The following is a 115343-nucleotide window of genomic DNA, read 5'->3' on the forward strand; positions in this document are numbered from 1 at the left end:
GGCCGGATGTGGAAGCGAGGACTAACGACTCGTGAAGCTGACCGGTACTAATAGGCCAACAACTTACACCACACAGAAACATACAAAATTCTGCTTGCGTCCACTATGTGGTTCCCAACCAACAACCCCCAACACGGGTTGATTGGCACACGGAACCAACACAATTGAATACAACACCACAAAGCTGTCCCCAGGGGCAGCGAGTTGTAACCACAGTTTTCCCAACCCTGCGGGGTGCGGGTGAAAGGGTTACGGCGGTCATAGCGTGGGGGAAACGCCCGGTCCCATTCCGAACCCGGAAGCTAAGACCCACAGCGCCGATGGTACTGCACCCGGGAGGGTGTGGGAGAGTAGGTCACCGCCGGAACAATCATTGAGGTCGAGGCCCCAACCACACGGTTGGGGCCTCCCACATTTAACAAACAAAACACCACACTCCGCAGCGAGCGGAACCCCGTCCCAGGGAAACCCTCAGGCCAGTGCCCCAACGCGCCATCACATCCTGCCCGGATTCCTCGGACCCGCCATCACTTCCCGCCCCGTACCGGACAGCATGTGATGCAGTTCGGGGAGAAGGGGCAGGATGTGATAGCGGGTAGGGGGAGAAGGGGCAGGACATGATGCCGCGTCGCGGAGAGGTTCGTAACGAGGATGATGGATTGTTGAACAATCCTGATTTTTAGGGCATTCTTGAAGGACACCAATCCGAGACGGAGATCACAATGCCCACCATCGACCTGAACAGCGACGTCGGCGAGTCCTTTGGGAACTGGTCCTTCGGCGATGACGCCGCCATTTTCGAGAGTGTATCCAGTGCCAACGTAGCCTGCGGCTTCCACGCCGGCGATCCCGTGGGCATCATGGCCACCTGCCAGGCCGCAGTGAAGGCCGGCGTCACTGTGGGTGCACACCCCGGGTACCGGGACCTGGCCGGATTTGGCCGCCGCTTCGTGGACATGACCCCGGAAGAGTTGACCGCTGACGTCGTCTACCAGATCGGCGCCGTCCAGGCAGTGGCCCTCGCTGCCGGAACTGCCGTCCGCTACGTCAAGCCCCACGGCGCCCTCTACAACACCATCGTGAACCACCCCAAGCAGGCCGGTGCAGTGGTCGCAGCGATCCTTGCCGTGGACCCCACGCTGCCCCTCATGGTGCTCCCGAACTCGGAGATCCAGCGCCAGGCCGAAGCTGGCGGACTGCGGACCGTGGCCGAGGCATTCGCTGACCGCGCCTACAACCCCGACGGCACCCTGGTGTCCCGCCGTGAACCCGGCGCCGTGCTGCACGAGGTGGCGGACGTCGTCGAGCATGTCCTGCGCCTGGCCACTGACGGGGTGGTCCGTGCCATTGACGGCTCCCTTGTCCCTGTCAAGGCAGAGAGCATTTGCCTGCACGGTGACACCCCCGGGTCCGTGGCCATGGCCGCTGCCGTCCGCGCCGCACTGGTGGACGCCGGCATCCGGATCCAGAGCTTCGCCTAGCCATGACCGCGCAACAGCATGAAGCCCGTACAGCATCACATGCGGTCCTGACCGGGATCCGCCCCGCCGGTGACAGGGCCATCCTGGTGGAGCTGCCGTCCCTGGACGCTGTCCTCAGCCTCCAGGCGCAGCTCACCGCCCATCCGCAGCCGGGCCAGGTCGACGTCATCGCCGCCGCCGGAACAGTGCTCATCACGGCGGACTCGCCCCAGGCAGCGCAGGCACTGGCCGCGTACGTCCGCAGCCTGGACCTGGATGCCCCCGCCGAAACCGAGAGCACGCTGGTCACTATTGACGTGGTGTACGACGGCGAGGACCTGGATGAGGTGGCAGCCCTCACCGGGCTGGACCGCGCCGGAGTGGTGGCAGCCCACACAGGCCAGCTGTGGACTGCTGCCTTCGCCGGCTTCGCTCCGGGCTTCGCCTACCTCACCGGCCAGGATTCCAGCCTGGAGGTCCCCCGCCGCCGCTCGCCGCGAACGGCTGTCCCCGCCGGAGCTGTTGCCCTGGGCGGCGCCTACTCGGCCGTCTACCCCCGGCAGTCGCCGGGCGGCTGGCAGCTGATCGGCCGGACCGGTGCGACCATGTGGGACCTGGACCGGCAAAGCCCCGCGCTGATCCGTCCCGGTGACACCGTCCGGTTCAATGCCGTCCGTGCCCAGGCCACGGTGACCGGCCACCAGCAGTCCAGTGCCGGCGAGACTCCAAACGAAGAGCCGGCCACCGAAGGGCTCGCCGTCCGCAAGCCCGGACTGCAGTCCACCATCCAGGACCTGGGCCGCCCGGGCTACGCATCGCTCGGCGTCAGCAGCGCCGGCGCCATGGACCGCGGAGCACTCCGCCGCGCCAACCGACTGGTAGGCAACGGCGAAGGCGACGCCGGCATTGAACTCCTCTTCGGCGGCCTCGAACTTGTTGCCCTCAGCGACCAGGTCCTGGCCGTCACCGGAGCAGCCGTTCCGCTCGAGATCACGCCCCCGGAAGGGCAGCGGGCTGGGGATGAGCAGGCCGCCATCGAAGCAGAACAGCGGACGACGGCGGTACGCCACCCTGCGTGCGACGCCCCCTTCGCCCTCCTGGCGGGGGAGCGGCTGACCGTGGGCACTCCCACCGCGGGCCTGAGATCCTATGTGGGTGTCCGCGGCGGACTCGGCGGACCCGAATCCCTGGGCAGCCGTTCCACGGACACCATGTCCGGCATCGGCCCCGAACCACTCCAAGCCGGCACCATCCTGCCCGTGCGGAATCCCAAACCCGGGAGCATCGTGGGGCACCCCGAGGTCTCGCCCCTCCCGGACCGGAACGAAGCCACCGTGCTGCGCGTGGTCCCCGGACCCCGGCAGGACTGGTTCAGCGAGGAAACCCTGCAGGACTTCCTCAATCAGGAGTGGACCGTCACACCCCAGTCGAACCGGATCGGACTCAGGCTGAACGGCCACGCGCTCACCCGAAACCGGGACGGCGAACTGGCCAGCGAGGGAACCGTCCGCGGCGCCGTGCAGGTACCTCCTGAAGGCCAGCCCGTCCTGTTCCTCTCCGACCATCCGGTGACCGGCGGATATCCGGTGGTTGCCGTCGTCGTCCACGCAGACCTGGACAAAGCCGCCCAACTTCCCCCGGGCACCACCGTGCGGTTCGCCGCCGCCACGCTCCCGGCAGAACTGCCCGAAACACCTAAGGAAAGCCCCCATGCGTAAAGTCCTCATTGCCAACCGAGGCGAGATTGCCGTCCGGATCGCCCGGGCCTGCGACGATGCAGGCCTGGAGAGCGTGGCCGTCTACGCGGATCCGGACTCGGACGCACTGCACGTCCAAGCCGCCACGGAGGCGTACGCGCTGCCCGGCTCCAGGCCCCAGGACACCTACCTGGACATCGAGAAAATCCTTGCCATCGCGGTGAAAAGCGGCGCCGACGCCGTCCACCCCGGCTACGGCTTCCTGTCCGAAAACGCAGGCTTCGCCCAGGCAGTCATCGATGCCGGGCTGACCTGGATCGGCCCCTCCCCGGAAACCATCCGGCTCCTGGGCGACAAGGTCAGCGCCCGCGAGGTGGCCGTCCGCGCCGGCGCTCCGCTGGCCCCGGGCAGCGACGGCCCGGTGGCCAGCGCCGCCGAGGTCCGGGCATTCGCCGAGCAGGTGGGACTCCCCGTCGCCATCAAAGCCGCCTTTGGCGGCGGCGGCCGCGGCCTGAAGGTGGTCCGGAACCAGGCCGATATCGAGGAGAGCTTCGACTCGGCGGTGCGCGAATCCCTGGCCGCCTTCGGCCGCAGCGAGTGCTATGTGGAGAAATTCCTTGACCGGCCCCGCCACGTCGAGGCCCAGGTCATCGCCGACACGCACGGCAACGTGGTGGTGGTGGGCACCCGCGACTGCTCGCTGCAGCGCCGCCACCAGAAACTCGTGGAGGAGGCTCCCGCGCCTTTCCTCACCCCCGACCAGCGGGCAGCTATCCATGCCTCGGCCAAGGCCATCTGCCGCGAGGCCGGCTACGTTGGCGCCGGTACGGTGGAGTACCTGCTGGACGGCAGCGGCTTCCTGAGCTTCCTGGAGGTGAACACCCGGCTGCAGGTGGAGCACCCCATCACGGAGGAGACCTCGGGCGTGGACCTGGTGGCCGCCCAGCTGGCCATCGCGGCGGGGGAGGAGCTGCCCATCCTGGAGGACCCGGAACCGCGCGGCCATGCGTTTGAGTTCCGGATCAACGCCGAGGACCCGGGCCGCGGCTTCCTGCCGTCCCCGGGCGCCGTCACGCAGTTCGATGTTCCCACCGGGCCCGGGATCCGCGTGGATACCGGTGTCCGCGCCGGTTCCGTGGTGCCGGGGCAGTTCGACTCCCTGCTCGCCAAGCTGGTGGTCACCGGCGCGGACCGGCAGCAGGCCCTTCGCCGCGCCCGCCGCGCTCTGCGCGAGCTCCGCATCGGCGGCCTGGCCACCGTGCTGCCGTTCCACCGGGCCGTGGTGGAGGCCCCCGCCTTCACCCGGGCCGACGGACTGGACATCTACACCACCTGGATCGAGAGCGAGTTCGCCACAGCCTTGGAGGCGGACCCGGCCTTCAGCCCCGCCGCCCCGGAGGAGCCCCGCCGGACTATCGGCATCGAGGTGGACGGCAAGCGGATGGAGCTGGGGCTGCCCAAGGCCCTGCTGGATTCACTGCTCGACGGCGGCGGCCGCCGGGGTGCAGCTGGCCGGGACGGTGCGGACGGTCCGCAGCAGACGGCAGGGGAAGAGGCGGAAAAGAACGACGGCGACCTGCTGGCCACCATGGCCGGTACCGTGGTCAAGTGGCTGGCCCAGCCCGGGTCCAGCGTCGAGGAGGGTGAGACGGTCCTGGTGCTCGAAGCCATGAAGATGGAGACCGCCGTCGCCGCCCACCGCGCCGGCACCTTGGGTGAGCAGTTCGCAGCGGCAGGGGACCCCGTCGCGCCCGGCCAGGTGCTCACCAGCATCGGGTGAGCGGGACGCCGGCGCGCCGGCACAGACCCGGGCCGATATCGTGGTGCCATGACGTTTGACGAGGTGCTGGCTGATCTCCAGGCCCAGGCCAGGACCACAAAGCACGCCGAAACGGGACTCTGGGTGGCCGCGCAGCTGCGCAGCCGCATCGAGGCCGGCAAGCTCAAGCCCGGCTCCAAGCTCGCGGAGGAAGCCCTCCGCGAGGCCCTTGGCGTGTCCCGCAACACCCTCCGGGAGGCGTTCACGGCGCTTCACGCCGAGCACATCGTTACCCGGATCCCCAACCGGGGTGTGTTCGTCGCCCACCCCACGGCCGATGACATCCGCGAGATCTACCGCGTCCGCCGCTTCCTGGAACCCGCGGCGGTGCTGTGGTCCGGAGAGACCTCGATGGAGCCCCTGGCGGCCATCATCAAGGCAGCGAGGGCCGCCGCCGTGGAGGGGGACATTCCCGGGATGGCGGGCGCCAACCAGGACTTCCACCGTGCCCTCGTTGACCGCGCCGGCAGTGAGCGGCTCAACCGCCTCATGGACCAGGTCCTGGCCGAGATGCGCCTGGTGTTCCACTCCATGGCCGCCAACCCTGCCTTCCATGAGCCGTACGTGGAGGACAACGCAAAAATAGTGGACCTCATGGAAGCCGGGAACCGGGCCGCGGCAGCGGACTTCCTCTCCGCCTACCTGGACCGCGCCGAAGCACAGCTGCTCGCCGCCGTCGAACGCTGACCGAGGCCCTTCCCGGGGAGGGGTTGCAGGATTGTTGAACAAAACGGTATGCTGTGGATCACACCGTTGTTCTGCAGCTCACTACATCCTGCAGCTCTGACGTAACCGGGGCTCCCGCCCCTCGGCGCCGCCCAACCATTCAACCGGGGCACGGACGCGCCGGCCCCCACTTTTCGCAGACCCGTCACGGGTCCCCTGGGAAGGGATAATCATGCTTGTACTCATCGGGGTGCTGCTGGTGATCGTTGGCTTCGCCATCCGCCTGAACCCCCTGATCGTCGTCACCGTCGCCGGCATCGTCACCGCGCTGCTGGGCGGGATGAACCCCGCACAGATCCTCGACTCGTTCGGCACCGGCTTCGCCAGCAGCCGTTCGGTCACCATCTTCGTGGCGGTGCTGCCGGTGGTGGGCATCATCGAGTACTTCGGGCTGCAGGAGCAGGCCAAGGTCCTCATCGGCCGCCTGGCCAAACTGACGGCCGGCCGCGTCCTGATCGGCTACCTTGCCGTCCGCCAGATCACCGCCGCCGTGGGCTTGAACAGCATCGGCGGCCATGCGCAGACTGTCCGCCCGCTGGTGTTCCCCATGGCCGAGGGTGCCGCGCTGCGCCGCTACGGGCACGTGCCGGAAAAGATCAGCGAGAAGATCAAGGGCCACTCCGCCGGTGCCGACAATGTTGGCGTGTTCTTCGGTGAAGACGTGTTCGTGGCCGTCGGCTCCATCCTGCTGATCACCACCTTCGTGGACACCACCTACCACCTGCACCTGGAACCGCTCCAGCTGGCCCTCTGGGCCATCCCCACCGCCATCGCCGCCTTCCTCATCCACGGCTTCCGGCTCCTGCGCCTGGACAAGCAGCTGGACAAGGAATACCGCGAGTACGAGCTCACCGCCCAGAAGGAAACCGCAGGAGAAGCCAAATGATCAACGTTGAAGCCGTCTACTGGCTGATCGGCCTGCTGTTCGTTGCCTGGGCATCACTGATTGCTGCCGATACCAACCATCCCCGCCGCTGGGGCAGCTCCGCTTTCTGGGGCCTGCTGGGCCTGTGCTTCTTCTACAGCACCTGGGTCCAGGCCGGCACCGCACCCGGGTGGATCCTGGGCGTCGCGGTCCTGGTCCTGGTGGTCTTGGCGTCCACCGGCCTGCTGGGGCACGGAAAGCACCGCACCTCCACCGGCCCCGAGCGCGAGGCCTTCGCGAAGCGCTTCGGCAACAAGCTCTTCATCCCGGCACTGACGCTGCCGCTGGTCACCGTCATCCTGGTCCTTGCAGCGCCCGTGCTGAACATCGGCGGCACCCCGCTGCTGGACCCCAAGAACACCACGCTGGTAGCCCTGGCCATCGGCGCCGTGGCCGCCGTCGTCGTCGCACTCCTCATCCTCAAGCCGAAGAACCCGGCGACGCCCATTTTCGAAAGCCGCCGCATCCTCGAGTCCATCGGCTGGGCCGCGCTGCTGCCGCAGATGCTCACCACGCTGGGCATCCTCTTCACCAAGGCAGGCGTGGGCACCGCCGTGGGCAACCTGGCCTCCGGTCTGCTGCCCAAGGGCTCGCTGATCGCCGGCGTGCTGGTCTACTGCATCGGCATGTTCCTCTTCACCGTGCTGATGGGCAACGGCTTCGCCGCCTTCCCGATCATGACCGCGGCGATCGGCTGGCCGGTGCTGGTGCAGACGTTCCACGGCGACCCCGCCATCGTCTTCGCCATCGGCATGCTGGCAGGTTTCTGCGGCACGCTCTGCACCCCCATGGCCGCCAACTTCAACCTGGTGCCGTCCGCGCTGCTGGAAATGAAGAACAAGTACGGCGTCATCACGGCGCAGGTGGGCACGGCCATCCCGCTGCTGGCCGTCAACATCGCGCTGATGTACTTCCTGGCCTTCCACTAAACCCCTTCGCAAAGGAGCACCATGGACAACGATCTTCGCGCACAGGCGGCACCGGATTACGCGGCCGTGGTGCTGGGTAACCTCGCCGAGCCCTTCCCGCACTCGGCGCACCACACCCAGGTTTCCGCCGAGGACCGGCCCACGCCGGAGCAAATCCACCCCGCGTTCTACACCTCCTTCGACTGGCACTCCTGCGTGCACATGCACTGGCTGGGAGCCAGCCTGCTGGGCGGCACCCCCCGGTCGCCTTCTGCCGGGGCTGCTCCGGAAGGAGCGTCCGACGTCGGCACGGCGGCCTGGGTGGACAGCTCCACCGAAGCGTCGCTCCGGGCAGCGCTGGGCGCTAACCTGACGCCGGCCAAGCTGACAGTGGAGCGGGACTACCTGGTAGCCAACCCGTCCTGGGAGCGGCCCTACGGCTGGGCCTGGCTGATGCGGCTGGCCGCCACGTGCTCTGCGTCCTCTGACTCGCAGCTCCGTGAATGGGGCACTGCCCTGGAGCCGCTGGTGGATGCCGTGGCGGAACTCAGTGTGGCGTGGATGGCCAAGGCCCAGTACCCGGTGCGGCACGGGCTGCACACGAACGCCGCGTTCGGCGTGGGCTACATGCTGGATGCCTTCCGGTCGCTCGGCCGGGCGGATGCTGCCGCGGCGTGCGAGGAAGCGGCCCGCACCTGGTTCGCGAATGACCGCGGCTGGCCGGGCGACTGGGAGCTCAGCGGCCAGGACTTCCTCTCCGCCGGCCTGAGCGAGGCGGACCTGATGCGCCGCGTCCTGTCCGCCGATGAGTTCGCCGCCTGGTTCGCGGCGTTCCTCCCCGGCCTTTCCTCGGAGTCGCGGATCCTGCAGCCTGTCAGCGTGACGGACGAGACCGACGGCTACCTGGTGCACCTCCACGGGCTGAACCTGACCCGCGCCGGACAGGTGGCCAGGATCATCGCCACCCTCCGCGAATCCTCCACGTCCGGGGCGTCCGCCGCGGCGGCTGTGCTCAACGAGGCCTTGGATCCGCTGTTGAAGGCCGGGCTTCGCGGGCTGGAGAGCGGCGACTTCATGTCCACGCACTGGCTGGCCAGCTTCGCCTGGGATGCGCTGGGCTCCGTGGCGGCGCTGGACTGAGCTGGCTGGGCGGCAGCCGTTCGCATCACGGAACGCGCAGGATGATCGGGGGAGTTGTCACAGGTCCGCCGCACTGTTCGGAACCGCCCACCCTGGTCCACACCAGGTCAGTCTCCTGCTCTGCAAGCACGGCGCGGTCGGTACTGAGGGCCCGCAGTGTCACGTGCTGCGGGAGCGGCGCCGACGAGACCGTGAAAGCCCACGTGTCAGGAGCCGTCCTGGTGCCGAGGAACGGGGCAGGGGTATGGGCGGAACCGGGAAGAGTTTCCGCGGGAGCCGCGGCACCCGGCACCACGGTTTTTATGGGCGCCGGCGGTCCGTAGTCCGGCTGCCTTTCTGAACACCCCAGGTCGCTGCACAGTTGGACCTCGTCCACGGCGGAATTCTCCCCGGCAAGCGTGACGGTAATGATGCTGGCGTATCCCACGGCCGGGCAGACTGTGCTGCATCCCGCTGCTGGCACCGCCGCCACCAGCAGCACCGCGATGTTCAGGATTCCCCACCCCCGCTTCATGCCTTGAGTGTAGGCTCCTGCGGACAGTCACACTTCGTGCCGCAGGCTCCCGTGGTGCCACCGGCCGCACCCCCGCGGTAGTCTTGGCCCACCACGCGTGGAGCGTGACCTGGGAGCAGCGGGCAGGGTTGTAATGAGCTGGCCACCGCCCGCGAGCCCGAGGAAAGCCGATGCCCCAGCACATCACGACCTGCCCGTCAGACCAAGCCGCAGCAGGGCAAGCCACCACGCCCAAGCCTCGGAGGAAGCGGACCAGGCATCCCCGGATCGCCGCGGGGGACAGAGTGCGCTTCGCCGAGGGAACCGTCTCCGGCACCGGGGTGGTGGACGCCGTGACGTCCGACTACTCCGTTATCTGGGTGTGGACCGACGAAGGCCAGGGCCGGCGGATGTTCCTGCAGGGGTACGGAAGCATCGTGTCCGCCGTCTAAACCGGCCAGTACTGCTGAACGGACGCCGCTGCCCGACGCAACGCCCCGCCGTCGAGCATCAATGACGTTTCCTCCAGGCCGAAATCCGTCCACTGGCACACCAGCCGGAGTTCCCCGGCAGGCGGGAGCGGCCAGAGCCAGAGCGTGCCGGTGCCGGAGAACTCGTCGTCGCCGCCGCTGCCTCCGCCGTTGTTGAGAACCAGGACGGGAGGCTCGGGCTGATGATCACGTTCCATGAAGACATGGGGACCCATTGCTCCGGAACTGGCTTTGGCGCCGTCCGGAAATTCGACGCCGAACATCAGGCCGGTCTGCTTCCCGCTGCCGCGGCGGATCCCCATGCCCGGCTGGAAGAACAGGTGCTGCAGGTCGGCCCAGTCCTCGTCGGACTGATCTGCGCGGCGGAAAAGCCAGGACAAACTGAATGCGCAGCCGGTGGAAAAGACGTCGGCGCTCTTGACCGCCACCACCATTTCAGGGGTCCGGCTCACGAACTCGCCCAGGTGGACAACGGCGGGCAGTTCATACAAGGGGGCGCCCGCCCACGGGGGCGGCACGAACCGTGCCGACCGCGACCGCAGCGGCAGGGGAGGGGTGGGGAAGTCCTTGAAGAAGGTCATGGTGGTCCTTGAAATCCGCTGGCTGCGACCGACCAGCGGAACGGCGGCAGCGCCGCCCTGGATCCCCCAATCCGTCCTTACCCCGCCAGTCTAGCGTCGGCCGATACGCTGCCACCCGCCGTCGGGCGCTAAAGTCGTGCCATGACCACTGCTGCTCTACGGCCTGTCTACTTCCTGTCGGACAGTACCGGCATCACCGCGGAAACCTTGGGGAATACGCTGCTGACGCAGTTCCCGGTGGACAATTTTGACCGCGTGACCATCCCCTTCATCACCACGGCGGAACAGGCCCGGTCCGTAGTGCGGACCATCGACGGCCTGGCTGCTACCGGGCCCCAGCCGCTGGTCTTTTCCACCGCCGTCAGCAGCGAAATCAGGCAGATCCTGGCCGGCTGCAAGGGCGTCATCGTGGACCTGATCGGAACGCATGTGGGGGTCCTGGAACAGGCGCTCGGGGCACCGGCCAGCGGCGAACCGGGCAGGGCGCACGGGTTGGGGAACGCCGCCCGCTACCAGTCCCGGATGGCCGCGGTGGAGTACGCGATGGAGCACGACGACGGCCAGAGCCTGCGTGCGCTGGAGAAGGCCCAGGTGATCCTGGTGGCCCCGTCCCGGTGCGGCAAGACGCCCACCACCATGTACCTGGCCCTGCAGCACGGGATCTTCGCCGCAAACTTTCCGCTGGTGGATGAAGACTTCCAGCGTGACGGGCTGCCCAAGCCGCTGCGGCCTTTCGTGTCGAAGTGTTTCGGCCTCTCCTCCAACCCGTTAAGGCTCAGCCAGATCCGCACCGAGCGGCGGCCCAGCTCGGCGTATGCGTCGCTGCGGCAGTGCGGTTTTGAGCTGCGCAGTGCCGAGCAACTGTACGTTTCGCACCGGATTCCATACCTTAACTCGGCCACCGTGTCCGTGGAGGAAATGGCAGCCACCATCCTGCAGCGGATGAACCTCAAGCACTAGCAAAAAAATTCACAAACGTGGTGTGGCGCACATCATGTGGAAACTGTGCGGCAGACCTGAAACTGTGGACAGGATCTTTTCTTCCGGCCGGCACTACCGTGTCCGGGCGGCCACGCCTACGCCACCCCACTGCAAAGGAGCAGCAATCATGACGACAGACGTTCTGTGGTTCTCTGAACTTGGACTCAAGGACCTGGACAAGGTGGGCGGCAAGAACGCCTCCCTGGGCGAGATGGTGCAGAACCTGACTTCTGCCGGCGTCCAGGTTCCGGACGGGTTCGCCACCACGGCGGACGCATACCGCAGGTTCCTGTCCGATTCAGGCCTGGACCAGAAGATTGCCGACCGGTTGGTGGGGCTGGACACCGATGACGTGACGGCCCTGGCCGCGGCCGGCCAGGAAATCCGCTCCCTGGTGCGCGACACGCCTTTCCTGCCGGACTTCGAGGCGCAGGTCCGCGAGGCGTACCAGCAGCTGGTGGACAAGCACGCCGGCTCCGCCGACCTGTCCTGGGCTGTCCGGTCCAGCGCCACGGCCGAGGACCTTCCCGACGCCTCGTTCGCCGGGCAGCAGGAAACCTTCCTGAACGTCCGCGGGATCGAGAACATCCTGCAGGCCATCAAGGACGTCTTCGCCTCGCTCTACAACGACCGTGCCATCGCCTACCGCGTGCACCACAAGTTCGAGCACGCCGAGGTGGCACTCTCCGCCGGCATCCAGCGCATGGTGCGCTCCGACGTCGGCGCTTCCGGCGTCATGTTCACCATGGACACCGAGTCCGGCTTCCAGGACGCCGTGTTCGTCACCTCCTCCTACGGGCTGGGCGAAGCCGTGGTGCAGGGTGCCGTGAACCCGGATGAGTTCTACGTGTACAAGCCCGCCCTGGCCGCCGGCCGTCCCGCAATCCTCAAGCGCGGCCTGGGCGAGAAGGCCCTGCAGATGACCTACACCGACAGCAGCGAGATCGGCCGCACCATCGATTTCGTGCCGGTGGAGGAGTCCCTGCGCTCGCGCTTCAGCCTGACGGACGACGACGTGGAGCAGCTTGCGCGGCACGCCGTCGCCATTGAGAAGCACTACGGCCGCCCCATGGACATTGAGTGGGGCAAGGACGGGACCGACGGCGGCCTGTACATCCTGCAGGCGCGCCCGGAAACCGTGCAGTCCCGCCGCGCCCCCGGCAGCATGAGCCGGTTCCGCCTGAACGGCACCGGCCCCGTCCTGGTCGAAGGCCGCGCCATCGGCCAGCGCATCGGCGCAGGCAAGGTCCGGATCCTCACCGCCATCGACCAGATGGCTTCCTTCCAGACCGGCGACGTCCTGGTGGCCGACATGACCGATCCCGACTGGGAACCGATCATGAAGCGAGCCTCCGCGATCGTCACCAACCGCGGCGGACGCACCTGCCACGCCGCGATCATCGCCCGCGAACTGGGGATCCCCGCCGTCGTCGGCACCGGCAACGCAACTGACGCCCTGTCCGACGGCCAGGAAGTCACCGTGTCCTGCGCCGACGGCGAGACCGGCGCCATCTACGAGGGCCTGCTGGACTTCAGCGTCGAGGAAACCGGCATCACCCAGATGCCCGAGGCCCCGGTAAAGGTCATGATGAACGTGGGCACGCCGGAACAGGCGTTCACGTTCGCGCAGCTGCCCAACCACGGCGTGGGCCTGGCCCGGCTGGAGTTCATCATCAACCGGCAGATCGGCATCCACCCCAAGGCCCTGCTGAACCTTGACAGCCAGCCGGAGGACGTGGCCGCCCAGATCCGGGAGCGGATCAGCGCCTACGACAGCCCCCGCGACTACTACATCAAGCGGCTGGCCGAGGGCGTGGCCACCATCGCCGCGGCGTTCGCGCCGGAACCGGTGATCGTGCGCATGTCCGACTTCAAGTCCAACGAGTACGCCAACCTGATCGGCGGTCCGGCCTACGAGCCGCACGAAGAGAACCCGATGATCGGCTTCCGCGGAGCGTCCCGCTACCTGGAACCGTCCTTCCGGGACTGCTTCGATCTCGAGTGCGAGGCGCTGTCCTTCGTCCGCAACGAGATGGGCCTGACCCACGTCAAGCTGATGATCCCGTTCGTGCGCACGCTTGACGAGGCGCAGGGCGTCATCGAGCTGCTCGCCGAGAACGGCCTGCGCCGCGGCGAAAACGGCCTTGAGGTCATCATGATGTGCGAGCTGCCGTCCAACGCGCTGCTGGCCGACGAGTTCCTGGAGTACTTCGACGGCTTCTCCATCGGCTCCAACGACATGACCCAGCTGACCCTGGGCCTGGACCGCGACTCGGCCATCGTGGCCAACAGCTTCGACGAGCGGGACGCTGCCGTGAAGAAGCTGCTCAGCATGGCCATCAAGGCCTGCCGGGCCCGCGAAAAGTACGTCGGCATCTGCGGCCAGGGCCCCAGCGACCACGCGGACTTCGCCGAGTGGCTGGTGCAGGAAGGCGTCAACTCCGTTTCGCTGAACCCGGACACCGTGGTGGACACCTGGATCCGGCTCGCCGGGGCGGCGGAGCCGGCCTCGGACGTTTCCGCGGCCGCCGGCGTTTAGCCGGTAGCCCCCTTACCCCTGGGCCGGCTCGGGCAGCAGCCCGAGCTGGCCCAGGAGTTCCATCTGGTCGAAGTACGCGTGGTGTTCCGTGATCACGCCTGCCTCCACTCTGGCAACGTCGCAGCTTCGCACCCTGACCTGCCTGCCGGCGGGCGGCAGCGTACCGCCGGCAGGGAGCCTCAGCTGCCCGGTGTTCGTGCCAACAACAAAGCCTTCCACGACGGCCACGGCACCAGCCTCATGCGTGGCCAGCCGTTCGTACGTGACGTCCGGCATGGCTTCCCAGAAGTGGAAGAAATAGTCCGCGATTGCCTCCCTGCCGCTGATCCCGGCCTGGTCCGGAGTCCGGATTACGGCGTCGACGGCGTAGCAGTTCTCCAGCGTTTCCTTGTCCTTTGCGTCCATGGCCGCCATCAGCCGGTCCATGACGTCGCGTGCCTGTCCCATTACAGCCTCCATTGATGCTTCGGCGCCCGGCACGGCGCCGGCGTCATGAAGGAAAAGTACGACGGCGGCGGGCAGCCCGGCGATCCCCTCACCGGGCGTTTCGGGGGAAGCCGGAAACCCCCAAATTGGGGGATTGCCGCACCGCCGGCCGGGACGATACTGGAGGTATGTGGGAGGAACGCGCGGAGCGTGCCCGGCGGGACGTCGCCGCAATGGCCGCCGGCGGGATGGACCTGGCCGACCTCTACACCTCGGCACTCGCCGTCGTGCAGCGGGAGGTGCCGTTCGAGCAGGGATGCTGGGCCGCCGTCGACCCCGACTCCATGGTGATGACGTCCATCATCAACTGGCAGCCGTGGCCGGTCAGCGGGCACCAGTTTGAGGAGTACTTCCTGCGCTTTGCCCAGTCCGAATACACGGGCCGGGAGCCGAACACTTTCGTGGAACTGCTGCGGCGTCCCCGCCCCATCGCCAGGATTTCTGACGCGCTGCACCGGGACGTGGTCAGCAGCGTCCGGATCAACGACCTGCTCAAGCCCCTGGGCCTGGAACATGAGCTGCGGGCCGCGTTCCGGGTGGACGAGGCGTGCTGGGGGGTGGGCAGTATCTTCCGGGAGGGCGGCCGCGACTTCACCGACCGGGAGGTGGAATTCCTGGCTGCGGTGTCCGCCACCCTGGCTGCGGCGACCAGGGCGGCTGTCCGCGTGGTGCACCCAACGGGACCCGCCGGCGTCGGGCCTGTCATTGTCCTTGCCGGGCTGCACGGCGACCTGCGGGCAGCGACGCCCGCCGCCGCCTCCTGGCTGGCCGCGGTGGAGGACGTAGCACCCGGCCGCTTCAGCCAGATCCTCTATTCCGTCGTGGCACAGGCGCATGCCGCGGTGTCCGGAACTGCCCGGGCGAGGATGCGGGACGCCGGGAACAACTGGGTAGTGCTGCAGGCCAGCCGGCTGATCACCGGCGATGACCCGGAGCAGATGGTGGTCACCGTGGAACCTGCCACCACCCATGAACTCGCGGGCCTGCTGCTGATGGCGTACGGCGTTACGGCCCGGGAGCGGGACGTCTGCCTGGAGGTGCTGTCCGGTGGTTCGACAGCGGAGATTGCCGGGCGCCTGTTCATCTCCCCGCATACGGTGCACGACCACCTGAAGTCGGTCTTCGAGAAGGTGGGCGTTGGGAGCCGGGGGGAGCTGGTGGCGCGGCTGGTGGCCTGAATCGCGGGAGGTTCCGATGCATGCCCTGACGACATCGGTGCGAACCCACCCGCTGCCGTGGTTCTTCGGCGTGACCTTCCTCCTGTCCTGGGGCGCCATCGTGACGGCCGTGTGGGTGGTCACCGGGGGCCTCTCGCCCACACCGGAACAGTTCCAGCGCACCATCCCCGCCACCGTGCCGGCCATGCTGCTGGGACCCGCGGTGGCGAGCCTGGTCCTGACCGGGTTCGTGTCGGGCAGGGAAGGGTACCGGGAGCTCTGGGCACGTCTGCTCACTTGGCGGGTCGACCGGCGCTGGTACCTCTTCGCCCTGCTGGTCGCTCCCGTGACGCTGGCCGCCCCCGTGCTGGTGCTCTGGATATCCTCCCTGGATTATGCGCCTCGGATCGCCACGGAACCGGACAGGGCCGGGACACTCGTCACCGGCGTTGTGCTGGGGCTGGTGGTCGGGCTTCTCGAGGAGATCGGCTGGACCGGGTTCGCCGTTCCCAGGGCCAGGCAGCATTACAGCGTTCTCTGGACCGGCGTCCTGGTGGGGGTGGTGTGGGGCGCCTGGCACTTCTTCGTAAACTACTGGGGCGGCGGCGGGACGAACGGGGGCGTGCCCCTGGCAATCTTCATGTCGCTGTGGGTTGCCGCTGTCTTGGCCGGCCAGCTTACGGCCTACCGGGTGCTCATGGTTTGGGTCTATGACCATACGGGGAGCCTGCTCGTGGCGGCGTTGATGCACGCCAGCCTGTCGGCATTCCAGTTCATCCTCAACCCGCTGGCACCGGGAGTTCCCCAGCAGGTCTACCCGTGGGGGCAGGCGGCCATCATGTGGCTGCTGGTTGCCGCCGCGGCACTGACCAGCCGGGGTGAAATGACAGGTCCGCGGCGGTTCCGGCCGATCCACGTCCGGTCCCGGCACCGGCCACCGCGAAGGCGGAGGTAGCCTACAACGACTTGCGGGCGGTCGCCGCGAGATGCTGCGCGGGATCGAACCGGTCGAAGGATGAGGAGCCAATCACGAAGATGCCGCGCTGGGGGATCCAGAAGTCACCCAGCCGGGTCTGTGTCTGCAGGGCCTGCGGAGCGCCCAGGTCTTCGCCGCCGAGGGTTGCGGTGCTGCGGGAGATGAACCACATGCGCCGGGGTTTGGCCCGGAACCCCTGTTTGTTGGGTACCCGGCCCGTGAGCCCGAGGCGTCCCGCACTGAGCATGGGGCCGGCGGCGGAACCCATGGTTTTCAGGAACGCCTTGTTGGACAGGAGCCTGTTGGGCAGCGCCGTCATCACTGCGCTCATGGCGGCAGTAATGGGCGTTGATTCGAGTTCCACATTCCAGGTGAGGTCTACGTCCTGGCCAACGGCCACGGTGAAGGATGTGTCGCCGGTCCAATCGACGCTGACGTCGCACTGGAAAGCCTCCTCGAGGTCCGCACTGAAATAGCGGGCGCAGGAGACGTCGGGTGCAGCGCTCGCATAGATGGTCCAGGAGCCGGAGGGGCGGCGGAGCCACACCGAGGTGTAGCCCGGCCCCACGCTGGTCACCGGGAAACGCCGCATGGCCAGGACGTGGCCCGTGCTGAAGGTCAGGCCCATCACGCCGTATCCGGAGAACCGCTCGTCGTCTCCGGGGGTGAGCGTGGCGTGGTGTTCCGCCTCGAGGGCCTGCGTCCGGATGGTCTTCATGGCTTCCCGCCTCCGCATGAATGGTGGGCTGAGTTTACGCCCGGCCCCGCACAGCTACAACGGCCTGGAGTGCTCGCTTGGTCTTACGTGCAGGCTTCCTTTGCCGTGCGGCAGGCCTACTTCATCGCGCCCGTGAGCATGCCTCCCACATAGTACTTCTGGAGCAGGACGTAGATAACGATGCAGGGAACGATGGTCACCGCGACGCCGGCCTGCAGCGCCCCCCAGTCCAACGTCCCAAAGGTGCCGCTGGAGAGCACGTTCAAGGCAACGGGAAGGGTGTACTTGGACTGGTCCGTCATCAGGATCAGCGCTGCGAAGAACTCGTTCCACGAGGCGAAGAAAGTGAACAGCGCCGTGCTGATGACGCCCGGGATGGCCACCGGAAGCAGCACCCGGACCATCGCCCGCAGCACCCCGCACCCATCCACCAGAGCGGCTTCCTCGATGCTCGACGGCAGGGCGGCAAAAGAGTTCCGCATCAGGAAGATGCCAAAGGGCAGGTTGAAGGTGGTGTACACGAGCATCAGGCCCACGAGGTTGTTGGTCAGGCCGATCTGGTGCAGCACCAGGTACAGCGGAGTGATGACCGCCTGGAAGGGAATCATGAAAGTGGCAAGCGTGGCAAAGAACAGCAGGTTGCTGCCCCGGAACCGGAGCCTGGCGAACCCGTAGCCGGCGAGTGTGCTCAGCACGATGGTCAGGAGGGTGGCACCAATGGAGACCAGGACGCTGTTGCCCAGCTGCTGGATGAAGCCCGCGCCGCCGTTCTCGTTGGTGAAAAGCTTGGCGAAGTTCCCCCACGAGAAAGTACCGGGGAACAGCGTCGGCGGCGCGGCAGCGGCCTCGGCGGGGGACTTGATGGACTGGGAGACCACCACCCAGAACGGATAGAGGAACAGTGCCGCGAGGCTGATGTTGATGATCCACCAGGCTGCGCGGGGCACCGGGCGGAGACTGGACTGCAGTGAAGTCATGGAGGGGTCCGTTTCCGATGTGGTGGACTAGTTGTGATCCGAGTTGCGAAGGATGAGCATCTGGACGGCGCTGACGAGGGCGAGCACGATCATCAGCAGAGCCGAAAGCGCGGCGCCGTAGCCGAGCTGGAAACCCTGGAAGGAAACCCGGTAGATGTGGTACACCGCGGTAATGGTCTGGTTTGCCGGACCGCCGCTGGTCATAATGTAGAACTGGTCGAAGGCAAGCAGGGAGCCGGCCACTGAGAAGACGAGCACCAGGGCGAGGGTGGGCCGCAGCAGCGGCAGGATGATGTACCGGAACACCTGCGTCCGGCTGGCACCGTCGATCCTGGCCGCCTCTTCGAGTTCAACGGGAATGGACTGCAGCCCCGAGTTCAGCAGCAGCATCTGCATGCCGGCAACCTTCCAGACCACCATCGCGCACACGATGCCCAATGCGGTGGCGAAGGTACCAAACCAGTTGTCCGAGTGGGAGGCCAGGCCGCCGCGGGTGAGCAGGTCCAGCATGGGCCCGATGTTGGGCTGGGCCATGAAGAGCCACAGGTAGCCGGCGGCGGCGAAGCCGACCACTACCGGCAGGAAGTAGATGGACTGGAAGACCCTGGATGCTTTTCCGGGGCGCCGGATCAGCAGTGCCAGCGCGATTCCGATCACCAGCAGCAGGGGAGTCATGATCAGCGTATAGAGCAGGGTGAACCCGGCCGCCCGCAGGAAGTCCTGGTCCTGGAATGCGGCCGCGTAGTTGCCGAGTCCGATGAAGCTGATCTTTCCAAGCAAAGGCCAGCGGTTCAGGGACATCCACAGCATCAGGACCACGGGTAGGAAGAAGAAGACGGTGAGGAGGATCAGCGCGGGGCTGACCACCGCGGCGCCGAGCCTGCTGCGCGAGGTGGAAAGGGTCCGGCGGCGCCGTTGGGGGCGCGGGGGCACCGACGGGCGTCCGGATTTTCCGGGCCGCGCCGTCATGAGGGTGTTGTGTGCCAAGGTAGTTCTCCTTTAGGACAAGACGGGTGCTGCCGCGGCCCGCGGCAGCACCCGTGGAATGTCAGGGTCCGGTCTGGATGATCTGCTGGGCAGCCTGCTGCGCCTTCTGCTGCGCGGCCTGGACGTCGCCGCCGAAAACGGCCTCGTTGATCATGGTGGCCCATGGCCCGTTGTTGTCGTTGAACAACTTGTTTTCCACGACGCTGTACGGGGTCTTTCCGGTCTCCAGGGCCTTGCTGAAGATCTCGTTGCGGGGATCCGCCGAGGCATACACGCTCTTCACGAGGTCGGTCCGGACCGGAACGATGGAGTTCTTGGCCAGCAGGGTCTGGGCCTCGTCGCCGGTGGCCCACTTCACGAAGTCCCATGCTGCAGGCTTGTTCTTCGACCCTGTGGTGACCGCGATGTTGTCACCGCCCGCGAAGGAAGCGGACCCCCCGTTCTCGCCAGGGATGGGGGCGATGCCGTAGTCGATCTTCTTGTCCGTGTTCAGGGTCTGCGTGAAAAAGGCGCCGAGCACCACCATGCCCACTTTTCCGGCCTGGAACAGGGCTGGCTGGGCTGTGCCGGAATCGGTCTTCGCCGCCTCAGGCATCACGCCGGCGTCGTGCATCTGCTTGTAGAACGTCAACGCCTTGGTTACCTCTGGGGAATCCAGCTTGGCAGTCTTGCCGTCGGCGGAGAGCACGTCGCCGCCGCTGGCCCAAACGCTGGGCGTGAACTCGAAGATGTTGCAGCCGCCGCATTGTCCGGCCATGGTAAAGCCATAGGTGTCGGGGCCCAGCGCGCGGATCTTCTTTGCTGCGTTGAGGATCTCCTCGTAATTCGCCGGCGGCTTGGCCGGATCCAGGCCTGCCTTTTGGAAGAGTTCCTTGTTGTAGAACAGCACGGACGCTTCCGCCGTGAAGGGCAGGGCATAGGTCTTGTCCTCCCAGGTGGAGAGGCGCGCGTGGGAGGGGCTGAGCTTGTCCTTGTATGGCAGCTTGGATGCCTCGTCCGTGATGTCCTGCAGGACGCCGGTGGAGGCGAAGTAGGGAAGGTAGACCAGGTCGATCGATGCCACATCCGGTCCCGACCCGCCGGCGCTGGCGGTGCCGAATTTCTGTACGAAATTCCCGCTGGGAACGATGGTCACCTGGACCTGCGCCTTGTGTGACTTGTTGTACGCATCCGCAAGGATGTCCATGAACCCTTTCTGCGAATCGCGTGCCCAGAGCGTGATGGTACCGCTGGCCTCCTCGCCGGAGGAGGCCTGCAGCGAGTCTGAGCTGGAGGATCCGCCGCAGCCTGTGGCTGTGAGGGTGAGGGATGCCGCCAGCGCCAGTGCTGCGGCGAGTTTTGTCCGTTTCATTTGCCGTTCCTCTTCATAGGGATGGGGTGGAGGTGCAACTAGGCGACGGGGATCCAGACCCGCATGGCGGCAGGGCCGCGGTTGGCCCAGCGGAAATACGGAATGGCAGTCAGCGGAACGGGACTCTGCTCCGTGGTACCAGCTCCGCTGCTGTAGAGCGGCCGCTGCCCGGCTTGGCGGGCTATACCTGCGGCCTTGAGGGCGGTGCGCACCCCCGGGATGCCCTCCGCCGGGACGATTTCCACCGGAGCGGACGTGTCGATGGCGAGGTCTTCGAGTACCACGCCATCTGGCTGGTCATGCTGCTCCAGGCAGTAGACCACCGGCCCGCGCACCAGGGCGACGGTTCCGCGCACGGCGTCCACGTGGGGGTGAGCGCTAACAATACGGACCGGCATGGGCAGGGTGAGCAGAACTGTGGTGCTGCCTTCCCAGTTCCGGCGCAAACGGACGTAGCCTGACGCGTCCGGCACTGCTTCCACCGCTGTGCCGTCGATGGCCACCTGCGGGTCCTCGCACCAAGCAGGGACGCGTACAGAAAGTGTCCACTCGCCGGCAGGGGCCGTAACCTCAATGCTGGCTTTTTCGTCCCACGGGTATTCAGTTGAGGTGGCAACCGTTACTTCTCCGCCGAAGGGTTCGCCTGACGCCCGCACCTCGCCGTCGTGCAGCAGTTGAAGCTGCAACCCGGATTCATCCTGCGTGGCCACGTAGTGGTGCAGGGATGCCACCAGGCGCGCCAGGTTCGGCGGGCAGCAGGCGCATGCGTACCAGGACAGGCGTTCCGACGGCGCGTCCTCGGTGGATCCGTCATGGCCTGTACGCAGCTGCAGGGGATTGGAATAGAAGAAGCTGTTGCCCTCAACGGAGGTCGAAGCGGCGATCCCGTTGTAGAGTGCACGCTCCATCTCATCGGCGTATTTGCCGTTGCCGGTAGCGAGCAGGAGCCGCCAGCTGAAGTGCAGGCTCGCGATGGAGGCGCACGTCTCGGCATAGGCGCGGTCCGGCGGCAGCTCAAAGGCGTCGCCGAATGCCTCGTCCCGGTGGCGCGATCCCAGGGCACCTGTCAGGTAGGCCTTTTGGGTGAATATGTTCTCCCAGAGCGACTCGGCGGCCTCCAGCAGGGACGCATCGCCGCTTTCGAGGTAGGCATCGGCTACTCCCGTGGAGAGGTAGACCTGGCGCACCGCGTGCCCTGTTGCCTCGTGGGCGGCCTTGCGGATGGGAAGGTGGTCCTGGAAATACTGGCGGCCGAACCGGTCGTCGGGAAGGATGCCGTGGCCGCGCAGGTCCAGCTGGCGGACTGCGGTATCGAGGTAGCGCTTGTCTCCGGTCACCCGGTAGAGCTCCACCAGCGCCGTTTCCACTTCCGGGTGTCCGTCAATCTTTTCGACGCCGCCCGGGCCGAAGGTCTCCACGATGCAGTCAGCCACCCGGCGGGCGACCTCCACAACGGTTCCGTTTCCGGTGGTGCGGGCCACTGCCACAGCGGCTTGCAGCAGGTGGCCGGCCGTGTACAGTTCATGGCTCCATTGCAGCTTGTCCCAGCGCTGGCCGGGCTCAACACCTTGGACCCACGTGTTCAGGTAGCCGTCCGGCTCCTGCACTTTGGCGAGCAGTGCACCCATCGATTCCAGGTACTCTTCCCAGCGCGGGTCCGCCTGGCGGCCGGCCTCCCACCCCACCGCTTCCAGCGTCTTGTACAGGTCTGTGTCCTGGAACCAGAAACCACGGAACGACGCGTCGCTCTCTCCCGCCAGTCGCCGGAAGTTGTCCAGCGCGCCGCTGGATTCCACATTCGCTATGCAGTGGGGAATGGTGGCAGTCCGGTTTAGCTCCTGCCAACTGCCCAGGTGTCCCTCCGGGCGCAGCCGCGCCGAGTGGAAGGCCAGCGGGCGAACCGCATAATGTCCGGACGCCGTCGCCCCGACTGGCCCCGCTGCCGTCCCGTTGCCGGCTCCCCGGCCTGCAGCCGGTGCCGGAATATCGTGAACAGATGTCATCAATGACCTCTTTCATAATCTGAATCGAAGGGTGATGCGACAGAATCGCGAAAGCCAACTAGGAAAATCAGGAAATCGTCTTCCGAGCCCCGACTCTAAGTGACCTGCGTCTCACCTGTCAATGGTTTCTGGTAGGCTTTACAAGGGTTACGGGCAGTTCGTGCAGTCGGGGGAGCTTGTATTCCGCGTCAGGAGAGGGAGGCATGTCGGAAAATAGTTTCCGCAATTCCGGCATAGCGGCAGTAGCCGCGCTCGCGGGAGTTTCGACCGGGACGGTGTCAAAGGCCCTGAACGGCACGGGCCAGCTGCGGGAATCGACCCGGCTGCGAGTCCGGGCTGCCGCTGAAGAGGTTGGCTGGCTGCCCAACGGCGCGGCACGGAGCATCCGCAGCGGCAGGACCTACACCGTGGGGGTGATCACCACGGACAGCTACGGACGTTTCAGCATCCCGATTCTTCGTGGCGTCGAGGATGCACTTGGCTTCGGAGAGATGCTCTGCTTCCTTTGCGACAGCAGGGACGACCCCATCCGGGAGCAGCACTACGTTCGGACACTCCTGGCACGGCAGGTTGACGGGATCATTGCCGTCGGGCGCAAAGTGGATCCACGGACGCCGCTCGGGGAGAACCTGCCAGTGCCCGTCATCTATGCCTTCGCCCCATCCACCGACCCGCAGGACTGCTCAGTCACCGCGGACGAGCGTGGTGGCGCACGCCGGGCCGTTGACCACCTGGTGAAGACCGGCAGGCGCCGGATCGCCCACATCACCGGCCTGGAAAACCATGCGTCCGCTGCACTGCGCGCGGAAGGATTCCTTGCCGCCATGGCCGAGCAGGGACTGGAGCCAGTGGGGGATGTCTGGTACGGAAGCTGGAGTGAGGAATGGGGACACAACGGGGTACGCGCGCTGCTGGCCAACCATCCGGACGTAGACGCCATCTTCTGCGGCAGCGACCAGATTGCGCGGGGCGCCGCCTATGAACTCGAGCGGCATGGCCGGTCGATCCCCGGCGATGTAGCGCTGATAGGCGTTGACAACTGGTCCCCGTTCACCGACGGGTACCGGCCGCATCTTTCCAGCGTGGACCTGAATCTGTCCACCATCGGCCGCCGCGCCGGCGAGGCCCTGCTGTCAGCGCTGGACGGCGTGCCGCGCCCGGGCATTCAGATCGTGGACTGCGACCTCATTGTGCGGGAGTCCTCCGGTCTCCGGGGCTGACAGGCCGTCCGCAGCGGCGTCCAACTGCAGCCTGCCGGCATCCCGCAGGCCAACCTTCACGGTTCCGGGGGCCGCCGGTGCCGGTGGTGGAGCTCGTAGTGGTCGAACACGTCGGAGGACGTGTCTCCCACATGGCCGAACTTTCCGCGCAGCACTTCCGCCAGGTCATCCAGCGCCGCGTAGAGCATCCGCCCGGCGAACTGGAGTTCGGCGTTGCCGCTGCCCTGGGCCTCTGAAGCCAGCTGATCGGCATAGGCAAGAGTGGCCGGAAGCGATCCCCGTTGCTCCACCTCGTGGAAGTAGTAGGTCTCGTTGAAGGACAGAAGGTCGATGCTCACGGCCGCCACGTTCTCAGCCATCGACTCCAGCATCCCTGCGGCATGGCGGGCTTCCAGCGAAGCGATGCCTGCCGGTCCCGCTGCTTCCCGGAACAGGTTCAGCTGGTGGGCCAGCGCCCGCCGCCTGCTCAGCGCCGGGTAGGTCTGCAGGATCCACGAGACCGTGGCGGTCAGCAGGCCAAAACCGGCCACGGCCTGGAAAGCCATCACCAGCCGAAGGACCGGATGGACGGCCACGATTTCGCCGAACCCTGCGGTGGAGAGTGCCACCAGCGAAATGTAGAGCGCCTCGGCGAAGTCGGCCTGGCGCGGGATGTCGCTTGAGTAGGAGAAGCCGCCCGGCAAATGGGGGAGGTACAGCAGTGCCCAGCCCACGGCGGCAAAAGTGGCCCAGGCGGCAATGACGGCCGCCATGGCCAGCGGCGCCGCGATGGAGGAGGCCCCGCCCCTGACTTTTTTCGAGACCAGCCAAAACGCCCGCATGATGGTCCGGCCCACCGGGCCCGAGCCATGCGGGTACAGCAGCGTCAGGAAGACATCGGCGATCATCAGCACAATCAGCGCTGCGCCAACCGCCGTCAAAAGCGCGCCCTCGAAGTCCATGCCTCATCTTAAGTGCCGGGGAGTGCCGGTCCGCTGGCTAGGCTGGCGCCATGGACTTTCATCTTTGCCAAGCCACGCCGGAGGACGCCGAAACGGTGGTGTTCATGCAGACGCAGGCCCACGAGGAGTGCTACCCCCACCTGCTGTCACCGGAGTTCTTCCGCAGGCGCAGGGCAAGCATCCCCGAACGGGTGGAGCGGCGGCGGGCCTTCCTTGCCGTGAAGGATCCGCGGATCCTCGCCTTCGACGCCGGCAACCAGCTGGTGGGCTACGCGGACGCCGGCCCCGGCCGGGAGGAAGATGCCCCGGAAGCCCTGGAACTGTATTCCATCTACACTCTCCGGCGCACGTATGGGACGGGTCTGGGGGCAGCGTTGGTGGACGCCGCCGTCGGCTCCGGCCCCGCCTACCTCTGGGTACTGGAGAACAATCCGCGCGCCCTGGCCTTTTACCTGAAGCAGGGGTTCCGGCCGGACGGCAGGCGCAACACCCTGCCGCCCGAATGGGACGCCCTGCCCGAATTCCGGCTGGTCCGGCGCGCTAAGGAGGCAACGGGCCGTTGAGGCGCACCTACGCCTACTTCGCCACGCTGGTGGGCATGGTCTGCGTGGCGTTCATCCTCGCCATGCTCTTCCTTCCGCTGACGCGCACCGTCCGCAGCGACGTGCTGCAGGGCTTCCTGATCGGCTTTGGCCTGGCTTTCGTTACTGCCCAGGTGTACGCCCGGATCAAAGCCGTCCGGGCGAACGGGTGGATCACCATGCCCGGCCTGGGCGATCCGGGCAACGGCGTGCTGATGCGCGCTGCCTGCGCCCAGTTGTTCCCGGGCCCTGTGAATACAGCGGAAGAGGCGGTTTACTGGTGGGCCAACTCAGACGCCTCAGGCGCCCAACTGACCGGCCAGCACCAGTACGTCCTCCGGTTCCCGCCCGGCGGACTGCCGCCCACCAACGCCTTTTGGTCACTGACGATGGGTGACGCCCGGAACCGCTTCGTCCCCAACCCCCTCCGGCGGTACAGCGTGAGCGACAGGTCCGGACTGGTCCCCGGCCCGGACGGCTCCGTTGAGGTCTACATCCAGGCCACCCCTCCGGCAGGCCGCGAACCTAACTGGCTGCCCGCCCCGGCTGGAAAGTTCATTCTCTGGCTGCGGGTCTACGAGCCCGGCCCGGCGGTCATGGACGGAATTTATGTGGTACCCCCAGTGGCCAGGGCGGAAACGTGACGTCATGAGGCTGGAACACCTGCTCATCTTCGGCACGGTCATGGCGGCCACGTGGGTTGCTGCCACGTACTTTTGGCCGCGCATGCTCCTGTCCGTGTTCAAGCGGGCCATCCTGGTCAAAGGCTTCGGCGACGGTCCCGTTCCCGTCAACACCCTCTACACCCAGTCGGAAGCACTCTTCGCTGATCCACTCGATATGCCCGCGGGCACGTCCAAAGTGGCAGCTGCCGGCGTCAACCGTGACACCCTCCTGACGTTGGGTTGGCTGGACCTCTCGAAAGGTCCACTGGTGCTGCACGTGCCTGACATGGGAGGGCGCTACTACAGCGTGCAGTTCACCAACCCGCACACCAACACCAACTTCGCCTACGTCGGCAAGCGCACCACCGGCACAGGGGCAGGGGACTTCCTCATCACCGGGCCGGGCTCGAGCGGCGCCATCCCCGAGGGGGTGCGGCACATCTCCTCGCCCACCCGTTCCGTGCTCCTCATCGGCCGGGTACTGGTCTACAACGATGCCGACCTGCCAACCGCGCACGGGCTCGCATCGCAGCTGCGGTTGTCGCCGCTTCGGTGACGGTGGAGGAGAGGCAGCGTTCGACGGCGGCGCGGGGCTGAGTGGGCGCCTCGGGCTTGGGTGCCGCGCAGCATTACAGGGCCCGGGTGAGGGTCCGGCCCACAGTGAGTCCGGTGAAGATGCACCCGCCGAGGAAGGTGCCTTCGAGCGCGTTGTACCCGTGGGCGCCGCCGCCGCCGAATCCGGCAGCCTCGCCGGCGGCGTACAGGCCCTGGATGGGAAGGCCGTCGTGTCCCAGTGCCTGGCCGGACAGGTTGGTCTGGATCCCGCCCAGTGTTTTGCGCGTGACCACATGCAGCCGCACGGCAATCAGCGGACCGGCTTTCGGGTCCAGGATCCGGTGCGGCTTGACGGTGCGGAACAGCCTGTCGCCCAAATAGCGCCGGCTGTTGCGGATGCCCGCTACCTGGGTGTCCTTGGAGTAGGGGTTCCGGATCTCGGCGTCGCGCTCCTCGATCTGCCGCCTGAGCTGCCCGTGGTCCAGCAGCGGCTGGTCTGTCAGTCCGTTCATCCCGTGGACCAGGTCCGCCAGGTTGTCCGCCACCACAAAATCAGCGCCGTGCTCCTTGAACGCCTCGATGGGACCGGACGCGCCGCGGCCCAGCCGGGCCTTCAGCAGCAGCTTGAGGTCCCGGTTGGTGATGTCCGGGTTCTGCTCCGAGCCGGAGAGGGCGAACTCCTTCTCGATGATGCGCTGGTTGAGGATGAACCAGGAATGGTCGTACTGCTGGATGTCCGGGGTTGTCCGCAGGAGGCGGAGGGTTCCCAGGGTGTCGTAGCCGGGCAGGCCGGGGGAGGGGAGCCGCCGGCCCAGGGCGTCGAACCAGAGCGACGACGGGCCGGGCAGGATCCGGATGGCGTGGCCCGGCCAAATGGGGTTCCAGTTCTGGATGCCCTCCGTGTAGTGCCACATGCGGTCCCGGTTCACCAGCCGGACGCCTGACTCGTCGGCAATGTCCAGCATCCGGCCGTCCACGTGCTCCGGCACCCCGGTGACCAGCTTCGACGGCGCCGTCCCCAGCCGGTCGGGCCACCAGCGCCGCACCTGGTCATGGCTGCCGCCGATCCCGCCGGATGCGACCACAACGGCCTGGGCCCGCAGTTCGAACCCGCCCACAACGTCCCGGTTGGAGGATACGCCGCGCGGGGACGCGTCCGGCGCCAGCACAGCGCCGCGCACCCCGGTGACCGTGCCGCCGTCGTACGTTAGACCGTCCACCCGGTGCCGGAAGTAAAACCGGACGCTGCCCGCCGACGCCGCCTCCCGGGCCTTGTCCGCGAACGGTTCCGAGACCCCGGTGCCGGTGCCCCACGGGACGTGGAAGCGGGGGACCGAGTTGCCGTGTCCGCCTGCCCTGCCGTCGCCGCGCTCGGCCCAGCCCACCAGCGGCGTGAACCGGATGCCCTGCTCCTGCAGCCAGGCGCGTTTCTCCCCGGCGGCGAACTCCACGTACGCGCGGCCCCACTGCTGCGCCCACTCGTCCTCAGGGTGCGGGCCGGACAGCCGGTCCCACTGCGCCGAGCCCTGCCAGTCCTGCCACGCCAGCCCGAAGGAGTCCTTCACGCCCAGCCGGCGCTGCATCGGGGTGTCCACCAGGAAGAGGCCGCCCAGCGACCAGAACGCCTGGCCACCCAGGTTGGCCTGGTTCTCCTGGTCCACGATTGCCACGCGCTTGCCGGCCCGGACCAGCTCATTGCTGGCAACCAGCCCGGCCAGGCCGGCGCCGATGATGATGACGTCCGCGTCCATGCGATCCCCGCCCTGCCTGAAGATAAGTGAGAGTCCTGCATCAACCTACAGCAGCAGGGCCGGCGGCAGTTCCGGGTTCGCGGGACTCCAAGGGTTTCCCCCACCCCTTTGGTGGGACAATGGAGCCAGGATTCCTGTCACGGTACCGGCCCCGGCACCGGCACGTTCCGCTCATAAACCAGGAGGGGATCCTGATGGACCCCACCACTGTCATTGTGATTGTTGTTGTCATCCTGCTGCTCATCGTTGCGAAGATGTCCATTCGAATCGTGCGCCAATACGAGAAGGGTGTGCTCTTCCGGCTCGGCAGGGTTATCGGTGTCAGGGACCCGGGGCTGCGGCTGATCGTCCCGGTCATCGACCGATTGCCGCTGGTCAGCCTTCGGATCGTGACCATGCCCATCCAGTCCCAGGGCATCATCACCCAGGACAACGTGAGCGTGGACGTCTCAGCGGTGGCCTACTACCGGGTGGTGGACGCCGTGAAGTCCATTGTCGCCATCGAAAACGTTGCCGCGGCCATCGACCAGATCGCCCAGACCACCCTGCGGAAGGTCGTGGGCCAGCACACCCTGGACCAGACCCTGTCCGAGACCGCGCGGATCAACGCTGACATCCGGCAGATCCTCGATGTGCTCAGCGTCGAGTGGGGCGTGGAAGTCACGTTGGTAGAACTGAAGGACATCCAGCTGCCCGAAAGCATGAAGCGCGCTATGGCCCGCCAAGCTGAAGCTGAACGGGAAAAGAGGGCGAAGATCATCGCCGCCGAAGGTGAAGCTATTGCCGCAACAGCCCTCGGTGACGCCTCCGACACCATGATGGCCCATCCGCTGGCCCTGCAGCTTCGAAACCTCCAGTCCCTCGTGGAAATCGGCGTCGACAAGAACACCACCGTGGTTTTCCCGGCACCGCTCATGAGCACCATCGGCGAACTTTCGGCGTTCCTGGCCCGGGAGGGCCAGGCGGCGTCGTCCGGCAAACCACCCATCAAGGCCGCCTGACCGCCGCTCGCCGTAAAATCCGCGCCGCTCAGCGCGCCAACAGTACGTTTGCTGATCAATTGCATGATGATTGCCCAAGGCAAGAGGCTTGGCTCAACAAGGTCTTTAGCCTCTGGATCGATCAGACATCGACGTCATCGAAAGCAAAGGGAATCAACCATGGGCTTCCTGGACCGTGACCACTCCATCGCCCCGCCGGGCTTCAACCGCTGGCTGGTCCCGCCGGCGGCGCTCGCCGTCCACTTGTGCATTGGCCAGGCCTACGCCACCAGCGTGTACAAGACGGCGTTGGTCAAGCACTTCGGGGCCAGCCTGACCGAGGTCGGCGTGGTCTTCTCCATCGCCATCGTCATGCTGGGACTTTCCGCCGCGGTCATGGGCACCTGGGTGGACACCAACGGCCCGCGCAAGGCGATGTTCACGTCCGCGATGTTCTGGGCGGGCGGCTTCCTCATCGGCTCGGCGGGCATCTTCACCCGGCAGCTCTGGCTGGTCTACCTGGGCTACGGCGTGGTGGGCGGCATCGGACTGGGCATCGGCTACATCTCGCCGGTGTCCACCCTGATCAAGTGGTTCCCGGACCGGCCGGGCCTGGCCACTGGCATGGCGATCATGGGTTTCGGCGGCGGCGCGCTGATCGCCAGCCCTGTGTCCCAGGCCCTGCTCAAGGCGTACGACCCCAACTCCGGTGCGCAGGGCTGGGTTGCCAGCGGTGACGCCGTGGGCAAGCTCTTCCTGACCCTCGCCGTCGTCTATCTCGCCTACATGCTGTTCGGTGCGTTCACCGTCCGGGTGCCTGCCGACGGGTGGCGTCCCGCCGGGTTCGACCCCGCCAAGGTCAAGGCGGCCAAACTGGTGACCACCGAAAACGTCTCGGCGAAGAACGCCATCAAGACCCGGCAGTTCTGGCTGGTGTGGGTGGCCCTGTTCTGCAACGTCACGGCGGGCATCGGCATCCTGGAGCAGGCGGCGCCCATGATCCAGGACTTCTTCAGGCAGTCCGACGGCAAATCCCTGGTGAGCGCCGGCGTGGCCGCGGGCTTCGTGGGGCTGCTGTCCATCGGCAACATGTCCGGCCGGTTCGCCTGGTCCGCCACCTCCGACGTCACGGGCCGCAAGCGGATCTACATGGTGTACCTGGGCGTGGGTGCCGTGCTGTACACGGTGCTGGCGCTTGCCGGGTCCAGCGCCACGGCCCTCTACGTGGTGCTCGCCTTCGTCATCATCTCGTTCTATGGAGGCGGCTTTGCCACCGTCCCGGCCTACCTGCGGGACCTGTTCGGGACGTACCAGGTGGGCGCCATCCACGGCCGGCTGTTGACCGCCTGGTCCGCCGCCGGAGTGGCGGGGCCGCTGATCGTCAACAGCATCCTGGACGCGCAGGGCAAGCCGGGCCAGCTGAATGCCGCTTCCTACCAGCCCGCCCTGCTGACCATGGTTGCGCTGCTGGTGATCGGTTTTGTAGCCAACCTGCTGGTCAAACCCGTCGACGCACGGTTCCACGAATCCCGCCCCGAGCGGCATGTATCCACCAGGGAGGCCTGACATGAGCAGCACCGCACACACCCACGGCGCACACGAGCCGGTCAACAAGTCCACCGGAAGGCTGGTCCTGGCGTGGGTCCTGGTAGGGATCCCGCTGGCTTATGGCGTCTTCCAGACGCTGACCCAGGTGGTCGCCCTGTTCGGTTAGTCTCCGCCTGGCGTCAGACTGGCCCGGTTTTGACGGCCGAACGGCGGTGGTTGCCCGTTGTTTCCCTCGCTGTGCGCTGAAAACTGGGCCAGTCTGTGCGCCCGGAAAGCATGCTCGGCGTGACGCCGGTGACCCAGCCTCAGGCCGCGGCGGGCTTCCTGAGCCGCCGGCGCAGGACGGTTGAGGCCACCCATGTCACCAGGCTGCACGCTGCGGCGCCCCAGAGGATGTCCGTCACGGCCACCAGCGCGGTGAAATCCTTCAGCACGGCGAACCCGGTCAGCGCCCATGTGGCGTAGGTGAAGAACCCGAACAGCGCTGCCCCGGTGACCCGCTGCCGCACCGAGGCGTCCGGGTCATTGGGCCGGACGCCGTAGTGCACCATGCCCGCCACAAAGACGACGTAGAACAGCACAGCGCCCGGCAGGTTGGCCTTGGGCGCGAGCAAGTGGCCGATCTGGCCTTGGTAGAGCGGGTTGGCCACCAGCAGGATCCAGATCAGGTCCAGCACGGCGAAAATCACGGCGCTGGCAACGTAGGCGGTCAGCCAGTTCTTGGTGCGGGGGCTCACGGTGGGCTCCTTGGCTCGGGTGCGGTTCAGGGGTGGTTCGCAGCCAGTGCCGGGGCTGGACTGCCGGGAAAGCGGATTGTTCCGGGAAGGGCGGGCCCCGCACACCTGCCAGGTCCACCCATACCACCCCGCTTCTGCTCCGAAGACTAAGTGGACAAGGCCACCAGGGCTGCGTTGTTGTTGGATCCAACCGTGCCCGGAGGGGTGCGGACGGGGACTGCCGTGCAGCAGCGCGCGGCGGACCAGGGGAAAGGAATCTGTCCGTGAACGAAAAGAGCCGCAAGGCCCTCATCAGCACCATCATTGCCGTAGTGGTGGCGGTGCTCATCGCCCTCGCCGGAAACCAGGGCGGCTCGAGGATCGGCGGGTTTCCCGTGTTTGCGCTGGGGGTTTCCATAGCCTTCGTGATCCAGTGGCTGGTGTTCATCCCTTCCTACAAGGCGCAGACAGAAAAGTTTTACGACCTCACCGGTGCCCTGACCTACATCTCCATCACGGTGCTCCTGGTGCTGGCGTCCCCCGGCGTGGACGCCCGCGGCATGCTGCTTGCGGCCATGGTGGTGCTGTGGGCCGCGCGGCTGGGCAGCTTCCTGTTCCTGCGGATCAGCAAGCACGGCAAGGACGACCGCTTTGATGAGCTCAAGCCGGACTTTTTCCGCTTCCTGAACACGTGGACCATCCAGGGCCTGTGGGTGGTCCTCACTGCGGCGCTCGCGTGGGTTGCCATCACCTCGGACAAGAAGGTGGGCCTGGACGGGTTCTTCTGGGTGGGCCTCTTGGTGTGGCTCGGCGGCATCACCATCGAGACCGCGGCGGACCTCCAGAAGAACCGCTTCAAGGACGACCCCGCCAACAAGGGACGCTTCATCAGCACCGGCCTGTGGTCCAGGTCCCGCCACCCCAACTACTTTGGCGAGATCACCCTGTGGGTGGGCGTGGCCATCATCGCCCTGCCGGTGCTGCAGGGCTGGCAGTGGGCGGCCCTGATTTCGCCGGTGTTCGTGGCGCTGCTGCTGATCAAAGGCAGTGGCGTGCCGCCTTTGGAGAAGAAGGCGGACAAGAAGTGGGGCGGCCAGGCGGACTACGAGGAGTACAAGAAGAACACTCCGGTGCTGGTGCCCAGGTTCAGGTAGGACTTCTTCGCCCAAGACGTACGACGGCGGCACACGGGTTGGGTGCCGCGGTGCTGCCGGCCACTGGGGACAGGAGGGATATCCAAGATGGTTGCCTTGGGTAAGTACGGTGCATGCACGGAAGCAGGTAGCTGTTACTCGTGACTTCCCCTTGCCCCGGCTCCTAGTCTCAAACGACAGTGCGGCCAGGAGACTGGCCGTCTGCCATGTAAATGCTGCTGGGGCAGGGAATTCAACTCTGGGGAGCAACGATGCGGGACCGTGGATTGGGTCGCCTTGGCGGCCGGGGCAGCAACGGCAGGATTTCCTGGCTTGGCTTACCGCGGGGAGGCCATCCCTTCACGGGCCATCATCCACCCGGTTCCAGGGATCTCCGGCCTCCGGCCATTCTGACAGCGCTCCTGCTGGCAGTTGAAGGTGGCATGGTGCTCCTGCCGGTTGCCGCGACAGCCGCAGGGCCGGAGCTGCCGCCTGCCACGAACTGTTCGGTGCGGCTGTTCCCAGGCCTGGGCGGCAGGGGCAGCAATGTGACCGCAGCTGCCGGTAACGGCCTCGCGGTCGGCCTCGCCGACAACGCTGCCGGTGACTCCGCGCCCGTGCTCTGGCGTGACGGTCAGCCGACTCCTATCAACGTCCCACTTGATGCGGCGGCGCCTGCGTCGGTAAACGCGGCTGGAATCGTCGTCGGCACCGGGTACGACGCCGCCAACCAGGCCCTCGTGGGCTGGTGGTGGCAGGACGGGCAGTACCATCTCCTTCCCGTTAGCCCCGGTGATATCGCCCTCCCTTCGGTGATTTCTGACAACGGCGTTGTGGCCGGGGCGTTGGTCGCCGACGAGGAGCACTCCGACGGACCTGGCGCCGATGAGGACGAGCGACCCGCCGTCTGGTCCAGCGTGACCTCGGCCCCGCGGGAACTCACGCTGCCCTCCGGTGCGCGCGGCGGTCATGCGTTCGCGGTCGGCCCCGACGGCACGGCCGGCGGAGTGGCGCTGGGCGACGACGCAACTCCGGTCCTGTGGTCGCCGGCTGGCGACCCCCGGGCCTTGCCAACCGTCGCCGGGCGGGGCGGCGTAGTGCTCGCGATCGACTCTGCCGGTCAGGCGCTCGGCCAGAGCGCCGTGCCGCAAGGAACCCACGCTGCCGCGTGGGACGCTTCCGGTGTCACGGACGTAGGCACAGCGGCCGCCGGTCCCACTTCAAGCGCACAGGCAGGCACTGCGGGGATCGCCGTGGGTACGGGCAGCACGCCGTCCTTCCGCGGATCCCGGCCCCAAGCGGTGATGTGGATGGGCAAGAGCGCGCGGATCCTGGCTCCGGGAACCGACGGCCAGTTCGCTGGAGTGTCCGGGGCGGCGACCTCCGTTTCACGCCAGGGTGACACCACCGTGGTCGTCGGTTACTCAGCGGCAGTTGACGGGCTTCGCCGCGCGACCGAATGGAGCTGCAAGTGAACGGCCACGGGCGCATGCGCCATCCACTGCGCAGAGTGCTGGCAGTCCTGCTGGGCACCACCCTTGTCCTTGCAAATGTCTACTTCCTCGCCACCTCACGGGAGTCGCAGGCTACCGCCGCGACTTCGGTGAGCCTGGGATTCGCCGGCGACACCGGTGGCAACACGGTGACCGGCAAAGTGATCGACGCCGCGCGCAACGCCGGGGTCGGGGCAATGATGAACCTCGGTGACCTGTCCTACTCCCAGATCACCCCGGAGTCTGCCTGGTGCTCGTTCGTCTCACAGCATGCCGGAACCATGCCGTATGAATTCATCACCGGCAACCACGAGGACGACGGACCCGACGGACTGTGGTCCAAGTTCGCTTCCTGCCTCCCGGACAAGCTCGGCTCAGTCGGCAACTATGCCCAGCAGTTCTATACCGACTACCCGGCCAGCAGCCCGTTGGTCCGGATGATCATGGTCTCCCCGAAGCTGACATACAGCGGTTCGGGCCTTGACTGGTCGTACAAGTCCGGCACCCAGGGCTACAAGTTCGTGACGTCGGCAATTGACTCGGCGCGCGCTGCCGGGATCCCGTTCATCGTCGTGGGGATGCACATGTACTGCCTGTCCATGGTCAATTACCCCTGCGCCGCCAGCCCTGACCTGATGAACATGCTTGTTTCCAAGAAGGTGGATCTGTACCTTCAGGCACACGACCACGCGTACGCGCGCAGCTATCCGCTAGCACTCAAGGGCAGTTGCACGGCCATCCCAGTCAGCAGCTTCAACCCTGACTGCGTGGCTGATACCAACCCCAACGGGCAATTCGCCGCCGGCACCGGGACTATCCTGGCCACGGTGGGTTCGGGCGGCAGATCGATCAACAGCGAGAGCAACACGACGACGGCGCCGTACTTCCAGAGTTTCATGGGCAGCAACAACAACCCAACCTATGGCTTCCTGAAGGTTTCCGTGACCAGCACTACATTGACGGGTTCATTCGTCCGCGCCTCCGGCGGGACCTATACGGACAGTTTCACGGTCACCAGGTCGGCACCTGCGCCGAGCCCGACGCCCACGCCCACGCCCACGCCGACGCCGACGCCGACGCCGACGCCGACACCCACCACGACGACGACACCCACGCCGACTCCGACGACGACCTCGCCGACGCCCACTCCAACGCCGACGACGACCTCGCCGACGCCGGGAGCGGTCTCGGTCCGGTCGACGGCAACCGGAGCCGGCGAGCTGACCGCATCGGGCTCGTACACTGCCACCCTGCCGGCAGGCTGGCAGCCAGGGGACACAGTGTTCCTGTTCTCGCAGGTGACTGTTTCAAGCTCGGCGAACACCACTGCCCCAGCGGGATGGACGCGGGCAGTGGGCGACTTCACCAGTGCCGGGTCCACCTCGGCACACCAGGCGGTCTGGTACCGGGTGATGCAGGCCGGGGACAGTGCGCCGAACGTGCCTGAACCCGCCTCCCGGTATGCGTGGTCGACGGTTGCGGTGCAGGGCGCAAACACCACCACGCCACTGGACGTCACACCTGCCACTGACACCAACAGTGGGGTGGCCTACCCGGCAGTCCGGGCTCCATCAATCACCCCGGTAACCCCGGGAGCGTTGTTGCTGACGGCACACGGGGCGCGGAACGGCACCAACTCGGCCACCACGTCATTCGCGCCACCGGCGGGGATGTCCGAGGTCAGCGACGCAACGTCCGGCATTGCATCCAAGTCGAACGCGGCCATCGAGGTCGATTCGCTCCCGCTGACCGATACGTCCGCCACGGGCACCAAGACGGCCACCGCAGCGTCAAGCTCCGGCACGACCATCAACCAGTGCGGCTCGGCCATCGTGGTTCGGCCCGCGGGGTAGCCCGGAGACGTTAGAAGAACGACGGCGGCATCCGGAACCGGGTGCCGCCGTCGCCCGTTCATCAGATACCATTTAACCCATCAAGGGGAGTACTCCCGTCTGTGAGTGGCCCGTCAATACGGATGCAGCGATGTATCCCGGGCCACCGGCTCCGGTTCCACCGGGCGGAGGAGACCTTGGCGTCCATGCCACGCCTACCCCTTGGAGTACCCGCCATGCAGGTAACACCCCTCGTCTGGATCATCACCATTGCCGTGACAATCCTGTTCTTCGTTTACGAGTTCTTTGCCCACGTCCGCAAACCGCACGAACCGTCCATCGGCGAATCGGCGCGCTGGTCCGCGTTCTACATAGGACTCGCGCTCCTGTTCGGCGTCGGGATCGGTGTGGTCTCGGGCTGGACCTTCGGTGGCGAGTACTTCGCCGGCTACCTCACCGAAAAGGCCCTGTCCGTGGACAACCTGTTCGTCTTCCTTATCGTGATGACGGGGTTCGCCGTTCCCAGGAAGTACCAGCAGAAGGTGCTGATGGTGGGCATCATCATCGCCCTCATCCTCCGCGGCGGCTTCATCGCCATCGGGGCCACGCTGATCGCGAACTTCTCCTGGGTGTTCTACATCTTCGGTGCGCTGCTGCTGTTCCTCGCATACCGGCAGGCGTTCGGCGGCCACGATGCCAATCCGGCCGACGGCAGGTTCATGAAGCTGGTGCACCGCGTCCTGCCGGTCACCCCGGACTACCACCGGGACCGGCTCACGGTGAAGCTGGACGGCAAGCGCTTCGTCACACCCATGCTGCTCACCATCATCGCCATCGGCTTCGTGGACCTGATCTTCGCCGTCGACTCGATCCCCGCGATCTACGGCCTGACCAGCGAGGCGTACATCGTCTTCACCGCCAACGCCTTCGCCCTCATGGGACTGCGGCAGCTGTTCTTCCTCATCGGCGGCCTGCTGGAACGCCTGGTGTACCTGGCCCAGGGCCTGGCCGTCATCCTCGCGTTCATCGGGGTGAAGCTCGTCTTCCACGCCCTGCACGTCAACGAGCTTTCCTTCATCAACGGCGGCCAGCCGCTCCTGTGGGTGCCGCAGGTCCCCATCTGGTTCTCGCTGCTCTTCATCGGCGCCACCATCCTGGTGGCCACCGTGGCCAGCCTGGTCAAGACCCGCAGGGGGATTGGCGGCGGCGGGCACGCCGCCCAGGGTGATGCGGACACTCCGTCGGTCGAGGGTGCGGACTCCGCTGCCGGTACCCACCGATAGCTGCTGGCCGGCATGCAGGAAGACGGACGACGGCGGCACCCACCTTGGGTGCCGCCGTCGCCGCGTGTGTAGGAGAAGACACGGCGCTTCCATCCGCACAGCGCCATACGAGGCTGAGGGCGCAGGGAGAGGGTACGCCGCAGGATTTGCACAGGAGTCGGAGAGGATTGACCGAGTTCCGGTGAAACCAGCCATTCGGCGGATGTGCCGCCGTTAGGCTTTTCGGTGGCGTCAGCAGGTATGGGGGGCTGACGCCGCTAACTCTTCGCACATTAACCTGGGGGCTGCATTGTCTGGTTACACGGCCTTGCCCAACATCACGCCTGCGTCCGGCACCCGCTGGGCTGCCGCCGTCGTCCTTTCCGCCGTGCTGGCCCTCTGTAGCGCAAACCTGCCGGCGGTTGCTGCCGACAGCACCACCACGACGCAAGCCGTGCAGGCGGCCGACCTGCTTGAGGCCCTGCCGATAAAGGGCCGGGCGCCCAAAACCGGGTACGAGCGCTCGCTGTTCGGGGCAACGTGGGCGGACGTGGACCAGAACGGCTGCGACACCCGGAATGACATCCTCAACCGGGACCTGACCGGGATCACCTACGTCAACAGCGTCCCGTGCACCGTCAAGACCGGTGTGCTCGCAGACCCCTACACTGGCACCGCCATCGACTTCGTCCGCGGCACCACCACCAGCAGCGCCGTGCAGATCAACCATGTGGTGGCACTCAGCGACGCGTGGCAGAAGGGTGCGCAGCAGCTGACCACGGAGCAGCGGACGGCCTTCGCCAACGATCCGCTGAACCTGCAGGCCACGGACGGGCCCACCAACCAGCAAAAGGGCGACGGCGACGCCGCCACCTGGCTGCCGCCGGCCAAGGGCTTCCGGTGTGAGTACGTGGCCCGGCAGGTTTCGGTGAAGGCGCGCTACAGCCTGTGGGTGACGCAGGCGGAGCACGACGCGATCGCCGGGATCCTGGCCGCCTGCCCCGGCCAGCCGGCCCCGACCACTGTGGCGCCTGCAGGCGCCAGCACTGTCGTCTACTACGCCAACTGCGCGGAGGTGGTGGCTGCCGATGCGGCCCCGCTGTATGCGGGAACCGCCGGCTACCGGTCAGGGCTGGACGGCGACGGCGACGGGGTGGCCTGCGAGGGCTGAGCACCTCCGGTTGCTCCCCAAGGGTGCCGGCCCGTGGGTGGCCGGTCAGCAGTCCTCGCCAGGGAGGGCGGCCTGGGGGACGGATGCGGCCGGTTTGGATCGGAGGTTAACGCGGTGTGCCCGGTCGCGCTTGCGGAGGGGCGTCATGCTGCACCGACACACCTGTGATGATCGCGAAGGCCAAGAGTAGTACCAACGGTGTTTGGAGAATCGGGCCCAAAAGCGCGAACCCCGAGTCCGCAACAGGTTTTGCCGCGGCGATGAGGCACGCGATGTCCATTGCCAGGGCCACCACGTACCCGGCGATGAAGACGACAGTAAGTGCCGCCGGCCTGTAGTCCTTTGTGATGGTCCGTACTGCCGAGTCGTAAGCCAGGAACTTGAGCCCGATGAAGATCGGAGTGAAGGTCAGAACATCCCAGATGCTCACATCCTCCGGGAACCTGCGCAGCGGGACGCTCGTGTTGCCCTGGTAAACGCCCTCGGAAAAGAACCAAAAGCTGCCCACGTGGATCGCGATCAGCAGGGCTGAGACCAGCCCGAACCTCAACCATGTTCCATGCGGTGTCATCCCCATCGCCCAGTATGGCCCTGTTCGTCACGTGGTTTTCAAGGCAGTTGCGGCAAACTTGAGGTGTGGCGGCGGTGCTGGCCGTTCATGCCTTCCCCGGACGCGCCGCCGATGGCAGATTATCTCTTGGTACCGCGACATTCGGACACGTAAAGACACGCTTAAGGGGCAACCATGGCTCACGCCGAGAACCAGATCACCATCAGCCGTTCGCCCGCCGAGGTATACATGTTCCTGGCCGACGGGTTGAACAATACGGCTTGGCGTACAGGCGTTCAGTCCATCTCCCTGAAGAGCGGCACTCCCGGAACGCTTGGCGCGGTATACAGGCAAACACTAAGCGGACCGGGCGGCCGGGCCATCGACGGCGACTATGAGATCACCGCCGCGGAACCCGGCACGCTCCTCGGTTTCCAGGTGGTGGCCGGTCCCGCACGCCCATCCGGTGCCTACCACCTCGGGCCATCCAACGGCGGGACGAAGGTCCGTTTCACCCTGGATTTGCAGCCCAAGGGGCTGATGAAACTCATGGGGCCGGTGGTCCAGCGCACCATGGACCAGGAGGTCGCCCAGCTGGCAAAGCTCAAAACAGTCCTCGAGGCGCGCTAGGAACGAGCCCCATCACTGACCCAGGCATCACGACGGCGGCACCCGGGTTGCGTGCCGCCGTTCGGCTTTGGCCACCCGAGGCTTGACAGGCGAATACGGCGCCGTGCCCAGCGAGGGGTGGCTTAAATTGAACATTAGAGCCCGGACGAAGTGGGCACGAGTCCGGGTAAAGCTGGTGCGGGGAAGCAATCCGCCGCCCAGTACCAGCCCTAATCCAGTTCTACTTCTGCCAGGTGTTCCCAGAGCAGGAAGCGTGCGCGCCGGTGCCACTGCCCGTGTTCTTTCCTGCACTCTTTCCGTCGACCAGGATCTCGCAAGAGACTGCACCCGAAGCGTCGGAGTAGCTCCCCGTCACAGAGATGCTCGTGACATTGAATTCCTTCGACGTGATGGATTTCTTCCATTCAGCAGTGATGTCTTCTGTCGAAGTTCCGCCAGGAGTCCAGTAGGAAATGTGTGCGGGACCGGACGTAGTTACCACGTACTCTACGGTGTGCTCGGCATTGATCTTGTCATCGATTGACTTTGCGGCGGCGCTAACACCCGCAGTCACCGCGCCGGCGACGATCAGGCTGACGACACCGAGGATGACTCCGGTGATGGCCATGCCCTTTTTTCGGTTCTTAAGGAACAGGGCGATGATACCGAGAATGATTGCCACGGGACCGAGAAAGAAGGAAATCATTCCTACTAGCGGGATCATGCTGAAAACGGCGGCAACAATGCCGACGACCAGTGCTGCAACACCGAGGCCATTCTGGCGTTTTTCTCCTAGGATGCGGACGTGGTGAACAGGCTGCTCCGGCATTTTAGGATACGCGGTGTTGTTCTTGATATCGGACATGATTTTCCCCTTTTATGGTGCAAGTGAGACCTTGCGAATTGCTTCTGTAAAGTGCAGCCAGCTAGAACAGCTTACGAACGGCGGAAGATGGCATCGCCTGGGCAGGCAATTGTCTTTGTGAGGTGGAACCAGCAGCACAGGTCCAGGCGGGAAGTTCTCCCGATGCGCACTGTGAGGCGGGCACCAGGGAAGACACTAATGACCGAAGTTCCATTTACCACGAAGTACATCCCCCATAGACAAGCAACGTCGGTGGATCCAGAGAGGAACTTCCGACGAGGCTGGCGTTACGTTGTCGGTTTAGCATTTATGCCGACACTACGGCCATGGCTATTTGACACACTTATTGTCCGCCAAGAATTCGCCTGAGAACGTAAAGTTTCATATTCTTTAGTGAATGCTTCGAAAACGTTGAGCGAGACCTGAGTGAGGATGAACGACACCTGGGTCCGGCCCCGGCGCCCACGGAGTCCAGCAACCGTCAGGCCATTTGAATCTTTCCGTCCGCGCTCCGGCCGCGATAGGCCACTATGGCATGGGGCACGATGCCGCTTCAGTAAAGCTGCGGCAAACTTGAGTCTGCTCCCAAACGAAAGCAGGACTGCGTGATCACTCTCCAGCAGGACGCCGAGGGCTTCATCCGTATGAATCGGCATTACCCGGCCAGCGTCCGCATCCGGATTGACTTCAACGACGGCAGCACCGGGGAGTTCTCCGGTCGGACGCTCAACAACGCCTACGACGCTGCGCTCGCCGAGTTCCGCGCCAGGAATGGCCTCGACGCGAAGGGATTCAACCGAACCCCCGCAAGCCGGGCCAACTCCGGCAATAAAGTGGACTTTGTTCCCGTGCACCCGGGCATGGGGGAGTAGCCGGAGCGGCCTCGAGGAAGCGGAGGCCACGAGGTGATCAGACTGCAAGGGCATCGGCGTGCCGGTGGGCCACCCGCCACTGGCCGTCCTCGCGCCGGTAAACCTGGGTTGCCCGGAGCGTGAGGTTGGTGGGCTCCCCGTCCCTGCGGAAGGAGATGCGCTCGATGCCTGCGGTGTATGCCATGTCCCCGGTAACGTCGCACGCATGCAACTCCAACTCCCATGACGTGCAGTGGGAAAAGCTGTCCTCCAGGAACCTGAAGATTTGCTCCACTTCTTCCAGCCCGTAAGCGTTGCGGAAGGCTCCCAAGATGCTCACGGGCTCGTTGCGCGACCAGATGGCCCGCCGCGGGTCTGCGTCGCCGTTGTGCAGGGCGACTTCCGCGTCATGAAGAGTCGTATTGATCCACTGGACGAAATCATCGCGGTCACTCATGGCGTCAAGGTACTCGCGCCAGATGGGCCCGGCAAGGGCGGAAAGTCCGCGATGCGGTGGCCCCGTTTACGGCTCGCCGACGCTGTCCTGGTGCGCTTCGACGACGAAATGTTCCACCCGCCGGTCAGGAACCAGCCAGACCAGCGCGACGATGGTGAAGACGGCGACTCCCAGCAGCGGCTGCACCAGGGTGAGGCCGATCCCCGTGAGGTAGATCAGCGGAGACGACTTGCCCTTCCAGTCCCGACCGACAGCCTTGGCCAGCGCCCCATCCTTCCCTTGGACTGCGATCAGCCGCCGCTCCAGGATGAAGTAGGCAATTGCGGCGCACAGCAGGTTGATCCCGTACAGCAGCACGGGGACCTGCTGGAAGCCGGACTCATCCATCCACCGTGTGGTGAAGGGGAACAGCGACAGCCAGAACAGCAAATGAAGGTTGGCCCAGAGGATACCGCCGGTCACCCGGCTGGCGAGGTGGATCATGTGGTGGTGGTTGTTCCAGTAGATCCCCACGTACACGAAGCTCAGGAGGTAGGTGAAGAGTGTGGGCAGGACGGCGGCGACGCCCGCCCACGTTGGTTCTTCCGGGGTGTGCAGTTCGAGCACCATGATGGTGATGATGATCGCCAGTACGCCGTCGCTGAAGGCCTCGAGCCGGTTTTTGTTCACCCGAATATTCTGCCCGCAAAGTCCTTCGGCCGGGGCATCAAACGAGGGTGGCGAGCCGCTTGAGGTTCGAGAATTGACGGGTCTGCATGACCCAGTGTGAGGGTTCCAGGATGGCTACGCTCATGATGGGTTTGAGCCATTTGGGCCGCAGCGCCCAGTAGCCGCTGACCACCAGCCGGGTCCGTCCGTCCGGCAGGCTGCGCACGTCGAATCCCCAGATTGAGTCGGTGTAATAGCGCGGCGGTGTCCCTGCCGGATCGAAGGGACGCCCGCGCAGATCCAGGGACATGCGGAGGCCCAAGAACCGCTCGGGTTCAAGGGCCGCGACTTCCCACCACTCGCTGCCATCCGGCTTGGCGGCCAAATGCTGGTGGAGGGCGATGTCCTGCCACTCGGGATGAAGGCTTTCAGCGCTGCGCCGGCCGAAGTTGTCGAGACGGTCCCAGCTGTACCAGCCGGCTCGGTCTGTGCCCATCTGCACCAGCCAGGGCCACACGCGGGAAGGGGGCGCATCGATATTCACGGCCATGGTCGCGCTTCGGGAGCTGTCCGGAATCAGGTTTGCGCCCGGGTAGGGCCCCTGGACTTCGCCGGGGGTCGCACCCCAGCGGAGCAGGCGGGGCCGCACAATTGACAGGTAAGCGGCTGCACAACAGGCCCCCGCACACCCTGCCAGCAATGCGCCCCTGCTCGTGTGATGTGTCATTGCACCTTCCCCTCGTACCCAGGATTCAGGTCGTCTGCGGATGAAGGCGCCCTGGAACCCGCAGGCTGCCCGGCGGCACCGGCGCTGGCCTCGATGGTGACCGTCCCGGCGTCGCCGTCCACGCTCACGTTCTGTCCGCCCGCCAGCCGCTGGGTCGCCACGCCCGTTCCGAGGACCGCCGGAATGCCGTACTCGCGGGCCACGATGGAGCTGTGGCTCAGGGGACCGCCCACATCGGTCACTACAGCGGAGGCCATTGCGAACAATGGGGTCCAGGCGGGAGTGGTCATGCGGGCCACCAGCACTTCGCCGGGCTGCATCCGGCCGAAGTCCTCGGGACCGCGCAGGACGCGGGCGGGCGCCGTCACGCGGCCGGAGCTGGCGCCCGCACCCTGGATCACGTCGCCCGCCTGGTGCTGCGGCCCGGCCGGCATCATTGAGCCGAAGGCCTTTTCCATCCATGCCTTCTGCGGCAGCATCTGCGGGGCTTCGGCCTTCGCCTGGCCGCGCCACAGCATCCTGCGTTCCTCGACGGCGGCGGCACGGACCGGCCGGGATGCACCGGCCAGGGCCACATTGGCATCCGCTTCCGCCAGCCCAAACTCCACGGCACTCTGAAGTTCCTGGAAGCGCAGCCAGAACACATCGTCCGGGGAAGTGATGACACCCGACAGCACCAGCCGCCGTCCGAGCTCGAGCAGCATGCGCCGCAGCAGCGGCCAGGCGAGTCCGACGTCGGCCAGGGCGTCCTCGCGGACCGGAGCCGTCTCCTGCGCCCACTTCAGCACCCGGAGAAACAGTGCCCGGCGCCGCGGGCCCAGGCGTGATGCCATTTCCCGGGTCAGGTCCTCCCGTCGTTCGGTCAGCAGCCGCTGCCGCTCATGCGGGTCGGTGCCCTGCCCGCGAAGGTAGAACTTCACCGTTTCCAGCTGGGCGGAGGGGTTGTCGGCGGGCACCGGGGTGGCGAAGTCCAGGTTGTAGACGGCGTGGCCGTAGAGGGCCAGATGCTCCTGGAAGGTGAAGCACCATTCCTGCCACAGGACGTCATCCACCCCGGCCGGCGCGGAACCCGTGCGCTGGCACTCGGCGAGTTCCGGCGTCGGCCGCTCCAGCAACGCCTTCACCAGCGAGGGATCGCTGCGCGCCCAGCCTGCGAGGTCGTACAGCGACTTTTCAGCGCGGATGGGCTCACTGTCGAAGCCGAGGAGGAACTCCTGGGCGGGGGGATCGCCCTCCCGCCGGACGGCCTTGTAGCAGGCCCGGAAGGAGAGTTCGCTCATGTCGGCCATCGGGATGATGGACTGCACGGCGGTGTAGTACACGGTTCCGGCGTCCAGCAGGGCCTGCACGCCCGCAAGCAGCTCGTCTCCGGCAAGCTCTGTTGGCGGTTTCGCCGACCAGTCCTTGATGATGCGTTCGTAACGTGGATGCGAGTAGTCGCGCCAGCCGGCGATGCCCATGTGCGCCGTGCCTGTGAACAGCGCCCGCATCGCAGGCACCGTCCTGCCCGTCATCCGCAGCATGGGCCAGGTGCGGTAGTAGTAATAGGCGTAGCCGTTGACGGTAGGGAAGCGGACGTCGCCGTCGCGGAGGGAGCCGGGGCCCAGCGCCTGGTTCATCAGGGCGGACAGCGAGCGGGACACGGAGCCGTCGATGAGGTCGGTGAAGAGCGGGGAGAGCGGCTCCGGCATCTGCTCCACAATGCTCGCCCTGAAGTAGAGGCCCTTGGGATAGGGCACGGGCCATTCGGTGGGGACGTCGGCTGCGGGTTCGGGCAGCGCGGTGATGGGCCGGGACTGGAGCAGGAAGAACTTGCCGTCCGCCCTGGCCCACTCGATGTCCTGCGGCGCCCCGAAATGGTCAGAGATCCGCTGTCCGTAGGTGGCGAGCCGTGCTGCCGCCGCATCGTCTAGGACCGGCGCACGACGGCGCGCTTCCGCCACCTGTTCTTCCGCCGTTCCGTTCTCCGAGGGTACGGTCATGAGTTCCTTGTCGGCTGTCTGCCGTGTAAGGACTTTGCCCGTGTGGGTGTCCACAGTGAGATCGTCGGTGGTGACCTGCCCGCTGACCACGGCCTCGCCCAGGCCCCACGCGGCGCTGATCACCGTCTGGTCGCGCCGGCCGTTCGAGGGGTTGGCAGTGAACATCACGCCCGCTGCGTCGGCCTCAACCATCTGCTGGATCACGACGGCGAGGCGCACCTGGCCGGGCAGCACGCCTTCGCGGGCACGGTAGGCCATGGCGCGCGCCGTCCAGAGGGACGCCCAGCAGTTGATGACGGCTTTGGCCAGGGCGTCCAGGCCGCGGATGTTCAGGTAGCTCTCCTGCTGCCCGGCGAAGCTGGCGGAGGCGAGGTCCTCGGCGGTGGCGGAGGAGCGGACCGACACGGCGGTGTCCCCGCCGCCAAGGCGTTCATAGGCGGACTCGAGTTCGGCCTGGATGGCGGCAGGGATCGAGCCTTTGTGGAACAGGGTCCGGATCAGCGCGGACGCATGCTCATACTCCTGGGGCGACGCATCAGGCGGCAGCGAGGCCAACTCCTGGATGGCTGCTTCCAGGTTGTTCCCGGCCATGAAATCCGCGTACGCGGCGGTGGTGAGGACCACCCCCGGCGGGACCGGCAGTCCGGCCCGGATGAGGCCGCCGAGGCCCACGGCCTTGCCGCCGGCTCCCGCGATGTCACCGCGGCCAACGTCCCCCAAGTCCATGACGTAAGTCATGACGGTGCCCCCTCACTGCCCATCTCCGTCGGCCGTTTCCACAGCACTGCCGCCAGGACCGCAACCCACAGCAGGAACGCCCCGATGCTGATGCGCTCACCAATGCCCAATACGAGGTTCGGTCCCGGGGCTGCCATGAACGCGACCATACCCATGAGCGCTGACATTGCGAGCGAAACGATCGAGTAGGCGCGCATCCGGCCGTGGAACCCTGCTGCCACAAAACACATGGCTGCGACCATGAGGGCGAGTTGAACGTTGGTGGCAACGATGTGCATGGGGATGGATGAGTCGTCGCCAAGGCGCAGCGGGAAGAGTGCGCCCATGATGTTCCAGAGCCCGTACGCGGTGAGCAGCCCGGCGCCGATGCGCAAGGCCCGGCTGCCGCGGACGGAGGTCCAGACGCCAACCCCGAACGCGGTGAACAGCACCGTGTAAAACCAGGTGAAAGGGGCCACGACCTGGTAGCCGGGGGAGCCGACGGCGAACAGCTCGCTCACCATCTGTTCGGTGCGGCGGTAGCCGGCCCATTGGGAGGCCGCGATGCCGTCGGTGAACACCACGTAAAGCAGCGACGACAGTGGTCCGGCGGCGAGGAGTGTGATGCGCAGGGCGTCACTGCGGCGGCCTTCGAACGGCAGAGCCCGTCTGTGTCCGGGGAGACGTCCTCCTGCAACTGACATGGTGGGATGTCCTCAGAACCCGCGTTCCAGCAAGCGGTCCGGCGCCGAGCACGCGGGCGTTGACCCTGGCGCCTACCTGTTCCAGCCTGTGCCGGCCGCGTGGGCACCGGTAGGGCCGAACGGCCTTGGGCTGCGGCAGGCAGCTTTTTCCGAGAGTCGGGCCTCCGTTCCCAGTGCCCTTTTCCCTAGTCCTGTTAATGGGTGTCCCTGCATCTTGACTGCTGCTATTCGGGGGAATACGTTCCGCCTTATCGGCGTCCAACCCCCGCAGTCACGAAATGAGGCGCCGCATTGAACATGCCAGGAGGAAAGACCATGCCGAAGTATTTGTTTGAAGCAACGTACGTGGGCCAGGGCATCAAGGGGCTCATGCAGGAAGGTGGTACCGCGCGGCGCGACGCCCTGACCGAGGCCCTGAAATCGGTGGGTGGAACACTGGAAAGCTTCTACTACGCCTTTGGTTACTACGACGTCCTGGGCGTTTTCGAAGTGCCTGACGATGCGAGCGCCGCAGCGCTGTCGCTGCTGATCAATTCGTCGGGAAACGTCAACGTCCGGCTGAAGCCGCTCCTGACGGTCGAGGACATCGACGAGGCCGCCAAGAAGACCCCGTCCTACCGTGCCCCGGGACGGTAGGGGAGTAACGCGCCTGGCCAGCGGGCCGGCGTCGGACATTACGACGGCGGCCTGCCGGCTTTGGGCGGATAGCTCCGCAGAAACGGAGCCAGACCGCGTTGGTGCAATTACTCGACGGGAAAGGAGCGCCGTGATGGATCGGTACTTGATGCGTCCGCCGATGCTGGAGGGCATGTTGTCTTCCGAATTATGAGCCGCGGCGGCACCAGAATGTGCTGGGATTCTTGGCGGCCTTCGATTCTTGAGAGGAGAAGTTCGGCGGCCTGTCGGCCCATCTGCACACCCGACTGATCAACTGTGGTCAGGCCGATGGGCGGAAGTGACGCGGCCGGGACATTGTCGTACCCGACCAGTGAGATGTCCTTCGGAATATCGATTCCGGAGTCAAATAAGCTCGTGAAGGCTCCCAGGGCTGCCACGTCTGCACCTCCGTGCAGGGCCGTCGGACGTTTGCCACTCGGCCGCTTGGCCAGTGAACGCCCAGCTTCCAGGCCACTCTCATATCCCCACCTTCCCGGTACATGGTCAATCCATTCGTCAAGGCCGTGCTTTCTCATCGCGATGTCGTACCCCTCGAGGCGGACGGTTTGGGGCATTCCAGGCTCGCTGGACGGTTGGGTGTTGGCAAGCATCGAAATCCGCTGATGCCCCAACGCGACCAGGTGGTCCACGATCAGCGCGCTCCCGGCGATATCATCGCTGGCCACCGTGTCGAAATGCATGGCGGGTCCATGCCGTCCCAAAACCACGACCGGAATGGTGCGGCCCAGTTTCTCCAGTTCTTCGTTGGGCCCGAAAGGGGCGATCAGCAGCAGGCCGTCCATCCGGCGGTCCACCATGGCTTCGATGAGCTTTTGCTGTGCATCGAGCCCTTGGCGCGCCTGTCCGATAAGCACTTGGTATCCCAGTTCTTCAGCGACATCGCGCACACCTTCCACAAGGACGGAGAAGAAGGTATTGGAGAGGTCGACGAGGAAGACACCCAAGGTATAGCTGCTGCCGCGCATGCCCCGGGCCGAGGCCAGGGGACGGTAGTTGAGGAGAGCCATGGAGTCCTCCACCTTGGTCCGCATGGCGGGGCTAACCCCGTAGGCGTTGCGAAGGACTTTGGAGACGGCGGCCCGGGAGACGCCGGCGTGTTCGGCAACATCACTGATAGTGGCCCGTTTCAGCTGCTCCGTCATGGCGTTCCCTTCGGTTACGAGTCCTATGCGTAATTGTAGATTGATCTACAAAAAGTCTTGGCAAGAGCTGTGACATGACTTACAGTGGACAAACGTAGACCGATCTACACAAAATACACGGGCCTGTTCGACAGCGGCAGGTTCTCTTTTGAAACGTTCCACGGCCGTTGGGTCCGTGGCTTTACGAGGAGGTAAAGATGGCCGTAAGGAGCAAGCAGCACCGGGCCGCGTTGGCCGGGGGAGTAACAGTGCTGGGCCCTGACGGGTTGCAGCGGGGGCAACAGCGGTGGCGGCGGAAACGAAAAGACCATCACCTGGCTGGTGGACAACGCGGAAAACACTGTGACGGCGGCTGAAAAGGTCGCCGAAGAGTTCACCGCGGCGAACCCGGGCATCAAAGTCGACATCGAGACCCGTCCCCAGGGCGGCGACGGTGACAACATCGTGAAGACCCGCCTGTCCACCGGTGACATGGCCGACGTATTCAACTACAACACCGGATCACTGTTGCAGCAGATTAATCCGGAACAGAACCTGCAGCCCATCACCAATGAGTCGTACCTGGGCAACGTGGCGGATTCGTTCAAGCCCGTAGTGACTTCCGGCAGCGACGTTTACGGGGTGCCTTTCAGCACCGGCATGGCCGGAGCCGTCCTCTACAACAAAAAGGTCTACGAGAAGCTCGGACTGTCTGTGCCCAAGACCTGGGACGAGTTTATGGCGAACAGCCGGAAGATCAAGGACGCGGGCATCGCGCCGATAATCCAGTCCTACCAAACCACATGGACGTCCCAGCTCTTTGTCTTGGGCGACTTCGCCAACGTCATCACCGCTGACCCGAACTTTGCCTCTGACTACACCGCAAACAAGGCCAAGTACGCTACGAACCCGGCCGCGGTTAAGGGGTTCGAGCACCTGGAGCAGGCAGCGAAGGCCGGTCTGTTCAACGAGGACTTTGCATCCACCACCTACCAGCAGGCGCAGGACAAGCTGGTCGACGGTGAGGGTGCGCAGTACCCCATCCTTACCTTCGCCTTGAACAACATTAAGGTGACGCACCCGGACAAGCTGAACGATCTGGGGCTGTTCCCGCTCCCGGGGGACGACGCTGCCAAGAACAAGTTGACGGTCTGGATGCCGGGTGGCACGTACATTCCCAAGTCCACGAAGAACCTCGAGGAAGCCAAGAAATTCCAGGCCTTCATCGCCAGCAAGGCAGGGTGCGATGCGCAGACGGCGGCAGTGGGTGCGGCAGGACCGTACCTGGTGAAGGACTGCGAGCTGCCCTCTGACGTGCCGGACGCCGTCAAGGACATGCTTCCGTTCTTCGAAGACCCGGCCAAGAACAGCCCTGCGCTGGAATTCCTGTCCCCGGTCAAGGGCCCCGCCCTTGAACAGATCACCGTAGAAGTCGGTTCGGGTATCCGTTCCGGCAAGGACGGCGCCGCCCTCTATGACGAGGACGTCAAGAAGCAGGCCAAGCAGCTGAACCTGCCTGGCTGGAACTAACCTCCCAAACCCCACAAGCCGTCCGGGCCCCGTGGCCCGGACGGTCCTTGGAGAGATTTTCATGACACTGAACACCGCACCAACGCAGCCCGCAGTACGCCACCTGGCGCCCGCCGCGCCCGCCAAGCGCCGCAAGGGCAGCTCGCCCTACCCCTACTGGTTCTACCTGCCGGCCGCGGTTATTTACACCGCCTTGTTCCTGGTTCCCACATTTGCCTCGTTCTTCTTCAGCTTCACGCGCTGGAATCTCACGGACTTCACGTTTATCGGCCTGGACAACTTCGTCCAGTTCTTCCAAGAGCCGGCGTTGCTCAAAGGCCTCACCAACACCTTCATTTACGGGCTGGTCACCTCCGGCCTCAAAGTGGTCCTCGGCATGCTCCTTGCAGTACTGCTGACATCGCAGATCATTGCCCGGGGCTACCTTCGCTCGGTGATCTTCTTCCCTGTCCTGCTGAGCAGCATTGGGGTCGGCATCGTCTTCACGGTGCTGATGGATCCTCGCAACGGCATGATCAATGAGGCGCTCGCCGCCGTCGGAATCCAGGGACCGGCCTGGCTGACCGATCCGGCCTGGGCACTGCTCTCCGTCGCCCTGGTGGACGTCTGGAAAGGCGTCGGCCTCGCCACGGTCATCTACATCGCCGGCATCGTGTCCATTCCCCAGGAATACTTCGAAGCAGCCAAAATGGACGGCGCCAGCTCCATCAAGAGCTTTTTCAACATCACCCTGCCCCTTGCCCGCCCAGCCACTGCAACGGTGATCATCCTCTCCCTGATCGGCGGACTGCGCTCCTTTGACCTGATTTGGGCCATGACCAAGGGCGGCCCCGGATTCACGTCGGACGTCATCGCGTCGGTCATCTACAAGCAATACCAGGCAGGTTTCTACGGCCTCTCCACAGCCGGGAACGTTGTCTTGTTCCTGATCGTGACGGCCATCATCCTTCCCCTGTCCATGTTCCTGAACCGCAAGGAGGTGGAACAGTGATCACCGCCGTCAGAAGGTACGCCGTTGGCATCCTGGCCATCGCAGTCACCGTCGTCGTCTTCATCATCCCCCTGCTCTTCATGGTCCTGCAGGCGGTAAAGGACCGTAAGGAAGCAGCGAAGCTCGAATTCACCTGGCCCACCAACTTCCAGTTCGTGGAGAACTTCACCCAGGTACTTTCTGCCCGGAAGTTCATGCTGGTGACAGCCTTCATCAACAGCACCATCCTCACCGTGGCGAGCGTGGCCATCCTGGTGGTCCTGGCGGCCATGGTCGCCTGGGTGCTGCAGCGCCGGAAATCCCGCTGGAACGGCGTAGCAAACTTCCTGATCCTCTCCGGACTGATCATCCCGCCGGCGATTGTTCCCACCATCTGGGTCCTTCAAGGCATCGGTTTGTTCAAGACCCTGCCAGGCCTGATCCTCATTGAGGTCGCCTTCGGCCTGTCCTTCTGCGTCATGCTCTTCAGGGCCTTCATCGCCTCCATCCCGCAGGAACTCGACGAAGCAGCCGTGATCGACGGATGCGGGCCCGTCCGGCTGTTCTTCCGGGTCATCTTTCCGCTGCTGCGCTCAGTCATCGTCACCGTCATCGTGGTGCAATCCGTGGCCATCTTCAACGACTTCCAACACCCGCTCTACTTCCTTCCGGGCGACGCGAACGCCACCGTGCAGTTGACGCTGTTCAACTTCCAGAGCCAATTCACCACGAACTACAACCTGCTCTTCATGAACATCCTGCTCATCACCATCCCGCCGTTCGTCATGTACCTGTTCTTCAACCGCCAGATCGTCGCAGGCATGACGGCCGGCGCCGTCAAGGGCTAAACGACCACAAACTGTCCAGGCCGAAGCCGGCCAAACACACCAAGGAGATTTCCCATGCCCGCCATCGTGCACCCGGCAACGTTTGAACACCTGCCCGCCACCCCTGGTGCCGGCACGCTCGGCATCGGCCTGGCAGCCCCGCGCATCTCGTGGAAGACCACGGCGGAGCCAGGCTGGAGCCAGGCCGCGTACCAGCTCGCCGTGACCACCAACGGCCGGACGTGGACCAGCGAGCGGATCGAGTCCACGGAGTCGGTCCTCGTGCCGTGGGAAGGGACTCCGCTGGATTCCGCGCAATGCGCCGAAGTAAGTGTCCGCGTCTGGGGGAGCGGGGACGAGGCGGCCAGCGCATGGAGCCGGCCATCCGCCGTCGAAACCGGTCTCCTGCGGCCTGCTGACTGGACCGCCACTGCCATCACGCCGGGTTGGGACGAAGATCCCGCAGCAGACCGGCGGCCGCCGCTGCTGCGGCGGGCGTTCACGCTTGACCGGCCGGTGTCATCCGCACGGCTGTACGTGACGGCCCACGGCCTCTACGAAATGGAGATCAACGGAACGCGGGTCGGCGATGACGCGTTGTCGCCGGGCTGGACGGTGTACGGTGAGCGGCTGCGCTACTACACCTACGATGTCACCGCCCACCTGACCGCCGGCGACAACGCCATGGGAGCGCTGCTTGCCGACGGCTGGTACCGGGGCAGGATCGGCTTCCGGGGCGGCCACGCGAACCTCTACGGAGACAAAGTCGCGCTGCTGGCCCAACTCCATGTCACCCACGACGACGGCTCCGTTACGGTGATCGGAACGGACGAGACCTGGAAGGCATCCTTCGGGCCCATCCTGCTGACGAGTCTGTACAAAGGCGAGACGTACGACGCACGGCAGCTGCCCAGCGGCTGGAGCACCGCGGCCTTCGACGGCTCCGGCTGGAAGCCTGTCGCAGGGGTCGAGCGCGATCCCCGGACACTGGTGGCTCCGGAAGGTCCGCCCGTCCGCTGCACCGGTGAGATACGCCCTGTCAGTGTGTGGACCTCCCCCTCGGGCAAAACTTTGATCGACTTCGGCCAGAACCTCGTCGGACGCCTGCGCATCACCGTCAGCGGTGATGCCGGTGCCACCGTTACGCTCCGCCACGCTGAGGTTCTGCAGGACGGCGAACTGTGCACGCGGCCCCTCCGGGAGGCCGACGCCACGGACCGGTACACCCTCTCCGGCGCCGGCCAGGAAACCTGGGAACCCCGGTTCACCATCCACGGCTTCCGGTATGCAGAGGTCACGGGCTGGACCGGCGGCGACATTGCGGCAGATGTGGTCGCCCGGGTCTACCACACCGACATGGAGCGCACGGGATGGTTCGAATGCTCGAATCCGGACCTCAACCGCCTTCACGACAATGTGCTGTGGAGCATGAAGGGCAATTTCGTGGACATCCCCACGGACTGCCCGCAGCGCGATGAGCGGCTGGGATGGACCGGGGACATCCAGGTCTTCGCCCCGACGGCCAGCTTCCTCTATGACTGTTCCGGCATGCTGTCCTCCTGGCTGAGGGATGTGGCGGCCGAACAGCTTCCGGACGGCACCGTGCCTTGGTATGTACCTGTTATCCCCGGTGGCAACTACTGGACTCCCATCCGTCCGGGAGCGGTGTGGGGCGACGTTGCAGTGCTGACCCCGTGGATCCTTTATGAGCGCTTCAACGATCTCGGGATCCTCGCGGCGCAGTATGAGAGCGCAAAGGGCTGGGTTGACCTGCTGGACCGGCTCTCCGGTGACAGCCACCTCTGGAACGGCAGCTTCCAGCTCGGCGACTGGCTCGATCCGACCGCCCCGCCCGAGGACCCGACCCAGGCAATGACGGACGCGCACCTGGTGGCCACGGCATATTTCGCGTGGTCGGCACGGAACCTCGCCAAGGCAGCTGCCGTGCTGGGCAAGTCCGCCGACGAACTGCGCTACCTCACGTTGTCGCGGGCTGTGGCGGATGCCTTTGCACGCGAGTACATCCACCCTGACGGGATCATGACCAGCGACGCCCAGACCGCGTACGCCCTCGCCATCGTCTTCGACCTGTTTCCGGATGCCGGCTCGAAAGCCCGCGCGGGCAGTCGGCTTGCCGAACTTGTGCGCGGGAACGGCAACCGCATCGGCACCGGGTTTGCGGGCACGCCGGTGGTCTCCGACGCGCTTACGCTGTCAGGTGAGATTGACACCGCCTACGATCTCCTGCTCGAAAAGGAGTGCCCGTCCTGGCTGTACGCCGTAGGCCAGGGAGGCACCACCATCTGGGAGCGCTGGGATTCCATGCTTCCGGACGGATCCGTCAACCCAGGCGAAATGACGTCCTTCAACCATTACGCCCTGGGCGCGGTGGCTGACTGGATGCACCGTGTGGTTGCCGGTTTGGCCCCCCTCGAGCCTGGCTACCGCAGGATCCTCATCAAGCCGCAGCCTGGCGGTGGCCTCAGCTGGGCCTCGGCCAGGCACGAAACGCCGTACGGTACGGCCGCCGTGCAGTGGCGGATCGACGACGGCGACCTGTCCGTCGTCGTCGAAATTCCCACCGGCACCAGCGCCTCAGTTGTGCTCCCCGGGCAGGAGCCGGTGGAAGTCGGCTCAGGACGCCACAGTTTCGGGGCTGCAGACGTCCTTTCAAACGTCGGCGGTCAAACACCTGCCTGACCGATTAGGAGATATCGCTGCGGGCAAACGCAGGCCGGTTCGACCAGACCACTGCAGTGGCAGCACCTTGGCCAGCGGGCCGCCGTCGGAAATTACGACGGCGGCCCGCCGGCTTTGGGCGGATTACTGCGGACACTGCCTGGCGGCCAGAAGGGCGAGGTCGTAGATCAGTTGCTGGACTTCGCGCTCGCGGCCGCTGACCCTGGGGACCGGTGCTTGGGAGGCTGCGGGTCCGTTCCGGGGAGGAGCGGGAACGGGCCGATGGACCGCGGGCGGCTCACTTGGGCTCGGGCGCTCCACAGCGCTGGCCCTATCAGCGATATTGCCTTCAGATGCGTCCGTGATGAGCAAGATGTTCCCCCTGGTCGAGCCTGTGAACACCATAGGAAGCGGCATCGGCATTCGGAAGGGCTTTTGTCCATTGAGGGGATTTATTGTCCCAATCTTGAGGGGAAACTGATCCTGGGCCTCACCACGCCACAGTTCCGGCGGCCCCGTCCACGGTGATGCTCTGGCCATCGCGCAGACGCACGGTGGCCTCCGCAACACCCACTACGGCGGGGATGCCGTACTCGCGGGCCACCACTGCGCCGTGCGAAATGACCCCGCCCATCTCCATCACCAGGGCACCTGCCGTCATGAACAGCGGAGTCCAGCCGGGATCGGTGGAAGGGGCCACCAGGATTTCCCCCGGCTCAATATGGGCGCCCACAGGATCCAGGACCACCCTGACTTTTCCAGTGGCGGTGCCTGCGGAGGCAGGAGTTCCGGTGAGGCGGTCCGCAGCGGCGCGGCCGGGCTGCGCGGCGGAGGCTGCCATCATGGCAGCCTCGACGTCCGTGCCGTCGGAGAGCAAAAGGCGGGGAATGCGCCGGCGCCGCAGTTCGACGTCGTACGTCCGGCGGCGGCCGGCCACCACATCCTTCAGGTCAGCGCCGCGAAGGGCCACGCGGAGTTCATCGAAGTCCAGGAAGAAGACGTCCCCGGGCGCCGCAATGGACCCTGTCCTGGCCAGTGCGTCCCCGACGGCGGTGAGCTGCCGGTGCATCTCGGCGAGGACCAGCACGATGTAGAACTTGGGCAGTTCCCGCAGCCCGGAGAGCTGGCGTGCCCGGCGCAGGCACAGGGCTACGAACCGTCCCCGGAGCCGGCTCCTGGCCGCCGCCCGTTCCACGAGTTCGCTGACCCGGGCGTCGGCGTGGCTGGCGGCACGGGCAAACTGGCGGTCAGGGGCCTGCTCCGGATCCTCGACGCGGAGATAGTTGGAGATGATCCCGAGCAGGTGGTCCGGTTCCTCGGCCCACCGCGGCATGCCCAGGTCAATTTCTGCCACGGCACGGTGGCCGTACTTGGCAAGGAATGCCTGCAGTTCGGCCTGGGCGGCGCGGGGCAGGGTGCCTGCCTTGTAGCGGGCCGCCAGCTGGTCCGGCCGCAGCTCCGCGAACACCGTGCGGGAGTCCTGGTCCCGGCCAAGGGAGACTGCCAGGTCCCACAGTTCCAGGTCCATTTCGGTGGTCACGTTGTGGGGAAGCCCCCGCAGGACCGCTTCCAGCTCGCGCGGCCTGGCAATCCCGCGCAGCAGCCGGCGCGCGGCGGCCAGCATCAGGTATCCGGCAGAGGGGCCCGGCAAGGTGTACTGGATGATCCCGTTGACCGTGCCCGCCAGGATGTCCTCCGCGTGCTGCAGCCGCTGCGCCGGAGTGGCGGGCAGGGGGAGTTGAAGCTGGGCTTCCAGCCGGTCCTGGTAGCGTCGTGCCCTGCGCAGTTCGGCGTCCGGCCTCAGGACCGCCCTGGCCATGGCCGGGAGGAGGCCCGCGATCAGGGCGAGGCTTCGGCTTGCTTCGGTGCCCTGTGCCTTTGCCCCGGCGGAAGGCTGCCGGCGCTTCCGGCCCGGTATACGGAGAGCTGTCAGGCGGGCGGGGCGGACAATGCTGAACCGGGGATCGTCCAGCAGCGCTGGAAGGACCGCGGCGGACCTCCCGTCCGCCAGGGGCAGCATCTTCACCAGCCATCTGCGGCCGGATTTGTTGCGGACCACGGCCGTCAGGTCGACGTACATGCGCAGTCCCGGGTTCACGTACTTCCACGGTCCCTTGCTGTTCCTCATCAGGCCCAGCACGGACAAGCCCATGGGCGTGATGGGGCGGGTCAGTCCCTGCAGCAGGGTGCCGCAGAGATAGACACGGGTTGCTTTGCGGTCTCCGCTGGACGGTTCGTCCTCCGGGAGCGGATACAGCGTGGTGATGGGCCGCGACTGGGTCAGCCACGCCGTGCCGCCGGGGTCGATCACCCATTCCACATCCTGGGGCCCACCCAACAGCCGCTGGGCAGCGTCACCCAGTGAGGTCAGTTCCCGAAGCTGTGCGTCCGTCAGGCCGGACGCACGGTCCTGCGGCGCCTGGAGGACCGTGCCCCGCGCGGTCTCCACCCGGAAATGGTCGGGATTCACCGAGCCGGACACCACCGCCTGGCCCGGCCCCTGGCTGGCATCGATGACGGTTTCCGTCCGCGTGCCGGTCACCGGGTTGGCGGTAAAGAGCACGCCCGCCGCAGCGGCGTCCACCATGCGTTGAACGACGACGGCGAGACCCACCTCCCGCTGGCTGATCCCGTTGGTTGCGCGGTAGGCCACGGCGCGGTCGGTCCAGAGCGAGGCCCAGCAGCGCCGGACGGCCTGGACGACGGCGTCGGCGCCGGCCACGTCCATGAAGGAGTCCTGCTGCCCGGCGAAGCTGGCAAAGGGCAGGTCTTCGGCAGTGGCGGACGAGCGCACCGCCACCGGCCCGCCTCCCATGGCAGCGTACGCGTCACGGATGGCGGTCTCGACGGCCGCCGGTACCGGCGCTGCCGCCATGGCCTCCCGGGCTTGGCGCGCGAGCTGGTTCCGGTCGTCGTCCGTAAGGCCGCGCCCGCCGTCGTACTCGGCCTTCGTGTCGGGTGCGGCGGCCCCGTCCAGGCGGGCAGCGATGGCGTCTACTTCCTTGGGGGCGGCCTCCCGGTACGCGGCGGTGGTCAGGCAAAAGCCGGGCGGAACCGGAAAGCCTGCCGCGGCAAGCCGGCCGAGGTTGATCGCCTTCCCGCCTACGGTCCCCAGCGACGCTGACGTCACGTCGCCGAGGGCAACAACCAGTCCCGTACCGTCGGCGTCCCGGTCCGGAGCGGGAGTCAGGGAAGCCATGTCCTGCTGCTAGGCGTTGTTTGCCCCTTCTCCTGTGTCCTCCCACATGACATCCAGGTTGTGGAAGATCACGGGTCCGTCGCACAGTTCCGCCATCCGCGCAGCGAACTCCGACGTTTCCGGCCGGCCGGAGTTCTCAATGGCCGAGTCGAAGGAATCGAAGTCCACGATGGTGAAGTAGTGCCCCGGGTGGTCCCGGTCCGCGGTGGCCACAATGTGGCGGAAGGTGGCCGGCGTGCTTCCCTCGATGCTGGAGGGCCGGCCCAGCTCTTCGATCTCCTTGATGCGGGAGGACGTGAATTCGATGATCTGCACAAACCCGGCCATGATGGCTCCTCGACGGCGGTGGACGCTGATGCGGATCACGTTAAACCCAGCGGCGGCCTGCGCACAGGGGAGAAAGTACCCTACTTTGGCAGCAGCGCCGTGCCCGTTGCGCGGTCCGGCCGCGGGGTCCACTATTAAGGCGCGGGACGGCTGGGGCCTCATGAAAGTGCTCACCGCCTGAGGAACAAGGATTCGTCATGACCAGTGATTCCCTACTCCCGACCCGACGTACGCTCCTCAAGACAGCCGGGATCGGCGCCGCCGGAATGCCTCTCCTGGCCGCCGGCAGAGCACCGCAACCGGCGTTCGCGGCGGTGCCGACGGCGCTGCTCCCTGCTCCGCCCGGCCAGGTTCCGCCGCTGCTGGACCGCGCCAAGGTGGACCGCGCGCTGGCACGGCTGGACGAGTTCGCCGGGTACGCCATGGCCCAGACCGGGCTTCCGGGGCTGGCCGTCGCCGTGGTGTACCAGGACGAGGTGCTGTACTCCAAGGGCTTCGGCGTCCGGGAAGCGGGCAAGCCCGGGAAGATCACGCCGGACACCGTGTTCCAGGTAGCGTCCGTGTCCAAGCCCCTGGCCTCCACCGTCATTGCGGGCGTGGTGGGCCGGGAGGTCATCGCCTGGACGGACCCTGTCATCAAGTTCAATAAAGACTTCGCACTCAACGACGATTACGTCACCCGGAACGCCACGTTCGCCGACCTGCTGTCCCACCGCAGCGGACTCCAGACCGGCGCAGGTGACCTGCTCGAGGATCTCGGCTTCGACCGGGACTACATCCTGTCCCACCTCCACCAGCAGCCCCTGGATGCGTTCCGGTCCAGCTACCACTACAGCAATTTTGGATTCACCGAGGGCGGCCAGGCGGCGGCCGACGCCATGGGCACCGCCTGGGAAGATCTGGCCGGCACCATCCTGTTCAGCCCGCTGGGTATGACGTCCTCCAGCTACAGGCTCACGGATTACGAAAAGGCTGCCGACAAGGCCGTCCTCCACGTGCCGCTTGGGGACAGGGTTTGGGCGGCAAAGTACCGCCGCGACCCCGACGCCGAGGCACCGGCCGGCGGCGCCAGCTCGTCCGTGCGGGACCTGGCCCAGTGGCTTCGGCTGCAGCTGGGCAACGGCACCTACGACGGCAGGCCGGTGATCGATGCCACAGCCCTCCAGACCACCCCTATTCCGCACTCGGTCTCCGGGCCGGCGTTGGCGCCCGCGGCCCGGTCGCGTTTTTACGGGCTGGGCTGGAACGTCTCCTACGACGATGAGGGCCGGGTCCAGCTGGGGCACTCCGGTGCCTTTAACCTTGGTGCGGCCACCGCCGTGTCCATGCTGCCCGGCGAACAGTTGGCCATTGTGGCCCTGACGAATGGCCGGCCGCAGGGGATTCCGGAAGCCATCAATGCGGACTTCATGGACACTGCCCAGCACGGCTCTCCCACGGTCGACTGGCTGGCCTTCACCGCGGCCATCTTCAGGCAGCAGGACGAGGCGGACAAACCCGAGGTCGATTACACGAAGGTCCCATCCAACCCGGCTCCCTCCCGGCCGGGCGCGAGCTACACGGGCACATATGACAACCCCTACTACGGCCCGCTACTGGTCTTTGAAAGGGACGGCCAGCTGGGCATGAGGGTGGGGCCGGACAACAAGCCGACGACGTTCGCCCTCACCCACTTTGACGGCGATACCTTCAGCTTCGAGACCATCGGCGAGAACGGCAACGGCCTGGCAGGGGCGATCTTCACGGCACGAGGCCGCGGCTCCTCGCAGCAGGTCACCCTGGACTTCTATGACAGGACCGGATTGGGAACGTTCACCAGGCGCCGGGGTTAGGCGGCGCTGCCGCTCCTTTGCCGCACTCGGAATTCGTTGAGCTCGGCCCCGCCGTCTTCGCTCCCCTTGCAGACGTCAAGGACTGGGAGCTTGAGGACGGGTAGGCCAGGGGAGCGTCGACTTTAGACGGCATCGATGGCGTCGAGCCACTCCAGGAACGTCTGGCGTCCGACGGCGGAACCCGGCGCCGGGATCAGGGAGCCGTTGCGCATTGCCTTGCCCATGGGGCCGGGAAGGGGCAGCGGAACGATCCGTTTCTTCTGCTGCGTCCTGGCTAGATAGGCCGCGACCAGACCTTTCAGCTGTTCGGTCCGCGGGCCGCCGAGGTCAGGAATTCGGCCCCTCGGTCCGGCCTCGGCCGCGTCCACCAGGGCCGCAGCCACCTCCTTGGCCGCCACCGGCTGGGTGGACATGGCGGGCACGAAGACCAGAGGGCCCACCGAGGCGGCCTTGATGGACATGGGCACGAACTCGTGGAACTGGGTGGACCGGAGGAGGGTCCAAGGAACGCCGCCGTGCCTGACTTCGTCCTCCTGCACCAGCTTCCCGGCGTACAGTCCTGAGTTGGCTTTATCGATGCCCACAATGGACAGCGCCACGTGGTGCTTGACACCGGCTCTCTTCTCGGCCGCCAGCAGGTTCTGGGTGGCGTTGGTGAAGAAATCCACGGCCTTCTTGGTGGACGTAGTCTGGATGCCGGCGACGTCGATGACGGTTTCGACATTCTCCAGTGCCTGATCGAGCCCGCGCCCGTCGACCAGGTCCACCCCCTCCGCGCGGCTTAGGCTGACCACGTCGTGACCCCGTTCCCTGGCGATGGCCACAACGTGGCGGCCCACAGTACCGGTTCCACCTGCAACGGCAATCCTCATGGAAGAAATCCTAAGCCGGTCCTAAGACAAAAGCCGGTGGGCTGCTTTGCCCTCGTCATGCGGCAGCCGCAAATCAACCGGTGCTCATCGACTCAATCACGCGCTGTATACGCTTCGGGTCCGCTTTGGCGCGAAGGGCGCGCCCGGTCTGGGCGCGCCCTTCAGTGTGGCTGTGGGACATCGTCCCAGGCTGCGTGGGAGTTGCTTTAGAGGTGGCGTCGTGTACGTGCTGCCTCTGAAGCCATAGTCATGGCTAGTCTTGCACTTCTGCGTCCTAGCCACCACCGGGCAAGTACTCCGCTGGTACGACAAATGAATCTCAACAAAGCTCGAGGGCCTGAGCCCGGCGCAATACCGTGCTCAGGCCCTGGCGGCTTAGGGTATTACTTAGCCAGTCCAACTTTCGGGGACTAGTTCAGCTGCGGGACGTGCCATTCGCAATTTACGCCTGAAGACGAGCACGCCGCCTAAAAGGTGTACTGCTTTAGTCCGATCGCCTATTGAACAGGTGCGCCGAAGTACATGATTTCTTTGTTGACCTCGTTGCGAGTGGCGAAGCGGCCGCCCGGCACAGCGGTGCTGGGAACGTGTATCGCGAAACGTCCGGTGGACTTTACTCCAACCTGGGCAATGACCTCTGGCTGGCCAATCCAATCCTCTTTCAGAACAACCGCAGCGTTATCATCGTTCCAAATGTCGTAGATTTTGCCATCGCTTCCGATGAAGATCGGCATCACGGACGTCGGCGACAAAGGTTTGCCAGCGTCCGCCGTGCGGAGATTGTCATTCAATACCGAAGTTATGCGACCCGCAACGTACTGCCAGCCTTCTTTGACTTCGTTGTACGGATTGTCTGCGAGTACCTGTTCCGTCCCATTGGTGGTCGTTTCGGCGATCGTTACATTCCAGCGACTATTGGTTCCGGAGCGGGCGAGTATTCCGAATTCATAAGGGTGGCCTGACGTGCCGTCCGGTCCAGAAGGTGCTGAGGGGGTTGGCGTCGTCGAAGATGAGAGCGTTTGAGATGGCGACGCAGTCTGCGAGGTAGGAGTCTGTGTTGCGGACTGCTCAGATGTAACAGGAGCTGGACTGGCGCACCCGGCCAGCAAGACTGCGCCCAGCGAGGCAGCCGAAATGATTGCGGAGTATTTCATTATTCCCTCAGGAGATGCGTGATAAGACAGCTCATTCTATGGGTGGCCGGCAACAGCAATGTAATGGGTAATAAGTGTTAATTTCCCGAATGGCGGGAGTTCGTTGTGGCGCCCCGGTGCCGTCATGTCGGCTCATGTTCTCGTTGAAATCGCTGCACTACCATTCAGGAAAAGCGCTGACGTCAACCTCGAACATCTGCTTGGGCCAGTAAGCCATGGACTTGCGCCCGAAAGTCGGGCGTGACGACTCAAGCTGTGCCCGCCAGACCCATAAACATCGTCCGGTGCAGGATGTCCACGTGCTTCCGGGAGACCTCCAAAGCTTCCTCAACGCGGCCGGCACGGAGGGCCGCTATCAGGGCGATGTGGTCAAGGTTCGACGTGTGCAGCTTCTCGATCGGGTAGGGGATGAAGCAGTCGTACAGTTCTGCAAGGGTCTGGTGGTAGACCTCGACGGCGGTGTCCAGGCAGGATGCCGTGCCCACCAGTTGATGGAACTGCTCGTCCATCCGGTGGTAGTAGGACCGGTCGCTCGACTCAGCCATCTTCTGTGTCAGCCGTTCCAGCTCATCCAGCTGCTCCGTCGTGGCGTTCACCGCCGCATAATGGGTGACCGCGCATTCAAACAGCAGCCGCCGATCCACCAGCCGGTTCACCGCCTGGGACTCCGCGGCGGACCCAGAAAGTTAAGCGAGAACCTCGACAGGCGGCGCATCCGCCTCGAACGTTCCGCCGGCCCGGCCGCGGCGACGCACCACCAAAGCCGGAGTTGCGTTGGTGCTATTTCGCGCGTTTACGCTGAGGAAAAAATCCATAGTTTCCTGTTGAGATTTTATATGCATCGAATTTGCCAAGAGTAGACCGACGGCTCGGTGGCGCGTGATAGTAGTGGCATGACAGATGCAGATCTTCGCCTCCGCCTCGCCACCCTTCTACTTGAGGCGTTGGAGATTGGGAGCGGCAAACAAGAATGGGATGTGGTGGATGAAGTCTTCAGCACATTCAACCTCAATTGGAATGAGATTGAGGGCACTTTTCCTCACAGCCTTCCTGGGCGGGCGGATTTATTGCGGGTGCATGCTGCCCGTGAATTAGCGAAGGCCGTACCAACAGCACAGGATCTACTGAATACAGTCGTCCGGTGCGGAGGAAGGTTCGTCTCGATGCTCGAAGAGACATATGCGAGGTTGGCCCGCCACGCGGCGACGACATCTGGGGCATCGGAGACGTTCCGGCTGGAGCGGAGCGGGGTTGATGAAACACAACTGACCATCAGTCCGGCCTTCCTCGAGCAAGTGCACCTCATGATGGAACGTATTCGGCGCGTTCCGCTGGGGGTGATTGATGAAGCCGCTCTCGCCTCATTTACACTGTGGGATAACGGCGAGTCATACGGGCGTTGGCCCGTGTTACCAGACGCTGATACTGACAGGCTCCTAAACGCGGCACTGAATCTTTCCTGGATTGGCCCTATCATCCAGCAGCGAGAAGCGACGGACTCTTCATGGGGAGAAGCCGCCTCCCATTGGTCGGAGGCGAATCTGGCTGCGGCGCGGCTGGTATCGGCGGCCGAAGCAATTGTTAGCTCCCATGGCGCTCACTTGGATGCTCTAAGTGACGTCGACCCAGCGAGTGTCGCCCGGGAAGTCTTCACAGGCAACGCCTTCACTCAGAGGGAAGGTGTCCGCGCAGCAGAAATCGACCGTTTCAGGGCCACTCGCTTTTTTGGCACAACTGCTCTGTCTGGTTTCGTGCACGGCATTGAAGATCAAAGCGCTGTTGGTTTGACGGACAATCTAAAGCCTGTGGTTATTCAGAAGACTAACGACTTCTGGCCTCAGACAGGGGTTGGTGGTCTCGCGGCCTTCGTAGCCATGTGGCGACTGGGCCTTTGGGCAGAGAGGGAGCAGGAAAACCCCGCCAACACGCGTCGATTTAGCGACCCGATGATCATGACGGGGTGGCTCTCGTGGGTGGCATCTGCTTGCACAGAGGCGACAGCTTGGCTGGAAGACGAGATCCTCCAAGTTACGACAACGGCAACCGTAAATGAGCGGGTCGATGTTCTGAAGGAGTTCCTGAACCTTCCTCTGTGGCGGCAACGTAACCTGCTTTACGAAGTCTGGGTCCTCTGCGTGACGCTTGATGCCTGCGAAGTTGCGGGGTGGACGGTAGAGCTAACCGGCTTGACAGAAGTTGAGGGGGCGTGGGTCATCTCCGTTGGGCCGACCGCTACGCCAACAGCAAGACTTCGCCTATCCGCTGATGAGGAAATTTCACTTGATGTCTGGCGTGAACCTTCTCGCGAGACATCAGATGCAACATTAACGCCGGATTTGGCTGTCTCCACTGTGGGTCCGTATTGCCGGGACCTACTCGTGGTGGAGGCGAAGGACCGAGTAAAAATGGGAGTCGGGAAGGAATTTGGGGCTGGACCAACATTAGACAGGCTGCAGGCTGGCCAACGCACAGCTCTGGCCGTCGCCCAGAGATATGCCGTAGGCCTTCGAGCGAATGCGACCTGGGTTTGCAACCACTGTGACTTCCGCCAAGGTGCAGACCCGGCCGTTAACCACGGTGACGCGTGGACGGAGATCCACCTCGCAGACAATTTTCGTCCCGGTGAGGTCCCCGAAGCTTTCAACCACTCAGTGAAAGCGGCCTTGGAGCTCCCACCAAAAAGAGACATAGCCAAAGAGCAGCCGAAAGTAGCATCGGGGTTGCTGATGGTGGTGGATGTAACCGCGAGCATGCAGCCTCGGCTGTCAGAAGTCTTCGAGAAGCTCTTAGCGCCCGAAGTGGGGCAGTTCGGAACCTACCGCGCTGTACTCTTCAGCGATCACGGGGATGGTGAGCCTTTCCTTGTGCGTAAATTGGGTCCCTTTCCCGACGCAGCAACGATGGTAGAAAGTGTTCGCGTCCAACCAGACGGGGGCGGCGGGGACATTGAAGAGGCGCTTGAGGACGCGATGCAACGGTGCCGGGAACTGGTGTACGACATAGGCCCTCAGACGATTTTGATTCTCACGGACGCGCCGCCGCACAAAACCCAGAATTGTCCCTATGAGATCGATTTCACCACCGAAGTCCGAGCTTTGCTCGACCTGGGATGCGACATACTGGTCGCAAATGACTGGCTAAAATCGGGAGATCTCACGTGGATTGATTTTGCGGGAATGGCCAACTTTCGGCTTGCCCCGCTGCAGGTTTTGATTTCAGCCGGCCAAGCCCATTAGAGGACGGCAAATTTGCCCGCCGCACTGCTGTGCCACTGGTAACGTCGTGAGCATCGGTCGCAGTTCTAGGTTAGAGCCGAAGGACTTGGCGCAGCATCAAGTTTGCATCTTGGGTTCCAGTCGCGTCGTCTCGCTGCTTTCGGACGGTTTTATCGACGCTTGGACGCTGTGGGTCCTGCGACCAGTATTGCGTGTGGGACAAGGGTAGAAGCTGGTAAACGATGGCCTTCCAGCCCGTGAGCGAAAGCCGGACAGCGATATCACGGACGCCGGGCCCGAATTCCGGTGCAACTGGGCCTCCAACCGGGTCACCCAATAGTGAGGCCCTCACCGGGAAGTACAGGTTTGACCAGCGCGTAGGACCAAACGGCGCCCCGTGGTGCGCCACTCTTAGGGACCACGGTTTTCCCTCCAATGTAAAACGGCTCGGAATAAATGATGTTCCTTGCTCCGTAAGTGGGGGGCATCGAGGATATTCGCGCTCATTTTGGCGCTGCCTCAACTTCACTGTGCGGGTATCGAGCAGCAGGGATGCGTGGGCGAGGGGAGACCCAAGTGTGACGAAGTCGGTTACGAGCCAAGGGACTCCCAGCGCGCGGTTCTCGTGCCAAAGCCGAGATTGTGACTGCTGAAAGGCTTCGATTTGAGCGAGGTTTCCTGAGTTGTCGAGCGACGCTGCGCTTTGGTCGAAGACCTTAGCCTCTGCTTGCTTGCCAGGACCGCTGGGGTTTGGATGGCGCAACTCGTCCCACGCCAGCCGCAGCAGATCCAGCCCGATGACACTACCGAGGCTATGACCGACCAAAATGATCCGCTGATACTGCCCGTCCTGGTTAAGTTTCTTAAGCAGCTTTAGGCCGTCTTCACGGATACTGTTTCGCGCAGAGACGTTGCGCGGGTGGGGAGTCAGGTAGCGCGCGGCCTCCGCCAGCGATTCGGTGATAAACCGTCCGGCTACGACCTGGACGACCAGAAGAACTAGGGCAAGTCCGGCCTGCCAAGAACGCCAAGCATTCACAGCGCCTTCAGTCAGCACCTCTTGGATGAACAGCCATCCAAGTAGGACCATAATCAGGAACCCAGCTGTTTGGACCAATCCGACGACACCACGCAAGGTCCGGTTTAACCGCCAAAATGGCTCGCGGAAGATCAGAGCGACTGCCCAACGAAGAGTTTCACGAAACTTCCCACTATCAAAGTGGTGGGCCCAGTAAAGCTCATAACAGTCCGTAAGGGGACGGTGTCTCGTGCTCGGCAACGTGTATCGGCGCAATTCGAGGGAGTCGGAGAGCCGATCAGGCTTGCTGTAGTACCGTTCCTCCCCCAAGCCTTCGACAAAGCTGCGCAGAGTATCCATTGGCCGCTGCTCGCCTATCCCGTGAATCAGGACGACCGCCTGACGCTCCCCATTTGTCATGGATAAAGTCTGCCATGTCGATCTGCTGTAGCTCAGCAACGTGACTCCGTTCTGCCCAAGGCGGTCTTCGGGAAACTCAGCGAGAAGTTCCACACCCCGGTGGAGAACCTGGTCGTCACGGGCATCATCGGCCTGATCGCGCTGTTCCTGGACGTGGCCACGTCGACGTCGTTCATCAACTTTGGTGCCTTCACCGCCTTCACGCTGGTGAACGCCTCGGTGGTGTTCCACTACGTGCGCCAGCGCCGGGCCGGGCAGCAGCTGAACGTTGTGTCCTACGTGGTGGTCCCGGTGGTCGGCGCCATCATCTGCGCGTACCTGCTCTCCCAGCTGGACAGCAACGCCATTACGCTGGGGGTGTCCTGGCTGGCGCTCGGCATCATCGTCCTGGCCCTGATCACCCGCGGCTTCAAGGCGGCGCCGGAGATGACGGCCACGGAGAAGGCCACGGTCGAGGCGGCCGCCTGAGCCTGTCCTGTTTTGTAGCGTGGCTTTTGGGCCAAGGGAAGGAACACTCGTGAGGATAGCGCTGGGGCAGCTGGAGTCGGGCGCCGACATCCAGGCCAACCTCGCCGCGATCGACCGATTCGCCGCCGGGGCAGCGGCCGACGGCGCCGGGCTGGTCGCCTTCCCGGAGTACGCCACCTACGAGAAGAAGGAGGTGGACGCCACGTTCCCCGCGGTGGCCGAGCCGCTGGACGGCCCCGTCTGCACCGAACCTGCCGCTATAGCCCGCCGCCACCGCATCGCGCTGGTGGCGGGCGTGGTGGAAACCTCGGAGGAGCCGGGCAAGGCGTACAACACGCTGGTGGCTTTCGGCCCCAACGGCGGCCGGCTGGCTTCGTACCGGAAGATCCACCTTTTCGACGCGCAGGGGTTCGGGGAATCCGAGTTCATCAAGCCAGGCGGGTCCCTGGAACCGGTCGTGTTCGAGCACGGGGGAGTGCGGTTCGGGCTGATGACCTGCTACGATCTGCGGTTCCCGGAGCTGGCCAGGTCACTGGCCGACGCTGGCGCACAGGTTCTGCTGGTCTGTTCGTCCTGGGTGCCGGGCGAGCACAAGACCGAGCAGTGGCTGGCGCTGAACGCAGCGCGTGCGATCGAGAACAGGGTGTATGTAGCGGGGGTGTGCCAGGCGCCGCCGGTCTCGGTGGGCCGGAGTGTGCTGGTGGACCCGATGGGGGTTGTTGAGGCGGACCTTGGGCTGGAGCCTTGTATGCGGACAGTGGAGGTTTCGCTGAAGACGGTGGACCGGGTGCGGGAGTTGTTCCCGATGTTCCGGCAGCGGCGGTTGTAGCTGCCGCGAAACTGCTCGCAACTGCAGGAAGCGCAACAGCAAAGGTTTCGGGGTATACCTCTGCAGCTATAAACCGCCGGCCTTCGGTGTTGAAGCCTGGGCCTGCTTGACTGGCCCGGATACCACGGGAGCTGGCCGATGAAGTCGTCGAATTCGCCCATTTCGGTCGTACCCGTCTCAGGGCCCCACAACATCTGTGTCTGCGCCGAATTCGCTCCGCAGAGCCCCGTCGGCCGCCATCCCATAGTCTGGTTTGCGGGGGTCCGGAATGTCGTTCACCTCAACAGCTCCATAATCTCCGAGCCCGCGAATGCTTCCTGCCCACCACAGGTAGTGAGCCGCTACCGCGTAGAGGGCCAGGGAAGTCCAAATTGTGCCGACTCCTGCTGTCTTGAGCGAGAACGCCACCGCCCATGTGACCAGTCCACTGCCGAGGGACAAAAGAAACCATTGGATCCAAGCCTTCCTCGGTCTTTCTTTGTACGCGGATACGAGCCACAAGCTGAGCACTGCCGTGATGACAACCGTCGCGAAAGGGCCCGTCAGCCAAATTGGCAATAGCGCTGTTTGCCTTTGCTGATTTGTAAGGAAGACGAGGCCTACTGCGAGTAGTCCTGACAAGAGGGAGGCAAGAGTCCATGAAGTGGCCGCCGCCCGATTGGGCACCTCGGACGGAAGGCAGACGAGATTCCACCAACTGGTGACAGACAATGAGAAGGTCACTATGAGAAATATGAGCGTGCGCGCTGACCATCCGTCGTGGAGTCCCACGGCCACTGAAGCTACCCATGCGAGTAGGGCTCCCCAAAAATACCAGCGAGACCACTTCTCTCCTCTCGCCATGCGTGCGGCCAGATCGGTGTACAACCGTCCTTTAATGCTGTCTAAGGACCCGGAACTACTCTGTTTAGACTCGCGGTCGATCAGTCTCTTTCTTCGGAGCCTGGCTTTCCTTGTAGAGAACAACGGAATTAAACACAGCACTGCGAGGATAACTATAAAGATGCTTGCGTATACGGACGGACTTCCGGAAGTCGACGAGAGGGCAATGGCAACAGCGATCACCGAGGCTGAGAAGATTGCTGGGAGGTGCACCAGCGAGAAAGGAAGCAAAACAAGAAATAAGGGCGCCATGAGCTTCACAAAGGCTTCACAGATTTTCATCGGCCAACTGTCTCCTATGTCAAAGGAGCGGAGAAGTAGGCGGCTGAGACGATGCAGAATAGCTGCCACGTAGGCTGGTTGAAGGCGAAACAGATCCCCGGGGCCTGAAAGGAGGACTGGGTCTCCCTCAGGTCCAGGATTTCCCCGCGGCTGCAGTTGTTTCACCTGAGTGACGACCTCAGACTGAACTTTCCGAGCATCAGTGTCAGGGTCGCCCGCGAAAGAGCCCTGATTGGTCGCGAGCGGTGGGGGGTCTAAGTCTGCAAGCATTCTTACTATTCCAGCGGACGCGTCAAGTCTCCCCCACCACCAATCGTTAGTGCGCCATCGTTCTGAAAAGAAGGCTGCGAAGTTGAATAGCGAGGAGCCAGCGAGCTTTGAGTCAGCGTCCAGTTGCTCCGGCAAGCCCTGGTTTAACACGGCTTCACCGAAATCCTCATCGAGGGCAATTCTCAAGTATTTCTCGGCTTGACGCGCGCGGCGAGCCGCAAGCAATTCTGCGAGGTCGATTCCCGAGTCCAAGGATGTGGGCTCTGACGCGGTAATCGCAGTGAACCCTACCGCTTCGTGCCCCTCTGATCTAAAAGCTAGCGCGACGAAGGGTGTTAGGTCCCACGATCGCCAACTCTGAGGGAACGCAGCCCAGGGGTTGACACGAGTCGAATTCTTCATCGAGAGCTCTCTGAGGCCCTCTACTACGTCATCCATCTCGTCCCATAGCGGCGTGCATCTTTCCAGTTTTTGGTCCTGCTCCCACAACCATCGTTCTTTCGCGGTGCTGCTTTCCGTGTCCTTGAGGACTCCTAACACACAGGTGTCGCGGAGATGGCGGGCCTGCGCTTGAAGTTTGTAAAGTTCCTCCCTGATGGATTCCTGACGTCCTCGGGGATCGAGCCGAGTCATCTCAGTTTTGGCAAAGGCCTGTTCCTCTTGGGCCCTGAGCCATGCCAGAGCAGCCCACACTGTTTCCAGCAGAGCCTGAGGGCCCTGGAGAACCGATAGCCGCTCCTTTGAACTTATTGATGCGAGCATGCTTTGGTAGCCCGACTTTAAGTCCCGCTCCAGAGTTCTCTTGGCGTTCTGCGAAGTGGGTTGAAGGCTCGGCCGGTCTAGGCTCTCTGTGTCCAACAACCAGCGCTCTGGATCCTCCATTGCCTCTCGAAGGAGGGCTAAATCTGTAACTGCGCGTGCAACAATGTATGCGTCCTGCAGCCTTTTGCGGTCCGCGGAAGAGTCGGATGAGATCATGGAGGCCTGCTTCCAAGCGCGCAGACGTGCCTCATGGGCGAGTGCCCGAAGCCTGTCTTGCGCCACTTGCTCGATCTCATCCTCTGCCGACTCCCGGAATCGTCTGATCGATTGGGCAGCGAGGAGGACCTGAGTGAAGCGGGACAATCTGTCCTTGCGTATGGCCTCCCTGGTGGCCCAGGTTGGAGGGTCTACGCTCACTGCGGCAGGTGGGATGATGCGGGCATCTGGGCTCGGGTCGAGGTAAAGCAGGCGGCGGGTGTCGTAAGTATCCGTTGGTGAAGTGCGAACCGCATGAAGCGCCCGATCAATCGGAACGTTGTCAAGAATTCCCCCATCAATCACCCTGAAAGGAATGCCTGGAAGATTCCCGCGCCGCGCCGCGAACTCTACACTCATGTCAACAGGACCGTCTTCAAACGGGTCGTTGTCCTGATACCCATCCCTAAGCGCGTGCGACCAAATCAGCGCAGGCTCAAACGCCCCAGGAAACGAAGACGTTGCGCGCGCGGCGTATGAAAGCTTTTTTACGAGATTGTTCTTGCGGAGACAACCCTCACCATCTTCGCTTTCTGAGGGCGGGAGGACAAAACGGAAGTGCCCCCTGCCGCTGTTCTGGGCCAAATAGTCGGGGTCTGAAATAGTAGCGGACAAATGAACTGATAACTTACCGGACTCGTGCAAACTGTTTTTTGGGCCGTCCATAATCTTGTTGATCGCTGCCTCCACGCCCGACCAGAAGTACCCATCACCTCGAAAAACCGATGGAACAGCGTGCCACCCGTTTGGCTGGAGGAGCGCCCATATTGCTCCCTGCTGCTGCCAAACAGAAAGAACCTGGTCAAAGCTGCCGCCTACCCTTTGGGAAACGGCATAAAGGACTGAGTTAAGGCCGCCCGCACTTGCGCCGGCGAGTATGTCTACTTCGACGCGGTCATAGCGCTGCTTATCAAGCCATGCGGCATAAGTCTGGGCCCGGGATCGTGTCTGCGGATCTACAGTCTCGCCAGGCCTTTCCAAGAAATAGAACCTGTGGACCCGAGACCCCATCCGGATGAGTCGCACCCTTCGAAGAACGTCGATTTCGGCGACTGCTCCTCCGATCCAAACTGCTAGACTTACCCCGCCCTTGGCAGCTAAAGCCAAACGCAGTACACGCCCGTAAGCTGATCCCTGCGAACTTGCACCCGAATTGGTGATTAGCGCGGCCACGTCCTCGGTAGGCGGGTAGTCGTCTGGACCGAGGTATTCGACTCTTCTATCCATCAAAACCCTCAGGAAAGTTGCTTTCTTGGGAGTAGCCATCAGCGCGGGGTGTAAGCCAAAATGGTCGACGTTGTGGCAGTTAGGAGGAAATCCAAACTATAAGCTAGGAGGAAATCCAAACTATGAGCGAATTATCAGCGTGAGAACATGGTAAAAGTATTCGCAGAGTTTTGGTAGGGACCTTAGTCCCAGCGTGCTTGCGGGACCTAACGGCGATGGCACTAATTAGTTTTCGAGGCAGGGGTTACCGGTTCAGTCCCATGTCGCTAGAAGTTTCTCGTTTCCGGGAGGCAACGATGTCACTGGTAATTTGAATCGATGGCTCTGCATGCCTGAGTATTTTCGCCTTTAGGGGTGACTACCCCGCCACCGACTCCGCGATCTTTGCCGTCGTTGTCGCGTTCATCCACTCCGTCAGCCATGGGGCCCGGACACTGGAGGTGATCCGGTAGCCGGCCGCGAAGGTTCCGTTGCCTCCGGCGTCGATGCAGTCCTACAGCGGCCTCGAGCGCGGCGAGGTCGTGGGGAATTGCAAGCACGACGGCGGTGGGAGACGGAACAGGGACTGGCGCGAATGCGGCCCGGCAATCGAGAACAGCGTCTGCGTCGCGGGCGTTTGAAGCCTGTAGGGACTTTGTCAGTTCGTTTTGAAGACTCACTCAGCATCATACGCGGTGGGCCCTGACATCCAAGGGCGAATTTCGCTCGGGGCCTGGGGGTCTCGGAAGGCGGCGTCGGAGGGAAACTTGGGACTCGTCTGCGCTGAGGAGCAGGAACTGGTCGGAGGACTTTTACATAGGTTCAAGGCTCCGATGAATGATCTTATAGCAGGAAACAGCTTCAGCCAGGTTCTTGATGGTCAACTTTTTGTTGGCCTCCGCGGAATGACTCCAAGCCGTTCAAGCTCCGTGTCTCTCTCCAGAATCACGTCGGCTTTTGCATGGTCCCACGCGGCGTTGCTTACCGGCACCATGCTTGCCATGATGCCTCGCAACTCTGTCTCCACGTCGTTCACGTATGTTTCGGACCCGGCGGCGTGTGTCTCGATGTCACGCTGAATCTTGCGGTGCAGCTTGTGGAAGGCATCGGCTTGGTCGTTGAGAGCCTTGATGCGGCTTCCAGTCCAAGCCTGGAGAGCCGTGATAGCGGTTGCTAAGATCATGACTGCACCTACCAGCACCCGGGCAGTGATCGAGAACTCCTCGTTCTGCAGGCTTGTGAAGATTTCCGTCGCGGTGATCGCGCTGAGGACAGCTGTCGCTCCTCCGAGCCAAGGCACCCAATGGTGCGCGCCTACGTACTTTGAGGTTGCTTTACAGTAGGTCCACGCATCAGTCCATGTAGACACCAGCAGCCCGGAAATCGGCGGAGTGTTTGGGGCAGCTACAGCTTTGATGACTCCCTGAGATTCCATTCGGGCGCCGCCCTTGGCGCCATCAGGGGTCACGCTTTCCTCTGCCTCTACGGAGAGGATGACATAGGCGGGAGTAGATGAAGATTCTGGGTTTGGTCCTGTCTCGGTCATTCTGACCACCTCCGCCTTCTCTGCTCTGCGACCTCTACTCTGAGACCTGGGCAAGTAACTCGACAAGGGCCCAAAGACCCGCAAAACATCGCAAAACAGCGAAACAAGAGGGACCCCAACAGGGTGTAGCCTCCGCGTTAGCACCTGCTTATTGGGAAGTTCTTCTCCCAAGCTACTTCGGGGAGGAGCGTCTTCGGGGTCTCCGAAGCAAGGCCAGCGGTGGCTGCACATCCAGCATGGGAATGATCGGTCCGAGCCGCTCCTTCCCGAACTAGCCAAAGGAACGGTCGGGAAGGGTTCTTAGCTCCCCACCGCAGTCTTTGCCGCTCGGGTCGCTTTCATCCATTCGGTCAGCCACGGCGCGCGGACGCTGGAAGTGATCCGGCAGTCCGCTACGAAGGTTCCCCTGGCCCCGGCGTCGATCCACTCCTGAAGCGCGGACAGGTCAGCCAGCGAGCGGATCACCGCGGACTCCGCACCCAAAGCCCGCGCAACTCCGCTGAAGTCCACCTCCGGGATCAGCATCGGCTTCTCAGTCAAGCCCTGGGAGCCGTACTGGTGGATCTCGGCCCCGTAGGCGGCGTCGTTGTAGATCACCACGATCGCGCTGCGGGCGGCCCCGATCAGCGATTCGAGATCGGACAGGCCCATCAGGAAACCGCCGTCGCCGGAGGCCAGCACCAGGGTGCGGCCGTCCTCCACCGCACGGGCCGCCCCGACGGCACTCGCCAGACCCAGCCCGATCGACTGGAACGCGGTCCCCACCATCACCAGGTCCTGCGGCCGCGGAATGGTCCAGTACATCGGTGCCCACCCAATGAAGTGCCCGCCGTCCTGCACCACCGTGCGGCGCTCCGGCAGCATGGCGCCCAGCGCTGAAGCCAGCGCGCGCGGATCCAGCCGCCCGTCCTCAGTCGAAGCGGAACCCGTAGTATGGCCCGGGCCGGAAGCCAGCCGCCGGACAGCCTCCGAACGCCACGCACCAGCAGCAGCGTAACCATCAACCAACGCCAACAGCCGCAAAGCAGCAGCCTTCACATCCGCCTGGACAAACACATCCACCCGCGGGTTCGTCGGCTTCACCGCGGTGTCGATCTGGATGACCGTGGCATCCGTGCCGAGCAGATGCCCGAACCGCATGGTGAACGGGCTCAGGCTCGCCCCTGCCACCAGGACCACGTCGGCCTCGCCCATGAGCCCGGCAGCGGTGTCGGTGCCGAAACCGCCCGCGACGCCCAGGTACCCCTCGCCATTGAGGAGGTTGAGCGCCAGGGCGGTTCCGGCGGTCAATGCGCCGAGCCGGTCGGCGAGTTCGCGGAGTTCCGGGCCGGCGCCGGCGAGGTGCGCGCCCCGGCCGGCCAGGATCAGCGGTCGCCGTGCCTCCGCGAGAAGGCGGGCCACCCGCGCAAGGTCCGTGCCGCCGTCGTCCGTCACCTCCAAAGCGATTGGCTCCGGAAGGTCCTCATCCGCAGCCTCGAGCGCGGCGAGGTCGTAGGGGATGGCGAGCACGACGGCGGTGCGCCGGGTGAGTGCGTACTCCACCGCCTGCCGGGTGATGGCGCCCGCGGCGTCGCGGGTGACGGTGAAGGTGGCGGCGCCGAGGCCGGCGGCGATGGCGGCCTGGTCCACGTCCTGCGGCCGGGCGCCGCTGGTGGGTGCGTCGCCGGTGACCAGCACGACGGGGATCTGCGCCTGGACGGCTTCGGCCAGGGCGGTGAGCGCGTTGGTGTAGCCGGGGCCGTAGGTGGTGGTGCCCGCGGCGAGCCGTCCTGAGGTGCGGTAGTAGGCGTCGGCCGCGGCGATGGCGGCGCCCTCGTGCCGGACGGCGGTGAAGCGCAGGCCCTGGTGCTCCGCGGCGTCCAGGAAGTAGACGTTGCCGTTGCCCATGACGCCGAAGACGTCGCTGACGTAGCTGCTGAGAACCTGTGCCACGCGGCCGGAAACGGTAAGTGAAGTCATGCAGGAATCTTGCGGCCCGGCATGGAGATCGGCAACACACGGGAATGCGCCTGGGACTTTTGGCAGGGGAGGAGCAGCAGAACTGCCAAAACGCCCAGTTGTGGCGCGCATCACCCAGGGTTAGGCGGAAGGGCGCGCTTCCTGCTCCGTCAGCCGGCTGATGAGCCCGTCGTACCGGGGCGGCATGAGTTCCATGACGGAGATGGCGGTGCTGGTCCGCTGGATCCCGTCGATCTCCAGGATCTGGTTGGTGATGCGGTAGAGATCGGCGGTGCCGCGCGCCACCACCTTGGCCATGAGATCTGCGTCGCCGGTGGTTGCGTGCACCTCGATGACCTCCGGGATGGCAGCGAGCCCGCTTTCCACTGAGCCGAACCGCGTCTGGCTGATCTCCAGCGAGAGGAAGGCCATCAGTTCGTAGCCGAGCGCGGCGGGATCCAGCCTGCGGCTGAAGGAGCGGAGTGCGCCGCTGCGCTCCAGCCGCGCCAGCCGGGCGTGGACGGTGTTGCGGGCGACGCCGAGGGTCCGGGAGAGTGCCAGGGCGCTGGCTTCGGGGTCCTTGTCCAAGGCAAGGATGATCCTGCCGTCGAGCGAATCGAGGGTGCGGGAGGAAGGGATGGTCATATTTTCACCAGAGGTACTAGAAGTTGAGCAGAAGTCCCAAGCACAAAAGCGTATCTTGCATTGTGGTCCGGGTCACTTCCATGATCGGACCTCATGACTGCTGAACAACTCCTGGCCGAACCCGAGACAGCGCTGCCCACACTTCGCAGCGCGGTCACCGGCCTTCCCGCCTACGTGCCGGGCCGGCGCAGCGTCGGCGCGGACATCGCCGCCCTCGCCAGCAACGAAAGCCACTACGAGCCCCTGCCCGCAGCCACCGCTGCGGTGGCCGAGGCGGCCGGCAGGATGAACCGCTACCCGGACATGGGCGCCGTCGAACTCTGTGAACGGATCGCCCGGCACCTGGGCGTCACCGCGACGGAGGTGGCGGTGGGGCCCGGCAGCGTGGGCGTCCTGCAGCAGATCATCACCGGACTGTGCGACGCCGGGGATGAGGTGGTGTTCGCGTGGCGCTCCTTCGAGGCGTACCCCATCTTGGTGGAGCTGGCAGGTGCCCGGCCGGTCCGCGTCCCGCTGGACGAGGCCGAGGGCCACGACTTGGACGCCATGGCCGCCGCCGTCACCGAGCGCACCAAGGTGATCCTGCTCTGCACCCCCAACAACCCCACCGGCGTGCCGATCAGCCACGACCGCCTGGAGGCCTTCCTGCGGTCCGTCCGCCCCGAGATCCTGGTGGTGATCGACGAGGCCTACGTGGAGTACGCCGACGCCGGCAGCGGCCCCGATTCCCTGGCGCTCTACCGCCGGTACCCGAACGTCTGCATCCTGCGCACCTTCTCCAAGGCCTACGGGCTCGCAGGCCTGCGCGTCGGTTATGCGATTACGACGGCGGCCATCGCCGAAGGTCTGCGGCGCACCGCCCTGCCGTTCGCCGTGAGCGCGCTGGCGCAGAAGGCGGCCGTCGCGTCGCTGGACGCGGGGGAGGAGATGGCAGCCCGGGTTTCCCTGGTGAAGCAGGAACGTTCCCGGATGGCTGCCGAGCTTGCCGCGCAGGGGTGGACGCTGCAGCCCAGCCAGGGCAACTTCCTGTGGATCCGCGCCGACGCCCCGCTTCTGGGCTTGCTTGTGGACGCCTTCGACGCCGCGGGCATTATGGTCCGCGCGTACCAGGGCGACGGCGTGCGGATCACTGTGGCCGACCCCGGCTCCAACGACCGCGTGCTCCGGCTCCTTGCATCACACGCGGTCCTGGCAATTTCCTGACTCTTTTCTCCTTCCGTTCCACCTACTAAGTAAGAGGAATCCCTAATGGAACCCCAGACAAAGACGTCTGCCCGCGCCCTCGGCGCGGCCCTCAAACCCAGGCAGCTCACCATGATGGGCCTGGGCAGCGCCATCGGCGCGGGCCTGTTCATCGGCTCGGGGGCCGGCATCCAGGCCGCCGGTCCGGCGGTGCTGATCTCCTACCTCGTGGCCGGCACCCTCATCATCCTAGTGATGTGGGCGCTCGGCGAGATGGCCGCCGCCAACCCGGACAGCGGCGCCTTCTCCGTGTACACGGCCAAGGCCTACGGCCCGGTAGCCGGCGCCACGGTGGGCTGGCTGTGGTGGATCCAGCTGGTGGTGGTCATCGCCGCCGAAGCTTTGGGTGCGGCCGGCCTGCTCGCGACGATCTTCCCGGCCCTGCCGGTGTGGCTGATGGCCTTCGTGTTCATCGTGGTGCTCACCGCGGTGAACCTGACCAGCGTGAAGAACTTCGGCGAGTTCGAGTTCTGGTTCGCCCTGCTGAAGGTGGCGGCAATCGTCGGGTTCCTGCTGGTGGGCTTTGCCCTGCTGTTCGGCTTGGTGCCGGGCGTGCAGTCACCGGGCCTCGGCAACTTCATGGGAGAGGGCTTCGCGGTCAACGGGTTCAGCGGGATTGCGACGGCGCTGTTTGTGGTCGCCTTTGCGTTTGGCGGCACCGAGATCGTGTCCGTGGCGGCAGCCGAGACGGCCGAGCCAGCCCGCAGCGTGAAGAAGGCGGTCCGGACGGTGCTGTGGCGCATCCTGGTGTTCTACATCGGTGCCATCTTCGTGATCGCCGCAGTGGTGCCCGTGGGTTCAGCAGGGCTGAAGAGCCCGTTCGCCGCCGTACTGGACGCCGCAGGTATGCCCGGGGCGGCCACCGCCATCACTCTGGTGGCCGTCGCAGCTCTGCTCTCAGCCCTCAACGCCAACCTGTACGGTGCTTCCCGGATGGCGTTCTCCCTGGCCGAGCGGGGTGAGGCACCGCGGTGGCTCGCTTCCGTGTCGAAGGCCCGGGTCCCGGTGGTGGCGGTCCTGGCCAGCGTCGCCTTCGGTGTGGTTACGGTGGTGCTTGAGCTGATGTTTCCCGAGAAGGTGCTCCCTGCCCTGCTCAATATTGTCGGCTCGACCTGCCTGCTGGTGTGGACGTCCGCTCTGCTGGCCCAGCTGGCGCTGCGCCTCCGCGCCGACCGCGACGGAACGGCGCTTCCGCTCCGGATGCCGGGCTTCCCGTGGCTCACTTCGCTTGGTCTGGTGATCCTCGCGGCGATCTTCACGGTGGGATTCATCGGTGAGGATTCACGCCCCCAGCTCCTGAGCACCTTCGGACTCGTGGCGGTTCTGGCAGTGGGGTGCTGGCTGAACCACCGTTCCGGCAAGGTTCCGGGGCAGATTGAGTCTTCCGACCGTGAAAAGCAGCAGGACCTCATCCACTGAACCAAAGGTCATGGACCTTTAGCAGGTCCTCATGAAGCAAGGGCGCGCCCGGCCCACTGTCGGGGCGCGCCCTCGGGGTCATTAGCCATCTTGAGGAGTGGTGCCAAAAGTGGCACCATAGTCCATGTGGCGGGCATCGATAAGATCGAGAAGCAAGCTAGGAACTCACCTGAGAACGTCTCTTACAGCGACATGCTCAAACTCTGTACGCACTACTTTGGCGAACCTAGGTCGGGCTCTGGAAGCCACAATGCCATCTTCAAGATGCCCTGGGCGGGGGATCCCAGGATCAACTTGCAGAACAAAAATGGCAAGGCAAAGCCGTACCAAGTGAGACAAAGCCATCGCCGCCATCGATCGGAGCAAGGAGAAGTAAATGTCCACTCGAAAAGCAGCTGCTGCGCCGTCTGCGGTGACACAGTATCGATACTCAGTGCAGTGGTCGCCGGAGGATCAGGAGTTCGTCGCCACTGTTCTTGAGTTCCCTTCCCTCTCCTGGCTGGACGAGGATCAGTTCGAGGCGCTCCGCGGCATTGAACGATTAGTGTCCGACGTCATCGATGAACTTACGCAGTCGGGTGAGCCCGTGCCCGAGCCCATCGCGACGCAAAAGTTCAGTGGCCGCCTCAACCTCCGGGTGCCCCCGGAACTCCATCGCCAGCTCGCGATTGAAGCTGCCAATCACGGAATGCCCCTAAACAAGTACGCGACAGAGCGACTGACGGCCTGAGTTCTCGGTCAGCGGGTAACTACTACGGCGCCGGACCTGAGGTGGCTGTCCCACCCGCGGGCGATGAGTTGGTTGACCTGTTCGGAAAGACGCTTTCCGCGTTCAGCAAGGAGCGTTTCGCATTTGCCGCAGGTGTGATGACCGGCAGTTGACGGTCCGGCGGCGCCTCCTGAGGGCGCACATCTTAATTGAGGAGGGACCCCTCTGTCGACTCGAACGCATAGGGGAGTTGTGCTTCCCCGGGTCCCACATCGGATCTCGACCTTGACGTAATTCGGTTGCATCGTGGTATTCCTTTCTTGCCGATACTCGTCGCGGCGGGCCCGGACGATACACACGCGGGAAAGGTGGCAGCCAGCTCTGACATTTTCTGTGGAGGCTCTGACGCTTCCGCTTCCTGTGGCAGCGCATCAGACTGAAAAGTTGTATGCGACAGTGGCGGGCCTACGCATCCACATGGTCGCCGCGGAACCTCCTGGCTCTGCTTGACCGGGATCCAGCTGTTGGAACCGATTTTGTCCAGGCCTTCGATGACCGCTCTACATGCGTTGAAGAATGCGCCTCAAGTGTCCGCCATACGGTGTGCAGGCCCAGCAGTTAACAGGTTAACTATTTGCTGAATCCGTAGGGGTCGGCGCCTCCAGCCGACGTGCCAAAAAGCGCTGCGATGGAGGCGTCGATCGCCCGCTGGAGGTTCCTGTAGGGAGGTCTGCATCGGTCAGTCAGGCAGGCGCTTCAACTGAGCTGCGCGCTCATCCGTGACCCAGAAGAACACCTCGTTGGCACGCGGCGGCGTGAACCTGGGCCCGGACTGCGCACGCCAAGGCGGCGTCAGTCCCGGGAAGTGCCTGCCCAGCGTGCGTTTGACCTGGGTGGGGAGGATCTTCATGACGGAGTAGTCCACGTCCAGCGCCTCCGCCAATTCACGAGTACTCAGAGCGCCGTCCTGGCCGGGGTGGCCGGATAGGTGACGGAGCATTCTCCCGACGTTGATGCTGGTCTTGGTGTCTATCGCAAAAAACTTAATCAGGTCCTCGTCGGTCCAGCCGTCGATCGCTTCTTGATCGGTGACGCCTGCATCCTTAGCAATCTGCTCGGTGGAGGCGGTAGTTATAGTCGAAAGGTGTTCGCCGAGGGAGGCAAGTAGGGAAATGATCCGCTCGCTGGGGACCGCATCCTCAGTAATCGACTCGATGGAGGAGGCAGCTGTAGTCGAAACGAGTCCCCCCAAGAAGGCGAGTACGGCTCTGACGTGTTCGTTGGGGACCGGGATGTACTGGAAGGCGGCGGCTGGGTCGGCGGACGTGTTGATCATCGGGGTTCTCTCTTTTCGTTGGAATATTACATAACGTAGCATACAGTACGTCACGTAGTGCGTCACGTAAACTGCCGAAGTGATTACAAACGTAATGAAGGACGGCCAAAAGCTTTGTTTCAGAAGGCCGTCCCGGCGCGTCTGCGAAGGGCCTTGGACGGCGGGTGCCACCGTAGCTGCAAGCAAGTGCTGACGTCCGACGGCGTCCGCCTAGCTTCCTTAAGCGGGGAACCGAAGCTGATCTCCGGGCTGTCTTGTGGGCCGCAGACATGGTGGCCAAGGTGGTGGAGTCGCTGCGCTGCGCCTTTGCGGAGGCTCCTGATCCTGGGGCGCTGCTGGATGAGCCGTTCACGCTGAAGGAACTGCGCGCCGTGTTCCTGGCCGGCCTGGTGGTGGCGCAGTTCGCCTCCGGCCTCGCCGCGCAGGCCAGTGCGTCCCGCCTGATGTACGCCATGGGCCGCGACTCGGTCCTGCCGAAGGCGGTGTTCGGCAGGCTCAGCGAGAAGTTCCACACTCCCGTGGCCAATCTGGTGATCACCGGCGTCATCGGCCTGATTGCGCTGTTCCTGGACGTGGCGACGTCGACGTCGTTCATCAACTTTGGTGCCTTCACTGCCTTCACGCTGGTGAACGCCTCGGTGGTGTTCCACTATGTGCGCCGGCGTCGGGAGGGGGAGCAGCTGAACGCGGTGTCCTATGTGGTGGTCCCGGTGATCGGCGCCGTCATCTGCGCGTACCTGCTCTCCCAGCTGGACAGCAACGCTATTACGCTGGGTGTGTCCTGGCTGGTGCTGGGCATCATCGTCCTGGCCCTGATTACCCGGGGCTTCATGGCGGCGCCGCCGGAGATGACGGCCACGGAGAAGGCGACGGTCGAGGCAGCCGTCTGAGCCTGTGTTGTTTGTAGCGTGGCTTTTGGGCCAAGGGAAGGAACACTCGTGAAGATAGCGCTGGGGCAGCTGGAGTCGGGTGCCGACATCCAGGCCAACCTCGCCGCGATCGACCGCTTCGCCACCGAGGCAGCGCGGGACGGCGCCGCCCTGGTCGCCTTCCCGGAGTACGCCACGTACGAGAAGAAGAAGGTGGACGCCACATTCCCCGCGATAGCCGAGCCGCTGGACGGGCCGGTCTGCCGGGAGCTTGCCGCCATCGCCGCCCGCCACCGCATCGCCGTGGTGGCGGGCGTGGTGGAAACCTCGGAGGAGCCGGGCGGGGCGAGCACGGGGGAGTGCGGTTCGGGCTGATGACCTGCTACGACCTGCGTTTCCCGAGCTGGCACGGTCATTGGCCGACGCCGGCGCGCAGGTCCTGCTGGTCTGCTCGTCCTGGGTGCCGGGCGAGCACAAGACCGAGCAGTGGCTGGTCCTGAACGCGGCGCGGGCAATCGAGAACAGCGTGTATGTAGCGGGGGTGTGCCAGGCGCCGCCGGTCTCGGTGGGCCGGAGTGTGCTGGTGGACCCGATGGGGGTTGTTGAGGCGGACCTTGGGCTGGAGCCTTGTATGCGGACAGTGGAGGTTTCGCTGAAGACGGTGGACCGGGTGCGGGAGTTGTTCCCGATGTTCCGGCAGCGGCGCTTGAAAGGCTAGCAGTCGATCGAGAACAGACCGGATATGGGATACCGATCCGGGCTTGCGCAGTGGAGCAGCTGGATCAGCGCACCAAAAGGACAGGGTGCCCTTGCGTCGCGGTTTACTTCTTGGGCACCCCGGCGGCAGCTTCTGCTGCCCGCAGCGCGTTGCCGAACGCCGCTACGGCGGACTGGTAGTCGGCGGTGCGGGCCGAAGACTTGGCCTGATCAGCCGCCTGGCCTGCCCTGATCATGGCAGCGGTTTCAGACACGCTAGTATCGGACATTGCCGGGAAGTCGAACTGAAGTTGCGGATCGAGTTCGTACGCCAGCCACCGGTTCTTGCTGCGGTCATGCTGCAAAGCAGCGGCGCTGAAGGCATTAGCGTCAACTACTGACATCTCGGCCAGGCTTCCCGGGGGCATGGCAGCGACTTGCTCCGCCGCCCGGGCGGCCTCGAGTTGACGCCACAGTGCCTGTGCGGTGCCAAGTCCTTCAGGTCCTTTGAGCCGATGCTTCAGAATCATATTGTTCTCGTAGATCCGGATTTGCTCCGGCGTCATGCCATCCAGCTGCCCATCGCTTCTCTGGGCTACGTCGGCAGGACCTCTTTTACTGGCAATACTGCTGACCGGAATGGGGAAGACAAACCTGCCTCCCAAGATTCCACCCAGCAAAACAGTCCAGAAAATCCAGTCCGGTGAACCTGCCGAGGATACTGACCCTGCCGCAAAAACTGCTGCCGACGACGTTATGGCCTGGCCCTTTGTAAGTACTACTCGGGACTTCCCGATGCGCATTACCCTGCGGTGTTTGGTGAGCTGTCTGTGGTGGAAGGAAAGGGCATTTGCGATCCAATCGCTTGCGCGGTTCACCAGCGGCGGCCTTTGACTCATGACCATGACGATACCGTTCACGAGGTCAATGGCGGAGCTGCAATGAAAGCACACGTGCCCCACGCCGCATCTTTGTCACGCTGGCGTTTCCAACCCCCTCGCACTTTTGAGGGAAACGGATGTTAGGCAACGAACTTCTCAACGACTCGGAGCATGCGCGGCATGTGATTCTGTTTGGAATAGCTATTCTTGCCAAGAAGCTTTGGTATTGGCTTGGATGCCTGTGGGAATGGAGTTTTCTTTTGTCCAACGAAACTATCTTGCTGTTCTTGCACGGTGTTGGAGACGGCGATCCAGACGACGGCTGGAAGATGCGGCTGACCGAAACCCTTGTAGACGTTGGTTACCCCAAACTGGATACGGTCGAAGTAATCACGCCCAAGTATGCGCACTCGCTGAGGGGCTCGGACGACAACGATCCACTGCCTCCCTTGACAATCAAGCAGCCTCAGCGCGAAGCGGCCAAGAAGAACCGTCGGGATTTCGAGCGGCGCATTGGAGCCATTGAGTACCGGCTGGGACGGCATGACCAGGGTAATGGCCGCGCCGGCGCCGACACCGTCGTCAACCTCGCCGTCGGTCTGCCTCCCTTCCGCCAAGCGGACAACTACCTGAACAACCCTCAGATTCGCGCCCAGGTCCTGAACCGCATCCTCAAGTTACTCCCCGATGCGGGACGGGTTGTAATCGTGGGCCATAGCCTTGGTTCCGTCATCGCTGCTGACCTCGTTCGCCGATTACCGGTTGGCCTAGAGGTAGCGGGCATGGTAACCATCGGGAGCCCCCTTGCGAATGGCAACTTCGATGTCGACAAGCTGCGGGAGACCCTACGGGAGCCGCCAACCAACCTGGCCTGGTGGGTGAATTTCTGGAACGTCCACGATCCTGTCGCGGCCCACCGCGGCGTTTCCTCTGTGTTTCCCTGGATGATCGACTGTCGTATCCAAACGAACTTAAGCCTCCGCGTCCACGATGCGGAGGAGTACCTCGCTGATGAGACCGTGGCCACCGCCATCGGCTTCGCGCTTTTCGGTTCAAGATCGAAGGAACTTGCTGGCACCGATAGTGGCCTCGACATCCCTATGGATTCCGCGGAACGACTCGCCCTTCTGGCGCTGAGGTACGCACACCTGACGGAAATGAGGCTGGAAGGTGACCAACAGGATCGTTTCGCCGGTGCCCTTCGACACGTGCAAGCCGCCGTCGTCGATGACATCCGGAGACGAAATGATGCCGAGCGCAGACCAATGCCGTCCGAGGTTGCGCGCCTAGCATTCGACCTCTCCGATCCGCATTCAGCCGCACCGGAACCACTTCCCAGTAGCCATATGACGAGGGACGAGGCCGTTATCCCACTAACAATCCTGGCGGCCGAGAACGTCATTCGGCCTTTCGAGATCTCCATCTCGAGGGAAAAGTGGCAGGAGTCGATGAAAGAGCTCACCGCCGAGATGGGTTTGGGAAGCCAGTTTGGGGCCGATGTATTCACCGCAGCCAAACACGCTCAGGAGGCACTGGCTGCCGGCTTCGGAATGAACTGGATCAAATGGGGCGCATTAGGTGCCGGCGCGGCGGCCCTTGTGGTCGCAACGGGCGGCCTGGTGCTTGCTGCTGGCGCCGGTCTTGCTGGGGCCGCTGTGATCACTAGCGCGTTGGCGGCCTTTGGGCCTGGCGGCATGATGGGTGGCCTGATAACGGCGGGGGCCCTCGCCACTGCAGGTGGAGGCGGCATCGCTTTCAGCTTGGCTAGTCCAGGAACCACTGCGGATACTGTCGCAGCAGTGTTCGAGCGTCAACTGGCTGCGGCAATTCTTCGGCAACGAAATAACCTCGATCAGGATCCGTCCTTTTGGAGGATTCTCGTTGAGACGGAGATTGAGGTACGGCGTCAGTATGAGCGGCTCGACGAGTTCTCAGATGAATCGGCGCAGTCGCTCAAGGAACTGAAGCGAAAGATCGAAGCCATCGAGCGTGCGCTTGACTATCTAAGAAGCAACGGCCTTGAGCCACCTCTCCCTTCAAGCGCTTCCGACAAGACGCCCTGAAATGGCAGCAAGGTGATTACAAAAAATGCTTAGCGGCTAAGAACTTTTTGTAAGTCGAGGAATGTCTGGCTCCACGGCTAAGTTGCTTGCGTGGCTGAGGAGAGAAAGACAAAGAAGGCAGCTGCGACAAGGCGATGCCCCGTGTGCGGGCACGAATCCTGGCGCGTCATCTACGGCATGGTTATGTCTGACGTTATGGAGCAACACCCGAAGGCGGAGTTTGCCGGTTGCGTGGTGATGGAGGAACAGCGTCTCTACCCGGCGACTGGCCACGTTGAGTGGGGCGTGCCTAAGTGGGCCTGTCAAAGCCCCGGGTGCCGCCACCGTTGGTGGTGACGGCACCCTGAGCCTACGCCCTCTGCTCGGCACCACCATCTCGTGCATGACGGCGAATTTCGGCATCTCCAGTTCGGCAGAAGATCAAGACCAGTTCATTCACTTTTTGCCCGGTAATGCGCTCCACCATGCCCGCATAGGTCGACAGCTGACGCCAGTAAGCCGCCAAGGTCTCCTGGGTGACACTGATGTCAGTCTTGAAGTCGGCGATGACCAGAGTCCCGTCGTCCTCGCGGTACATCAGATCAATGATGCCCTCGAGTGTCATTCCGTTGTTGGGTGTGAGCACGGGAAGCTCAAGCCAGTGCTTTCGGTCAGCGGCGCGCTGTACAGGCGCGCTGCGTAGAGCAGAACGGGCACGTTCAGCCAGACCAGCGGGATCTGCAAGTCCGGCCGTGCTGGCGATCCTTTCAGCGAGAACGTCGAGGTTCTCGTTTTCTTTTAGGTCACTCAGCTCGAGCAGCCTGTGCAGGGCCGTACCGAAGTCCTTGCCGTGTTCACCGCCTGTCGCTGCCGAAGTCGGTAGCGAGCCGTTCTCATCAATGCTCACAAAATGCGGGGTCTTGTCCATCTCAGACGCGGCAAAGCCGTCCGTTCCTTTGGCGATTGCCGTGACGTTGGTGGACGATACGAGGGCCGAGTTCTTCCGCCAGACATCGCACCGCTGCTGCCAAACTTCAAATGACTCGACTGGTTGGACCTTGTGGACTGCTCTTGCATGCAGCGGCATATCCTCTGGGATGTCGAGGTCTGGCGCCGGGGCTGCATCCACTGCACGCCTGAGGATTTCCCCCAAGCTTTTGTCGTCCGAAACATAGTGGGACACAACCAAGTGACTCTCAGCTCGTGTGCAGGCCACATATAGCAGGCGCCGACGTTCTGCCTCTACGAACGCTTTTTCCACTGCATTCGCGTCGCTGTAGCCCGCGGACTGGATTTCGCCTACGAACCGCACGTGGAGTTGAGAGCCTTGGTCCCAGAGCGCGGCCGGCGAATCCATCTTGGGACGGGAACCCGTTCCCGCCAGAATCACCATCGGGAACTCAAGCCCTTTTGAAGCATGGATGGTCATGATCCGGACTGCCTGGACATCGGTTTCCGGCACTATAGCTTCCTTGACCCGTGAGTTTTCCTCCTGCTGCGCTGCCGCCCACACGAGGTAGTCACGCAGCCCGCCATGCGTGACCTCCATCCAAGCCCGGGCTTGATCGATGACAAAGCGTAACCGTCGCCAGACGTCCCGGTAGCGCGGCGCATCAACTGCCGCCTCCAGCATGCGGCGGTCGGCAATTAGCCGCTCCATAATTTCGGCCGGTGTCAGCACCTCTATCTCCCGGCACAAGGCGGCAAGGTATTTGAGGGACTGGGCCACTGAGGTGTCTCGCAGTGCTTCAGGCACCTTTGAAAAGAGGGTCCAATATCCTCCGCCCTGCTTCCACTCGAACAGTTCATCGTCGCCGCATCCGAACATTGCCGAACGCAGTGACAGCACAAGTGCAGCTTCATCCGCTGTATTGGAGATTGCCCGCATCGCCAGCAGCAGGTCGGTAACCTCCTGAGTGGCGTAAACCAAGGAGGATGCCTCGGCCCGATACTCAATGCCGGCGTCGTCCAATGCATCTTCAAGGGCGGCGAGGGCGGTCCGTGTGGGGATCAGGACGCAAATGTCCTTCAACTCAACCGGTGAACATTCAAAGCTGCCGTTGTCGGACCGCTTGCTTTGCTTCTGCCACGCCGGTAGCCCTACCGTGCCCGTCGCGACTCTGATTGCTGCAGCAACGTCCGCAGCTTCCTGCCGGCGCATCGCATCGGCAGAGACCTTTCCCGCTTCATCGGGCTGCGCAACGCCACGACCAATGATTGAGACGGCCGGACCATGTTCGTCGCTCCATTCGGGACGCCGGGGATCAGGCACCAAGGCCTGGTATTCCGGCTGAACCGTGCCGTTGGCCGTGATGAGCTCATCGAACGTGCCGTTGATCCACTCAAGCAGCTTTCCGGTGGAACGGAAGTTCGTCTGGAGTGACGCGATACTGGAATCCGCGTCGTCTGAGAAGCGCTGCTGTGCCGCGAGGTAGGTGGCGATGTCAGCCCTGCGGAAGCGGTAGATGGACTGCTTCGGATCACCGACAGTAAACAGCCGGCCGGGAGGTACGTTGAGATGCTCCCAGCCGTCGGGCCCGCAGACGTCGCTGGCGGCTATCCGCGTGGCCAGTTCAGCCTGAATGGGGTCTGTGTCCTGGAATTCGTCCAGCATGATGCAGCGGTAGCGATCATGCAGGGCAGCGTGGACGCCCTGTTTGTCCTTGCCGATGAGGAGGTCCCGCGCGTGAACGAGAAGGTCGTGATACTCAAGCTCGCCGCTCCGCTGACGTTCGCGAGCCGCTTGAAGAAGGACCTCGGCCATGGCGGCGGTAACGGTCTCAACGGCGGGCTGTACGAAGCTGTTGCGCAGGGCTATCGCCTGCTGGGCCAGATCTTTACAGGAGCTCCGCACCTCGGCGACGTTGGTGGACCAGTTGCCCCTTTGCCCCCCACTAAAGCCGGATTGCGGAACAGCGTGGAGCAGCTCGAGGACGAGGCCCAGTTCTCCGGATTCTGCCTCGGAGAGGCGACCGTGCCAGCTCTTAATGTGTTCGAAGGCGGTCAGCAGTTTGTCCGCAGGGTCAGTGCATTGGTCGACATGTGCGAGGACGTCTGAAGTTTGGCGGAGAAGCGGACCAAGGTCTAAGGCCGGAATATGCCGCCTGCGGGGAGGATGACTTTCCAGGCGGTCCCAGTTGGCATCCAGGTCTGCCGCAACGTTTTGCAGGTGGTCAAGCGTAACGCCGACCCCGAGGAGTATACGGAGTGGGTCGTCCAGGGACGAGTCGGCGAACAGTTTCTGGCGGGCTTCTTCCCACCGCCGCGTGAACGCAATCTGGGACCGCAATTCATCCACCACGGTGAGCAGGGGTGGAACACCCGCCTCGATGGGATGCTCGCTGATGATGCGTGCTGCAAAGGAATGGATGGTGCCGATGGGAGCCGTATCCAGCTGGTCGAGCGCCCGGCGGCGCAGGTCTGTGAGGCTGGCCTCCGTCAGCCGCCGACGTACCCGTTCCCGCAGCTCACCTGCTGCCTTTTCGGTGAAGGTGATGGCTGCCACGCTCTTGAGTTCGACGCAGGCGTCAACCATAGCGCAGATGCGCTCGACGAGCTCATGCGTCTTGCCGCTTCCTGCACCCGCTTCAACGAAGATGTTCGATTCGAGCTCCTGCTCGATCAGCGCTCGGTCGGTCTGGTCTGTGAGTTCCAGGAGTTCCGGGTTCATTTCTCCGCCTTCAGGAGCTGGGCATAGGGCGCTAGTTCGGGGGCGTTTTGAAGCTTCAGCCACTGCTGGCCGAGCTCTTGGGCGCCCATCATGGTGGTGAAGTTGACGTAGCGGTTGGACTCGGGCCGTGGCGGGAAGATCCCGTTCCGGAGGGCAGAAATGATCAGGCCCACGTCCGCGCGCAGTTGGTCCACGACTTCGTCTGTCACGGTGTAGCCGATTTTCTTGAAACCGCCTGCTTTCGAGATGAACCAGTATTCTGCTGCGACATCCGACGAGTTGTCGCGGAGGGTCCGGGCAAACAGGCCATAGACCGGAAGCTGGTAGCGGGTGCCCTCCGCAGTTGGGTGCTTCGCGAGCGGGTCATAATCTTTCGACTTGCCCGTCTTGTAGTCGATCACCCGGACACTGCCATCGGAATGCTGGTCAATCCGGTCCACCTTTCCCCGGAAGCGGACCGTAGTGCCGTCGTCGAGAAGCAGTTCAACGGGCGGGTGGGTGTCCGTGTCCTCGGGCCCGAAGCTCGCCTCTTCGGCGAGATACTTCCAGCCTTCGGCAAACCTGTCCTGGTCGTCCGCCAGCACACGCGTTAGGTCTTGGCGGAGCATGGCTTGGTTGCGTTCCCACACGTGGTTGAGCCATGCCGGATTCGCGGCGTCCTTAAAAGCGGAGTCTGCCAGCTCCATAAGGCGGTCCAACGAAGGCGGAAGGCCGTCTTTCGTGATGCTGCGAACATAATCTTCCAACACTCGGTGAACAAGGATGCCCCGTTGCTGCGGCGAGATCTGCACTTCGAGTGCCACGTCCTCCAAGATGCTGACTTTCAGGACGTGTTTCATGAAGTAGCTGAACGGGCTGGTGACCCATTCCTCAAGCCGGGTGGGGGACAGCGGCTTTTCGGGGTCCACTATGATCCCTGCATATGCATCGAGGTTGCCGTTGAACCTCGAGAAGATGCCATCCCGCCTGTCCCGGGTGGCAGCTAGCGCATGCTGCAGCGCCTCCTCTTCCAATACGGAGGTGCTCTCCTCAGCAGTGAGGATACGACGGAGCCGCCATTCCTGAGCTGTTGGGGGCAACGCATCGGAGGCGGGTGCGCCGTTCTCAATGCCGTGGGCGAAGGACCGCAGCTGGTCCTCGGGTTCAGGCTTGCGGTCGATCCAGCGTGACACTTCGTAACTCCCGGAGCCGCGCAGGTCCCCGCGGGGGCTGGTGATGAACCGTTCGGATCCTGTAGCGAGGGCAGCAAAGAACTGCTTCTTGTTAGCCTCGGCACGCTCTTCAACCGTGGGGAGGCCAATGGCCAGCATGGCACGGGCGCTGTCCGGCAGCAGTGGGTTCTCCCTTGTCCGTGCTGGCGCAAGCCCTTCCGCAACCCCCATAAGGAAGACGACATCAAGGTCCCTGGCGACCGCATCAGCGAAACTGCCCACGACGACACCCGTGCCGCTCTTCCCGGTCCAGCGGCCTTTTGAAGCTAGGCCGTCTTCCAAGACGCTTCGTAGGAGCGCCGGGCGTGGCAAAGGACCAACAAGGTCCAGATGCCGGAGATCCGAGGCGGCTTCGACCAGCGCGTTACGGGCAGCGGTTTTCTCCGGGCGTTCGCCGACGCCCTTGGGGCCCATGAAGTCCTCAAGAAGCGAGATCAGCGACGCGGAGGCGTCATTCCATGAGGCAGCAGCTTGGACCAGGCTTATCCGTGCCGCAAGGGCCTCCCTGAAGGCCTGGAATATCCGGAACTTTTCCAGATAGTCCGCGCGGGCGGAGGTGTCTGCTCCTGCATAATCCTCTTCGGCGGGTGGATTTGCGTAAACCCTTTCACATGCTGCACTGCTGGGCAGCTTCTGCTCATGCCAGGAGAAGGCACCTTCCGCATGGATGTTCAGGATCGCGCGGGTGTCGAGATCCTGCGGGTCCAGCTTCAGTAGTTGAAGGAGACCACGGGCCAGTGGCGAGTCCATAAGCCGGTGGGCTGAGGGACCGACGAAAGTGACTCCCGCCTGGCTAAGGCGTTGGGTGAGTAGCGCAGCGTAGGGCTGGGCGGCCGAGTGGAAGATTCCGATACGGTGGCCCGGTGTACCTGTTGTAAGCCGCTCGACGACGAGGCGCACCACCGCGCGGGCTTCATCGTCGGCATCGGACGCCGTCAGAAGTCTTACACCATTCTCTGCCGAGCCGGCCGCTGCGAGATGCTGCATTCCGGCCGCTTCGAGGCTTGCTCTGAAGATTGCCTCGGCGGGACGGTTTTCGGTACCGAGCATGAAACCGATGATGGTGCCGAGCCGCTGCGTCACGGTCCTTGTCCCGAGCTTGTTGCTGGCAAGGGTAAAAGCCTCATGGTCCGTGTACCACTGCCGGCCCAGTGCCTCCTTTGAAGCGCCATGAAGCCGCAGCACTTCCTGCATGAGCTCTGGGAGTTCCGGGTCGGCGGGAGCCGGAACAGCGTCGAGGAGCTCCGCTGTCTTGGCTATCGCACGGGCGGTCGAGGGCTGGTCGGCGACATCCTTGAAAAGCCCTGGTTCCTCCAGCAGGACCCGGCTCACGGCCCCAAGCCGGAGGACGGGGAGAAGGGGACGTCGTCCGTTCACTGCGTCGTCGTCGGCGATGAGTTCGGTTGCGAGGTCCTTGAGTGTGAACGCCCTGACCCCCACACTCCCAGCGCCCCCGTTGAGGGTCCTGCCCAGGTAACGGGTCACGTCGAGACCAGCGGCATGGGAAGGGACCAGGATGGTCACCGGAGCCAGCGGATCGGCGGCCTGAGCATGGCTGATCCTTGTTTCTAGCTCGGCCAAAGCGAGACTGACCGAAGGGAAAATCGTGCAGGTCATGCAACACCACCACCGTAGTTGTACTCGCGTAGGGACTGGGATCGTTCTGGTTCTCTGAGCAGGGCCATGGTTTTCGACTCGATCTGTCGGATGCGCTCCCGCGTAACGCCATAGACCTTGCCGATGGCATCCAGGGTCTTTTCTTCGCCGTCGTCCAGGCCGAAGCGCATTGCAATGACCCCGGCTTCCCGCTCTGTCAGGGTGTCAAGGACCGCGTGCACTTGGGCCTTGAGCTGTTCCTTGGCGATCTGGTCAAGAACATCAACGTGCCAAGGATCGAGAAGCTGGTCGGCCAGCGGCTCCAGGCCGCCCCTGCCGTCCGGTACCAGGTAATCCAGGGAACGCACAGGCTGGTCCAGCGACAGAAGATGCTCCACTTTTTCAGCCGACTGATCAGTGAGCTTGCCGAGTTCCTCAAGGCTGTATTCGATACCCTTCCGAGCGGCGTCACGCTGAATTGCCTGCACCTTATGGATCTGCTCCACCATGTGGACCGGGAGCCGGATGACCCGGGCCTGGTCGGCCAGCGCCCGGGTGACAGCCTGCCGGATCCACCACGTCGCATACGTGGAGAATTTGAAACCCAGGGTGTAGTCGAACTTGCAGACCGCCCGGTGGAGGCCAATGTTTCCCTCCTGGATCAGGTCCAGCAGGTCCATGCCCTGATACATGTACTTCTTGGAGATGGAAATGACCAGCCGGAGGTTCGCCTCGAGCAGGGCGTTCGCGGCGCGTTCGCCGAGCAAGGCAATGGTCCGGAGTTCCCGGGTTTCGCGGCGCCCCCGTGGAGTGCCAACAGCCAGCAGATGGGCAGCATAGAGGCCAGCCTCGATGTCCCTCGCGAGTTCAACTTCCTGCTCGGCGGTCAGCAGGTCCGCGCGGCCTGCCCGCTGCAGGTAGTCCGAAACCCCGTCGTCGCTGAAACCCTCGAGCCCCTGAAGCTCCTCCAACCAGTCGGAGCCCTCAAGATCAAACAATGTCGGTGCGCTCCCGTAGTCCTCCTCCACAGAAGGCTCAACCACCGGCTCGGGCCCGCTGCCGCCCTCGGGTCCCGCACCGTTTCCGGGCGTGCCCGTTGTCGTCCCGCGACTCTGGGGCACTGAAGCCTCTTCAGATTCGACGTGGCGGAGGAACTCCTGCAACCCTTCCAGATCCGTCCTGATGTCGAAGAACTCAACATTGCGCGCGAACGGCAGCACCTTGCCCAGGAATTCCTCGCCCTGGACGTCCGGGTCCTCCACCGTGCCTTTCGAGTAGAGGACCACCAAGCGCCCCGGCCGTCCGTCGGCCTTCTTGCGGATGACGCGGCCGAGCCGCTGCACCATCTGCCGCTGGCTGCGGTTGGCGGCAACGATGATCCCGAGGTCGGCCTCCGGGACATCGATGCCTTCGTCGAGGAGCCGCGGCGCGGTCAGAACCTGGGATGCGCCGGTACGGAAATCCTCCAAGCCCTGCCGGCGGTCGTCCTTTGCCATGCCGCTGAAAACCGCAGACGCCGTCGCCCCGAGGGACGTATAAAGCTCCTGCGCCCGCCGCGCGGAATCCTGGGTCTGGGTGAAGACCAGCGTCCCGCGGGACCCATCAACCGTTTCCTTCAGTGCTGCCAGAGCCAGGTACTTCGTCTTGGCCTCGGCCAGCAGGTTGAGTCGCGAGGACATTGCGCGCATGTACCTGCGCGCGATTGTCGCTTCCCGGCTGAGGGCGTCCGAAGCCGCCAGCGCGGCCACGGCAGCAATGAACTGCGGGAAGGGCCGGCGGGGAATGCCTGCGTACGTCTCGAGGTTTCGCGCCGCCTCCACCATCACAGCCGAGAACTCGTCATAGTCGGTCTGTTCCGCAGGGGTCAGATCAACGCCAACGAGAGCGATGTCGAACGGGGCGATGACCTGGTCCTTCAGCGCGCGGTCGTACCAGAGGTTGTAGATGACGCCGCCGAAGTAGGGGAGCAGCAGGTTCTCGTGCTCACCGTCCGCCCTTTCGAACGTGGCCGTCAGCCCAAGCCGCCAGGCGTACCCCTCCTGCAGAGCACCGGTAAACATGGGTGCCGCATAACGGTGGCACTCGTCGGCGATGATCAGTCCCGCCTTGTGGGAACGGAGTGTCTGACGGTTGGACGCCGAGTGAACGATGGCCACGAGGATGTCCACGTCGTCGAGGGAATCATTGCGTCCGTCACCGAGGGCACCGCGCCGCGCTGTGGGCAGGTCCCGGCGCAGGGAGACGAGCCATTGGCGCTGAAGTTCGGCCGTCGGCACCAGGATCAGGACTTTGATGCCCTGCCGGACGGCTTCGAAGGCGGCGGCAACGCCCACGCGGGTTTTACCGGAACCTGTAACGGCCTCCACCACGCCACAACGGGCATTGGAGTGCCAGGCCTTCAGGGCTTCCTGCTGCCAGGGATACAGGAAGGCATAGTCATAGGAAGCCGGGACTGCCGCGGTGGCAACCGGAGCTGGCACCTGCGGAAGCGTCGCACTCGGGTAGGACCCGGCGTCGGCTAGTTCTGGCATGTCATCCCCCATTGGACGGTTCTGATCTGGTGCCTGAAGAGTATGGCGAGGCACCGACAATTTAGGTGAGCAGCGCCACTAATCGTCTTCCAGCGCCGGCTGCCACACATGCGCTCGTGATAGTGCGAGCTTCAGTTCACGCCCGCCGGCCTGCTCCAGCAGCCCGGAGTCGCCCACAACCACAAGCAGGCTCCGGGCCCGGGACAACCCGACGTAGAGTTGTTCCCGGGCCCTACTCATGTCCTTGAACCCGTTGACACAAAGGACAACAACGGACCGTTCCAGACCCTTGAAGCCCAGCACGTGGCCGTAGAACTCGCCGTCGTTGGCGTGGAAGTCCCGCCAGTATTCCTCCGTGGCACCGCGCTGGAAGTAGTCTAGGTGGATCGGGTGGCGGTCTTTAGTAGTGAGAAGCGCAATTTGGTTGTTCGCCCAGCCCTCGTCAATCAGCGCATTCAGGCAGTCTTCCGCGACGTCGAGCGCGTCGTCGGTGGGGCAATCCACGAACCGTACGGGCAAGCCGGTGCTGCCGCGCGGCGTGAAATGGTCCCCCGCGAAGGGCTTGAAGGTCTCGGCGATCTTTCGGGTGTTGCGGAGATTGTCGTCAATGTGGATGGGCACCAGCGTGGCCATCGGGCCATGGGTGAGATCCGCCGTCGCGCCTCCCCAGCGCTGGTAGACGTCCTGCCGGTCATCCATAAAGGCGTACACCTCACCGGTGTCGGGGTCGCTGGTGCAGGCGAGCAGCGCGTCCCACCAGAGAGGAGCGAAGTCCTGCGCTTCATCCACGATGACTGCGTCCAGCCGCTCGTGCGGCGCCATCCCGGCTGCCAGCTCCTTCAACAGGCGGGGCATCTCGACGTCGAAGTAGTCCTGCCCCTTGCCGTCGGGAACGCCCAGCCCGCGCACGTACTCGTGGAACTCGCCTGTAAACACCGGCTTCGCCTGCCGCCGCCATGTTTCTACACGGTCCTGAAGGTACTGCCCAAGGCCCTTGTTGTAGCAGAACAGACCCACGCGCTTGCCCTGCTTGCTGAGGATGCGGGCTTTTTCGACGGCGAGCCAAGTCTTTCCGCTGCCGGCTCCGCCGGTGAAGCGGATCCGGGGGAGCGAGCGGGTGGCCTGAAGCAGCACGGACTGGCGCTCGGTGAGATGATCCTGTGCTGCCTCGTCCTCCTGGGATGTGGTGGAAGGTACGACGGCGGTGTCCAGGTTTCCGCCAAGCTTCCGGACGATGCGTTCCAGGAAGGCCGGGGCGAGCGGGGAGGCGCCGCCGCCTTCGTTTTCAATGGCATGGCGGACGAGCTCCGCGGGGGACTTGCTGTCATCTTTGTCGAGGATGAGTGACCGAGGGCATCCAGCCATGGTCCAATTCCGCGGCACATCGGTATAGGGCAGGCTGACCATGTAGGCACAGCGGCTGCTGATGCGCGAACCTAGCTGGATCTCAAGCCAGTCCTTGAGCGCATGAAGTGAGCTCTGCGACTGCGCGACGGGACTCTTGATCTTGCGCTTCTGGTTCCGGTCCGACTGGTACCACTGCCCGTCGGCGATACTGACTTGGCCGCCCTTGACCTCGATCGCCGCCATGCCCACGTTCGGCCAGAGGACCAGCAGGTCAATCTCGTACTCGTTGCGGCCGTCGCGGATCTGGACTGACTGGGCCAGAACGCAGTCGTCGGGGAGGCTGTCCTTCAGTGCCCTCCAGACGGCCTTTTCCGCCAACTGACCGTCACCGAACTCCGGTTCCTCCGGAATGCACCTCACCGCGCCCCAACCTTGGTGTCCTGGAAGGCGGGCAACCCAATCTGGGCGCGGATATCAGCAAGGTCCTGCGTATTCCGGTCGATCTGTTTCATCTGTTTCTTTTCGATGATCGAGGAAAGAATGCGATTCGCGATCGCAAAGCCCACCAGTGCGAAGGATGCCCAACCCGCGGCGATGATAAATTCCGGCATGGTGAGGAACGCGTTCTTCAGGGCAATGACATTGTTTAAGTTGCCCGTCAGGCCGTCCAAGATGTCATTCAAGGTGTCGGTGACGGGCTGGAAGAACGGTCCTGCAGACAGTTCAGGGCTCTGAAGCGTTGCATCTCTCCCTACCGACCAGCGCGCATCCATGAGGTGCGCAAGGATGTAGAAGACCACCGCGAGATTGGCCGCGGCAAAGGCCGCCGTACCTGCAGTGGCGGCAGTGACAAGCCTGGCGGCGATTGTCAGGGGAGTGGACACACGGCTTCCGAGTAGAAACAGGAAGCCGACAATCACGGCAGCGGATAATACGAGATTCCTGAACGTGTCTACGCTGGCTCCGCTGAGCATTTCCATCACGGGGTATTAATCTTTCCACTGCTGCGCATTTGCACGCGCACGGTTCTTGGGCTCCGGCCACCGCAGCGTGGTGTTGCTCCTCGCTGAGTTCAGAAGATGTTTCAGATCATATTTGTATCAGCACGGCCCGTCATTATCTGATTGCATGGTTCGCGTCACCAGAAGTTTCAAAAATAGAGACTGTCCTGGCGGCCTGAGGCAAATCCCGGAACTGCGGGTCGGATGTGGTCTGCAAGGGTTCGGCACCGGAGCGGCTCCCCCGGTGACGCGGAGTCGGTGGATTGAGCGGGTGAAAGTTACGACGGCGATGTCCGATCCTGACGCACGAGCCCGGTGGGCGACTTGGCGTCCGTCTGGTCCAGGCGACACGAAGGGGGCTTTGTTCGACCCATGAGGTCAGGGCGCCCCAAGTAAGCGACGGCGCTTCTCCCGGGCAATGTAGGCCTCCACTTTGTGGAGTTCCACGTCATACAATTCCGTAACCAGCGTGACGCGTCGGCCGCATGCTTTCAAAAGCACCATTCGTGCCTCCTCGGCACCACTCAAATGGAGCGCACGCAGCCCGACCATGACTTGTTTGACTTGCTGTGCATTCAGCCGTTGGTGTTGAAAAACCAGCCTATTGTGCCCCGTATCAAAGACTTCGTAGCCATCTGCCATCTGGTTCCTCCCAAGTATTTCGAGGCATTTTTGTGAGCCCTTGAGGGCACTATGAATACGAGGTCCGACAATTATTGTGGGGCAGTGTCTGTTCCTGGCAATAAACTTTCTTCCAGCCTTCAACCGTGATCGGAGCCTTATACATGAATGACCGCCCCATAATGCTTGGGACTTTGCCTGACGGCGGGCGTCTCCACCTCGGTGATGCGGCTGAACGTTGGCCGGCAGGCGGAGGAATTCTGCTGATCCGCGGTCAAGCTCCAGCGACGACGGGAAGGACATACCTCGACGACATCATCAGCCAGTTTTGCCGTACCAGTGCGACGCACGTTATCGACCTCGTCGGAGGTGACTATGGATGGATGTTGGAAGGCATGAGGACACTTTCCAGATCCATGGGGGAAGCCTGTATGAAGGTCGGCGAGATCTTTGGGGGAATGCATGAGGATCCGCGCGGTACAACTGTCATCGTCAACGGCGCTGAGTTACTCCAGGCTGATGCCCATTCATACTCATCGCTCCTTGCCGAAAAGCTCGACTGGCTAATGTCTCACCCCCCTCAAGGGGGAGCGTCACTGGTGCTGGCTGGTCGCGACTTGGACATCTGCAAGCTTCTTGTCGGTGGTTTAGGCGATGCCTGCCGGATTCAGTTCGGCAGTCGCGACCAGACGGATACCACTCAATACCTGCTCGGCGACCTGAAGGAGGCTGTCTTTCCTGAGGGAACCGCAATTTATGAATGGCCCGTAGGATCCGCCTCAACGTACTTCGCTCCCGTTGTAGGTCTAGGTGAAGGTTCCGTGGGGGATGTGTTTTTGGAGCTGCCTGTCGGCATCGGAGGTGTTAACTTCTCGACAGTTTGGGCGCAAAACCTGGTGGTACAGGGCGGTTCACGTTCCGGAAGGTCGGAATTGATCGCCACGATGGCCATAGCTGCGCAGGAACATGGAGTGCCGACTTGGGTCGCCGCGTCCGCACCGGATTCCGCCTTCAGCGCCAATTGGCGACATCATCGGGAGGCCATGTCCACAGGAGTCGTGCAGGCGCGGGAACTCCTGCGGCTAGTTTGCGATCAAGTTTTCCCACGCCTCGATGCTTGTCGAAGGCTAGGCACTAAAGACGTAAGGGACTTTCGGATTCCTGTGGACTTGGCACGTCCTATCGCTATCTTCATTGACGATCTTGATGCCCTGACAAGAGTCACAGCAGACCAACTTCAAATTGCCGAGTCAGCAGAGGCTGTGCAAGTCCTTATCGATTTCCTTGCCATGACCGCCAACCAAACCAATGTCTCGCTGATTGTTGGTACCTCAAGCGGTGATGAATATGGTACTGCCGGATTTGAGTCCCTAAGGAGTACTGCCGCACGGCTGCAGTTGCCGCGCTCAATTGCCGATGCCGGCTCGGAACAGGCACCACTGTACTTCGCGGCACCAGGGCTTCCTGCCATTCCACTTGAGACGATAAGGGTCTAAGAGACGGCACTTATGGGGACGAGAGGTTCCCCTTGGTGGTCAGCTCGCGTTGCGCAGGGTCTGTACTGTGCCGGCAAGGGCATCGTCCAAAGTGCGCCACCGTCCGGGCCTGGGCCGGAGGGAAACTCACCTGTGCTCCAGCGGAGTCTGTGTGCGTCCCTGCAACCCCGACCGAGTCTGAGCCCAAGCACAAGCTGACGTCCGGCGTCGGTCAACGGCACCCTCGCCTTCCACCAGTTAGGCGCCTCGTCATCCGGCTCTGCCCAGTCATTGTTCTCAAAATAGCGCCTGTTGATGGGCCACTCAGCTGCCGGCAGGTATTGCTCAGACACAATTTCGCACCACACACCGTCGGCGCTCGGCGTGGCCTGCGCATAGGGCCGAGTTGTGATCTCCTCACTGCCGTCATATTCGATGCGCAGAAAGCTGTTCCAAGGCATCTCTGCCAAGAGCTGGCCGATGAGTTCGCCTGCTTGGTGCCATTCCTCGGCCTCGCGGTGGGAGGCCAATTCATTGATAATCAAGCTTTCATCCTCAAATCCGAATGGGAAGCCCCAGTAGAACTCGTGGGTGTCCGGTTCTTCGTCGCCTTCTTGCTCCTGTGGCAGTACAGCTTCGATCGCTTCGTCCCAGCTGCCGTAGTGACCGATCAACTCCATAGCGGAGGGGCGATCCTGACGGATCGACATCTCCGCAAAAACCCAACGGTCGTAAATGTCGATGTCCATCGGGTACTCGAAGTCGATGCACTCCTCCGTGAAGTCGTCCACAGCTTGGAAATAGTCATCTTCGCTGAACCTGTGGTCGGCGGAGAGTAGCCCCAAGCCCAGAGAACTCAGAACGTCCTCCCAATATCCCTGGCCACACCGCCGAATGAGCTGGGGCGCCGGAACCGGCCACGGGTTACTCTTTTCGCGACTGACGTGCCCCAAGTCGCGGCGAGCCTTCTCCGCCGTATCTTCATAAGCTGCACAGGACAAGCTAGTGATCTTTCCCGTCCGAACAGCCATCGCCGTGGCCTCAATTACCGCCAGAACCTCCGCCGTACGGAAGTAGGGGACGGTTGGGTGAAACAAGTCGCGCAGTTCGCCGACAGCCTCGAGCGACATCTTTCCCAAGGCCAAGGCATAGTCCGGTGCGATTCCGTGATGCATCCCCATCACGTAAAGCAGGCTTAGTTTGTCACCAATCTGCCGCGGGGAATTGTCCCGGCCTGGCTTCTCCGTGGGGATGCCTGGGAGATGCAAAAGTTCAGCTGCCACCTGGACATCGATACTTTTTCCGAGAGCGTCGAGAATCACCGGTATTTTGGAGGATTCAATGCCCGAGTCGTCCAACCTTGTAATCAATTCCCGGTTAGCCCACATCGAGTCCATGGTTGCTTGGGTCCTTCGCCGAACTGATCGGTACCGTTCAAGCTCGTCTTTGGATGTGGTGGACCGCTTGACGAGCGCCTGACAGATGTCATCTGCCGTGCCCTCGAAATTCGCCGCCATTACCCGAAAAGGATCACCCCTTCGGTAGGCCTCCAACAATGCTTCTGGCTCAAGCACGTAAGCCGGCGGCATTCTGATCCCCGGCATGAGCGACTGTTCTCTCATTACGTCCCCCTCTTCCAAACGCCTACTCCTGCACCGAACGGACGGCGTCCGACCACGAGCCGTAGATACCGCGTACGGATGCTATTGAGGGTCTTCCACGGCCGTTGGCGCGCTCTGCCCTAGCCCACACGTCGTATCCCGCATTGGTTGCCTTTGTATTCGCCGCCCGCGCTGAAGCGCAGTAGTCCCTAACAGCGTTGTCGTAGTCCTCCCGCGTGAACTTGAGCAGTCCTTTTGGCCGGCCCTGTTTCGTGGTTCCGATACCCAGGGCTTCTAAGGCGTTATTCCAGCTCCCGAAACGCTTCATCAGCGTCTGGCCGGTTGGCGGCCAGGCGTTCGAACCTTTGCGAGAGACCAGTCCGAGGGCGGGAATCAGCTCACCGCGGAGCCGGTGGTAACGCTGTGCGGTAATGCTGGTAGACGGGTTCTGTTCGACGTGCTTCTGCGCCGCTCCGATCACACCGAGGATGGTGGCCACGTCATCTGGTGTCACTTCGGCTGCTTCCAATGCGTCACGAAGCTCGGTCATCAGTGACAGTTCCAAGTAGACGGCAGCCCACTCCCGGTCTGGCGAGAGGCCTAGATCTGAACCGAGTAGGTACCAGATGCCGGCAGCGACCGTTTCTTTCGAGAAGATGTCGTCTGTTTGGCTGTAGTCAAAGACGATATCCGACGACTTGAGTGCGTCTTCGGCAAGTTCCCTGTCGATGCCCGGGTGAAGAGCTTCTAGCCTGTTGATGGCGTCCACACGGGTGCAACCCCGGCGTGCCATCTGCCGTGCGAGTCCTTCATAGCTACTGAGAAACGCGCTGTGACTGTCTTGAACAGCAGCTTCTCGGTCAGCGGCCCTTTTCTTGCGGGATTCCTCTGCGTTCGTTCCGCCCACTTTGGCGATGATCTGCCGGACCCGCTCGCGGGTGATGCCGAAGCTCTGGCCGATGGCGTCCAGCGTCTCGCCGTCGGCGTAGCGCTCAACCATTGCAGCATCGCGCTGCTCCCGGCTGAGTTCAGGGGTTGTTGTCATGGTCATATTCCTATCAGCAGGCTCGGACATTACTCGGCAGCGGCGGTCGTGGCTTCGGTGGTTGCGGAATGGCCAGCAGCCTGTGCATCTTGCAGAAGGCGCATAAACAGCGCATGCGGCCGCGCGCCAGGCAGGACGCGCTGCAGGTCTGCCAACGCGTCCATGGCAGAAATGCCGGCAACGCGGGCCCCGTACAGAGCCGCAACAGTAGGGGTGCGGGACTCCGCCCGGACACAGTGCAGCAGTACGGTCTTGCCCTCCGCCCGGTAGTGCCCGACGGCGACCGCCGCCTCCTCGAGGACAAAGGCGGCATGTGCGTTGTCGTCTTCAACAGCCGAGTCGACCACCCAGAAAGTCGCATGGTCCTCCGGTGCCACACCCGGCACATCCAGCGTGCCCAGCCGGCAGAGCGACACCACCGTGTCGATTCCTAGTTCAGCCACCCGCTCAAGGGCATCGACCCCGCCCAGCCACACGCCGCCGTCGTGCGGGTGCTGGACGAGCGAGTTCGTGCGGTCCCACATGCTGTAGTCGTGCCGTTCCGCCCGCGGCCAGGACAGGTGCCGGCGGCCGTCGCCCCGGCCCAGTTCCATGCCCAGGACCATCAGGTCGCGGGCCCGCAGGCCCGGCCACCCGTGAAGCCGCCGGCGCCACCCGAACGGGACTGCGGTGTAGCCGTAAGCCGCGCCCAGCAGGCCGCCAGCGATGGCGGCCACCGTGTCGGTGTCGCGCCCACCGCGCACTGCCTCCTCCAATGCAGCCCGGAGGTGGACGGGACCAGCAGCGGACAGCCCGGCATAGTGGATGGCGCTCCACGCTCCCTGGAATGCCTCAACCACCCAGCCGTTGCGGGTGAAGTCCCGGGGCCTGGACCTCCTGCCGTCTCGATCCGCTCCAGCCACAAGGAGGCCCTCGCGGCGGGCAGCAGCGGCAGGCCGGCCCGGACATCGAGTACACCGGTGAGGACTGCATGACGGATGGCAACGCACCACAGGCCGCACGCCTCCTCCGCATCAGGATCGGCATGGGTCGGGGCGCTGAGCTCGCCGGCGGCGGCCATCAGTTCGGCAGGCTCCCGGTCCAGGTATGCCAAGGCCAGGGGAGCAGTGCGCATCAGCGACCCGTTGCCGGCGCTGCGGCCGGTCCTGGCATGGAAGTCGGCGGCAGCGAAGTCAGCGGCCTGAACCTCGCGGCCGCAAGCAACAGCCCGACCCCGGGCGCCAGCGATGACGGAGCTGGTCTGTGTACCCACGTCCTTCGCCTCCGCCGCCCAGGCAGTCCACGCCCGCACCACGCCGGTGAGCGCGGCGGGGGAAGAGGCACCGCCGTCGGACGCGGATTCGAGCAGTGCCTCGGCGATCGGGACGGCCATGGACGTGTCGTCGGTCCATTCCGCGGGAGCGAACCCGAACGGGCCGCCACCCTTCATGCTGACGCCGGCGCCGTCCGGGAGCGGGGCGCCGAACTCGTAGCCGGCTCCGAGGGCGTCGCCAGCGGCCATGGCGACGAGGACGCCGGCCGTGCGGTCTTTTTGCAGGGGGTTTAGTTTCATGCCATCTCCATAAGTGAGTGGTGGTTGTTCCAGCCGGCCAGGTGGGCCAGCTGGGGTGAGCGCTGGGGGAGTGCGACGGCGATGCCGGCGGCGGTGACCGTTCCGGCGGAGCGGGTGACGTTGCGGCTCCGGAGGGAGCCGTGGTTCCGTACCTCCACGGCCGCTGCGCCGCCGTCGAACGGGCCGAAGTCCATCGCTTGGACGTGAGCGGCGAAGTCGCGGGCGCGCTGGCCGGGCGTCGGCCCGGCGGCCAGCGCGTGGGGTGGCAGGAGCTCGAGGTCCAGCAGCGCCGACTCGACCAGCTGCCGGTAATGGCGGCGGAAGAGCGTGCTGGTGCCGAAGACCTCCAGGAGCAGCGGCTGCCGGGCCAGGCCGATCACCAGGCCGCGCTGGCCCTCCAGCGGGGCGGGCGCGTCCGCGGGGCTGAACCGGTTCCGTTCCTCCTTGTTGTCCTGAAACCAGTCCATGTGCTGGAGGAGGGAGCTGGTGGCGGAGGCGCCGCGGGCGGCGTCGAACCGGCGAACCCGCTCCCAGATGCGGTCCTGCCGGTCGCCGACCCGTTGCCCGGTGCGGCCGTTGGCCAGCTCAGACCACACGTTCAGCGGCGCGCGCCGGGCCTGCCGCCGATGGCTGGATTGTCCGGCTTCCCAGCGGCCGGCCTCGACGCAGAAGGTGTCGATGTCGCGGGTTTCGCCCGGGCCGAGGACGACGTCGCGGGCGCAGGTCCGGTGCTGCTGGCCGCCTTCGAGCAGCTCCCCTTCCAGCAGCAGTGCCGGGTGCGGGCCGTTGTTGGTGACGGTGAGGCGGGACACTTGGGCACCGGTGGCAAGTTCGGTGACGGCGACGTTTGCGTGGGTGCCGGCGCTGATGCCGAGGCTTCCCGGCGCGGAAGTCCAGACGGGGAAGATGCTGAGCGGACCGAGGCTGGTGCCGGCTCCGACGTGGAGCTGGGGAACTTTCATGAGTACCTCCAGTTGATTTATCGCATTTGTGCGCTAATTGCGTCCAGTATGCACAGATTGCTTCTTTAGCGCAATACTGAGATAAATGGAGTCGTGAAGGATTCCACGAACAGCTCTGGTCCGTCCCTGCTCGACTTTCCGCGGCCGTCGGTGGCAGTGGACACTGCGGTGCTGACAGTTTCCGAGGGAAGTTTGTGCGTGCTGCTGGTGCGCCGTGCGGAGGACCATCAGCACGGGAAGTGGGCCCTGCCGGGGACGTTTCTGCGCGAACGGGAAACGCTGGCGGATGCGGTGCTGCGGTGCCTGCGGGAGAAGGCCAGGATCTCGGGGCGGGTGCCGCGGCAGCTGCAGGTGTTTGATGAGCCTGGCCGTGATGATCGTGGCTGGGTGCTGTCAGTGGCGCACGTCGACGTGGTGCCGCTCGCGGCTTTGGAGGAAGCGTTGAAGTCCGACGGCGTCCGGCTGGCTTCCGTGACCGGGGAACCGGAGCTGATCGCCGGACTGCCATATGGGCATGCGGACATGGTGGTAAAGGCAGTGGAATGGCTGCGGGCTGCTTACGCCGAGGCACCCGATCCTGGGGCGCTGCTTGATGAGCCGTTCACATTGAAGGAGCTGCGGGAGCTGCATGAGGTTGTGGCCGGCGCGCCTTTGATGCGGGACACCTTCCGCCGGTTCATGGAGCCGAAGCTGGCGGGGACTGGGCAAATGTCGGACGGAACGCGGGGGAGGCCCTCGCGGTTGTGGGTGCACAGTTGACGTGGTGGTAAAGGGCAAAACATGGCGTTAAATCTGTAGAACTCCGCCCGTACTGTCGATCATCAAATATGGTCAAGCCATGCCTATCAGAGCTTGGATCCCTGTCGAATCCCTAGATGATGATCTTCTGACTTTGGAGTCTGCTGCGGTGCTGTCGCTGCTGGCAAAATATCGAACTAGCGAACTTTCAACAGCCATCAAGAAGTGGCAGCAGGTGCAGTTGAGCTTTGATGGTAGTGCGCAAGAACGGGCACGGGTTGAGCGCGCCATAACAGTCCTCCGGAGTCTGCTGAAATCAACCGGGCTGGTCCTTCCTTCGCTGTTGAAGAACAACCGGCTGCCCTCGCTTGAGACGGTGACCAATGAGATGTCGTCAATCGTTCGGGGACCCTTAGGAATCGAGAACAGTCCGCAAGCCGCCGTTGCCCTGCTCAACCTGGCGTGTGATGATTCGCTCAAGCAGGCCGGGATTGCGGCGGATCTGCTTGATAGCCAACTGATTAATAGAGCTTGGAGGCACATTCGCCGATTTGTTACTCAGCTCCTACACAGTTCAGCCCATGGTCCTGCACCAAAGTTGAAGGAACCCCTGAGTAACGACTGGATGGCCCACGAGCCGGATCTGCTCGGCGATTACACGCCGTGGTCCTTGGGCATAGGACCAATGTTCCACACGCTCGCTGGCTGGGATTCGACTTGGTTTATGCGCAAAGGGATGATTAAAGACGAGCTTTGGAAGTTGATTAGTTATTGGACACCTTTACCCCATCTTGCGCTTGGGCCTTTGGGCTGGTCCGATCCAGCCCTAGGGGTGGCGCGATGGATTCTGATGGGTATGCCAAACGAGACACGTGAGCTTTCGCTTGTGTCACGTGTATGGGGCACCGACGCACTCATGTACTTTGCACACCCCCAAGCGGATTGGCTGCCGCAGCCGCATACTTCGCTTGGTTTTGCGCTACGTACGTCGGGCCGGAAGGTGAGCCAAATCTACGAAACACTTGGAAACGCCAAGTCATTTTCAGAATGCGGATCACTTCATATGCACGTGCACTTGCAGTGGCAGCTCGGCATCGGCAACGACGGCCCCCCCGCTGGGGATTGGCGCGTATATAGCTCTATGGAAGGGTGCCTGCCTAAGTTTGTCCTTGAGCTGGAAAAATGGCAGGCTGGCATTCGCAACTTTACGCCGCGGGCAACAATCTTTTTCGCGTATCTTCGGCTTGTGAAGCCGAGATCATGGTTGTGGCCGCACCAGTTGGACCGTTAGGCAGCTTTAAGAGATCTCGGGTAACGGGGCTCTGGTATTCAGGGTCACATGAAGCGCATTTATTGGGACACAGTGATGCTGATGTTCCACTCCGACGACTTTCCGCGACTGCAGAGGTCCGCGTCCCCAGTCCGGCTTTCGCGGATAGTTCCCTCATGCGTCACACCAAGGCGGTTGTCTTTTGGTTGGCAAGCGAATTGGCGCGCCGTCACCCTCACTATGTTTTGTATAGCGAGGGGCTGGACGGGCTGACGCTAGTAAGCTCAGCCGGACCAACTATTAACATTTCGCGAAGTGCAATTGTCAGTGTGGGTGGAAGAGAGCTTGTGGGCCCCTCAGAACTTCTTGCCACTGATGACCGACGTGCTCTTATCAAAGAACTGGAAGAAAAAATTGGGCTGCCTGTAAGGAGGCTGGCGGCGCCGACGACTGAGCGCACACTTGTCTATCGAGCTATGGCGCACATTGCGGCCCTTGTAGTTGGTGACAAAGCTACCTGGGATTTTATCGCCACCGATTTACAGACACCCGCTGGTGCTTGGAACTTGATCCGAAACGGCGACTGCGTGGCCCTTCTCACGCCCGACGGAAACGTGCGGATTTCGGATCAACACGTAAACCTGCTTGAGCGCTACCACGCCCACTCGCACCGTATGACACCCATGATCGGGGAGGTTTTCGGAGCTGTCCTTCCATAATGTCTTAGGCCGCGCCCGCATGGCTCGGATATGGACTGGTACCAGGTGACAGCCGAAACAAAACCACGAGGTATAGCCACCCTAAGGGCTGGCGTACGCGCGCAACATGCTCCGTCACCAAGGTGCCCGATCCCAGAAAGCGGCGACTGACACTGGGGGTGGCCAGCCGCCGCGACCGGATCACTACGGTGAGACGGCGAATGCCGTTGAGGGGACCAGCTCGTCCATATTCGCCATCTGTCGTTCAGGGGATGTTCGTCGAGCCCTCAGCGGCCGCTGTGTTCCGGGGCCATACACGACAGGCAACCTCAGCGAGTTGTCTTGCTCTGGCTTGAATTGAGTTTTCGTCCCAACACTCTAGCGAACCCAGAGACTTGTTGAGTTGGAGACTGGACTCCAGGGCGAACTCGGGGCGTTTGACGTCCCATGCGAAGTTAGAAACACCTTGGTTGAACCTAGACGTTACGAGAGTGAGGTTGCCTATGCGGTGTGCAGCCGAATGACGCTGTTGCGCAGCCAGCTCAAGCTGCGCTGGGTCGTCTATGTTCAATGGCCAATGGGACTGCCACGAGGAAGGAAGGATGTGCTCAATCTGCAGTTGTTCATAATCGAACGTCGCGGGCTCTGTGCGAGGGTTCTCAAGCTGGAGGTGCTTATCGATTGCACCTAGGATGAGTCGGATCCTTTCCTGAGTGAAGGAATTGTAGAACTTGTTGTAAGCGAAAGATGAGGACACGTCATCGTCAGTTGGCCAGGCTAACCCTTGGGACGCAGAGCTCAAGTAGGCCGTGATGGCCTCAGGAATACTGCGCCCCCCACGATGCGCAGCCTGCGCAGACTTCAACACGTCCACAAAGAAGGTGCCATAGCCCCTGGTGTTTGCGCCAGTGATCATGCGTCGCATCACCCAAGACTCAATCGCGCCTACCGCACGCTCGTGATCAGAAAGTGGAAGCTCGTGGCTTGGAAGCGTGCGAAGCCACAGGAGAAGAGGCACTGCTGTCAGAACTCGAACGCGGTCCAGTTGCGCGTAGGCCTGTCTCAGGGTGGCCGACTCTGCTCGCTCTGGATGATAAACGGTTACATAGGCGGCGGCGTAATCGCTGAGTTCTTGGAGTACTGACTTAGTGGCTCGATTGTTCGTCGCCAAGTACGAACGAACCTGCCCGTACAGGTGGCCGACAGCGGCCTCCTGTCCTGAAACGGCCGTGAGCCAAGAGGATAGGAGAACGTCCCGGCGTCCACGGGCTGCGTGCCCGCTGCCCACCGTGGTCTTCCACCAGGCCTCGTCTAGCGGAGCCCAATACTGGTCATACAGTACTTCGAGTTCCTCTTCGCCACGGAGATCCCCGCGGAGAAACAGCAGATTCTTAACCAAGTCAGTTGCGGAAAGGGGAGTCTGGCGTCCGTTAAGTACTTCGAAAATTACCTGGGCGTCGTCATTGTCCTCGAGGTCTATGACCACAAGTTTGAACAGACCCAAGAACGTATCAACGATCGCGTCCAGCAGTTCGCCATCAGGATCTGCTTCGACAGCAGCTCGTGTCTGACCCGCAAAGAACGATCGTGCCGAGAGATAGAGGTGGCCAGTGCTGGAAGGAATCTCATCTGACACGGCCTCAGGCCAAACCTCGCGGTCTTTTCGCCGCGGCCACAGTTTGTACTGGTCCAGAGGTTCAATAGCCACATCGGTGGGGTTCCTTATTAGTCGTCCCATTTGCGCCGCTCGTGGGGAAGCTTTTTCCCGGAGCACGTCCAGAATTCCTCTGGCTAGAAGCTGCAGTGTGGTTAGGCGCTGCTGCCCGTCGATAACAGCCCGCTGATCCACTCCGCCGGTCGATGACGGCAGCTGCTCGCAAACAATCGCTCCCAGAAAATGAGGCGTCACTTTCCTATCGGCGCTGGCTCTAGGTTCACCCGAGGCATCGGCATGCTGCCGGGCTTGCTGCAGTCTTTCGGCTGCAGCCATCAGATCCTCATGGAGCAGCCGCCATTGGCCTTCGAGCGTCCACTCATAGTCCCGCTGAAAGGTCGGGATCACATATCTGCGTTCGAGACCAAGGACTGATTTTAAAGTTAGAGTATCTGCCTGCAATTTTCCCCCTGGTGTGTGAAATCGGAGCGGACTCGGATCCTGTGACGACTCTAGTGCCCACGTCGCGCGGAGGGTACGGAAAACCTTGGCCTACAACAAAAGGCTTTCTCGCTGAATATTTAAACGCGTCGACGCACCAAGGCCTAGCTACTCTGGGTTTTACGTCCATCGCGACGTGTCACCTGATATACAAAATCGACCATACGAAGTCGAAGTCGCATTTTGTGCAGTCTCGGCTGCCCTGATCCGAGGATTCAATGGCTATCGCTGCTGTATCCATGCCCCCAGTACGTACAAGTACTGACCGCTCCAAGGTGCAAGTCGCCGGCTCTCTTGGCATGCGGATTTCAATGTCCAGCGCAGCTATACCGCCCTTTTCCCGATGCCCAGAGGTGCGTCATGCGCCGCTCCCATCCTTGCCGCTGCCGACGGCAAGGAGCCGGTGGTCATGACGATGCACCGGGTTAAAGGCAGGGAGTTCGCCAAATTCATTCTTTTCGGCGTCAGCGACTCCAGCCTTCCAAAGAGGCACGCCATTCAGGAGCTTGCGGAAAGGGAGCGTGAGGCGCGTTGCTCGGGGAACGGTAGCGGCTCTACTTGGCTGCGACCTGCGGTCGGGACGAGTTCGTGGCGACGTGGAAGCGTAGACCTTCAGAGCTGCTCGGTGCCGTGTAGATTCAACAATTACTAAATCAGATTCACAAACAGTTGGGGGAGCAATGGCGGTCAGTGCGGAGACCAAAAAGAGCCGATGGTGGGACGCTGATGCGACGCAGCGGTACTGGATGGAACTAGTGAGTCGACCGAATTGGGGGACTGAGCTCATTTCTCCCGATGAGGGCCGATACAGCCACATGTGGGACGTCCGGGAGGGCGATGTCGTTTTTCACTGGCTCGGGGTCAGTCATGCGGGGGCTGGAAAGTCGGGAATCTACGGTCACTCGTTGGTCATCGGACGACCTGAGCCAGCCCCCGAGAACCAGTGGCGCAGCACCACGGGACCCGGCGTGCGGGTTCCATTGGGCGATTTTGTGCCCGCCGCCCCGCTCTTGTTGCGGGAGTTGGAGAATAGCGCGAGCGAGATATCCGCCATAAAGAATCAACTCGTCACTGACTACGGATCGCCCGTCTATTTCCCCTTTCAGGACGGCAGGGGAGGTTTCCGACCCAGGGAGGCGTACCTTGCGAAGGTGCCGAAGGCGGTCGTCGACATCATCGCCGGGTTGCGTCCCGAAAGCGGTTGGGGCGGCCTCGAGCAGCTGCTCGTGAGTTCACAAGCTGGGGGACGTAACGGAGTCAAGCAGGCTTACGCAGGCTTCTGTGCGGATCCGATTCTGAAGAAGGCCATCGAGATACGGGCGGTTCGTCAAGCGATAGCATACTACGCGGCCTCAGGCTTCAGTGTCGAGGACGTCGGAGCTCGCGAGTCCTACGACTTGCGAGTCATCCGCGGTGATGAAATTCGGCACGTAGAAGTGAAGGGCTCTCAGGGCCACGTCCAGAAGGTCATTCTCACCCGCAATGAGGTAACCCACGCCAATGAGTTCGATCGAACGGACTTAGTAGTCGTGGCCGACATTAGGTGGGAGCGTCGGCTCGATGGCTCGATCAGCACGGAGGACGGCGTCATGAGCGTCCACCCTGATTGGCGACCATCGCCCGAGAACCTCAAGCCGTTGAGCTATGAGTACGTCTTGGACTAATCCCGTCCCTGTATGGCGCTCGGTTGGCGACGGACGTGTCGGGTTGTGCAAGACACCCGATGCCCTAGGCATCGAGACTAGTGGGTTGCTCTCCTCAGGGCAGGAAAAGCAGTAAATATCGCCTCCAACAGATCCCTAGCCCCTGATTCCGTAAACTGGATCTGTTGGCTGGCTTTCCCCGGCATCGCGCGCTCCGCCGACCCATAAGTGGCGATGTGCAGGAGGACTTCGCCATCCATACCAGAGACTGTTTGAAACGTACATATCGACTCAGTCTTGTGCGGCTGGATGCTGCTCGAGCTGCGGGTCACTGCCTGGATCTTCACCATGCGATTGACCCTAGCGTGTGCCTGCTTGCGACTCCCACTGGCGCGCCGGCGATTCGAACCGCATGGCGCAGTTCTGTCGGTGGCTCGTAGTAAATTTATCTGGCTGGTATAGCGCTAGCTGCGTCATGGACGGTCCGTAACGACCCGTCGTCAGAACTCTGGAGGACCATTCTGTTGGGACCGATACCCATCGTAGACATTTTTGCCGGGCCGGGCGGCCTCGGGGAGGGTTTTGGAGCGCTGAAACGCAACGGCACCAACGTGTTCGAATCTGTTGCCGCCATTGAAATGGAATCCTCGGCCCATTCGACGCTCACGCTACGCCACGCTTTTCGGGATTTGGAACAGCGTGGGCAGGTCCCAGACGCTTACTATCGCTTCGCGCGTGGTGAGATCGGTTACCAAGTGCTGTCAAAGGACTCAACCATCGGGCCGGCGTTGGCGAGAGCTGCTGGCCGGGTGCACCGCCTTGAACTTGGCGAAGAGACCCGCCAAGAATCTGACGCTCTCATCAAAAAAGCACTCAGGGGACAACCCAATTGGGTTCTCGTAGGGGGGCCTCCTTGCCAGGCATACTCGCTTGTGGGGCGGTCCCGTCGAGCTAACGACGAGGCGTTCGAAGAGGACAAGAAGCACTTCCTCTACCGTGAATACCTCCATATTATTTCGACGTTTCTGCCTTCGGTCTTCGTCATGGAAAACGTCAAGGGACTTCTGTCGTCCACGCACGGCGGTCAGCCTATGTTTAAGCGCATTCTCGATGACCTGCGCAACGTGGGTGGCGAGGCGGAATACGAAATCTACTCTCTGACCAAGTCTGTTTCTCCCGAAGCCCTGCAGCCCCGTGATTTCATTATTCGGGCAGAGGATTATGGCGTACCACAGCAGCGGCATCGGGTCATCCTTCTCGGAATCAGGAAGGACTTGGGACTCACGCCCAAAACTCTCGAACGCTCAAAGACCCAAGTTACTGTGCGCGACGCCATTCATGACATGCCTTCAATTCGCTCCCGGATCTCGAAGGGAATCGATTCGACCGCGAACTGGGCTGCTCTTCGCGCTGACGCCAATGATGCCCTAGCTGAAGAAGGCATTTCACCGCTTTCCTACCTCCCCGAGCCAGGGCCGCTGGGCGATGCATTCCTCCACGCTGCTCCCAGAACCATCAGAGCGGAGGATGCAGCGGCTGAATACCGCCGCTGGATCGAAGACACTAGGCTGGGCGGTTTCGCCAGCCATGTGTCTCGCGGCCACATGGCATCTGACCTGCGGCGATATTTTTTCGCTGCCGCCTATGCTCTGAAGCACGGACGCTCACCAGTCCTTTCCGACTTTTCTGAGGGCCTCACCCCTAATCATTTGAGCGCCAGAAGCGAGAGAAAGTCGTTCGCGGACAGGTTCAAGGTGCAGGTCTGGGACAAACCCTCGTCGACGGTTGTCTCCCATATAGCAAAAGACGGGCACTACTACATCCATCCGGACCCTTGCCAGATGAGGAGCCTGTCCATACGGGAAGCGGCCAGGCTGCAGTCATTTCCGGACAACTACGTTTTTCTCGGAAACCGAACCCAGCAATACACGCAGGTAGGGAATGCGGTCCCGCCCTTTCTCGCGCATCAAATAGCCAAAATAGTCTCTGATCTGGTAACTAAGTAGGATTCTTGTTGATTGGGGGAGTGACCGCAAAGATGCGCGCCACTGAGTGGGACATAGTACAGCCAAGTGCGAGTCCAGTTTTCGAAGCGCTTCGCGCCTTCGGCTATACGCCGGAGACGTCCATCGCGGATTTGGTTGACAACAGCATCGCTGCCAAGGCCAAGAACGTTCACATCGCCTTCGTGTGGAATGAGGGGGACGCCTATGTCGTGATAAAGGATGACGGGATCGGCATGAGTGAGTCGGCGTTGATTGCCGCCATGCGTTTGGGGAGCCAAAGCCCGGTTCTCGAGCGCAAAAAAGGAGACTTAGGCCGCTTCGGATTAGGACTCAAAACAGCATCCATTGCGCAGGCACGTGAGTTCTCCGTAGTTTCGAAAGATAAAGCAGGAAAGGCGCTTGTAGTTCGCCGCTGGGACTTGGATGAAGTCCAAGATACAGGCGAATGGCGTCTCAGAAATTCGCTGCCAGGCCAAGCAGTTAGCGACATTGATTTTGCCAAAACAGGAACTGCGGTCATATGGACAAAATGCGACCGTCTCGTAGGCGATCCTGCCACTGGGTCACGCATGACAAAGGCACAGTTTCTAAGAGTCGCCGATGCCGTGTCCAATCACTTGTCAATGACATTTCACCGCTTCCTGCAGTCACCCCGCCGAGTACGAATGCACGTTAACGGATCTGAAGTCGAACCTTGGGACCCGTTTCTCACTGAAAACTCGTCCACCTATTCGCCGGGAATTGAGACTTTGCCCCTGCAGGGACACGCAATAGGTGTGACACCTTACGTTCTTCCACACAAAAGCAAGCTTGAAGTCGAAGACCATAGGCGCGCTGCGGGGATACACGGCTGGAATGCGCACCAAGGCTTCTACGTGTACCGGGAAGACCGGCTCCTAGTAGCAGGTAGTTGGTTGGGCGTGGGCGGTATGAAGGAAGAACATTCCAAACTTGCTCGGATTGCACTGGACATACCGGCTGCCCTCGACCACATGTGGCAGGTTGATGTTAGAAAATCGCAGGTGCGACCACCCGCAGCAATCGTGCGGGATCTGGAGAGGATAGGACGGGCTACCAAAGCGAAGGCCCAAGAAGTCTACCGCTTCCGTGGAAAAATGGACGCCGCCAAATCGTCGCAAAAGTTTGTTTTTGCTTGGCTTCAGCATAAAGATAGGGAAAATAACATCTCCTATCGCGTTAACCGCGACAACCCAGTAATCCGCCAGATTCTAGAGGGTGGTTCAGCCAATGCGGTGCAAATCGAGCAGCTCTTACGATTTGTGGAAGAGACCGTCCCGCTAACTCAGATTGCCGTGCACTTGGCGAGCTCTTTGGAGTCCTCGCAGCAACCTTTTGAGGAAGATACAAGCGGCCTGCGGGATCTTCTCCAATTCTCCTTTGATCGCATGCTCACGAGCGGTGCGTCCAGTCAACAAGTCCTCGAAGTACTGGCAAAAACGGAACCCTTCTCACTCCACCCAGGCATTGTCGCCGCGTTTAAGGAAAGCGTGAACTTGTGATAACCGGAAGATCTTATGTCACCAAAATGGCAACCTCCCATCTTGAATTCCTGCGTGCGCAGAAGACTTTAATCACACCGGAAGTAGTTCGTGACGCGGTGGCTCTTTTCAGCGATGGCCCGGCCAAGCACATGCCAGGCGACCTCACAGACGCTGTGGCAGAAGAGATCGCGCGTGATATCGAGACGCAGTTCAACGTTTATGTGTCTGGAGGCGGGCAACTGACCAACCCTATTGACCACGTGCCATGGCTTGACGAGCGGCGCCATTCGATTGAGTGGAAGTTCTGGGACCGTTATCGGCGATACATGATTGAGGACGAGGGCCGTCCGACCGAAGCGTTTGATAAATCTGTTGGAGATGTCACCGATCGTATCTTGGCATCTCTCGAGAATCCGCTTCGACCTGGCCGGTGGGAAAGGCGAGGACTGGTTGCTGGGCAGGTACAGTCCGGCAAGACCTCGAACTACGTGGGTTTACTCAATAAGGCACTTGACGCGGGGTACAAGCTAGTCATCGTCATGGCAGGTGCACACGACAGCCTCCGGAGCCAAACGCAACAGCGCATCAACGAGGGGGTACTTGGTTTCAACACGGCTGAAACTTTTAGTGGATCCGGCCTCAGCTCCAAGACTGGAGTTGGACTAAAAGCCGGCCCCAATCTTCTCATCAATTGTTCCACTACCGTCGAATCCAGCGGAGACTTTAAGCTGACAGTTGCCAAGCAGGCACACCAAGCAATCGGCGGAGATCCGACTGTTCTAGTCGTTAAGAAGAACGCTTCCATCCTGCGAAATGTTTACACATGGGCCACTGGTCTCCAGCACATCATTGACCCAGAGACTGGAAAAAAGATTGTGCCCGGTGTGCCCCTGCTGGTTTTGGACGATGAAGCCGACTACGCGTCAATTGATACCGCCACAAAGCCCGGTGAAAGCGAAGATGAGACCGATCCGTCAACTATCAACGGGTTGATCCGGCAAATTCTTGACACGTTTGAAAAGAGTGCATACGTAGCCTACACGGCAACTCCATTCGCCAATATTTATATCGATCCCAACGCCACTCGGACTGATATAGGGCTAGACCTGTTTCCGGAGCACTTCATCGTGCGCTTACCCGAGCCATCAAATTATTCGGGTCCAATCCGCTTCTTCGGCTTGGACGGTGACAGTGAGGCAGGCCTGGAGACGGTTGAACCGCTGCCCACCCTTCGTCCGATTCGTGATCACGAACCTTGGCTAAGGGACGGACACAAATCAGATGAAACCCCAGACGAGGAACTGCCCGAGTCGCTCAAGGATGCCATCCGAACGTTCGTACTAGCGTGCACAGTAAAACGAATGCGTGATCTTCGGACCAAGCACTCATCGATGTTGGTGCACGTAACCAGATTCAAAGACGTTCAAGTGGAAGTTGCGAGACAAGTGCAGGAATTCGTTGTGGACCTGCGCAACGCCGTTGAATACGAGGCGCCGGAAGATGCTGAATCGGCTGTCAAAGTGCTCAAGAATTTGTATCACACAGATTTTATCGACGTGACTGACGCTCTACTCGCCAACGAGGATCTTGCCGGCGAGTGCAGGCAGCTGCCACCATGGCATGAAATTGAGGGTGAGCTCCTTCGAACGCTTTTGGAAATAGAAGTCCAAGTTGTGAACGGATCGGTTAAGGATGCCTTGATGTATTCTCAGCGTCCGAACGGACTTAAAGTAATCGCTATCGGGGGCGACAAGCTTTCACGCGGTCTGACTCTTGAGGGTCTAATGGTCTCTTATTACCTCAGAGCATCCAGAATGTATGACACCCTAATGCAGATGGGACGATGGTTTGGTTATCGCCCTGGTTATCTTGACCTGTGCCGTATATACACGACCCCTCAATTGCTTACTTGGTATTCGCGAATCACTGATGCGGCGGCCAAACTGTACCGTGAATTCGAAGTAATGGGTCAATTAAATCGGACGCCACGACAGTACGGATTGAGGATCCAGCAGCATCCGGACGGCCTTATGGTCACCGCGGCTAATAAGGCGCGTCATTCTCAGAAAATGAAAGTAAGTTTTGCGGCTACTCAGTGTGAGACGCTGCTTTTTGATACACAGGAAAGCGTTCGAGTCCAGAACTGGACTGCCCTCCAAGAGCTTGCCAAGGATGTTTTCGGGCCTTCCATGAGTGCACGAGGAAGGCATGTTGAGCGTGATGTTTC

General features: G+C 63.3%; 92 protein-coding genes, 1 rRNA gene and 2 pseudogenes (1 of these 95 running past the window's edge). 51 read left to right on the forward strand and 44 right to left on the reverse strand.

The genetic code is table 11. From position 1 onward, the window contains the following. The first annotated feature begins 250 nt into the window (after positions 1-250). From rrf to ACTHQS_RS00040, 8 genes are all read left to right on the forward strand, one after another. A 5S ribosomal RNA gene (gene rrf, locus ACTHQS_RS00005) occupies positions 251-367 on the forward strand. Positions 368-722: 355 nt separating this feature from the next. Continuing rightward, positions 723-1481 (forward strand): LamB/YcsF family protein, encoded by a 759-nt coding sequence (locus tag ACTHQS_RS00010; RefSeq protein ID WP_440164935.1) that lies wholly within the window; start codon positions 723-725, stop codon positions 1479-1481. A gap of 2 nt (positions 1482-1483) precedes the next feature. Further along, a complete protein-coding gene (locus ACTHQS_RS00015) occupies positions 1484-3178 on the forward strand; it encodes a 5-oxoprolinase/urea amidolyase family protein (protein ID WP_440164937.1) in 1695 nt (564 codons plus the stop codon). Further along, a complete protein-coding gene (locus ACTHQS_RS00020) occupies positions 3171-4937 on the forward strand; it encodes an acetyl/propionyl/methylcrotonyl-CoA carboxylase subunit alpha (RefSeq protein WP_440164939.1) in 1767 nt (588 codons plus the stop codon). Before ACTHQS_RS00015 ends, ACTHQS_RS00020 begins: the two co-directional genes overlap by 8 nt. A 48-nt stretch (positions 4938-4985) precedes the next feature. Continuing rightward, on the forward strand, positions 4986-5663 hold the full coding sequence (locus ACTHQS_RS00025) for a GntR family transcriptional regulator (protein ID WP_440164941.1): 678 nt from the start codon (positions 4986-4988) through the stop codon (positions 5661-5663). A 211-nt stretch (positions 5664-5874) separates the two neighbouring features. Further along, complete coding sequence (locus ACTHQS_RS00030; RefSeq protein WP_159632746.1) at positions 5875-6588, forward strand: DUF969 domain-containing protein; 714 nt, start codon at positions 5875-5877, stop codon at positions 6586-6588. Next, positions 6585-7556 carry a DUF979 domain-containing protein gene (locus ACTHQS_RS00035; RefSeq protein ID WP_440164943.1) on the forward strand — a complete coding sequence of 324 codons (972 nt, stop codon included), beginning with the start codon at positions 6585-6587 and terminating at the stop codon, positions 7554-7556. Before ACTHQS_RS00030 ends, ACTHQS_RS00035 begins: the two co-directional genes overlap by 4 nt. A 21-nt stretch (positions 7557-7577) precedes the next feature. Further along, a complete protein-coding gene (locus ACTHQS_RS00040; protein WP_440164946.1) occupies positions 7578-8675 on the forward strand; it encodes a DUF2891 family protein in 1098 nt (365 codons plus the stop codon). A 25-nt stretch (positions 8676-8700) separates the two neighbouring features. On the opposite strand, the gene ACTHQS_RS00045 is transcribed toward ACTHQS_RS00040, so the two are convergent. Then, positions 8701-9189: a hypothetical protein gene (locus ACTHQS_RS00045; RefSeq protein ID WP_440164948.1), complete on the reverse strand. Its 489-nt coding sequence runs from the start codon at positions 9187-9189 to the stop codon at positions 8701-8703. A gap of 170 nt (positions 9190-9359) precedes the next feature. On the opposite strand from ACTHQS_RS00045, the gene ACTHQS_RS00050 reads away from it, so the two are divergent. After that, entirely contained in the window at positions 9360-9620 is a 261-nt protein-coding gene (locus tag ACTHQS_RS00050) for a hypothetical protein (RefSeq protein WP_440164950.1), read from the forward strand. On the opposite strand, the gene ACTHQS_RS00055 is transcribed toward ACTHQS_RS00050, so the two are convergent. Beyond that, the gene (locus tag ACTHQS_RS00055; RefSeq protein WP_440164951.1) at positions 9617-10240 is read right to left on the reverse strand and encodes a hypothetical protein; all 624 of its coding nucleotides are present in this window, start codon (positions 10238-10240) and stop codon (positions 9617-9619) included. The genes ACTHQS_RS00050 and ACTHQS_RS00055 overlap by 4 nt on opposite strands. Before the next feature lie 141 nt (positions 10241-10381). On the opposite strand from ACTHQS_RS00055, the gene ACTHQS_RS00060 reads away from it, so the two are divergent. Both ACTHQS_RS00060 and ppsA read left to right on the forward strand, forming a co-directional pair. Continuing rightward, positions 10382-11200, forward strand: a complete 819-nt coding sequence (locus ACTHQS_RS00060; RefSeq protein ID WP_440164953.1) for a pyruvate, water dikinase regulatory protein — start codon at positions 10382-10384, stop codon at positions 11198-11200. A 148-nt stretch (positions 11201-11348) separates the two neighbouring features. Further along, positions 11349-13760: a phosphoenolpyruvate synthase gene (ppsA, locus tag ACTHQS_RS00065; protein WP_440164954.1), complete on the forward strand. Its 2412-nt coding sequence runs from the start codon at positions 11349-11351 to the stop codon at positions 13758-13760. A gap of 12 nt (positions 13761-13772) precedes the next feature. On the opposite strand, the gene ACTHQS_RS00070 is transcribed toward ppsA, so the two are convergent. Further along, the gene (locus ACTHQS_RS00070) at positions 13773-14207 is read right to left on the reverse strand and encodes an ester cyclase (protein ID WP_440164956.1); all 435 of its coding nucleotides are present in this window, start codon (positions 14205-14207) and stop codon (positions 13773-13775) included. Positions 14208-14374: 167 nt separating this feature from the next. On the opposite strand from ACTHQS_RS00070, the gene ACTHQS_RS00075 reads away from it, so the two are divergent. Continuing rightward, positions 14375-15424, forward strand: a complete 1050-nt coding sequence (locus ACTHQS_RS00075; protein WP_440164958.1) for a helix-turn-helix transcriptional regulator — start codon at positions 14375-14377, stop codon at positions 15422-15424. A gap of 16 nt (positions 15425-15440) precedes the next feature. After that, on the forward strand, positions 15441-16358 hold the full coding sequence (locus tag ACTHQS_RS00080; RefSeq protein ID WP_440164959.1) for a CPBP family glutamic-type intramembrane protease: 918 nt from the start codon (positions 15441-15443) through the stop codon (positions 16356-16358). A 1-nt stretch (position 16359) separates the two neighbouring features. On the opposite strand, the gene ACTHQS_RS00085 is transcribed toward ACTHQS_RS00080, so the two are convergent. The 5 genes from ACTHQS_RS00085 to ACTHQS_RS00105 all read right to left on the reverse strand — a co-directional run bounded on the left by ACTHQS_RS00085 (position 16360) and on the right by ACTHQS_RS00105 (position 22415). Next, complete coding sequence (locus ACTHQS_RS00085) at positions 16360-17097, reverse strand: hypothetical protein (protein WP_440164961.1); 738 nt, start codon at positions 17095-17097, stop codon at positions 16360-16362. Positions 17098-17213: 116 nt separating this feature from the next. Continuing rightward, positions 17214-18074 (reverse strand): carbohydrate ABC transporter permease, encoded by an 861-nt coding sequence (locus tag ACTHQS_RS00090; protein WP_440164963.1) that lies wholly within the window; start codon positions 18072-18074, stop codon positions 17214-17216. 27 nt (positions 18075-18101) lie between these two features. Then, entirely contained in the window at positions 18102-19061 is a 960-nt protein-coding gene (locus ACTHQS_RS00095) for a carbohydrate ABC transporter permease (protein WP_440164965.1), read from the reverse strand. Positions 19062-19122: 61 nt separating this feature from the next. Next, entirely contained in the window at positions 19123-20412 is a 1290-nt protein-coding gene (locus ACTHQS_RS00100; protein ID WP_440164967.1) for an ABC transporter substrate-binding protein, read from the reverse strand. A gap of 38 nt (positions 20413-20450) precedes the next feature. Then, entirely contained in the window at positions 20451-22415 is a 1965-nt protein-coding gene (locus tag ACTHQS_RS00105) for a glycoside hydrolase family 127 protein (RefSeq protein WP_440164969.1), read from the reverse strand. A 203-nt stretch (positions 22416-22618) separates the two neighbouring features. On the opposite strand from ACTHQS_RS00105, the gene ACTHQS_RS00110 reads away from it, so the two are divergent. Then, on the forward strand, positions 22619-23635 hold the full coding sequence (locus ACTHQS_RS00110; RefSeq protein WP_440164971.1) for a LacI family DNA-binding transcriptional regulator: 1017 nt from the start codon (positions 22619-22621) through the stop codon (positions 23633-23635). A 56-nt stretch (positions 23636-23691) separates the two neighbouring features. Here the strand turns inward: ACTHQS_RS00110 and ACTHQS_RS00115 are convergent, their stop codons facing one another. Beyond that, positions 23692-24576 carry a potassium channel family protein gene (locus ACTHQS_RS00115; protein WP_440164973.1) on the reverse strand — a complete coding sequence of 295 codons (885 nt, stop codon included), beginning with the start codon at positions 24574-24576 and terminating at the stop codon, positions 23692-23694. A gap of 50 nt (positions 24577-24626) precedes the next feature. On the opposite strand from ACTHQS_RS00115, the gene ACTHQS_RS00120 reads away from it, so the two are divergent. The 3 genes from ACTHQS_RS00120 to ACTHQS_RS00130 are packed head-to-tail and all read left to right on the forward strand — an operon-like array spanning position 24627 to position 26378. Next, on the forward strand, positions 24627-25139 hold the full coding sequence (locus ACTHQS_RS00120) for an N-acetyltransferase family protein (protein ID WP_440164975.1): 513 nt from the start codon (positions 24627-24629) through the stop codon (positions 25137-25139). Continuing rightward, positions 25136-25801 (forward strand): DUF1214 domain-containing protein, encoded by a 666-nt coding sequence (locus ACTHQS_RS00125; RefSeq protein WP_440164976.1) that lies wholly within the window; start codon positions 25136-25138, stop codon positions 25799-25801. The genes ACTHQS_RS00120 and ACTHQS_RS00125 overlap by 4 nt, the downstream gene beginning before the upstream one ends. 4 nt (positions 25802-25805) lie before the next feature. Continuing rightward, on the forward strand, positions 25806-26378 hold the full coding sequence (locus ACTHQS_RS00130) for a DUF1254 domain-containing protein (RefSeq protein ID WP_440164978.1): 573 nt from the start codon (positions 25806-25808) through the stop codon (positions 26376-26378). A gap of 73 nt (positions 26379-26451) precedes the next feature. On the opposite strand, the gene ACTHQS_RS00135 is transcribed toward ACTHQS_RS00130, so the two are convergent. Then, positions 26452-28128, reverse strand: a complete 1677-nt coding sequence (locus ACTHQS_RS00135) for an FAD-binding dehydrogenase (RefSeq protein WP_440164980.1) — start codon at positions 28126-28128, stop codon at positions 26452-26454. A 194-nt stretch (positions 28129-28322) separates the two neighbouring features. Between ACTHQS_RS00135 and ACTHQS_RS00140 the strand changes: the two genes are divergently transcribed. From ACTHQS_RS00140 to ACTHQS_RS00150, 3 genes are all read left to right on the forward strand, one after another. Then, positions 28323-29129, forward strand: coding sequence for a slipin family protein (locus ACTHQS_RS00140; protein WP_440164981.1), 807 nt, complete (start codon positions 28323-28325; stop codon positions 29127-29129). 159 nt (positions 29130-29288) lie between these two features. Continuing rightward, complete coding sequence (locus tag ACTHQS_RS00145; protein ID WP_440164982.1) at positions 29289-30674, forward strand: OFA family MFS transporter; 1386 nt, start codon at positions 29289-29291, stop codon at positions 30672-30674. A 1-nt stretch (position 30675) separates the two neighbouring features. Continuing rightward, positions 30676-30822: an MFS transporter small subunit gene (locus ACTHQS_RS00150; protein WP_440164983.1), complete on the forward strand. Its 147-nt coding sequence runs from the start codon at positions 30676-30678 to the stop codon at positions 30820-30822. Between the two features lie 139 nt (positions 30823-30961). On the opposite strand, the gene ACTHQS_RS00155 is transcribed toward ACTHQS_RS00150, so the two are convergent. Next, on the reverse strand, positions 30962-31393 hold the full coding sequence (locus tag ACTHQS_RS00155; RefSeq protein ID WP_440164984.1) for a DUF2177 family protein: 432 nt from the start codon (positions 31391-31393) through the stop codon (positions 30962-30964). A 263-nt stretch (positions 31394-31656) separates the two neighbouring features. Between ACTHQS_RS00155 and ACTHQS_RS00160 the strand changes: the two genes are divergently transcribed. From ACTHQS_RS00160 to ACTHQS_RS00180, 5 genes are all read left to right on the forward strand, one after another. Continuing rightward, the gene (locus tag ACTHQS_RS00160; protein WP_440164986.1) at positions 31657-32526 is read left to right on the forward strand and encodes a DUF1295 domain-containing protein; all 870 of its coding nucleotides are present in this window, start codon (positions 31657-31659) and stop codon (positions 32524-32526) included. A 422-nt stretch (positions 32527-32948) separates the two neighbouring features. Continuing rightward, entirely contained in the window at positions 32949-33980 is a 1032-nt protein-coding gene (locus ACTHQS_RS00165; RefSeq protein WP_440164987.1) for a hypothetical protein, read from the forward strand. Then, complete coding sequence (locus ACTHQS_RS00170; RefSeq protein WP_440164988.1) at positions 33977-35851, forward strand: hypothetical protein; 1875 nt, start codon at positions 33977-33979, stop codon at positions 35849-35851. Before ACTHQS_RS00165 ends, ACTHQS_RS00170 begins: the two co-directional genes overlap by 4 nt. Before the next feature lie 215 nt (positions 35852-36066). After that, complete coding sequence (locus tag ACTHQS_RS00175) at positions 36067-37113, forward strand: TerC family protein (protein WP_440164990.1); 1047 nt, start codon at positions 36067-36069, stop codon at positions 37111-37113. Positions 37114-37402: 289 nt separating this feature from the next. After that, positions 37403-38263: a GmrSD restriction endonuclease domain-containing protein gene (locus ACTHQS_RS00180; RefSeq protein WP_440164991.1), complete on the forward strand. Its 861-nt coding sequence runs from the start codon at positions 37403-37405 to the stop codon at positions 38261-38263. A gap of 106 nt (positions 38264-38369) precedes the next feature. Here ACTHQS_RS00180 and ACTHQS_RS00185 read toward each other — a convergent pair whose 3' ends face one another. Further along, entirely contained in the window at positions 38370-38813 is a 444-nt protein-coding gene (locus tag ACTHQS_RS00185; protein ID WP_440164993.1) for a hypothetical protein, read from the reverse strand. A gap of 195 nt (positions 38814-39008) precedes the next feature. On the opposite strand from ACTHQS_RS00185, the gene ACTHQS_RS00190 reads away from it, so the two are divergent. After that, positions 39009-39443 (forward strand): SRPBCC family protein, encoded by a 435-nt coding sequence (locus tag ACTHQS_RS00190; RefSeq protein WP_440164995.1) that lies wholly within the window; start codon positions 39009-39011, stop codon positions 39441-39443. Positions 39444-39663: 220 nt separating this feature from the next. Here the strand turns inward: ACTHQS_RS00190 and ACTHQS_RS00195 are convergent, their stop codons facing one another. Then, the gene (locus ACTHQS_RS00195) at positions 39664-40287 is read right to left on the reverse strand and encodes a DUF4190 domain-containing protein (RefSeq protein ID WP_440164997.1); all 624 of its coding nucleotides are present in this window, start codon (positions 40285-40287) and stop codon (positions 39664-39666) included. Between the two features lie 605 nt (positions 40288-40892). Between ACTHQS_RS00195 and ACTHQS_RS00200 the strand changes: the two genes are divergently transcribed. Further along, positions 40893-41159, forward strand: a complete 267-nt coding sequence (locus tag ACTHQS_RS00200) for a hypothetical protein (RefSeq protein WP_440164998.1) — start codon at positions 40893-40895, stop codon at positions 41157-41159. 37 nt (positions 41160-41196) lie between these two features. On the opposite strand, the gene ACTHQS_RS00205 is transcribed toward ACTHQS_RS00200, so the two are convergent. The 5 genes from ACTHQS_RS00205 to ACTHQS_RS00225 form a co-directional block, all read right to left on the reverse strand. Continuing rightward, a complete protein-coding gene (locus ACTHQS_RS00205; RefSeq protein ID WP_440164999.1) occupies positions 41197-41595 on the reverse strand; it encodes a nuclear transport factor 2 family protein in 399 nt (132 codons plus the stop codon). A 66-nt stretch (positions 41596-41661) separates the two neighbouring features. After that, positions 41662-42264, reverse strand: a complete 603-nt coding sequence (locus ACTHQS_RS00210; protein ID WP_440165000.1) for a TMEM175 family protein — start codon at positions 42262-42264, stop codon at positions 41662-41664. Between the two features lie 37 nt (positions 42265-42301). After that, the gene (locus ACTHQS_RS00215; RefSeq protein ID WP_440165002.1) at positions 42302-42793 is read right to left on the reverse strand and encodes a hypothetical protein; all 492 of its coding nucleotides are present in this window, start codon (positions 42791-42793) and stop codon (positions 42302-42304) included. A gap of 173 nt (positions 42794-42966) precedes the next feature. After that, the gene (locus tag ACTHQS_RS00220) at positions 42967-45690 is read right to left on the reverse strand and encodes a PEP/pyruvate-binding domain-containing protein (protein WP_440165004.1); all 2724 of its coding nucleotides are present in this window, start codon (positions 45688-45690) and stop codon (positions 42967-42969) included. Continuing rightward, on the reverse strand, positions 45687-46373 hold the full coding sequence (locus tag ACTHQS_RS00225) for a DUF998 domain-containing protein (protein ID WP_440165006.1): 687 nt from the start codon (positions 46371-46373) through the stop codon (positions 45687-45689). The genes ACTHQS_RS00220 and ACTHQS_RS00225 overlap by 4 nt, the downstream gene beginning before the upstream one ends. 315 nt (positions 46374-46688) lie before the next feature. Between ACTHQS_RS00225 and ACTHQS_RS00230 the strand changes: the two genes are divergently transcribed. Beyond that, positions 46689-47009, forward strand: coding sequence for a GYD domain-containing protein (locus ACTHQS_RS00230; protein WP_440165008.1), 321 nt, complete (start codon positions 46689-46691; stop codon positions 47007-47009). 107 nt (positions 47010-47116) lie between these two features. Here the strand turns inward: ACTHQS_RS00230 and ACTHQS_RS00235 are convergent, their stop codons facing one another. Further along, positions 47117-48193 carry a LacI family DNA-binding transcriptional regulator gene (locus ACTHQS_RS00235; RefSeq protein WP_440165010.1) on the reverse strand — a complete coding sequence of 359 codons (1077 nt, stop codon included), beginning with the start codon at positions 48191-48193 and terminating at the stop codon, positions 47117-47119. 321 nt (positions 48194-48514) lie between these two features. Here ACTHQS_RS00235 and ACTHQS_RS00240 point away from each other — a divergent pair, with 321 nt between their 5' ends. From ACTHQS_RS00240 to ACTHQS_RS00255, 4 genes are all read left to right on the forward strand, one after another. Beyond that, the gene (locus tag ACTHQS_RS00240) at positions 48515-49702 is read left to right on the forward strand and encodes an ABC transporter substrate-binding protein (RefSeq protein ID WP_440165012.1); all 1188 of its coding nucleotides are present in this window, start codon (positions 48515-48517) and stop codon (positions 49700-49702) included. Between the two features lie 61 nt (positions 49703-49763). Next, positions 49764-50693 carry a carbohydrate ABC transporter permease gene (locus ACTHQS_RS00245; protein ID WP_440165013.1) on the forward strand — a complete coding sequence of 310 codons (930 nt, stop codon included), beginning with the start codon at positions 49764-49766 and terminating at the stop codon, positions 50691-50693. Then, complete coding sequence (locus ACTHQS_RS00250; RefSeq protein WP_440165014.1) at positions 50690-51520, forward strand: carbohydrate ABC transporter permease; 831 nt, start codon at positions 50690-50692, stop codon at positions 51518-51520. Before ACTHQS_RS00245 ends, ACTHQS_RS00250 begins: the two co-directional genes overlap by 4 nt. A gap of 54 nt (positions 51521-51574) precedes the next feature. Further along, positions 51575-54199, forward strand: coding sequence for a family 78 glycoside hydrolase catalytic domain (locus ACTHQS_RS00255; RefSeq protein WP_440165016.1), 2625 nt, complete (start codon positions 51575-51577; stop codon positions 54197-54199). Between the two features lie 469 nt (positions 54200-54668). Here ACTHQS_RS00255 and ACTHQS_RS00260 read toward each other — a convergent pair whose 3' ends face one another. Both ACTHQS_RS00260 and ACTHQS_RS00265 read right to left on the reverse strand, forming a co-directional pair. Further along, entirely contained in the window at positions 54669-57377 is a 2709-nt protein-coding gene (locus ACTHQS_RS00260; RefSeq protein ID WP_440165018.1) for a PEP/pyruvate-binding domain-containing protein, read from the reverse strand. A gap of 9 nt (positions 57378-57386) precedes the next feature. Continuing rightward, complete coding sequence (locus ACTHQS_RS00265) at positions 57387-57704, reverse strand: hypothetical protein (RefSeq protein ID WP_440165020.1); 318 nt, start codon at positions 57702-57704, stop codon at positions 57387-57389. 197 nt (positions 57705-57901) lie between these two features. On the opposite strand from ACTHQS_RS00265, the gene ACTHQS_RS00270 reads away from it, so the two are divergent. Next, positions 57902-59536, forward strand: a complete 1635-nt coding sequence (locus ACTHQS_RS00270) for a serine hydrolase (RefSeq protein ID WP_440165022.1) — start codon at positions 57902-57904, stop codon at positions 59534-59536. Between the two features lie 122 nt (positions 59537-59658). On the opposite strand, the gene ACTHQS_RS00275 is transcribed toward ACTHQS_RS00270, so the two are convergent. From ACTHQS_RS00275 to ACTHQS_RS00285, 3 genes are all read right to left on the reverse strand, one after another. Beyond that, positions 59659-60408: an SDR family oxidoreductase gene (locus ACTHQS_RS00275; RefSeq protein ID WP_440165024.1), complete on the reverse strand. Its 750-nt coding sequence runs from the start codon at positions 60406-60408 to the stop codon at positions 59659-59661. Between the two features lie 497 nt (positions 60409-60905). Continuing rightward, entirely contained in the window at positions 60906-61562 is a 657-nt protein-coding gene (locus tag ACTHQS_RS00280; protein WP_440165026.1) for a hypothetical protein, read from the reverse strand. A 248-nt stretch (positions 61563-61810) separates the two neighbouring features. Next, positions 61811-62218 carry an FCD domain-containing protein gene (locus ACTHQS_RS00285; protein ID WP_440165028.1) on the reverse strand — a complete coding sequence of 136 codons (408 nt, stop codon included), beginning with the start codon at positions 62216-62218 and terminating at the stop codon, positions 61811-61813. A gap of 237 nt (positions 62219-62455) precedes the next feature. Between ACTHQS_RS00285 and ACTHQS_RS00290 the strand changes: the two genes are divergently transcribed. After that, positions 62456-64798, forward strand: a complete 2343-nt coding sequence (locus tag ACTHQS_RS00290) for a hypothetical protein (protein ID WP_440165030.1) — start codon at positions 62456-62458, stop codon at positions 64796-64798. Positions 64799-64868: 70 nt separating this feature from the next. On the opposite strand, the gene ACTHQS_RS00295 is transcribed toward ACTHQS_RS00290, so the two are convergent. After that, positions 64869-66215 (reverse strand): hypothetical protein, encoded by a 1347-nt coding sequence (locus ACTHQS_RS00295; RefSeq protein ID WP_440165031.1) that lies wholly within the window; start codon positions 66213-66215, stop codon positions 64869-64871. Positions 66216-66314: 99 nt separating this feature from the next. Between ACTHQS_RS00295 and ACTHQS_RS00300 the strand changes: the two genes are divergently transcribed. Together ACTHQS_RS00300 and ACTHQS_RS00305 are read left to right on the forward strand one after the other, a co-directional pair. Then, the gene (locus tag ACTHQS_RS00300) at positions 66315-66683 is read left to right on the forward strand and encodes a hypothetical protein (protein ID WP_440165033.1); all 369 of its coding nucleotides are present in this window, start codon (positions 66315-66317) and stop codon (positions 66681-66683) included. 49 nt (positions 66684-66732) lie between these two features. Next, positions 66733-67512 (forward strand): carbon-nitrogen hydrolase family protein, encoded by a 780-nt coding sequence (locus ACTHQS_RS00305; RefSeq protein WP_440165036.1) that lies wholly within the window; start codon positions 66733-66735, stop codon positions 67510-67512. A gap of 177 nt (positions 67513-67689) precedes the next feature. Here the strand turns inward: ACTHQS_RS00305 and ACTHQS_RS00310 are convergent, their stop codons facing one another. The 4 genes from ACTHQS_RS00310 to ACTHQS_RS00325 all read right to left on the reverse strand — a co-directional run bounded on the left by ACTHQS_RS00310 (position 67690) and on the right by ACTHQS_RS00325 (position 75298). Then, positions 67690-71229 (reverse strand): DUF3376 domain-containing protein, encoded by a 3540-nt coding sequence (locus ACTHQS_RS00310; protein ID WP_440165038.1) that lies wholly within the window; start codon positions 71227-71229, stop codon positions 67690-67692. 820 nt (positions 71230-72049) lie between these two features. Further along, positions 72050-72715, reverse strand: a complete 666-nt coding sequence (locus tag ACTHQS_RS00315; RefSeq protein ID WP_440165040.1) for a hypothetical protein — start codon at positions 72713-72715, stop codon at positions 72050-72052. 300 nt (positions 72716-73015) lie between these two features. After that, positions 73016-74674, reverse strand: a complete 1659-nt coding sequence (locus ACTHQS_RS00320; RefSeq protein ID WP_440165042.1) for a thiamine pyrophosphate-binding protein — start codon at positions 74672-74674, stop codon at positions 73016-73018. A 120-nt stretch (positions 74675-74794) separates the two neighbouring features. Next, a complete protein-coding gene (locus ACTHQS_RS00325; RefSeq protein ID WP_440165044.1) occupies positions 74795-75298 on the reverse strand; it encodes an Lrp/AsnC family transcriptional regulator in 504 nt (167 codons plus the stop codon). Positions 75299-75391: 93 nt separating this feature from the next. Here ACTHQS_RS00325 and hisC point away from each other — a divergent pair, with 93 nt between their 5' ends. The 3 genes from hisC (at position 75392) to ACTHQS_RS00340 (ending at position 78689) form a co-directional block, all read left to right on the forward strand. Further along, on the forward strand, positions 75392-76501 hold the full coding sequence (hisC, locus tag ACTHQS_RS00330; RefSeq protein ID WP_440165046.1) for a histidinol-phosphate transaminase: 1110 nt from the start codon (positions 75392-75394) through the stop codon (positions 76499-76501). A 45-nt stretch (positions 76502-76546) separates the two neighbouring features. Then, a complete protein-coding gene (locus ACTHQS_RS00335) occupies positions 76547-77959 on the forward strand; it encodes an amino acid permease (protein WP_440165048.1) in 1413 nt (470 codons plus the stop codon). A gap of 376 nt (positions 77960-78335) precedes the next feature. Next, a complete protein-coding gene (locus ACTHQS_RS00340) occupies positions 78336-78689 on the forward strand; it encodes a type II toxin-antitoxin system HicB family antitoxin (RefSeq protein ID WP_440165049.1) in 354 nt (117 codons plus the stop codon). A 718-nt stretch (positions 78690-79407) separates the two neighbouring features. On the opposite strand, the gene ACTHQS_RS00345 is transcribed toward ACTHQS_RS00340, so the two are convergent. Beyond that, positions 79408-80004, reverse strand: coding sequence for a hypothetical protein (locus ACTHQS_RS00345; protein WP_440165051.1), 597 nt, complete (start codon positions 80002-80004; stop codon positions 79408-79410). Positions 80005-80258: 254 nt separating this feature from the next. Between ACTHQS_RS00345 and ACTHQS_RS00350 the strand changes: the two genes are divergently transcribed. Genes ACTHQS_RS00350 through ACTHQS_RS00360 form a run of 3 tightly spaced genes read left to right on the forward strand, consistent with a single transcriptional unit; the run spans position 80259 to position 81591 of the window. Further along, positions 80259-80894, forward strand: a complete 636-nt coding sequence (locus ACTHQS_RS00350; RefSeq protein ID WP_440165053.1) for an APC family permease — start codon at positions 80259-80261, stop codon at positions 80892-80894. 48 nt (positions 80895-80942) lie between these two features. Then, the gene (locus ACTHQS_RS00355; RefSeq protein WP_440165055.1) at positions 80943-81248 is read left to right on the forward strand and encodes a nitrilase-related carbon-nitrogen hydrolase; all 306 of its coding nucleotides are present in this window, start codon (positions 80943-80945) and stop codon (positions 81246-81248) included. 40 nt (positions 81249-81288) lie between these two features. Then, complete coding sequence (locus ACTHQS_RS00360) at positions 81289-81591, forward strand: nitrilase-related carbon-nitrogen hydrolase (RefSeq protein WP_440165057.1); 303 nt, start codon at positions 81289-81291, stop codon at positions 81589-81591. A 103-nt stretch (positions 81592-81694) separates the two neighbouring features. Here ACTHQS_RS00360 and ACTHQS_RS00365 read toward each other — a convergent pair whose 3' ends face one another. Then, positions 81695-82489 carry a hypothetical protein gene (locus ACTHQS_RS00365; RefSeq protein WP_440165058.1) on the reverse strand — a complete coding sequence of 265 codons (795 nt, stop codon included), beginning with the start codon at positions 82487-82489 and terminating at the stop codon, positions 81695-81697. A gap of 98 nt (positions 82490-82587) precedes the next feature. Here ACTHQS_RS00365 and ACTHQS_RS00370 point away from each other — a divergent pair, with 98 nt between their 5' ends. After that, positions 82588-84513, forward strand: a complete 1926-nt coding sequence (locus ACTHQS_RS00370) for a hypothetical protein (protein WP_440165060.1) — start codon at positions 82588-82590, stop codon at positions 84511-84513. A 349-nt stretch (positions 84514-84862) separates the two neighbouring features. On the opposite strand, the gene ACTHQS_RS00375 is transcribed toward ACTHQS_RS00370, so the two are convergent. The 6 genes from ACTHQS_RS00375 to ACTHQS_RS00400 form a co-directional block, all read right to left on the reverse strand. Next, positions 84863-88162 (reverse strand): UvrD-helicase domain-containing protein, encoded by a 3300-nt coding sequence (locus ACTHQS_RS00375; protein WP_440165062.1) that lies wholly within the window; start codon positions 88160-88162, stop codon positions 84863-84865. Further along, entirely contained in the window at positions 88159-90990 is a 2832-nt protein-coding gene (locus tag ACTHQS_RS00380) for a PD-(D/E)XK nuclease family protein (protein ID WP_440165064.1), read from the reverse strand. The genes ACTHQS_RS00375 and ACTHQS_RS00380 overlap by 4 nt, the downstream gene beginning before the upstream one ends. Then, positions 90987-93500, reverse strand: coding sequence for a sigma-70 family RNA polymerase sigma factor (locus ACTHQS_RS00385; RefSeq protein WP_440165066.1), 2514 nt, complete (start codon positions 93498-93500; stop codon positions 90987-90989). The genes ACTHQS_RS00380 and ACTHQS_RS00385 overlap by 4 nt, the downstream gene beginning before the upstream one ends. A gap of 78 nt (positions 93501-93578) precedes the next feature. Beyond that, positions 93579-95267 (reverse strand): NERD domain-containing protein, encoded by a 1689-nt coding sequence (locus ACTHQS_RS00390; RefSeq protein WP_440165068.1) that lies wholly within the window; start codon positions 95265-95267, stop codon positions 93579-93581. Then, positions 95264-95827, reverse strand: coding sequence for a hypothetical protein (locus ACTHQS_RS00395; protein ID WP_440165071.1), 564 nt, complete (start codon positions 95825-95827; stop codon positions 95264-95266). Before ACTHQS_RS00395 ends, ACTHQS_RS00390 begins: the two co-directional genes overlap by 4 nt. Positions 95828-96226: 399 nt before the next feature. Continuing rightward, positions 96227-96490: a hypothetical protein gene (locus ACTHQS_RS00400; RefSeq protein ID WP_440165072.1), complete on the reverse strand. Its 264-nt coding sequence runs from the start codon at positions 96488-96490 to the stop codon at positions 96227-96229. Positions 96491-96633: 143 nt separating this feature from the next. Between ACTHQS_RS00400 and ACTHQS_RS00405 the strand changes: the two genes are divergently transcribed. Then, positions 96634-97965, forward strand: coding sequence for a hypothetical protein (locus ACTHQS_RS00405; protein WP_440165074.1), 1332 nt, complete (start codon positions 96634-96636; stop codon positions 97963-97965). Here the strand turns inward: ACTHQS_RS00405 and ACTHQS_RS00410 are convergent. The 6 genes and pseudogenes from ACTHQS_RS00410 to ACTHQS_RS00435 form a co-directional block, all read right to left on the reverse strand. Then, complete coding sequence (locus ACTHQS_RS00410; RefSeq protein WP_440165076.1) at positions 97962-99566, reverse strand: TY-Chap domain-containing protein; 1605 nt, start codon at positions 99564-99566, stop codon at positions 97962-97964. The genes ACTHQS_RS00405 and ACTHQS_RS00410 overlap by 4 nt on opposite strands. A 22-nt stretch (positions 99567-99588) precedes the next feature. After that, on the reverse strand, positions 99589-100590 hold the full coding sequence (locus tag ACTHQS_RS00415; protein ID WP_440165078.1) for a homing endonuclease associated repeat-containing protein: 1002 nt from the start codon (positions 100588-100590) through the stop codon (positions 99589-99591). A 29-nt stretch (positions 100591-100619) separates the two neighbouring features. After that, positions 100620-101306, reverse strand: a complete 687-nt coding sequence (locus ACTHQS_RS00420) for a hypothetical protein (protein WP_440165863.1) — start codon at positions 101304-101306, stop codon at positions 100620-100622. 3 nt (positions 101307-101309) lie between these two features. Further along, positions 101310-101591, reverse strand: a pseudogene (locus tag ACTHQS_RS00425) (hypothetical protein); the annotation flags it as partial. Positions 101592-101605: 14 nt separating this feature from the next. Continuing rightward, a pseudogene (locus ACTHQS_RS00430) lies at positions 101606-102142 on the reverse strand (ADP-ribosylglycohydrolase family protein); the annotation flags it as partial. Next, a complete protein-coding gene (locus ACTHQS_RS00435; protein WP_440165080.1) occupies positions 102139-103104 on the reverse strand; it encodes an ARPP-1 family domain-containing protein in 966 nt (321 codons plus the stop codon). The pseudogene ACTHQS_RS00430 and the gene ACTHQS_RS00435, both read right to left, overlap by 4 nt. 93 nt (positions 103105-103197) lie before the next feature. Between ACTHQS_RS00435 and ACTHQS_RS00440 the strand changes: the two genes are divergently transcribed. The 3 genes from ACTHQS_RS00440 to ACTHQS_RS00450 all read left to right on the forward strand — a co-directional run bounded on the left by ACTHQS_RS00440 (position 103198) and on the right by ACTHQS_RS00450 (position 105831). Further along, the gene (locus ACTHQS_RS00440) at positions 103198-103863 is read left to right on the forward strand and encodes an NrtR DNA-binding winged helix domain-containing protein (protein ID WP_440165082.1); all 666 of its coding nucleotides are present in this window, start codon (positions 103198-103200) and stop codon (positions 103861-103863) included. A gap of 79 nt (positions 103864-103942) precedes the next feature. After that, positions 103943-105133, forward strand: a complete 1191-nt coding sequence (locus tag ACTHQS_RS00445) for a hypothetical protein (protein ID WP_440165084.1) — start codon at positions 103943-103945, stop codon at positions 105131-105133. A 155-nt stretch (positions 105134-105288) separates the two neighbouring features. Beyond that, positions 105289-105831, forward strand: a complete 543-nt coding sequence (locus tag ACTHQS_RS00450; protein ID WP_440165086.1) for a TY-Chap2 family putative peptide chaperone — start codon at positions 105289-105291, stop codon at positions 105829-105831. Positions 105832-106075: 244 nt separating this feature from the next. On the opposite strand, the gene ACTHQS_RS00455 is transcribed toward ACTHQS_RS00450, so the two are convergent. Continuing rightward, a complete protein-coding gene (locus ACTHQS_RS00455) occupies positions 106076-107926 on the reverse strand; it encodes a DUF262 domain-containing protein (protein ID WP_440165088.1) in 1851 nt (616 codons plus the stop codon). Positions 107927-108957: 1031 nt separating this feature from the next. Here ACTHQS_RS00455 and ACTHQS_RS00460 point away from each other — a divergent pair. The 4 genes from ACTHQS_RS00460 to ACTHQS_RS00475 all read left to right on the forward strand — a co-directional run. Further along, positions 108958-109629 (forward strand): protein NO VEIN domain-containing protein, encoded by a 672-nt coding sequence (locus ACTHQS_RS00460; protein WP_440165090.1) that lies wholly within the window; start codon positions 108958-108960, stop codon positions 109627-109629. A gap of 503 nt (positions 109630-110132) precedes the next feature. Next, positions 110133-111614: a DNA cytosine methyltransferase gene (locus tag ACTHQS_RS00465; protein WP_440165092.1), complete on the forward strand. Its 1482-nt coding sequence runs from the start codon at positions 110133-110135 to the stop codon at positions 111612-111614. Positions 111615-111634: 20 nt separating this feature from the next. Then, positions 111635-113134: an ATP-binding protein gene (locus ACTHQS_RS00470; protein WP_440165094.1), complete on the forward strand. Its 1500-nt coding sequence runs from the start codon at positions 111635-111637 to the stop codon at positions 113132-113134. Next, positions 113131-115343: the 5' portion of a Z1 domain-containing protein gene (locus tag ACTHQS_RS00475; RefSeq protein WP_440165096.1), read on the forward strand. Its footprint extends 610 nt past the window's final position; 2213 of the gene's 2823 nt are visible here — the first part of the coding sequence; its start codon is at positions 113131-113133; its stop codon lies beyond the right edge, outside the window. Before ACTHQS_RS00470 ends, ACTHQS_RS00475 begins: the two co-directional genes overlap by 4 nt.

Origin of the sequence: Arthrobacter sp. SAFR-044, assembly GCF_051965175.1 — a bacterium.
In the GTDB taxonomy this organism is placed as follows: domain Bacteria; phylum Actinomycetota; class Actinomycetes; order Actinomycetales; family Micrococcaceae; genus Arthrobacter.

Coding starts and splice junctions, on each gene's coding strand:
- ACTHQS_RS00010 (WP_440164935.1), top strand. CDS start 723: ATGCCCACCATCGACCTGAACAGCGACGTCGGCGAGTCCTTTGGGAAC.
- ACTHQS_RS00015 (WP_440164937.1), top strand. CDS start 1,484: ATGACCGCGCAACAGCATGAAGCCCGTACAGCATCACATGCGGTCCTG.
- ACTHQS_RS00020 (WP_440164939.1), top strand. CDS start 3,171: ATGCGTAAAGTCCTCATTGCCAACCGAGGCGAGATTGCCGTCCGGATC.
- ACTHQS_RS00025 (WP_440164941.1), top strand. CDS start 4,986: ATGACGTTTGACGAGGTGCTGGCTGATCTCCAGGCCCAGGCCAGGACC.
- ACTHQS_RS00030 (WP_159632746.1), top strand. CDS start 5,875: ATGCTTGTACTCATCGGGGTGCTGCTGGTGATCGTTGGCTTCGCCATC.
- ACTHQS_RS00035 (WP_440164943.1), top strand. CDS start 6,585: ATGATCAACGTTGAAGCCGTCTACTGGCTGATCGGCCTGCTGTTCGTT.
- ACTHQS_RS00040 (WP_440164946.1), top strand. CDS start 7,578: ATGGACAACGATCTTCGCGCACAGGCGGCACCGGATTACGCGGCCGTG.
- ACTHQS_RS00045 (WP_440164948.1), bottom strand. CDS start 9,189: ATGAAGCGGGGGTGGGGAATCCTGAACATCGCGGTGCTGCTGGTGGCG.
- ACTHQS_RS00050 (WP_440164950.1), top strand. CDS start 9,360: ATGCCCCAGCACATCACGACCTGCCCGTCAGACCAAGCCGCAGCAGGG.
- ACTHQS_RS00055 (WP_440164951.1), bottom strand. CDS start 10,240: ATGACCTTCTTCAAGGACTTCCCCACCCCTCCCCTGCCGCTGCGGTCG.
- ACTHQS_RS00060 (WP_440164953.1), top strand. CDS start 10,382: ATGACCACTGCTGCTCTACGGCCTGTCTACTTCCTGTCGGACAGTACC.
- ppsA (WP_440164954.1), top strand. CDS start 11,349: ATGACGACAGACGTTCTGTGGTTCTCTGAACTTGGACTCAAGGACCTG.
- ACTHQS_RS00070 (WP_440164956.1), bottom strand. CDS start 14,207: ATGGGACAGGCACGCGACGTCATGGACCGGCTGATGGCGGCCATGGAC.
- ACTHQS_RS00075 (WP_440164958.1), top strand. CDS start 14,375: ATGTGGGAGGAACGCGCGGAGCGTGCCCGGCGGGACGTCGCCGCAATG.
- ACTHQS_RS00080 (WP_440164959.1), top strand. CDS start 15,441: ATGCATGCCCTGACGACATCGGTGCGAACCCACCCGCTGCCGTGGTTC.
- ACTHQS_RS00085 (WP_440164961.1), bottom strand. CDS start 17,097: ATGAAGACCATCCGGACGCAGGCCCTCGAGGCGGAACACCACGCCACG.
- ACTHQS_RS00090 (WP_440164963.1), bottom strand. CDS start 18,074: ATGACTTCACTGCAGTCCAGTCTCCGCCCGGTGCCCCGCGCAGCCTGG.
- ACTHQS_RS00100 (WP_440164967.1), bottom strand. CDS start 20,412: ATGAAACGGACAAAACTCGCCGCAGCACTGGCGCTGGCGGCATCCCTC.
- ACTHQS_RS00105 (WP_440164969.1), bottom strand. CDS start 22,415: ATGACATCTGTTCACGATATTCCGGCACCGGCTGCAGGCCGGGGAGCC.
- ACTHQS_RS00110 (WP_440164971.1), top strand. CDS start 22,619: ATGTCGGAAAATAGTTTCCGCAATTCCGGCATAGCGGCAGTAGCCGCG.
- ACTHQS_RS00115 (WP_440164973.1), bottom strand. CDS start 24,576: ATGGACTTCGAGGGCGCGCTTTTGACGGCGGTTGGCGCAGCGCTGATT.
- ACTHQS_RS00120 (WP_440164975.1), top strand. CDS start 24,627: ATGGACTTTCATCTTTGCCAAGCCACGCCGGAGGACGCCGAAACGGTG.
- ACTHQS_RS00130 (WP_440164978.1), top strand. CDS start 25,806: ATGAGGCTGGAACACCTGCTCATCTTCGGCACGGTCATGGCGGCCACG.
- ACTHQS_RS00135 (WP_440164980.1), bottom strand. CDS start 28,128: ATGGACGCGGACGTCATCATCATCGGCGCCGGCCTGGCCGGGCTGGTT.
- ACTHQS_RS00140 (WP_440164981.1), top strand. CDS start 28,323: ATGGACCCCACCACTGTCATTGTGATTGTTGTTGTCATCCTGCTGCTC.
- ACTHQS_RS00145 (WP_440164982.1), top strand. CDS start 29,289: ATGGGCTTCCTGGACCGTGACCACTCCATCGCCCCGCCGGGCTTCAAC.
- ACTHQS_RS00150 (WP_440164983.1), top strand. CDS start 30,676: ATGAGCAGCACCGCACACACCCACGGCGCACACGAGCCGGTCAACAAG.
- ACTHQS_RS00165 (WP_440164987.1), top strand. CDS start 32,949: ATGGTGCTCCTGCCGGTTGCCGCGACAGCCGCAGGGCCGGAGCTGCCG.
- ACTHQS_RS00175 (WP_440164990.1), top strand. CDS start 36,067: ATGCAGGTAACACCCCTCGTCTGGATCATCACCATTGCCGTGACAATC.
- ACTHQS_RS00190 (WP_440164995.1), top strand. CDS start 39,009: ATGGCTCACGCCGAGAACCAGATCACCATCAGCCGTTCGCCCGCCGAG.
- ACTHQS_RS00195 (WP_440164997.1), bottom strand. CDS start 40,287: ATGTCCGATATCAAGAACAACACCGCGTATCCTAAAATGCCGGAGCAG.
- ACTHQS_RS00205 (WP_440164999.1), bottom strand. CDS start 41,595: ATGAGTGACCGCGATGATTTCGTCCAGTGGATCAATACGACTCTTCAT.
- ACTHQS_RS00215 (WP_440165002.1), bottom strand. CDS start 42,793: ATGGCCGTGAATATCGATGCGCCCCCTTCCCGCGTGTGGCCCTGGCTG.
- ACTHQS_RS00220 (WP_440165004.1), bottom strand. CDS start 45,690: ATGACTTACGTCATGGACTTGGGGGACGTTGGCCGCGGTGACATCGCG.
- ACTHQS_RS00225 (WP_440165006.1), bottom strand. CDS start 46,373: ATGTCAGTTGCAGGAGGACGTCTCCCCGGACACAGACGGGCTCTGCCG.
- ACTHQS_RS00230 (WP_440165008.1), top strand. CDS start 46,689: ATGCCGAAGTATTTGTTTGAAGCAACGTACGTGGGCCAGGGCATCAAG.
- ACTHQS_RS00235 (WP_440165010.1), bottom strand. CDS start 48,193: ATGACGGAGCAGCTGAAACGGGCCACTATCAGTGATGTTGCCGAACAC.
- ACTHQS_RS00245 (WP_440165013.1), top strand. CDS start 49,764: ATGACACTGAACACCGCACCAACGCAGCCCGCAGTACGCCACCTGGCG.
- ACTHQS_RS00255 (WP_440165016.1), top strand. CDS start 51,575: ATGCCCGCCATCGTGCACCCGGCAACGTTTGAACACCTGCCCGCCACC.
- ACTHQS_RS00260 (WP_440165018.1), bottom strand. CDS start 57,377: ATGGCTTCCCTGACTCCCGCTCCGGACCGGGACGCCGACGGTACGGGA.
- ACTHQS_RS00265 (WP_440165020.1), bottom strand. CDS start 57,704: ATGGCCGGGTTTGTGCAGATCATCGAATTCACGTCCTCCCGCATCAAG.
- ACTHQS_RS00270 (WP_440165022.1), top strand. CDS start 57,902: ATGACCAGTGATTCCCTACTCCCGACCCGACGTACGCTCCTCAAGACA.
- ACTHQS_RS00275 (WP_440165024.1), bottom strand. CDS start 60,408: ATGAGGATTGCCGTTGCAGGTGGAACCGGTACTGTGGGCCGCCACGTT.
- ACTHQS_RS00280 (WP_440165026.1), bottom strand. CDS start 61,562: ATGAAATACTCCGCAATCATTTCGGCTGCCTCGCTGGGCGCAGTCTTG.
- ACTHQS_RS00290 (WP_440165030.1), top strand. CDS start 62,456: ATGACAGATGCAGATCTTCGCCTCCGCCTCGCCACCCTTCTACTTGAG.
- ACTHQS_RS00295 (WP_440165031.1), bottom strand. CDS start 66,215: ATGACAAATGGGGAGCGTCAGGCGGTCGTCCTGATTCACGGGATAGGC.
- ACTHQS_RS00310 (WP_440165038.1), bottom strand. CDS start 71,229: ATGGCTACTCCCAAGAAAGCAACTTTCCTGAGGGTTTTGATGGATAGA.
- ACTHQS_RS00315 (WP_440165040.1), bottom strand. CDS start 72,715: ATGACCGAGACAGGACCAAACCCAGAATCTTCATCTACTCCCGCCTAT.
- ACTHQS_RS00320 (WP_440165042.1), bottom strand. CDS start 74,674: ATGACTTCACTTACCGTTTCCGGCCGCGTGGCACAGGTTCTCAGCAGC.
- ACTHQS_RS00325 (WP_440165044.1), bottom strand. CDS start 75,298: ATGACCATCCCTTCCTCCCGCACCCTCGATTCGCTCGACGGCAGGATC.
- hisC (WP_440165046.1), top strand. CDS start 75,392: ATGACTGCTGAACAACTCCTGGCCGAACCCGAGACAGCGCTGCCCACA.
- ACTHQS_RS00335 (WP_440165048.1), top strand. CDS start 76,547: ATGGAACCCCAGACAAAGACGTCTGCCCGCGCCCTCGGCGCGGCCCTC.
- ACTHQS_RS00340 (WP_440165049.1), top strand. CDS start 78,336: ATGTCCACTCGAAAAGCAGCTGCTGCGCCGTCTGCGGTGACACAGTAT.
- ACTHQS_RS00345 (WP_440165051.1), bottom strand. CDS start 80,004: ATGATCAACACGTCCGCCGACCCAGCCGCCGCCTTCCAGTACATCCCG.
- ACTHQS_RS00370 (WP_440165060.1), top strand. CDS start 82,588: ATGTTAGGCAACGAACTTCTCAACGACTCGGAGCATGCGCGGCATGTG.
- ACTHQS_RS00375 (WP_440165062.1), bottom strand. CDS start 88,162: ATGAACCCGGAACTCCTGGAACTCACAGACCAGACCGACCGAGCGCTG.
- ACTHQS_RS00380 (WP_440165064.1), bottom strand. CDS start 90,990: ATGACCTGCACGATTTTCCCTTCGGTCAGTCTCGCTTTGGCCGAGCTA.
- ACTHQS_RS00385 (WP_440165066.1), bottom strand. CDS start 93,500: ATGCCAGAACTAGCCGACGCCGGGTCCTACCCGAGTGCGACGCTTCCG.
- ACTHQS_RS00395 (WP_440165071.1), bottom strand. CDS start 95,827: ATGGAAATGCTCAGCGGAGCCAGCGTAGACACGTTCAGGAATCTCGTA.
- ACTHQS_RS00400 (WP_440165072.1), bottom strand. CDS start 96,490: ATGGCAGATGGCTACGAAGTCTTTGATACGGGGCACAATAGGCTGGTT.
- ACTHQS_RS00405 (WP_440165074.1), top strand. CDS start 96,634: ATGAATGACCGCCCCATAATGCTTGGGACTTTGCCTGACGGCGGGCGT.
- ACTHQS_RS00410 (WP_440165076.1), bottom strand. CDS start 99,566: ATGAGAGAACAGTCGCTCATGCCGGGGATCAGAATGCCGCCGGCTTAC.
- ACTHQS_RS00415 (WP_440165078.1), bottom strand. CDS start 100,590: ATGACAACAACCCCTGAACTCAGCCGGGAGCAGCGCGATGCTGCAATG.
- ACTHQS_RS00435 (WP_440165080.1), bottom strand. CDS start 103,104: ATGAAAGTTCCCCAGCTCCACGTCGGAGCCGGCACCAGCCTCGGTCCG.
- ACTHQS_RS00445 (WP_440165084.1), top strand. CDS start 103,943: ATGCCTATCAGAGCTTGGATCCCTGTCGAATCCCTAGATGATGATCTT.
- ACTHQS_RS00450 (WP_440165086.1), top strand. CDS start 105,289: ATGCGTCACACCAAGGCGGTTGTCTTTTGGTTGGCAAGCGAATTGGCG.